The organism is Chromobacterium sp. INPA-IVC, from assembly GCF_059047085.1.
This window is the reverse complement of sequence record NZ_JBTNLS010000009.1, coordinates 112,050-224,308: the sequence shown is the minus strand read 5'-3', so window position 1 is coordinate 224,308 and position 112,259 is coordinate 112,050. Positions and strand designations below refer to the sequence as shown.

The window sequence follows — 112,259 nt, the reverse complement described above, 5'->3', positions numbered from 1 at the left end:
CTGGTGGGCGCGGATGGCCAGGACCTGCCGCTGCGCCTCGCCGGCGAAGCCGAGGCTGTCGGCGCGTCGCGCGTGCTGGACGTCAAGGCCGCCGAGCAGAGCTTCACCTTTGTCGACATCCCGGCCGAGCCGGTGCCGTCGCTGTTGCGCGGCTTCTCCGCGCCGGTGAAGCTGGAGTATGACTGGCGCGATGACCAGCTGGTGTTCCTGATGGCCAACGACAGCGACAGCTTCTGCCGCTGGGAAGCCGGCCAGATCTTCGCCGAGCGCCTGTTCAAGCAGCTGATCGCCGACGCGGCCGCCGGCCGCGAGCTCAAGCTGTCGGAAACCTTCATCGGCGCCTTCCGCGCGGTATTGAAGGACCATAGCCTGGACCCGGCGTTCAAGGCGCTGATGTTGAATCTGCCGACTGAGGGCGAAATCCTGGAAATGGTGGACGTGGCCGATCCGGCGGCGATCCACCAGGTGCGCGAATTCGTGCTGGACCAGCTGGCGCAGGCGCTGCGCGGCGAATGGCGCGAGGCGTACGAACTCAATCTCACCCGCGAGTACAAGCCGCAGGACTCCGACAAGCGCAGCCTGAAGAACCGCGCGCTGTGGATGCTGAACCGCCTGGACGACGCCTGGCCGGCCGAGATCGCCGCCAAGCAGTTCCGCGACGCGGACAATATGACCGACCAGATGGGCGCGTTGTTGGCGCTGCGCGACCGCGACGGCCAGGAACGCGACGATTGCTTCACCGACTTCGCCTCGCGCTGGCAGAACGAGGCGCTGGTGATGGACAAGTTCTTCACCTTGATCGGCGGCAGCCAGCTGGACGGCACGCTGCAGCGGGTGGAGGCGGCGCTGCATCACCCGGCGTTCAGCATCCGCAATCCGAACAAGGTGCGCTCGCTGCTGGGCGCGTTCGGCGCCAACCTGTACCACTTCCACGCCGGCGACGGCAGCGGCTACCGCTTCCTGGCCGACCGCATCCTGGAGCTGGACGCCATCAATCCCCAGGGCGCCAGCGGCCTGACCCGCGCTTTCCGCCGGATGCAGAAGCTGGAGCCGGGCCGGCAGGCGTTGATGCGCGCCGAGCTGGAGCGCATGGCCAAGGCCGAGCTGTCCAAGGACGTGTACGAGATCGTATCCAAGATCCTGGCCTGATTCGTGTCATCGCCAGTGAAAACGCGCCGGGAGACCGGCGCGTTTTTTATTGCCGCGGGGCCGAGGCCGCGCTTATTCGATCCGCAGCCGCTGGCCGGCCCCGCCGTTGCGGCGCTTGGGCAACGTCAGGTTCAGCACGCCGTTTTCATATCGGGCGCTGGCGGCTTCGCGGTCGATGTCCTGCGGCAGCTGGAAGCTGCGCGATACCAGGCCGTAGTAGCGTTCGCTGCGCAGCGCGCGCTCGTCCTTGCCCTGTTGGTCGAACTGCTTTACCTCGGCCTTGATCGTCACCAAGGCGCCGTCGATGTCGACGTGGATGTCCTCCTTGCCGACGCCCGGCAATTCGGCCTCCACTTGGTAAGCCTCGCCGGTTTCCTTGACGTCCATCTTGATCTGCGCCGGCAGCGCGTCGCCGTGCAGCGGCTTGACGAAGAAACCCGGGGTGAAATCGCGGAAAAACTCGTCAAACAGGCTATGGCGGGCAGGCAGCATGCTCATTTGCTTCTCCTTTCAGTTCATGGGCTTACGGCGGATGTGCCGTCTTGCCATCGAAGATGAGGCGCATGTGAGCGGTTTCAAGAGGCGGGGCGCGTTCGGACTTGACGCGCGTCAACTCAGCCGCGCAGCCACAGGCCGGCGAAGTCGGTCCAGCCGTTGCCGCCCAGCTGCAAGCCGGCCAGCTGCGGGCTGGCGACGTGGCCCAGCGTCTCGTGCGACAGCGGCAGCATCCAGCCTTCGGCCACCAGCCAGTCGCCGGCGCGGCGGTAGCCGTCCTGGCGCGCGGCGAATTCCGGCTCCGCCTGCAGGCTGCGCATGTCGCGCGCCAGCCGGGCGGCGGCGTCGGGCGCCAGGCCCAGCTGCAGCGTGCTGCAGCCGCTCAGCCATTCGAACATGCCGTAGTCGCAGTCGTCGTGCAGCAGCTCGCTGCACAGAATCAGGTCGGCGCGGTCGCGCCAGGCGGAACTGTCGAAGAATTCGCGCCGCGACAGGCCGTGGATGTCGAGCGCGATGCCCAACTGCGCGAGCCGTTGCGCCAACGCGGCGGCCAGCGGCGGGAAGCAGGGCAGATCGTAATGGAACAGCGTCAGCCGCGCGCCATCCAGCCGCGGCGGCGGAACAGGGGCCGGGCGCGGGTGGCGCCAGCCAGGCTGCAGTCCCAGCGCCGGCGCGCGCTCGTCGCAGGCGGCCACCGGATGCGGCTCGGCCAGGAAGCGCATCAGCGGCAGCCGCTGCCTGGCAGGAACGCGGGCGCTGCGCGGCGATAGCAGCAGGTAGGTGCAAGCCGATTGCAGCATGGTGGCGCCGCGCTGGCTACCGTATTCCAGCCGCAGGTGAAACTCCTGCTCGGCCGGAGACGGGATGATCCACAGCTCGATCGCGTCCAGCAGCGCGCGCTCGCGGTAGTGCTGATCGAACGCGGCCAGTTTCAGCCGCTGCGGGCTGTGCAGCTCGACGCGGAACGGTCCGCTGCCTACCGGCATGCGCTCGAAATCCGCGCCGCGCCGCATCGGCACGATGGACGAATTGGCGGTCGCCAGCCGCTGCGGCCACAGCTGGTCGGCTTCGGACAGCCGGCAGCTGAACGACAGCGCGTCATGGACGTCAACCTGACGCAGATGGCCGTACAGCGCGTGGTAGGGATTGTCCGGCCGCTTGAGCCTGAGCAGGCTGGCGGCCGCGGTTTCGGCATCCAGCGCGCCGCCGTCGTGAAAGCGCAGGCCCGGACGCAGCCAGAAACGCCAATTTCTGCCCTCCGGATCGGCTTCCCAGTGGTGGGCCAGCGCCGGCCGCAGCTCCTGGCCCAGGCGATCGTGGCGGCATAGCCGGTCGAAGATCTGCCGCACCAGGTGCGATTCCAGCCGGGAGTTGACGTGTTGCGGGTCCAGGGTCAGCGGCGCGTGCGGAATGGGAATGCGCAGGCTGCGTCCGCTGTCGCCGGCGCCCAGATGTTGCGGCAGGGTAGCCAGTAGCCGCTGCTGCCTGGACGGCTCCAGCCGGGAGAACGCCTGCTCCAGCTGGCCGCGCGCCAGCATGCCTTGCAACTGCTGCCATTCCAGCTCGTCCGGCCGCTGCAGCAGCCTGAGCGTGGAGCGGTGGCCGCGTCCGCGGCCGGCCCGCCATTCCAGCCAGCCCAGCTCGCGCATCCTGGCCAGCTGCAGCCGCGCGTTGCGTTCCCCGCATCGCCACAATTCAGCCAGTTGCGGCAGGCCGGGCTGGGCCGGAGCGTCGCCATAGGCCAGATAGAGTCGCTGGTATTGCTGTTGCAGCCGCATCGCCGCTCCTGATGGTGGATAGGATAAAAGCGGAAGTATTTATTATGGACTGCATCCATTTTTACATTCCGCTTTATCGGCAATACTGCAGCGGTTCCCTTTGCTTTACAAGGTGTTGTCGTGGATCTGCGTTCTTCCGTGGTGCGGCGCGTGCTGTTGTCTTCCTTCTTGTTGTCCCTGTCGCGGGCGGTGATCTCGCCGCTCCTGGTGTTGGCGCTGGGCAAGCAATTGCAGTTGTCGGTGCAGGCCACCGGCACGCTGCTGGCGGTGGTGCTGCTGGGTTCCGCCTTGTTCGGACTATACGGCGGCTACTGGCTGGACCGGCTGCCCAGAGGACCGGCCCTGCGCGGCGCGGCGGTGCTGATGGGCGTGGGCAGCGTGTTGCTGCCTTACGGCCACAGTTACGCGACGGTGGTGACGGCGCTGGCGGCGGGCGAGCTGGCGATGGTGGTGTACAGCATCGCGGTGAAGGCGATACTCAGCGACGTGGTAGCCGAGCAGTGGCGCAGCAAGGCGTTTTCGATGCGCTACACGCTGGCCAACGTGGCCTGGGCGCTGGGGCCGATGCTGTGCGCCGGCATGTTGTTCTGGCACGAGACGGCGCCTTATTGGCTGGGCGGCCTGCTTGCGCTGGCGGGCCTCGCGGCGCAGCCCCGGCTGCCGGAGCGGCGGCATGATCCCGCGGCGCTGCCCGACGGTTTCGCCGCCACGCTGCGCACGTTGGCCGGCGACCGGGTGCTGGTGTGGTTCACCCTCAGCAGCCTGCTGGCCTACGTGGTGTACGGCCGTTTTTCCGGCTATCTGCCGCTGTTCCTGCTGACGCGGATGGACGAGGCCGAGGCGATGCGCTGGATGTCGGCGCTGATCAGCTGCAACGCCATCGTGGTGGTGCTGCTGCAATATCCGCTGGGCCGGCTGCTGAAGCCGAATCGTCTGATGCGGGCGATCGTCGGCGGCTTTCTGCTGATCGGCGCCGGCATGCTGTGGCTGGGCAGCGTGGACAGCCTGCCGCTGATGTGCGCGGCGATCGCGCTGTTCACGCTGGGCGAGATCGTGCTGGTGCCGGCCGAATACCTGTACATCGACGCCATCGCGCCGGACGCCTTGAAGGGCAGCTATTACGGCGCGCAGAACCTGGCTTCGCTGGGCGGCGCGCTGGGGCCGGCGATGGTGGGCGTGCTGCTGTCGCATGGGCCGTCCTGGGTAGTGTTCGCCATACTGGCGTTGCTGTGCGTGGCAGGCGTGGGGCTGGCGCTCTACAGCGAGCGGCTGCGTTTGCGGCAGGACTGCGCGCGAACGGCTTTTCCTTTGCCGGGTTCTTTGTCATGATCAAGCGTTTGCTTGAATCGCCGCGCAGACGGCGATGGCATTGGCCAGCGAGGAGAATATGGAGAAACTGCAGCAGGACTTATGGGTGCCGGTCGGAGACGGCGAGCGCTTGCATCTGAAGCGTATCTGTGGCCGCGAGGGCGGCGCGCCGGTGCTGATGGCGCATGGCGTGATGGCCAACGGCCGCACCTTTTATACCGAATCAGGCAAGGGCCTGGCCCACTTCCTGGCCGACGCCGGCTACGACGTGTACGCCGCCGACCTGCGCGGCCGGGGCCGCAGCACGCCCAAGATCGGTCCGCATTCCCGCCACGGTCAGACCGAGACCATTTGCGAAGACCTGCCGGCGCTGCATGATTTTGTCCGCAGGAAAAGCGGCGGCCAGCAGGTGCACTGGATCGCCCATTCCTGGGGCGGCGTGCACATGACCAGCTGCCTGGTCCGTTTCCCGGAAATCGCCGCCGAGGTGGCGAGCGTGGTGTATTTCGGCTCCAAGCGCAGCGTGCGGGTGCGCAATCTGAACAAGCTGATCGAGGTGGACTTCATGTGGTGCACCGCCGCGCGCTGGCTGATCAAGGCCTGCGGCTATCTGCCGGCGCGGCGCATCCGGTTGGGCGCCGACGACGAGAGCGACAAGAGCCATCTGCAGAGCAAACTGTGGGCCCAGCCCAGGCCCTGGGTGGACAGCGACGACGGTTTTGATTACGCCGAAGCCGCGCGGGCGGGCCATCTGCCGCCGGTGCTGTATTTCGCCGCCGCCAACGATCCCTGCCGCGGCCATCCGGAAGACGTGCGCCGCTTCCGCGACGAATCCGGCCCGCATTTGTCGCGCCTGCATTTGCTGGGGCGGCGGGCCGGCCATCTGCACGACTACAACCACGTGTCGTTGCTGACCCACCCGGACGCGCCGCGCGACCACTTCCCATTGGCGCTGGACTGGCTGGCGGGGCGCTACGACGCGGTGGCGGAGAATTATTGAGCCGGCTTGGCTGGATGGCTGGCTGGGTTTTGGATTTCAGAGCCATTCTGCATTTTTCGCGTGAGAGAGGCCGCATGGATGCCATGCGGCCTCTCGCGTATCTTCATCCGCGCCACCGCGGCGCTCGGGGGCGGCTTTGCCCGGCTGGCGAGTCATGGCTGGGAGCTAATTTATAGTTCGGCCTCTCATTTAAAAACGTGATAAGCAACAAATCATTTGGCGCCGCATATTGTCGATATTGATCGTTGTCAAATCCGGCTTCTGTGGAATATGTTTGATCTTGCAGTTTTAAAGAGCAGGTGTGCAGAAAATGGCAGTATGAAGTATTAGCATTAAAGAGCAGTTTTAGTTGAATATGCGACATGATGGATAACTATACCCTGTGGCGGCGGCCTTTTACTCAATTCGAATTGATTCCTTGCGCCTTGTTTTATTGTCGAGCCATATTGACAGCCCTGGGCGATGAACCGATAAAATCCGGAATCTTGATTGCATTGCTTCCACTCCCCGCGATTTCGGCCTTGATTGGTTTTTTTGCTTTTGCCAAGGCTTTATCTTGCCGTGGAATGGATTAAATAATGGTAATGCCAATGGAGCGGCGGTTGTCGATGGCGAAGCGATATGTATTCGGCCATGCTGCGGATTAATTCGAACGAAACAGGTATACCATCATGAGTAGCTTCAACGCGGTACTGGCAAGGAATTCGGAAAAGGCGCCAAATGGAATGGGGCGGTATTCCCAAACGGTAGCCTTCTCGCACTACAACAATCTGTCGGCTCAGTTGCCGGTGGATCCCGAGACAGGGCGCTTGGTGGCCGGCGGGGTGAAAGAACAGGCCGAAAGATGCTTCAAGAATATCCAGGAAATTATAAAAAGCATCGGCCATGAGATGAGCGATGTGGTGAGGATCACCATTTTCCTGCAAGATATCTCCGACATGCATGCGGTCAACGCGGTGTATTCCACCTTCTTCCCGGATTATGTCCCTACCTTGACGACTGTCGCGGTCGCGGCTTTGCCGATGGGAGCCTTGTTGCAGGTGGAGGCTCTGCTTTCCAATGGCGAGGGTACGATTCCCAATGCGCCGCAGGCTGGCGATCTGGTCAAGATCGCAAGCGATACCCGCAATGCGCCGACCAGCCATTTGTCTACCCAATCGGTAGCCTTTTCCCATTACAACAATATCTCGGCTCAATTGCCGATTGATCCTGAATCCGGAAAGCTGGTCGCCGGCGGCGTAAGAGAGCAAGCGGTTCAGTGCTTGAAGAATATCCGGGCGATTCTGGAAAATATCGCCGTGCCGCTTGACGATATTGTCAAAGTCAATATTTTCCTTAAAAACCTGTCGGATATCGAAGCGGTAAACGAAGCTTATCGCGCGTTCTTCCCGGATTCGGCCATCGCCCGGGCCGTGGCTTATGTTCCGGCGCGCACGGTAGTGGAAGCCACGCCGCCTATGGATGCTCTGTTGCAAATTGAAGTGGTGGTGTCGCATGGAGATGGTACGCCGCCGCAAGCGGTTGAAGATAGGCATGGAATTGTTATCAATGCGCATAACACTGAAAACGCTCCCCGCTGCCCGCTTTCTACGCAAACGGTGGCGTTCTCCCATTACAACCATCTTTCCGCTCAATTGCCTTTGCATCCGGAGACGGATGAAATGGTGGCTGGCGGTGTGAAAGAGCAGGCCGCGCAGTGCTTGAACAACATCAAGGCCATCGTGGAAAGCATAGGCCACGCGATGGGCGACGTGGTCAAGGTCAATGTTTTCCTTAAAAATATCGCGGATATCGATGCGGTGGACGAGGTTTACGCCACCTTCTTCCCCGGCGGCGTTCCCGCGCGGCGGGTGGTGGGCGTTGGCGCCTTGCCTCGCGACGCGATGATACAAATCGATGCCGTGGTGGCCAATGCCGAGGGCACGCCTCCGAAAGCATAAGCAGTCGTTTTTTTGAAAAGGGAGCGGAATCATTTTCCGCTCCCTTTTTGATGGCGCTGCCCGCAGCTGGCCGGATAAGCTTGCAAGGATTGATATTCGACATTCGCCAGCGGGTGCGGCATGTGGTAGAAAGCGTCAGCCCGTTTTCTGGACAACTCCGACATGACCGCGCTGCAATTCGAACTCGACGCCGTACTCGACACCCTGGCCGACCAGGGGTGGATCGTCATCCCCCGCGCTTTGCCGGCGGAATTGGTCGCCAATCTGCGCGAGGCCTGCCTGCAAGTGTGGGACGACGGCCGCTTCCACGAGGCCGCCACCGGCCGCGCCGATGGCCAGGCGCGCCGCGCCGAGATCCGCTCCGACTCGGTGCTGTGGCTGGATCAGGTGGATGAACTGCCGGCGGTGCGCGCCTACAACGCCGCGATGGACGAAATCATGCAGGCGGTGAATCGCGGCCTGTACCTGGGCCTGACCGAGCTGGAGTCGCATTTCGCCGTCTACCCGGAGGGCGCGTTCTACAAGAAGCATCTGGACCGTTTCCGCGACGACGACGCCCGCGTGCTGACCACGGTGTTATACCTCAACGAGAACTGGCCGGCCGACGGCGGCGGCCAGATCCGGCTGTACCTGGATGAAGCCTGCGAAGCGTTCATCGACGTGGAGCCGGAAGCCGGAACCTTGGTGTTGTTCCTGGCCGACCGTTTCTGGCATGAGGTCTTGCCGGCGAAGCTGCAGCGTTTGTCGGTCACCGGCTGGTATCGCCGTCAGGGCGGCAGTTTGCCGTGGTGAGGATTACGGCAAGCCCTAGTGTTGAATTGCGCCTCCTAATTGCATGTTTGATAGCGCTAGGTCGTAGCAACAGGTTATCGACTTGGATTTTCCTGCTTTAGGCAGATTCGTTTTAGCGCGACCATATTCCCTTCAGCACACGCTGGCAAGAAAGCGTCTGGCCAGGTTTTAAGCCGCCGATTTGTTCGACGCCGCGCGACGTTAGCGCGCGGCTAGTTTCGGCGGCTCCTGGCCAGGCGCTTTATTGTCGGGGTTTCGTGGGCTGCAGGGGCGGCCTGGGATCGCCTCTGCGTGCGAATCTTTGACTCGCAGCGACAGGGCTGGCCGCACAGCCCCTGGCCCGTTTGCCGGGCGGAACCGGCACTTACAATACTGTCCGCGTAGCGGACACATACGAGCTGTGCTAGCGCTCAGTCTTTGACTAGGCAGGCCTGCCTCGCCAACAGTGCCGCCCAGCGCGGATCTGCCGCGCTGCCGTCTTTCAGTCCCACCCCGGTAGTCTGGCGCAGCGCGGCGTCTATCAGCCAGGCCAGCTTGAACGCCGCCAGCGGATAGGGCAGGCCGTCCGGCCGCACATTGGAGATGCAGTTGCGCTCGGCGTCGCTGCGGCCGGCGCGCGGCGCGGCGGTCAGGTACAGGCCCAGGCTGTCCGGCGAGCTCAAGCCGGGCCGTTCGCCTATCAGCATCGCCGTCATTCTTGCGCCCATGATTTCCCCAGCCTCGTCGCCCAGCGCCACCCGCGCTTCGCGCGCGATCAGCAGCGGGCCGACGCTCAGGCCTATCTCCCGCACCCTCGGCAGCAGCTCGCGCAGCAATGGTGCCGCGTGCAGGGCGGGCGCGCGCGAGGATAGGCCGTCGGCGATGAGGATCAGCAGATCGCACCCTTTGCCGGTTTCGGCCAGCAGCCGCGCGCGGCTGGCTTCGTCCAGCCTGCGGCCCAGGTCCGGCCGCTGCAGGTATTCGGCGCGGCTGCCGGCCGCGCTGCGGATGTCGATGACGCGATGGCCATCCGTCGCCAGTTCCTCGGCCAATGCCGCGGCGTCCAGCGGCGTGTGCACCGCGTCGCGCGCCTGGGCGTGGGCCAAGGCGAAGCGCAGCGTTTCGCGGCAGGGCAGGCTGCTGCCGGCGCGGCCCAGCGCGATGCGGGCGGCGGTGAGGCGGGACAGTTCGCTCCAGCCGTCTTCGGTGATGGGGTTTTGCTTTTCTTTCACGCCACGCCCTCCATCAGCGCCAGCAGCCGCTGTCGCTTGTCCTGCGGCAGCAGCCTGCCGCCGCGAGTGATTTCCATCGTCTCCAGCCAGTCTTCGAACTCCGGCGCGCGCTTCAGCCCCAGTGTATTGCGCAGGTAGAGCGCGTCGTGGAAGGAGGTGCTCTGGTAGCCCAGCATGATGTCGTCGGCGCCGGGCACGCCGATGATGAAGTGCACGCCGGCCGCGCCCAGCAGCGTCAACAGCGCGTCCATATCGTCCTGATCGGCCTCGGCGTGGTTGGTGTAGCAGATGTCGCAGCCCATCGGCAGGCCCAGGAGCTTGCCGCAGAAATGGTCTTCCAGCCCGGCGCGGATGATCTGCTTGCCGTTGTACAGATACTCCGGGCCGATGAAGCCGACCACGGTGTTGACCAGCAGCGGCGAGTAGCGGCGCGCCACCGCGTAGGCGCGCGCCTCGCAGGTTTGTTGGTCCACGCCCCAGTGGGCGTTGGCCGACAGCGCGCTGCCCTGGCCGGTTTCGAAGTACATCACGTTGCCGCCCACCGTGCCGCGCTTCAGCTCCCGCGCCGCCTGATGGGCTTCGTCCAGCACGGCGAGGCTGACGCCGAAGCCGGCGTTGGCTTTCTCGGTGCCGGCTATCGACTGGAACACCAGATCCACCGGCGCGCCCTGGCGGATCAGGTCCAGCGTGCTGGTGACGTGGGTGAGCACGCAGCTTTGAGTGGGGATGGCATAACGCTGGCGCACTTCGTCCAGCAGGGTCAGCAGGTTGCGGATGTCGCCGGGGCTGTCGCCGGCCGGGTTGATGCCGATCACCGCGTCGCCGGCGCCGTAGAGCAGGCCGTCCAGCGTGGCGGCGGCGATGGCGCGCGCGTCGTCGGCCGGATGGTTGGGCTGCAGCCGCACGCCCATCCGTCCCGGCAGGCCCTGGGTGTTGCGGAAGGCGGTGACGACGCGGCATTTGCGCGCCGCCTGCACCAGGTCCTGGTTGCGCATCAGCTTGGACACGGCCGCAGCCATTTCCGGGGTGAGGCCGGGAGCCAGCGCCGCCAGCGTCTCCGCGGTGGCGGCGTCGGACAGCAGCCAATCGCGCAGGCCGCCCACGGTCAGGTGGGAGACGGCGGCGAAGGCGGCGGCATCGTGGCTGTCGAGGATCAGCCGGGTGACTTCGTCTTCCTCGTAGGGAATCAGCGCCTGGTTGAGAAAGACAGTCAGCGGCAGATCGGCCAGGCACATTTGCGCCGCCACCCGCTCCTCGGCGCTGGCGGCGGCGACGCCGGCCAGCTGGTCGCCTGAGCGCAGCGGACTGGCGCGCGCCAGCAGCGTTTTCAGGTCGGCGAAGCGGTAGGTCCGCGGTCCTATGGCGATGGCGTGGCTCATGTCGTGGCCTTGACGGGGTCGGGTTGGGCTTCGGATGGCGCGCTGTGCAGCATCGCGTCTTGGGCAGCTTCGGCGCGCTGACGGGTGGTGGCGAGAAAGTACAGATAGCCGGCAGTGAACATCGCGGCGAAGATGCCGGCCAGCAGCCGGTTGTAATAGACCATGGCGACCAGGCAGATCAGCGAACAGCCCAGCGCCAGCGCTGGCAGCCATGGATAGCAGGGCGCGGAGAATGGCCGGGGCAGCGCCGGTTCGCGGCCGCGCAGCCGGAACAGCGCCAGCATCGACACGATGTACATGACGATGGCGCCTAACACCGACAGCGTGACGATGTTGGCGGTCAGCGGCTGGCCGGCGATCTGCACCAGATCGTCGCTGAAAATGGCGGCGATGCCGACCGCGCCGCCGGCCAGTATGGCGCGGTGCGGCGTCTTGAAGCGCGGATGGACGGCGGCCAGCGCGCGCGGCAGGTAGCCGGCCCGCGCCAGCGCGAAGATCTGCCGCGAATAGCCCATGATGATGCCGTGGAACGATGCCACCAGGCCGAACAGGCCCAGCCACACCAGCATGTGCAGCCAGCCGCTGTGCTCGCCGACGATCAGCTTCATCGCCTGCGGCAGCGGGTCGTTGATGTTGGCCAGCCGGCTCCAGTCGCCCGCGCCGCCGGCCATCACCATCACGCCGAAGGCCAGCGCCACCAGGGTGAGGATGCCGGCGATGTAGGCGCGCGGGATGGTGCGGGCCGGGTCCTTGGCTTCTTCGGCCGCCATCGCCGCGCCCTCTATCGCCAGGAAGAACCAGATCGCGAACGGCAGCGCGGCGAACATGCCGCCGACGGCGCCCCAATGGAAGGCGTCCTGCCCGGCCCAGCCGTGGCGCATGAAGTTGTCCCAGCTGAAGCCCGGCGCCACCACACCCATGAACACCAGCAGTTCGAAGATGGCCAGTAGCGTGACCGCCAGCTCGAACATCGCGGCGATGCCGACCCCGGCGATGTTCAGCGCCATGAACGCGAGATAGGCGCCGCAGGCGGTCCACTTGGGCGCCAGCGACGGGAATTGCACATTGAGATAAGCGCCGATGGCCAGCGCGATGGCGGGCGGCGCGAACACGAATTCGCACAGCGTGGCGAAGCCGGCGACGAAGCCGCCCAGTGGGCCGAAGGCGCGGCGGGCGTAGGCGAAGGGCCCGCCGGCGTGCGGAATGGCGGTGGTCAGCTCGGTGAAGCTGAAGATGAAGGCCGTGTACATCAGCGCGACGAACAGCGTGGCGCACAGAAAGCCCAGCGTGCCGGCCTGCGCCCAACCGTAGCTCCAGCCGAAGTATTCGCCGGATATCACCAGCCCCACGGCGATGCCCCATAGTTGCCAGCCGCCGAGCTTGCGCGCGAGGCCGGATGTCGATGCGTTCATGGCAGACTCCTGTCCGATTGGATGGCCTTCCCGTCGGGAAGGGCGGGCATTCCCGCATCGCCCGTTTATGCAAAAAGAATGCCAGCGTCCGCTGCCGATTTCAATGCGCGCCGCAGCATGGCTGTTTGCTGCGCGCGCCATGCTAGAATCGATGACGATACGCAATCAGGGGCAGGGGAAAGCAGATGTCAGGCAGCAGCATGGGACGATTGTTTACGGTGACTTCCTTCGGCGAGAGCCACGGGCCGGGCATAGGCTGCGTGGTGGACGGTTGTCCGCCGGGACTGGCCTTGACCGAGGCGGACATCCAGGCGGAGCTGGACCGCCGCAAGCCTGGCACCAGCCGCCATGTCACCCAGCGCCGCGAGCCGGACACCGTGGAAATCCTGTCCGGCGTCTACGAGGGCAAGACCACCGGCACGCCGATCGCGCTGCTGATCCGCAACACCGACCAGCGCAGCAAGGATTACGGCAATATCGCCGAGACTTTCCGCCCCGGCCATGCCGATTACTGCTACTGGCATAAATACGGCACCCGCGATCCGCGCGGCGGCGGCCGCTCCTCGGCGCGCGAGACTGCGGTGCGCGTCGCGGCCGGCGCCATCGCCAAGAAGTGGCTGAGCGAAAAATACGGCATCGTCATTCGCGGCCACATGACTCAGATCGGCGAAGTGCAGATGCCGTTCAAGGGCTGGGAGCATGTGGGCGGCAATCCCTTCTTCAGCGCCGATCCGGACATCGTGCCGCGGCTGGAAGAATATATGGACAGCATCCGCAAGAGCCTGGACTCGATCGGCGCGCGGCTGCGCGTGGTGGCCGACAATGTACCGGTGGGCTGGGGCGAGCCGGTGTTCGACCGCCTGGATGCTGACATCGCCTACGCGATGATGAGCATCAACGCGGTCAAGGGCGTGGAGATCGGCGCCGGCTTCGGCTGCGTGGCCCAGAGGGGCAGCGAGCACGGCGACGAGCTGACGCCGCAAGGCTTCGCCAGCAACCACGCCGGCGGCGTGCTGGGCGGCATCTCCACCGGCCAGCAGATCGACGTTTCCATCGCCATCAAACCGACGTCGTCCATCGCCCAGCCGCGCCGCTCGATCAACAAGCAGGGCGAGGCGGTGACCATGGAAACCCATGGCCGCCACGATCCCTGCGTCGGCATCCGCGCCACGCCGATCGCCGAGGCGATGCTGGCCCTGGTGCTGATCGACCACGCCTTGCGCCACCGCGCGCAATGCGGCGATGTGCGGGTGGAAACGCCGAGAATTGCGGGTCATATCGGCTAGAATGCACATATACCGGCCGGGCAGGCTCGAGGCCAGTTCAACCCTGGGATGACACCATGCTGAAAAATCTGATAGATGGATTGGCCGGACGTCTGAAGAAGAACGCGAATGAGGAAGAGGCCCCGCATCAGGAGGCGGGGCCGGAGCCGCTCGATACCATCATCCCGCCGCCGCCGGCGGAGGACGAGCCGGTCGACCTGCCCGCCACGCTGGGCTTTGTGTCCCACCAGCCGGTGATGGACCGCCAGCAGCGCGTCGTCGCCTACGATTTTTTCGTCCGCCAGGGCAAGCGCAACATCGAGGCCGGCAAGCAGCAGGAATTCGACCGGCTGCTGCTGGCCACGCTGCACAATATGGACATATTCCGGCTGCTGGCTTACCGCCGCGCCTTCGTCCACATCGCGATGACCTCGCTCGACGATCCGCAGTTGCGCGGCATGCCGGCGGGCAGCGTGATCTTCGTGCTGGAGCCGCTGCCGGGGATGGAGGTGGCGGAGCACATGCTGCGCCAGCTGGACGAGCTGCAGAAGCTCGGCCTGCGCTTCGCGCTGGAACCCGCCGCCTACGACCAGAACATGCTTAGCCCGGGATTGCAGGCCGATCTGTTCAGCCGCGTCGACTTCATGGTGCTGGACTTCGCGGGTCCGTCCACCCGGGTGCTGGCGCCCATCCTGGACCAGCTGCCCAAGCGCTATCCCGGCGCCCGATGGCTGGCGCGCAATGTCGGCACCGCCGAGGACATGGACGTTTGCCTGCGCGGGCCGGGCAACAATCGCTTCGCGCTGTTCCACGGCCCCTTCGTCACCACCGCCCACGCGCTGGAGGGCGGCAAGGTGGACACCAACCAGACCCGCGTGCTGCAGATCATGCGCCTATTGCGCACCAGCGCCGATCCCAAGGAAGTGGAAGCCCAGTTCAAACTGGACTCGGTGCTGCTGTTCAAGCTGCTGCGCTTCATCAATTCGCCGATACACGGCTTGTCGCGCAAGGTGCAGACGATAGAGGAAACCCTGTTGCTGCTGGGGCGCGAAACGCTGTTCAAGTGGTTGTCCATGTTGCTGTTCACTTCGCGCAAGGAGGACGGCACCGCCATCGCGCTGATGGAGAAATCGCTGATCCGCGCCCGCTTCATGGAGAAGCTGGGGGGATACCGCGGCAACAAGCTGGAGGCCGAGCATCTGTTCCTGACCGGGATGTTCTCGCTGCTGGACGTGCTGCTCAACCAGCCTTTTCCCGATGTGCTGGACCCGCTGGAGCTACCGCTGACGGTGAGGGAGGCGGTGGTGGAGGGCAAGGGCATCTTCTCGCCGCATCTGTCGCTGGCGATGGCCTGCGAGTTGGGCGACAACCCGCAGATCGAAGCGCTGGCCAGGGTGCTGGACTTCGACCTGGACCTGGCCAACCAGTATTACCTGGATGCGGTGGTGTGGGCGCAGGTGGTGTTGCGCGACAGCGAAGTGCACAACAACGTCGAGGCGGTTTAGCGCCGCCGGCCGCTGGGCCAGGCGGCTTGGGCGTCCGGCTCCTCGCGTGATCAGAACAGCATCAGCACGTCGTGCTCCGCCTGCTGGGAAAGATCCCCCCAGATCTCCTTGATTTCCAATAGCTTGGGCAGCGCCGCGTCGAAGACCTCGACCAGCCGGGGCTCGAAATGGACGCCGCTGCCCTGGCGCAGCGTGGCCAGCGCCTTTTCCATCGGCCAGGCGTCCTTGTATGGGCGGCGCATCGTCAGCGCGTCGAACACGTCGGCCAGCGAAATGATGCGCGCCGATTCGGGAATGGCTTCCCCGGCCAGTCCGTCCGGATAGCCGCTGCCGTCCCATTTCTCATGGTGATACAGCGCGATTTCCGCCGCCAGTCTGAAGACCGGCGCTTCGCTGCGGATCAGGATGTCGTGGCCGATCCGAGTGTGGGTCTTCATGATTTCCCACTCCTCCGGCGTCAGCGGGCCGGGCTTGCGCAGGATGGCGTCCGGTATGCCCAGCTTGCCGGTGTCGTGCATGGGCGCGGCCAGTTCCAGCAGGTGGCAGGAGGGCGCGTCCCAGCCGCTGGTGGAGGCCAGCATCGCCGAATAGCCCGCCATCCGCCAGATGTGGACGCCGGTGTCGGTATCGTTGAAGTGGCCGGCCTGGCCCAGCATATAAATCGCGTCGCGGTGGCTTTTCTCCAGTTGGGTGGCTTGCACCAGGGACAGGTGGGTGCGTACCCGGGCCTGCACGATGGACGGCGAGACGGGCTTGACCAGGTAGTCCACCGCGCCGGCGTCGAAGCCGGCCGCCTCGTTGCCGATTTCCGCCAACGAGGTGACGAAGATCACCGGGGTGGCCGAGGATTGCGGATCTTTTTTGAGGCGGCGGCAAACCTCATAGCCGTCCATGTCCGGCATCTGGATGTCCAGCAGCACCAGCGAGGGCCGGTGCTTGGCCGCCGCGGCCAGCGCTTCGGTGCCGTTGCGGGCGAAAACCAGCGGATATTGCGGCGCCAGCACCTGGCGCATCGCGGCCAGGTTTTGCGGTTCGTCGTCGACAACGAGCAAGGGAGGAGAGGGCTGCATGTTTCACTGTTCCTGGGAAAGGCCCAATGTTTTGGCCAGGGCATGGGTGGCGGCTTCTCCACCGCGGAAATCGAAGTTCTCCGCCGCGTCGCGCAGCGGCGCCACCTGCTGGTCCGGCAGCAGGGCGGCCAACTGGACGAGAATGGGCTCCACCGCGGCGGGATCGTCCCGGTTGAAGGCCTGCAGCGCCTGGAGGAGCAAGGGCTTCAGCCGGGTGGCGTCGATGGGCGGCGCGCTTTCGGCCTCGTCGGTTTGCGCTGCCGGCGCGTAGCGGGAAATGGAGTCCAGCGCCCGAGCCAGCGCGGTGCGCAAAGCGTCCAATGCCGGTCCGGGGTCGTCGCCAGCCAGCAGACGGTTTTCCACGTCGGCGGAGCGCGAGGACACCTCGTCCAGCGCCAGATTGCCCGCGGCGCCTTTCAGTTTGTGGGCCAGCGCCTGGGCGACCACCTTGCCGGCCAGGCGCATGGTGGCGGCGCTGTCGCCGTAGTCGCGGGCGAACTTGCGCAGGTATTGCCGGTACACGTCGGCGTCGCGCCAGATCTGCAATCCGCGCGAGATCGCCAGCCCGGGCAGGTCCGATTGCAGCGTCGCCTGGCTGGCCGAGGGCGCGCCCGCCGGCGTGGTGGTTTGGCGGCCGACCAGCCGGCGCAACTGGCCGATGGCGATTTCGACATCGAAGGGTTTGGCGATGTAGTCGCTCATGCCCGCTTCGCGCGCAGCGTCCTGTTGCGCCTGGAAGGCGCCGGCGGTCAGCGCCACCACCGGCAGGTGGGCCAGCGCCGGGGTGGCGCGGATTTGCCGCGTGGCTTCGTAGCCGTCCATCACCGGCATTTGCACGTCCATCAATACGATGTCCACCTCGCCGCTGTGCAGCAGCAGCCAGTCCAGCGCTTCGCGCCCATCGTTTGCCAAAGACACTATGGCGCCTTCGTCCTCGAAAATGCGCTGCGCCACTTCGCGGTTGATGTCGCTGTCGTCCACCACCAGCAGCCGCAGGTCCTGCAGCCGGCCGCCTTGTTGCGCCGGCGGCGGGGTCTGCGGCGCGGCCTGCTGCGGCCGCAGCGCGCGGGCGACGGCGTTGTAGAGCCCGGACGGCGTCACCGGCTTGTTCAGCACTTCGGTCACCGTGTCGGCGGCGGGTTCGGCCATCAGGATTTCGCGCGAGTAGGCGGTGGCCATCAGGATGATGGGCATGCGTTTGCCGCGGCAGGCCAGGCGGATGGCCTGGGCTGCCTCCAGGCCGTCCATGCCCGGCATTTTCCAGTCCAGGATCACCACGTCGACTGCCTGGTTTCCACCCAGCGCGGCGATCACCCGGTCCACCGCCAGCCGGCCTGAGTCGACGGCGAGCGTTTTCCAGCCGAGTTCATTGGAGGTGACGCCGAGCGTCTCGCGCGCGATGGGATTGTCGTCGGCGATCAGCACATTGAGATTGGCCATTTCCGGAGAGGACAGCCTGACGCCCTGCTCGCGTGGAAGGCGCAGCGTGAACCAGAAAGTGCTGCCGCGGCCAGGCTCGCTGTCCAGGCCGATCTCGCCGCCCATCAGCGCCACCAGCCGCTGGCTGATGGCCAGCCCCAGACCGGTGCCGCCGAAGCGGCGGGTGGTGGAGGCGTCGGCCTGGGTGAAGGGCCGGAACAGTTCGCGCTGCTTGGATTGGGCAATGCCGATGCCGGTGTCTTCCACCGCGAAGCGCAGCCGTACTTGCTTCGGCCGGACCTCCAGTGGCTGGATGGTGACTTTGACGTGGCCCTGCTCGGTGAACTTGATCGCGTTGCTGGTCAGGTTGATCAGCACTTGCTCCAGTCTGAGCGCGTCGCCGCGCAGATAGTCGATGTCAGACGGCGGCGGCGCGATGATCAGTTCGACATCGCGGTTGCCGACATTGGTGCTCATGATGGTGGACAGGTTGTCCAGCACATCGGCGAGACGGAACGGCGCCCGTTCGATTTCCAGATTGCCGGCCTCGATCTTGGAGAAGTCCAGAATGTCGTTGATGATGGCCTGTAGCGAGCGGCCGGCGACGCGGATCTTGTGCACCAGATCCAGCGCCTCGGCCGGCAGGCCGTGTTTCTCCAGCAGATAGGCGAGGCCGAGCACGGCATTCATCGGCGTGCGGATCTCGTGGCTCATATTGGACAGGAAGTTGGCTTTGGCCCGGCTGCCGGCTTCGGCGGTTTCCTTGGCCTCGCGCAGCGTGGTTTCGACATTGTGCTGGATGGTGATGTCGCGATTGATGCCGGTGACGCGATACGGCCGATTGTCTTCGTCGAACTCGACCAGCGCGCCGGCCTGGATGTGCCGGATTTTTCCGTCCGGCAGCACGATGCGGAATATCGGCGCATAAGTGCCGCGGCCAGCTACCGCCTCCATCAGTTCGCGTTCCACGGCATCCACGTCATCGGGATGCAGGCGGTCGCGCCAATGCTTGTAGGTCAGGCCTTCCTGATGCAATTCCGGCGGGAATTGATACATGTCGAACATCCGCGTGTTCAGCGCCAGCGCATTGTCGGCCAGCCACCAGGTCCAGATGCCGAGTTCGGCGACTTCCGCCGCCTTGGCCAATTGGTCGCGGGCGCTCATCAATTCGCGCTGGTACTGCTGCTGGGCGGAGATGTCCGCTGCCATGCCGAGAAAACCCTGCAGCCCGCCATCGTCGTCGCGCAGCTCGGTCATCGCGATTGACGCAGGGATGCGGCGGCCGTCGCTGGCGATGACCGTCCAGTCCAGCTGGCCGGACTGGACGGATTGGATGCCGCGTGAGCGGGATAGCAGTGTTTCGAAGGCGCCTGCGGGCTGGGCGTGGCTCTGTTCTGCCTGTTGCCGGCCATGCCCCTCCAATTCCGCCGCGTCCAGCCAGTCGGTGATGTGGCGGCGGCCGACGACTTCGCCGGAGCTTTCGGCCAGCAGCGCTTCAGCGGCCGGATTGAACAGCGTGACCAGGCCGGACTGGTCGGTGGCGATGATGGCGTAACTGGAGTCATTGAGGATGGCCCGCTGCAGCGCGACGTAACGGCGGATTTCCTGCGTGCGCTGCTGCACCTCGGTTTCCAGCGAGGCGTTCATCTCGCGGATCTGTTTGTGCAGGCGATTGCGCTGGCGTTGGTACACCCAGGCCAGCGCCGCTACCAGCAGGCCGCCCAGGCACATCGCCAGCAGCGTGTCGCGGCGGGCTGTGTCTACCGCGCCGCGGATGATGGATTCGGGCAGCGCTTCGGTGATGACCAGATAGCGTCCGTCGCGCTTCTGCGGCGCCAGCGCCAGCCGGCGGGTCACCGCGTAGACTTCCCCGCCGGACGATCGCAGGTGCTGCAGGCCATTGTGGCCGTCGGGCTCCGGGAGCGGCTGGAATTCATCCTGCCAACGCCAGCGCTTGCCTCTATCCTTGCCAAAGGTTTTGTTCGGGTCTGGATGGTCTAGAAAATCGCCGTTCTGGTCGGTGATGTAGACCCGCACGCTTCTCTCGCCGCTGCCCACCCGCAGATAGGACATCAGGTGGCGGGCGTCGACATTGATGGACAGCACGGCGAACAGCTTGCCGCCGGCGTTGTAGATCGGGGTCGCCAGCCTCAGAACCGGCAGCGGGGGCTCTTTTTCGTTCCGGCTGCGGTCCCGGCTGAGACGGATGTCGGACAGATAGACTTCGCCCGAGGACAGACGGATGGCCTGCTTGAAGTAGTCGGTGTCGTTCTTGTGCTGCATTTCCGACGCCGGCAGGCTGACCGGGCCGTCGCGGTGATTGAGCACGTGCACCAGTTCGCGGGCGTTGTCCGCCAGACCGATCAGCCTCAGCTGCAGCGTTTCCGGGGTGGTCGCGGCATAGGCCCGGAAAATAGCCGCCAACCGCCGCCGCCACAACTCCCCGGAGCTTTGCTCCTCGGCGTCGAAGTCATGGTTCAAGCTGGCGCGGGCCAGGCCCGTTACCGGCGGCGTATCCGCCAGGAACCGCACGCTTTGGCTGTAGCGCTCCAGGCTCTGGCTCAGGATTTCCAGCCTCAGCTGGACGAGCGAGGCCAGCCGGTTGTGCATCGAGGTCAGCGCGCGCTCGTGTTCGTGCTCGCCGGCGATCCAGGTGACGGCCGCAGCCAGCAAGCTCCACAGCAGCAGGCCGAGCAGCGCGATCCGCCTATCGAAGCCGAACAGTCTTTTTGACTGTGATTCTGTCATCACGGACTCCATTTCGGGCTCCGCCCTCGAGGCGCGGGCCGTCTCATCCATTCAAGTTAGTTCATCGCATTGCCTTTTGGCATAAGGGAAGGCTCGAATTGAATGGTGTTTGGCCTTCTATCAAGACAAATGGATGATTTCTAGTAGAAATACGGATGCGTTTTCAGCGCGCCGATCAAGGCATCAGGACAAAGGATTTGTCTTTGAGGTGCATATTTCTTTTGTCATTTCATCATGGCTTGCGGGCTGGCCGTTTCCTTCGCCGTGGCGTTTCGAGGCAGGGGCGGGCCGCGTCTTGACCGGATCTGGGAGTGCCATGTGTGTCATGAAAAGTAAAATGGGAAGCTAAAGCGGCGTAATCATGTTTTTAATGACAATGGGTATTCTGCGGAGCTGGAGCGGAGGGCTGGTGAGGGAGGATGAGGTCTGCCGCCCAGTCTTTGATGGCGGAGGCGGATTTCTTTTGTTTTTCAATGGATCCGGTGGATTTGCATCAGCTTGGGTTGCCAGTTCTGCTGCGAAGAAATGGCTCTTTATGGCAGGGGATTTGTCAGTACGTTTGGATCAAATATAGGAATGATTCTAATGTTTTTTCTGCAATATCAAGATTCTTATGATGTTTTTGAATATTAGATTGTTTGCATGTTGATTTGCGCGATGTTATAGTGTTTGCGAAGTTATCTGGCGCGCAACGCGCCGCTCAATCTTCGGGCTTGTCCCGTTCCCGCGTTTCACGCACCTCGTATCCGGCTAGGCCGGATGTCTTGAAAATCTACTGGCAGCTCTCTGGTTGTCGCGATCATTACAGCGGATCGCCGACGGTTTTGTCGTCGCTATCCGCCAAGGAGGACGCAGATGCACAAAAGAGCGTTTGGCAAGCGCAGCATGATCTGGCTGATCCTGGCCGCCCTGGCGGCGGCGGGACTGTATTACGGCCTTGGCCCGGCCGTGTGGGCGGAATACCGCGAAGACCTGGTCTATCTGGGCGGGCGGCATCTCTATCTGGTCGGCGCGTCGATGGCGTTGGCGCTGGCGGTGGGCTTGCCCAGCGGCATCCTGCTGAGCCGGCCGCGGCTGCGGCGCAGCGCCGAATCCTGGATGCAGATCTTCAATATCGGCAACACCCTGCCGCCGATGGCGGTGCTGGCGCTGGCCATGGTGGTGGTGGGGATCGGCGACGCGCCGGCCATCGCCGCCCTGTTTCTGGCTTCCCTGCTGCCCATCGTGCGCAACGCTTACGCCGGCCTGGCCGGCTTGCCGCCCGCGATGCTGGAGGCGGCCGACGCGATCGGCATGACGCCGCGACAGCGGTTGTGGCGGGTGGAGCTGCCCAATGCCTTGCCGGTGATCCTGTCCGGCGTGCGGATCGCGCTGGCGCTGAACGTGGGCACCGCCCCGCTGGCCTTTCTGATCGGCGCCAGCAGCTACGGCGAGCTGATCTTCCCCGGCATTTATCTCAACAACCACACCGCCTTGCTGCTGGGAGCCGGCGGCACCGCGCTGATGGCGTTGGCGCTGGATCAGTCGGTGGCGCTTGTCGGCCGCCTGGCCGCCGCGCGCGGCATCGCCTGAGTGGCGGGCGAGATGGGAAAGAATGAAGGATTTCCAATGAAAATGATTGCGCATCTTCGCAACTGGCTGGCCGCCGCCTGCCTGGCGGGAGCGGCGCTGGCGCTGTTTTCCGCGCCGGCCGCGGCCGCAGGCCTGACGCTGGGCAGCAAGAACTTCACCGAGCAGCACCTGTTGTCCGAATTGACCGCGCAGTACCTGACCGGCAAGGGCTACGAGGTGGCGCAAAAAACCGACCTCGCCTCGGTGATCCTGCGCAAGGCGCAGGAAAGCGGGCAGATCGACCTGGCTTGGGACTACACCGGCACTGGGCTCATCGTCCATCACGGCATTCAGAAAAAAATGGGCAACGAGGAGGCCTACGCCACCGTCAAGCGGCTGGACGAGCCCATGGGCCTGGTCTGGCTGAACCCCGCCGCGCTCAACAACACCTACGCGCTGGCGATGAAGCGCGAGCGCGCCGAGGCCGAGGGCGTGCGCACGCTGTCGGATCTGGCGCGCGCGGTGAATCGCAACAACGGCGGCGACAAGCGCTGGCAGCTGGGCTTCGACATGGAGTTCGCCGGCCGTCCGGACGGCCTCAAGCCGTTGCAACAGCTGTACGGCATGGTCTTGAGCCGGCCGCAGATCCGCCAGATGGATTCCGGCCTGGTCTACAACGCGGTCCGCGACGGCTTCGTCGACGCCGGCTTGGTTTACACCACGGATGGCAGGATTCCGGGCTTCGATCTGCTGGTGTTGGAAGACGACCTGGGCTTTTTCCCCGCTTATTCGGCAACGCCGGTCGTTCGCAAGGAGGTTTTGGACCGCAATCCCGGCTTGGCCGACGAACTGAATCGGCTGTCCGCCTTGCTGGACAACGACGCGATGTCGGCGATGAACGCCGAGGTGGACATTCGGCATCGTCCGGTCCGGGAGGTGGCGGCCGAGTTCCTGCGCAGCCATGGCCTGGCGAAGGAGGGCGCGTGATGGAAACCCTGCTGGAAACCGGCCGCTACATGCTGGCCAATCTGTCTTATATCGGCGGGCTGGCCGGGCAGCATCTGACGCTGGTCGGCATCGCGGTCAGCCTCGCGGTGCTGCTGGGCGTGCCGCTGGGCATCGCCATCGTGCGCTTTCCCGCCATCGCCGACGCGGTGCTGAGCCTGGCCACCGTGCTGCTGACCATTCCAGCGATCGCGCTGTTCGGCCTGATGATCCCGCTGTTTTCGCTGATCGGCCACGGCATCGGCGCGGTGCCGGCCGTCACCGCCGCTTTTCTCTATTCGCTGCTGCCCATCGTGCGCAACGCCCACGCGGCGCTGACGCATCTGGAGCCGGGCGTGCGCGAGGCCGGCCGCGGCATTGGCCTCACCTTCTGGCAGCGCCTGCGCTGGGTGGAGCTGCCGCTGGCGGTGCCGGTGATTTTCGGCGGCATCCGCACCGCGGTGGTGCTGAACATCGGCGTGATGGCGATCGCCGCCATCGTCGGCGCCGGCGGACTGGGCACGTTGATCCTGCACGGCATCAGCCAGAGCGACATCCGCAAGCTGATCGCCGGCGCCCTCGCCGTAAGCCTGCTCGCCGTGGCCATGGACTGGCTGCTGCTGCGCGCCCAGCGCGCGCTGACACCGAAAGGAATCCGCTGATGATAGAACTGCAAAATCTCTGCAAGCAATTCACCCAAAAGAACGGCCAAGTGTTCAAGGCCGTGGACAATGTCAGCCTGAAAGTGGCGGAAGGCGAAATCTGCGTGCTGCTCGGCCCGTCCGGCTGCGGCAAGACCACCACGATGAAGATGATCAACCGCCTGATCGAGCCCACGTCGGGCAAGGTGCTGATAGGCGGCGAGGACACCGCCGGCATCGACACCGTGACGCTGCGCCGGCATATCGGCTACGTGATCCAGCAGATCGGCCTGTTTCCCAATATGACCATCGAGGAAAACATCACGGTGGTGCCGCGCATGCTGGGCTGGGACAAGAAGCGCTGCCGCGAGCGCGCCCGCGAGCTGATGCATATGGTGGCGCTGGACCCGGACCGTTTTCTGCAGCGCTACCCGCGAGAGATGTCCGGGGGCCAGCAGCAGCGCATCGGCGTGATCCGCGCGCTGGCGGCCGATGCGCCGGTATTGCTGATGGATGAGCCGTTCGGCGCGGTGGACCCGATCAATCGCGAGCAGATCCAGAACGAATTCCTGCAGATGCAGCGCCAGCTGGGCAAGACGGTGATGCTGGTCAGCCACGACATCGACGAGGCGATCAAGCTCGGCGACCGCATCGCAGTGTTCCGCCAGGGGCGGATGGTGCAGTGCGCCGGTTCGGACGAGGTGCTGGCGCATCCGGCCGACGATTTCGTCGCCAGCTTCGTCGGCCATGATCGCACGCTGAAGCGGCTGCTGTTGGTGAAGGCCGGCGAGGTGGCCGAGCAGCGGGAGACGCTGACTGCCCGGCTGGATACTCCGCTGTCCGCCGCCTACGGCATGATGGATGATGCCGATCTGCTGCATCTGACTGTGGTGGATGATGCCGGCGAGCCGCTGGGCTTCGTCAAGCGCCGAGACGCCAAGTCCGGCGACGGCCGCTGTCGCGACAAGATCAATAGAATCGAAGTGACTGCCGGCGTCGGCGAGAACCTGCGCATCGTGCTGTCGCGCCTGTACGAGCACAACCTCACCTGGATGCCGGTGGTGGACGAGGCCGGCCGCTATTGCGGCGAGGTGTCGCAAGACTACATCGCCGATTATCTGCATTCGGGCCGCACCCGAAGAAAAGGCGTCGCGCTGGCGTGATGTTGTCGTAGATTGGTCAAAAAGGCGCGCATTCGCGCCTTTTTTGCTGCGCTGAGTTTGGGGCGGGGCCGTGCGGGCGGCGATTTTTTTGGGGTATGAGCACCCGGATGGCCGCAATCCGGAGCGGATTGCCGCGCGTTTGCCGAAGGCAACAAAAAAGCCCTTGATTGCTCAAGGGCTTGATTGCGTTCTACTGGCGGAGAGGGAGGGATTCGAACCCTCGGTACGCTCGCACGTACGCCTGATTTCGAGTCAGGTACATTCGACCACTCTGCCACCTCTCCGGTGTCAGTCGAGGAGCGCATTATGTCCGTGCGAGCCTGAACTGTCAATAGTTTCTTGCAGTTTTCCGCCCATGAAAAACGCCACCGCGAAGGGTGGCGTTGGCGTGGGGGCGCAAGCGGCTCAGTGGCGCTTCAGTTCGCCTTCCCACTTGGCGACCACGGCGGTGGCGATGGAGTTGCCCACCACATTGGTGGCAGAACGGCCCATGTCCAGGAAGTGGTCGATGCCCAAGAGCAGCAGCAGGCCGGCTTCCGGGATGTTGAACTGCGCCAGGGTGGCGGCGATCACCACCAGCGACGCGCGCGGCACGCCGGCCATGCCCTTGGAGGTCAGCATCAGGATCAGCAGCATGGAGATTTCCTGGGCCAGCGTCAGGTCGATGCCGTAAGCCTGGGCGATGAAGATCACCGCGAAGGTGCAGTACATCATCGAGCCGTCCAGGTTGAACGAGTAGCCCATCGGCAGCACGAAGCTGGCGATCTTGTTGGACACGCCGAAGCGTTCCAGCTGTTCCAGGGTTTTCGGATAGGCGGCTTCGGAGCTGGCGGTGGTGAACGACAGCAGCAGCGGCTCCTTGATCATGCCCATCAGGTGCAACAGGCGCGGGCCGACGATCAGCACGCCGACGGCGATCAGCAGCAGCCACAGAATGCCGATGGACATGTAGAACTGGGCCATGAACTTGCCGTAGGTGCCGAGGATGGACAGGCCTTCCTTGGCGACGGTGGCGGCGATGGCGCCGAACACCGCCAGCGGGGCGAAGTTCATCACGTAGCTGGTGACCTTCAGCATCACGTGGGCGACGACGTCGATCACGTCGATCAGCGCCTTGGAGCGTTCGCCCAGCGCGGCCATCGCGCTGCCGAAGAACACCGAGAAGATCACGATCTGCAGAATCTCGTTGTTGGCCATCGCCTCGAACACGCTCTTGGGAATGGCGTGGGTGACGAAGTCCTTCAGCGAAATGGCACCGGCCTTGATGCCGGAGTCGGCGTGCATGTCGGGCAACGGCAGGTTCAGCGCCACGCCCGGCTTCAGGATGTTGACCATGATCAGGCCCAGGGTCAGCGACGCCAGCGAGGCGCCGATGAACCAGCCCATGGTCTTGCCGCCGATGCGGCCCACCGATTTGGCGTCGCCCATCTTGGCGATGCCGACGACCAGCGTGGAGATCACCAGCGGGGCGATGATCATCTTGATCAGCCGCAGGAAGATGTCGGTGAGGATGGACATGCCGTCGACGAAGGATTTGATCGCGGCGGCGTCATCGCCGGCGTGTTGGCGGAAGAGGTAGCCTACGAGGATGCCCAGCAGCATCCCGACCAGAATCAAGGCCGTGAGTTTTTTAGACTTCATTCAGTTGTTCCTGCCTGTTCTTGAGACGTTTTCAAACGAGCGTCGCATTTTCATGACATGACATGCGGTTTAATGGAGGGAGTCATGTGTGCGTGCCGTGTGTCCGGCATGTTTCGCCATGTAGCGGTCGGGCTACTTTGTTGTTTTTAGCCCGTTTTCAGGGACTTGTACCTGTTGTTGTCCGACAGGAGCAGCCGGCTGAAGGTTAGCGATTATAGAGTGTTAGTACGAGGTTGTCTTGACGGGATTTCGACAATTGCAGTTCGAATTCGAATATTTCGCAATAATCTTAAAGACTTAAGAATTCCATGATGCGCTAAAGAAGCGGATCGCATAGCGAGGCGCGCCGCATTGATGCCGTGCGTGTAGCGCGGCGACAACGCGGCGGGGCGGGGATCAGTGGTGGATGTCGAGGGTGACGTCGCCGCGTTCTTCGGCGACGGTTTGCAGAATTTCCAGCACGGTGGCGTAAACGTCGGCGCCCAGCCCGCGGCGCGCTTCCTCGGTGTCGCGCCAAAGCAACTCGAACGGGCCGGCCACGTCGTTGGCCAGGCTGTCGTACAGCGCGTCCAGGTTGCGGCCGAAATGGGCGGGCAGCGACAACTGGCGCTCCAGTTCGTCATAGAACTGCTCCAGGCTGCGGATGTGGCGCAGCTCGCATACTTTTACTTGCATGGCGCGACCTCGATGAAGCTGTTGTAGTGGTCCACGGTGACGAAGCGCTGGCCCTGGCGGCTGAACAGCAGGCGCTTGGCGCCGCGCTTGCCGCCGGCGTAGCCCAGGTCGGCCTCTTGCCACTGGCCGGCGGGCAGGCGTTTTTCGTAATTGCCGAAGCGGTCGCCGCCCATGGACTTGCCTTGCAGGCCGGGCGCGGTCCACAGGCTGCGTCCCGGCTTCCAGCCGGCGGCCTGGGCCTGGCGCTTGGTGACGAACTTGTCCGGCAGCCGGCCGTCGCGGCTGAGGCTTTGCAGCATGTCGCCCAGCTCGGCCACGTCCAGCTGGCGGGAAGCCTGCAGATTGACCTTGGCGGCGACGTCTCGACAGGAGGGCGCGGCGAGCGCGGGGAGGCTCAGCGCCGACAGCAGCAGTAACAGCAATCTTGTTTTCATGATGAAACCTGAGGCAAAGGGTTGCCGCGCCATTCTAGCGTCGCGGCGGCGGCGGGAGAAGCGCTCAATCCAGCGCTTGCGACTCCACCGGGTAGGGGGGGCCGATCAGCTGCGGCAGCCGCAGCGCCATTTCTCCGGCGTCGGCCGAGGTGGTGATGAAGCGGTAGTAGCGGTCCCCCTGGCTGTCGCAACCGTGCTGGCGCAGCAGGTCGCCGACGCGGCGGGCGATGGCCTCGGCCGGGTCGTATAGCTGGACGCCGTCGCCGGTGACTTCGCGGATCAGCGGCTCGAGAAACGGGTAGTGGGTGCAGCCCAGCGCGATGTGGTCGATGTTTTCGCCCATCAGCGGCTCCACCACGCTGCGCACCAGCGCGCGGGTGCGTTCGCTGGACAGCTCGCCCGCTTCCACTTGCTCCACCCAGCCGTGGCCGGCGCGGCGCAGCACGTCCACGCCGTCGGCGTGGTCGTCCAGCAGCGTTTTCACGCGCGCGCTGGCCAGCGTGTATTCGGTGGCCAGCACGGCGATGCGGCCGGTGCGGCTCATCGCGGCGGCGGGCTTGATCGCCGGCTCGATGCCGACGATGGGGAGAGACAGCTCGGCGCGCAGCGCGGCGATGGCGGCGGTGGTGGCGGTGTTGCAGGCCACCACCAGAATGGTCGCGCCCTGGCTGACCAGGTAATGCCCCACCTTCAGCGCCCGGGCGATGATCTCGTCGCGGCCGCGCGGGCCGTACGGGCAGTAGGCCTGGTCGGCCAGATAGGTGATCGGCCAGTCGGGGAGGGCGGCGCGCACTGCGCGCCACACCGACAGCCCGCCCAGGCCGGAATCGTACATCGCTATCATGTTGCCGCTCAGTTGTTCTGGATCACGATCTTGGGGAACTTGCCGGAGAAGTCCTGAGCCTTTTCGCCCACCTTCACCGCCACGCGGCGGGCGATGGCGCGGTACAGCTCGGCCGGCTTGCCGGACGGATCTGCCGCCACGCTGGGCTTGCCTTCGTCCGCGGCCAGGCGGATGGCCAGATCCAGCGGCAGAGAGCCCAGCAGGTCGACGCCGAAGTCTTGCGCCATCCTGGCCGCGCCGCCTTCGCCGAAGATGTGCTCGGCGTGGCCGCAGTTGGAGCAGATGTGGATCGCCATGTTTTCCACCAGGCCCAGGATGGGCACGCCCACCTTCTGGAACATGGTGACGCCCTTGCGAGCGTCCAGCAGGGCGATGTCCTGCGGCGTGGTGACGATCAGCGCGCCGGTGACCGGCACTTTCTGCGACAGCGTCAGCTGCACGTCGCCGGTGCCCGGCGGCATGTCGATCACCAGATAGTCCAGATCGTCCCAACGGGTGTCGTTCAACAGCTGCTGCAAGGCCTGGCTGACCATCGGGCCGCGCCATACCATCGCCTGGTCGGCGTCCACCAGATAGCCGATGGACATGGTCTGCACGCCGTGATTGGACAGCGGCGTCAGCTTGCCTTCGACCGATTCCGGACGCTGGCCCTGCAAGCCCATCATCAGCGGTTGCGACGGGCCGTAGATGTCCGCGTCCAGAAGGCCGACGCGCGCGCCTTCGTCCGCCAGCGCCAGCGCCAGGTTGGCTGCGGTGGTGGACTTGCCGACGCCGCCCTTGCCGGAGGCGACGGCGATCACGTTCTTCACGCCGGGCAGCAGCGGCACGCCGCGCTGGGCGGAGTGGCTGGCGATCTGGCTGCTCACCGCCACCTTGACGGCGCGGCCTTCCGCCAATGGCGCCAGCGCCGCCTCGAACTGCTGGCGGACTGCGTCGAACTGGCTCTTGGCCGGGTAGGCCAGCACCACGTCCAGGCTGATCTCGGCGTCGCCGCACTTGAGGTTCTTGACGTTTTTGGCCGCTACGTAGCTTTTGCCGGTATTGGCGTCGATCAGCGGCTTCAGGATTTCGAGGATCTGGTTTTCGAGCTGTGCCATGGTTTCGTTCTGGGTGGCCCGGTCGGCTTGGCCGCCGAACAGGCGGGTGAGTTTGGAGAACATGCGAGGGTCCGGATGGGTATTTCCGACAATTTTAATCGGATTTTGTCTTGGGCGCATCGCGCTCCGCGATGTCCGCATCTTACTCCTGAGCGCTTGCGCAGGTCAGGGAATTTATTGCGTATCAGCGTTTGGTTTATAAGTTTTTTTTGATAAAAGTCTTTGAAAAGCGTAGTATTACCGGTTCTTTACGCAATGCGCGACGCTTGCGTTCCAAGGCTCGGCCCCGTCAGGCCGCGGGCCCTGCTCTTTGATCGAAAGGCTTTCTCCGCTTTATGCAGTCCAAACACGCCAAGCTTACCTGGGCCAATCTGCTGTTCCCGTTGGCCCTGGTCCTGTTCGAATTCGCCGTCTATATCTGCAACGACATGGTGCAGCCCGCCATGCTGGCGGTGACCCGCGAGTTTCTGGTCGACGCCTCTTGGGCGCCGACGTCGATGACCGCCTTCCTGATCGGCGGCGCGCTGCTGCCGTGGCTGACCGGCCCGCTGTCCGACCGCATCGGCCGCCGTCCGGTGCTGTTGTTCGGCGTCGCATACTTCACCATCGCTTGCCTGGCCACTTACCTGGTCAGCACGATCGAGGCTTTCATCGCGCTGCGCCTGCTGCAGGGCGTGGGCCTGTGCTTCATCAACGCGGTAGGCTACGCATCGCTGCAAGAGTCGTTCGAGGAAAGCGCCGCCGTGCGCGTGACCGCGCTGATGGCCAATGTGGCGCTGATCGCGCCGCTGGTCGGCCCGCTCGCCGGCGCGGCGCTGCTGGAGCTGGCGCCGTGGCGCACCGGCTTCCTGTTCATCGCCGGCCTGTCCTTCCTGGCGCTGATCGGCCTGTACCTGCGGATGCCGGAAACTGTAGCGCCCAGCCATGAGAAGCTGCCGCTGTCCAGCATGGGCCGCGACTACCTGAAGGTGTTCGGCCACAGCCGCTTCGTGCTGGCCGCGCTGTGCATCCCGCTGCTGGCGCTGCCGCTGATGGGCTGGATCGCGCTGTCGCCGGTGCTGCTGGTGCGCGACTTGCATATGAGCACCGTCGAATACGGCCTGATGCAGCTCCCGGTGTTCGGCGGCCTGATCGCCGGCAACCTGGCGCTGGCCGTGATCGCAGACCGCTGGCCGCTGGGCCGCTCCGCGCTGGTGGGCATGTGGCCTATCGTCGGCGGCCTGGCCGTGATGGTGGGCGGCGTGCTGACCTCGTCGGCGCCGCAGTACTGGATGGTGGCCGGCATGAGCCTGATGGCGTTCGGCGAGGGCATGGCTTTCGGCGTGTTGTACCGCTTCGCGCTGATGTCCTGCGACCTAGCGGGCCGCGGCACCATCTCCGCCAGCATGAGCATGATCTCAATGGCCGGCTACGCGGTGGGCATCGAGCTGTTCCGCCAGGTTTACCAGAGCAGCGGGCTCGCTGGTTTCGCGGTGCTGTCGCTGTGCTTCTCGCTAGCCTATGTGCTGCTGGGGCGCAAGATGGTGGGCATCGCGATGGCCGAGCGCACCGCGCCGGCGGAACGACAGGGCGAACTGGCTGGCCAGAGCGCCTGATCCGTCCGTTTTGACTGTCACAAGCCCGGCCGCCGCGCGTTCCGGGCTTATGTTTTTTGTGCGCGGCAATATGGGCGGCGCGGTGCGATGGCCGCCCGTCCGTTCTGTCTCTATAATCGATCGCTTGAGATTGCCGATACGGATTACCCAACCATGACAAAACGCAAGATTCTGGTGACCAGCGCGCTGCCTTACGCCAACGCGGGGCTGCACCTGGGCCACATGCTGGAACAGATCCAGACCGACATCTGGGTGCGCTTCCAGAAGATGCGCGGCCACGAATGCTATTACGTCTGCGCCGACGATACCCACGGCGCGCCGATCATGCTGGCCGCCGAGAAGCGCGGCATCACGCCCGAGCAGCTGGTGAATGAAGTGCGCGAGCTGCACGTCGCCGATTCGCAGGGTTTCCTGATCGGCCACGACAACTACTACAGCACCAACAGCCCGGAGAACAAGGCGCTGGCGGAACAGGTCTACCTGGCGCTGAAGGCCGACGACAAGATCGCCTGCCGCACCATCGAGCAGCTGTTCGACCCGGAAAAGCAGATGTTCCTGCCGGACCGCTTCGTCAAGGGCGAGTGCCCGAAGTGTTCCGCCAAGGATCAGTACGGCGACAATTGCGAAGTCTGCGGCGCCACCTACGCGCCGACCGAGCTGAAGAACCCGTACTCGGCAGTGTCCGGCGCCAAGCCGGTGCTGAAGACGTCCGAGCACTACTTCTTCCGCCTGGGCGAATGCGCGGACTTCCTGAAGGCCTGGACCAGCGGCTCCAGCCGCCGCGCCGACGGCGCGGTGCAGCAGCACCTGCAGCCGGAATCGCTGAACAAGATGAACGAGTGGATCGGCGGCGGCCTGCAGGACTGGGACATCAGCCGCGACGCGCCGTACTTCGGCTTCGAGATTCCCGGCGCGCCGGGCAAGTACTTCTATGTGTGGCTGGACGCGCCGATCGGCTACATGGCCAGCTTCAAGAACCTGTGCGAGCGTCTGAGCCTGAACTTCGACGAATGGTTCGCCAAGGATAGCCAGACCGAGATGTACCACTTCATCGGCAAGGACATCCTGTACTTCCACGCGCTGTTCTGGCCTGCGATGCTGAACTATTCCGGCCTGCGCTCGCCGACCGGCGTGTTCGCCCACGGCTTCCTGACCGTGGACGGGCAGAAGATGTCCAAGTCGCGCGGCACCTTCATCCAGGCCAAGAGCTACCTGGATTGCGGCCTGAATCCGGAGTGGATGCGTTACTACATCGCCGCCAAGCTGAACGGCCGCATCGAAGACATCGATCTCAATCTGAACGACTTCGTCGCGCGGGTGAACTCCGACCTGGTCGGCAAGTTCGTCAACATCGCCAGCCGCTCCGCCGGCTTCATCGCCAAGCGCTTCGACGGCATGCTGGCCGCCCAGGTGTCCGACGGTGAGATCCTGGCCAAGCTGCAGGCCGCGGCCGAAGAGCTGGCCGCCGCCTACGAGGCGCGCGAATACGCGAAGGCGCTGCGCGACGTGATGGCGCTGGCCGACATCGTCAACGGCTACGTGGACGCCAACAAGCCGTGGGAGCTGGCCAAGCAGGAAGGCCAGGACGCGCGCCTGCAGGACGTCTGCACCGTGCTGGTCAACGCCTTCCGCCTGCTGGCCATCTACTTGAAGCCGGTGCTGCCGAAGCTGGCAGAGGGCGTGGAAGCGTTCCTGGATGTGGCGCCGCTCTCCTGGAGCGACGCGGAAACCCTGCTGTTGGGCAAAAAGATCAATGCCTACCAGCATCTGATGCAGCGCATCGACCCGGCGCTGATCGACAAATTGATAGAAGCGAACAAACAGAATATGCAAGCTACCCAAGACGCGCCGGCCGCCGCCGCGCACGAGCCGCTGGCCGAAACCATCAAGATCGACGACTTCGCCAAGGTGGACCTGCGCGTAGGCAAGGTGCTGGAATGCAACTTCGTCGAAGGCTCGGACAAGCTGCTGCAGTTCAAGGTGGATCTGGGCTTCGAAACCCGCAATATCTTCTCCGGCATCCGCAAGGCTTATCAGGAGCCGGAAAAGCTGGTGGGCCGCCATGTGATCGTGGTCGCCAACCTGGCCGAGCGCAAGATGCGCTTCGGCGTGTCGCAGGGCATGATCGTCTGCGCGTCCGGGGTGGATGACAGCGAAGGCCTGTTCCTGCTGGACGTGGACGCAGGCGTCAAGCCGGGCATGCGCGTCGGCTGATTTCCGCCGTCCGCCATTGACCTAGGTCATGGCAGATAAGTAGTATCACCAGGTATTTTGATGATGCTTGGTTATCTTGGCCCCGGTTGCCATATTGGTAACTGGGGTCTTGTTTTACCCTTAAGGAAAGTTGCTAGGCGGCGGGGATTGTTTTCTTGTCCGACTGCGGCCACGGTCTTTTGTCATCGCCGTGTGGCGAACACTGACAGAAGTCCAGCTGCGGCGAACCGTTGGCTTGCTATAGCATGGTGGATTGCGCGGATGCTGCGGTTGCGTCGCGCGGATCAGCGCCGTAATGGGCGCTTGAGGATGATGGACTTCGTCACGGGCTTGTCATCCACGCCTGCTAGATTGCAGGCAGGCAGCAGATTGACTGTGCGCCTGGTTGGAACTTTTTCCGACGGACGCTGACAAACAACGAATATCTATTTGTTTTTTATTGAAAAAAAGAATAAGGATTGAATTATGAAAATCTCGCAACTGAAGCCGGGCTACAAAGTTTTCGAACATAAGGAGTGCGGCGACGTAGTTCACTATGAAGTGATCAGCGTGCGCCAGGTCGGCAAGATGTTTGAAGTGACTTTCAAGTCCGCGCTGGGATTGGCCAGCGCGATGTATCCGGCCAACGGATTCATCCAGGCAGCGGCCTGAGTTTTCCCGATTTCCCGATCGCCGGCCCAGTGTGCCGGCGCGCCAAGCCCCGCCTAGAGCGGGGCTTGGTTTTTCGCGCGGCGGTGAGAATGGCTCCGCATTGACAATTGCATGATGGGTCTGCACTGTAACGATTTTATTTTGGAGTCCGCGCCATGCCGCGACGCGCCCTGCTGCTGCTCGAACTGGTCGTCAATTTCCTGCTGCCCTGGCTTTGTTACCGTTGGGCCAAACCGCATTGGGGCGAAATGGGCGGCTTGTTGCTATCGGCTGCGCCGCCGATAGCCTGGAGCTTGTGGGAGCTGCGGAGGACGCGGCGGGTGGATGCACTCAGCATGATGGTGCTGTTGGGCATTGCATTGTCGCTGCTGGCGATGTTGTTGGGCGGGGGCGAGAAAATGCTGCTGCTGCGCGAGTCTTTGCTGACGGGTTTGTTTGGCGCGGCTTTCCTGTTGTCCTTGTTGTTGCCGAGACCGTTGGTGTTCTATCTGGCGCGGGCGACGATAGAGCGTAAGGAAGAGGGCGGGCGGGAGCGTTGCGAGCGGTTGTGGCAGCAAGCGGCCTTCCGCCGAGGAATCCGCGCGATGACGGCGATGTGGGGCGTAGGCTTGGTGGCGGAGATGGCGCTGCGCAGTTGGCTGGCCTGGCATTGGCCGGTGGAACGCTCGATATTGTTGCTGCCGTGGATCAGCTATGGCGTGATGGGCGCGCTGACCGCGGCGACCTTGCTGATGCGCAAGAGAATGGGAGATGGGCTGCCACGAGCAGCTGCTAGCAGCTGAGTAACTGGTATTTTATTGGCATTTTGTATTTATTTGGTATACAATCGGCCGGCCAGAGCAAAAAAAATGGGCCGCACAAGGCGGCCCGAAGTTCCGTGATGAACACTTAGGAGAACAGGCATCGCCTGGGCTGTACGCGCTGGCAGTCGCATGCAGCTTGCAACACCTGTCAAAATGCACAAGGCCGGTTGGCTATCCATCAGGTTGGCAGACCCAAATGGCAAGCTGGCCGCCTTTGCTTTCGCATCGGCGCCGACCACGATGTCAATGTAGCGGCTTTTTGTTGACCGCTTATGTTTTTGCCGCCGACATCTGTTAAAGATTATGAAGTCGGATTGCCGCGGGTTTTAAAGAAAGTTTCATAAAGCAGTTGACGGCGAACACGGTCTTCAGTATAGTTCACTTCTCTGCACGAAACGTAGAACAGAATTCAGACGCGGGGTGGAGCAGTCTGGTAGCTCGTCGGGCTCATAACCCGAAGGTCGTAGGTTCGAATCCTGCCCCCGCAACCAATAGTCAAAAAACCGAGGCGAATGCCTCGGTTTTTTGCATTTCTGCGTTCAGTCATGCCGCAAAGGCTTTCAAGGCTTCGCCAGCGAAGCGGTAGTAAATCTTGTCAGCCACGATGTCGGCGCCGATGCTGCGATAGAACGCCATTGCGTCCTCATTGCCTCGCTCGGCCGTCCAATCCAGCCGTTTGCAGCCGTGCGCCATGGCATGGCGGGCCAGCGCCTTCATCAAGGCTTTGCCTATGCCGCCGCCGCGCGCTTCAGGGACGGCGAACAAATCCTTCATGAACAATTGGCCGCCATATTCCGGCGCGGGGTATAGCAGCGAAAAGGTCGCGAGGCCGATCGCGATGTTCTCGCGTTCCGCCAGCATGACTTGCACGCCGCAATGCGCTTGGAACAAGTTGCCGGCCACGTAGCGGGCGGAGGCCTCGCGGCTTGCCCGTTCGGGGCCGAAATAGTGCAAGTCGATCCGGTAGAACAATTCGGCCAGCGCCGAGGAGTCGGTCGGGGTCGCAAGGCGGGTGGCGATCATGCCTCGTCCTGTCAGATAAAGGCATGATATTAATGACGATGGTCTGGCCTGGCCAGCTTATTCGCGGTCGCGGCGGAATACCCAGCTCAGTTCGTTCGAAGCCGCCGCGTCGAAGGCGTAGCCCTCGCTGTCGAAGCCGCGCAGCTGCTCCGGATCGACGACGCCGCGCTCGGCGGCCCAGCGCGCCATCAGGCCGCGCGCGCGTTTGGCGTAGAAGCTGATGATCTTGTACTGGCCATTCTTTTTGTCCTGGAACACCGGCGTGACGATGGCCGCGTTGAGCGTCCGGGGCTTCACCGACTTGAAATACTCGTCCGACGCCAGGTTCACCAGCGTGCGCTGGCCCAACGCGTCCAGTTGCGCGTTGAGCCTGGCGGTAACAGTTTCTCCCCAGAACTCGTACAGATTCTTGCCGCGCCCGTTGGCCAGGCGGGTGCCCATTTCCAGCCGGTAGGCCTGCATCAGGTCGAGCGGGCGCAGCACGCCGTACAAGCCGGACAGAATGCGCAGGCGATCCTGCAGATAGCCGACGGCGGGTTGGGCCAGCGTGGCGGCGTCGAGGCCTTCGTAGACATCGCCCATGAAGGCGTAGATCGCCTGCTTGGCGTTGCCGGGAGTGAACGGGCGCTGCCAGTCGGCGTAGCGGCCGACGTTGAGATTGGCCAAGGCGTCGCTGATGCTCATCAATTTGGCGACGTCCAGCGGGCTTTTCTGGCGCAGGACGCCGATCAGCTCCGCGCTATGGTCCAGCAGGTCGGGCTGGCTGTATTGGTCGACGGCGGGCGGGTTTTGGTAATCCAGCGTCTTGGCCGGCGAGATGACCATCAACATGCGGCGATTCCTTTTCTTGAGTTGGCGCTATTGTACCTAAGCGCGGCGGCTCGCGTCCGCCGCGAAGGAATGGGTAGAATGAAACGAGAGTCACGACGAGGAATGTTCGAATGCGGGTGCTGGTGCAAAGGGTAAGTCAGGCGGCGGTGACGGTGGAGGGGCGAACGGCGGGTGAGATAGGCGCCGGCGCCTTGCTGCTGGTCGGGGTGGAGGAGGCGGATGGGCCGGACGACATCGTCTGGCTGGTGCGCAAGATCAGCCAGCTGCGCATCTTCAACGATGAGGCAGGGGTGATGAACCGCAGCCTGCTCGATTGCGGCGGCGACGCGCTGGCGGTCAGCCAGTTCACGCTCCACGCCAGCGTGAAGAAGGGCAATCGGCCTTCGTACTCGCGCGCGGCGCGGGGCGAGATCTCGCAACCGCTGTTCGACCGCTTCGTCGCCGAGCTGGCCGCCGCGCTGGGCAAGCCGGTGCCAACCGGCGTATTCGGCGCGGACATGCAGGTTGGCCTGATCAACGATGGCCCGGTCACGATCTGGCTGGACAGCCGGAGTCCGGAGTAGAGGCATGGGCGGGAGATGGCAGCATCCATGGCGGATTCTGGTGGTGCCCTACTACCTGAATCGCTACGCGCGCCAGGCGCATGTGTTGCGGGTGGCGCTGGCTTTTCTGGCCGGCCTGGCGCTGGTGCTGGCCACCGGCATCCCGCACGGCGGCTGGATGCTGGTGACGATCCTGATCGTGCTGGGCGGGGTGCCGCACTGGGGCGGCGTGAGGCGCAAGGCGCTGGAGCGGATGGGGGGCTCGCTGCTGGGCGCGGTGGCTGGGTTGGCCGCCATTCTGTTGCACGGCGTATCGCCGTATCTCTGCTACGCCTGGATGCTGGCGGTGGTGGCGCTCAGTTGCTGGCATGCGCAGGGCAAAGGAGGCTATCTGGCGTTGCTGACCGGCATCACGCTGGTGATCGTTGGCGGGCTGGGCGACGAGCCGATCAACGAGGCGCTGTGGCGCAGCTGCAATGTGCTGATCGGTTCGCTGATCGGCATGGCCGCCGCCGCCACGCTGCCGTTGCGGGCGCTGGACAGCTGGCGTTTCCTGCTGGCCGACAATCTGCGCGAGGCCGCGCTGCTGTACAACCGCATCGCGCGCCGGCTGCCGGTGGAGGGCGATGCGGCGCTGGACCAGTTCAACAGCCGTCTGATCCGTTTGCGCGGTCTGTTGCCTGCGGTGACGCAAGAGTCGGCGCTGTCGCACCGCCAGCTGGATCAGGTCCAGCGTTGCCAGCGCAGCATCTGGACCTTGCTGGACAGGATGGGCGAAGTGTCGGCATCAACCCCGGCTTTGGCGGAAGAGCGTTCCCCTAGGAGGGCGATTGTACGCACCTTGCTGCGCGCGGCGCACGCGCTGCGCTTCAACCAGCCGCAGTTGCTGGCCGACCCCTTGCCGGCGGCCGACAATCCCGCGCGGATGCGCGAGCCCACGCATTGCCACTGGCTGGTGGCCGAGCTGTCGTTGACGGTGGAGGAGCTGCGCGGACAATTGCAGGATATTCTGCCGCAGTTGATCGCCGCGCCGCCGCCGGCGCGCAGCTTGGTGCGGAGGATGCGCGGCGCGCCCAGAAAGTCCTGATGATCTAACGAAAAACGGCCCGGGATTTCCGGGCCGTTTTCATGCGGGCGTCGCCATTTTCTGGCGGACTACAGGCCGACGATCTTGACCTTCTGGCCCGGCTGCAGGTGATTGGGGTGGCGGCTGCCGTTGATGCGCTGGATGTCGTTGTGGGTGACGCCGAAGCGGCGGGCGATGCTGAACAGCGTGTCGCCGCGCTGAACCACGTATTCCTTGCTGCGGCGGACATGGCTTGCGCTTGCGCCGGACCGGCGCTCGGCTACTTTGACCAAGGCCGGATCCGCGCCATCGTCGTCACTGTTGGCGACGAGATTATCGGTTGCGCTGTCGGCTTTCAGCCTCAGCTTCTGGCCAACCTGAACCAGATTGCCGTCCAGTTGGTTCAGCGTTTTCAGATCGTCGATGTCGAGGTTGCTGCGGCGGGCGATGCTGTACAGCGTGTCGCCGCTGGCGACGGTGTAGCTGCCGAGATCGCGGGTGGCCAACGAGCGGGCGGCGGCGCTGTCTTCGGCGGCATTGGCCGAACTGGCCAGCAGCACGGCTTGGCGCGCGGCGAGGCTGGTGTCGACGGCCGGTTGCGGCGCGACTTGCGGCTGGACGGAGGCGACAGGCGTGGCTGCCGGCGCCGCGGCTTGCGGCGTTGCTGCCAGCGCGACCTGCGTCACGGCAGGCTGGGTCGCAGGCGCGGGTTCGGCTTGTGCGATCAACGTCGCGCCGGCACTGATCGGCGCATCGCCGATCGGGGTATCCACCGATTCGAACGACTGGCCGTCGTTCAGCGGCTTGTTCATCGCCACCAGCACCGGTTGGCCGGCTTTCAGCGTGCCGCCGCTGATGCGGTTGGCCGCGATCAGCTGGCCGCTGCTCATGCCGTGGTCACCGGCGACGGCGTTGATGTTCTCGTCGCTCTTGGGAACGTAGACTTCCCAGGTCAGAAGCGGCTTGCTCCATTTGTCCAGATTGGCCTGGAACTTGTCGACCTTGGCGGCGGGCAGCAGCATCTGGCGGCCGGCCTTGTAGGCGAACACCGGAAGGTTGAAGGCCGGGTTCAATTCCTTGAATTCCGCCACCGAGATGCCGGCCAGCTTGGCGGCGATGTCGATGTTCATGTGCTTGCCGGTGGAGACGGCGACGAAGTAGGGCTTGTTGGGGAACTTGTCCAGATGGACGCCGTACTTTTCCGGGCTGAGCAGGATATTGCGCACCGCCAGCAGCTTGGGCACGTAGTTGCGCGTCTCGTTCGGTAGGCGGATGTTCTCGTAGGTGGGATCGATGCCGCTGGCCTGTGCCTTGGCGATCGCGCGGGCCAGATTGCCTTCGCCCCAGTTGTACGCGGCCAGCGCCAGGTTCCAGTCGCCGAACTGGGCGTACAGGTTTTGCAGGTAATCGAGCGCGGCGCGGGTGGCGTCGGTCACGTCGCGGCGGCCGTCATACCACCAGGTCTGCTCCAGCCCGTAATGGCGGCCGGTGGCCGGCATGAACTGCCACAGGCCGGCTGCGCCGACGCGGGAATTGGCGGTGGGCACGAAAGCGCTTTCCACCATAGGCAGCAGCGCGATTTCGGTCGGCATGCCGCGGCGCTCCACCTCGTTCATGATGTGGAACAGGTATTTGCGGCTGCGGTCCAGCGTGCGTTTGAAGTATTCGGGGCGGCTGGCGTAGAAACGCTCCTGGCGGCGGACGGTGTCGGCGTTGACCTCGTCCAGCTGAAAGCCTTCGCGCACGCGCTTCCAGACGTCGTCGCCGTTGCGCAGCAGGCTGGAGTTCAGCAGCATCATGTCGAGGCCGGCGGCCATCGCTTCGTCCACGCCGGAAGACGGCGCGGGGCCGGCCAGAGCCAGCGATGCGAATGGCAATGCGAGCGACACGGCGAGTGCCAATGGAGTGAAGCGTTTCATTCAGACGAGCCCGTATTTCTGATTCCGGCTGATGCTAAACATGCGTCAGGGGGGTGTCAATTGAAAAAGGCAAATCATTTCATGCGCTTTCATTGCTTATAGCCCATTTCGCGAGCAAGTGAAGGGCTCCGCGGATGGACTGCGAAAAGTTACGTATCCGGCATGCCTGTCAGCGAAAATCGTTCTTCCATTCCCGCAGCATGGCGAAGCAGGTTTCCTCGCTGTCGCCCGGATGTCCGCCGCGCTGCCGCAGCGCTTCGCGCAGCGCCGGTTCGCCGCTGCGAAGGAAGGGGTTGCTGGCGGTTTCCAGCGCGATGGTGCTGGGCAGGGTGGGCAGTCCGCGTTCGCGCAGCGCGCTGTCGCGGCTATGGCGCATCGCGAGTATCGGATTATGCTGATCGGCAGCCAGCGCGAAGCGCAGATTGGACAGCGTGTATTCGTGGGCGGGGTAAACCTTGGTTTGCGGCGGCAATCGGGCCAGTTTTTTCAGCGAAGCCAGCATCTGTTCCGGCGTGCCCTCGAATACCCTGCCGCAGCCTGCGGCGAACAGGGTGTCGCCGCAAAACAGCGCGTCGTCCAGCAGGTATGCCAGGTGGTCAAGGGTGTGGCCGGGCACTTCCAGCACCTTGGCCTGTCCCATGTCCAGCTCAACGGCGTCGCCCTCCATCACCGGATGGCTGACGCCCGAAACGCTGGCCGGCCCGTAGACCGGAATGCCTGGCCAGGCGCGCAGCAATTCCGGCAGGCCGCCGCAGTGGTCGGCGTGGTGGTGGGTGATCAGCACGGCTTCCAGCCGCAGCTTTTCCTGCTCCAGGTAGCGCAGCAGCGGCGCGGCTTCGCCCGGGTCCACGGCGACGGCGCGCGCGCCCTCGCGCAAAACCCAGATATAATTGTCAGTGAATGCCCCTACCGGGGCGATGCTAAACGTGGCTGCCATAAGGCTTTCCCCCATGAAAAATTCGTTTGGCGCCTGGCTGACCGGCACCGAGCTCGGACGTTACCTGCTGCAGCGCGAGCAGGAATATTTCGAGCGGGCGGTGGCCGACGCCTTCGGCTACCACGCGGTGCAGGTCGGGTTGCCGGAAATGGACTGCTTGAGCGGCAACCGCATTCCCTGGCAGTGCCGGGTGGCCGATTACGGCGACGTCGATGTGCGCTGCGATCCCGCCTTCCTGCCGTTCGAGACCCGCAGCCTGGACCTTCTGGTGATGCCCCATGTGCTGGATTTTACCACCCAGCCGCACCAGGTACTGCGCGAAGCTGACCGCGTGCTGATGCCGGAGGGCCGGCTGATCCTGACCGGTTTCAACCCGCTGTCGCTATGGGGGGTGCGCAGGCTGATCCAGGGCAGGGAGTCGGTGCCCTGGAACGGCAATTTTTTCACCCAGCCCCGGATCAAGGACTGGCTGGCGCTGCTGGAGCTGGAGCTGGAGGACGGCGCCTTCATGGCGTATGCGCCGCCGTTCTCGCGCCAGGACTGGCTGGGCCGCTGCGGCTTCATGGAGGACGCGGGCGAGCGCTGGTGGCCGCTGGCTGCCGGGGTATACGGCATCGAGGCGGTCAAGCGCCAGCGCGGCATGCGCTTGATCACGCCCAATTGGAAGCAGCAGGCCAAGAAGAAGGGCGCGCTGGGCGTGGTGGCGGGCAACGAGCGCCAGCACACGCACAAGCGGCCGGAAACAACCGAGCGGGACGGCGTATCGTCCTGCCAATGAACGAGACAGCATGACGACAGAAGACAGAGTCGAGATTTACACCGACGGCGCCTGCAAGGGCAATCCCGGCCCCGGCGGCTGGGGCGCGTTGATGCGCTACAAGGGCAAGGAAAAGGAGTTGTTCGGCGGAGAGCGCGGCACCACCAACAATAGAATGGAAATCATGGCCGTGATCCGGGCGCTGGCGGCGTTGAACCGGCCGTGCAAGGTGGTGGTCTACACCGACTCCCAGTACGTGCAGAAGGGCATCTCCGAATGGATACACGGCTGGAAGGCGCGCGGCTGGAAAACCGCGGCCAAGGAGCCGGTGAAGAACGCCGACCTGTGGCAGGAGCTGGACGCCGAGCGCAACCGCCATCTGGATGTGGAATGGCGCTGGGTGAAGGGCCACTCCGGCCACGAGTTCAACGAGAGAGCCGATCAACTCGCCAACAAGGGCGTGGAGTCGGTCTGACCAGTAGACACGCCGCGGCGCCGTCGACACGGCTTCGCGGGCAGGACGCAGCATGAGACAGATTATTCTCGATACCGAAACCACCGGTCTCGATCCGCAGCAGGGCCACCGCATCATTGAGTTCGCCGGCCTGGAAATGGTCGGCCGCAAGCTGACCGGCAAGCACCTGCATCTTTATATCCATCCGCAGCGGGAGATTGATCCCGATGCCCAGCGCGTGCACGGCATCTCGCTGGAGTTTCTGGACGGCAAGCCGGTGTTCTCCAAGGTGGGGCAGGAAATCGCCGATTTCCTGCGCGGCGCCGAGCTGATCATCCACAACGCGCCCTTCGACATCGGCTTTCTCAACGCCGAATTCGCCAAGATCGGCATCGAGCCGATCGACAAGCTTTGCGCCAGCGTGATCGACACGCTGCGCGAAGCGCGCGACATGTTCCCCGGCAAGCGCAACAGCCTGGATGCCTTGTGCGACCGCTTCGAGATCGACCGCTCCAACCGGACCCTGCACGGCGCGCTGGTGGACTGCGAGCTGCTGTCCGAAGTCTATCTATGGATGACGCGCGGCCAGGAAAGCCTGGCGATGGACATCGAGGTGGAGTTGCCGGGCGACGTCGGCGCCATCCAGTTCGAGCGCAAGCCGCTGAAGGTGCTGGCCGCCAGCGAGGCTGAACAAGCCGAGCACCAGGCCTATCTGGACGCGCTGGACAAGACGGTGAAGGGCGCCTGCATCTGGCGCGGCCTGGAGTCGCCGGCGCAGGCGGGGGATTGAGGCGATGGCCAGAATGATCGCGCTGGTGCCGGCGGCGGGCTCAGGCAGCCGCTTCGGCGCGCCCAGCCCCAAGCAATATCTGCAATTGAACGGCAAGCCGCTGATGTGGCACACGCTGGCCACGCTGGCGGCGGTGCCGGGCGTGGACGAAGTGGCGGTGGTGGTGTCGCCGCAGGATGAATGGTTCGACGGTTTCGACTGGGATTTGCCCAAGCTGTCGGTGCGCCGCGTCGGCGGCGCCAGCCGCGCCGAAAGCGTGGCCAACGGACTGGCCGCGCTCGCCTGCGCAGAGGACGACTGGGTGCTGGTGCACGACGCGGCGCGCTGCTGCCTGTCGGTGGCCGCCGTGGAGCGCCTGATCGCCGCCTTGTCCGGCCATGCGGTGGGCGGCCTGCTGGCGCTGCCGGTGCCGGACACCGTCAAGCGCGCCGACGCCGACGGCCATGTCGCCGCCACCGTGCCGCGCAACGGCCTGTGGCTGGCGCAGACGCCGCAGATGTTCCGCGCCGGCGTGCTGGAGAACGCGTTGCGCGGCGTGGCGGCCGAGGACGTCACCGACGAGGCGTCCGCTGTCGAGCGGCTGGGGCTGAAACCGTTGCTGGTCGAGGGCGACGCCCAGAATTTCAAGGTCACCTATCCGCGCGATCTGGTGCTGGCCCGCGCCATCCTGGCCGCGCGCGAAGACTACTGAACAGCAAGGAAGAACATGTTTCGCATCGGACAAGGCTACGACGTGCACCAATTGGTGGAGGGCCGCCCGCTGATCCTGGGCGGAGTGGACGTCCCGCACGACAAGGGCCTGCTCGGCCACTCGGACGCCGACGCGCTGCTGCACGCGATCACCGACGCGCTGCTGGGCGCCGCCGCGCTGGGCGACATCGGCCGCCACTTCCCGGACACCGCGGTCGAATTCAAGGGCGCCGACAGCCGCGCGCTGCTGCGCGAAGCGGCGGCGCGGGTGAGGGCGGCCGGCTGGCGGCCGGTCAATGTCGACAGCACGCTGATCGCGCAAAGGCCGAAGCTGGCGCCGCACATCGACGCGATGCGCGCCAATATCGCGGCGGACCTGGGGCTGGATGTCGGCGCGGTCAATGTCAAGGGCAAGACCAACGAGAAGCTGGGCTATCTGGGCCGCTGCGAGGCGATAGAGGCGCAGGCTGTCTGCCTGCTGATGCCGGCCTAAGCGCCGCGGCCGAAACCGCTGATCCAGCGCCGCGCCTCTTCGCCGCGCGGCTTGAATTGCCCGCGTCGGCGAGCCTGGGGCAGGGAGAGGATCAACCCGCTCCGCAAGATTTTGAACAAGCGGCCAGGCGTCATGCCGGCGCAGTCCGCTTGTGGGATAATCGCGCATCATCGCTCATGCCGGGCATGGGCGGCACAACACCAACCAGGAGGCCCCATCATGCTGACCCAGGATCAACTGAAACTCGCCGTCGCCAAGAAGGCGCTGGAATTCGTGCCGGAAGACGCCATCATCGGCGTGGGCACCGGCAGCACCGTCAATCTGTTCATCGAGGAACTGGCCGGCATCAAGGGGCGCATCAAGGGCGCGGTGTCCAGCTCCGAGGCCTCCACCGCGCGGCTGAAGGCTCACCATATTCCGGTGTTCGACCTGAACGAAGTGGAGAAGCTGCCGGTGTATATCGACGGCGCCGACGAGATCAACCACCACCTGCACATGATCAAGGGCGGCGGCGCGGCGCTGACGCGCGAGAAGATCGTCGCCGGCGTGGCCGATGAGTTCATCTGCATCGCCGACGAGCAGAAGTACGTGGCCATGCTGGGCGCCTTCCCGCTGCCGATCGAGGTGATTCCGATGGCGCGCAGCTACGTCGCGCGCGAACTGGTGCGTCTGGGCGGCCACCCGGAACTGCGCCAGGGCGTGACCACCGACAACGGCAACGTGATCCTGGACGTGCACGGCCTGCAGATCATGAAGCCGGTGGAGCTGGAGGAGACCATCAACCACATCGCCGGCGTCGTCACTTGCGGCCTGTTCGCCCGCCGCCGCGCCGACGTGCTGGTGCTGGGCAAGCAAAGCGGCGTGGAAGTGCTGCGCTGAGGCGAATCCTGTCCGTTCCGGCCGGCTGGACGCGGCCGGACGAAGATGGCATGTCACGCGGCTGTCATCTGCTTGTCTTACAATTTACCATTTTCGCGAAATTCCCGAGGCAAACATGGCAGAACACATTTCCAAGCAGTTCGATCTGGAGCTGGAAACCATCCGTACCCGTGTGCTGCAGATGGGCGGCCTGGTGGAGCAGCAGATCCTGTCCGCCGTCGATGCCCTGATGGCCGGCGACGTGCCGCGGCTGGACAAGGTGATGGCCGAGGACGCGCTGGTCAATGCGATGGAAGTCGGCATCGACGACGACTGTCTGCACATCATCGCCCGCCGCCAGCCGGCTGCCAGCGATCTGCGCATCGTCTTCACCGTGATCAAGATCATCACCGATCTGGAGCGCATCGGCGACGAGGCGGCCAAGATCGCGCGGATGGGCAAGACCATCCACCAGTCCGAACGCTTCCAGATGCCGCGCTTCCGCGAAATCGAAAAGATGGCCGACGTGGCGCTGGCGATGCTGCGCCGCGCGCTGGACGCCTTCGCCCGGCTGGACACCAGCGCCGCGCTGGAGCTGGCCGAGGAAGACCAGCGGCTGGACGAGAATTTCGCGTCAGAGCTGCGTCAGCTGATCACCTTCATGATGGAAGATCCGCGCACCATCAGCATGTCGATCGACACGCTGTTCATCTCCAAGGCCATCGAGCGCATCGGCGACCACGCCAAGAACATCTCCGAATACGTGGTCTACCTGGTCAAGGGCAAGGACATCCGCCACACCACGCTGGAAGACATCAAGCGCGAAACCATGGGGCGCTGAACGGCGCGGTCCGGACATGACGCTGGGTGCAAAATGGCGGTAACATCTCGCGGTTACCGCCATTTTGCTTGCCGGGCGCGCCGGGCGTTGTTCGCTCCGCTGCGGCCCCGCGGGCGCAACCGAACAAGAAAAGGGGTGTCCTTGACACACGCCACGCCCCCGCACACCGTGCTGGCCACCATCGATCTGGGCTCCAACAGCTTCCGGCTGCAAGTGTCCCGCGTGGTGGACGACCAGCTGTACGCCCTGGACGTGATGAAAGAAACCGTGCGCCTGGGCGCCGGCCTCACCGCCGACAAACATCTGAACGACGATACACAGGAACGCGCGCTGGCTTGCCTGGCCCGTTTCGGCGAGCGGCTGCGCGGCTTCGTGCCGGCCCAGGTCCGCGTGGTTGGCACCAACACGCTGCGCGTGGCCAGGAACGCGCCGGCCTTCATCGCCGAGGCCGAGGAGCGGCTGGGCTTCCCGATCGAGGTGATCGCCGGCCGAGAAGAGGCGCGGCTGATCTACCTGGGCGCCGCCCACTCGCTGCCGGACACCAAGGAGCGCCGGATGGTGGTGGACATCGGCGGCGGCTCCACCGAATTCATCATCGGCAGCCATTACAAGGCGCTGGTCACCGAAAGCCTGCCGCTGGGCTGCGTCAGCTACACGATGCGCTTTTTCCCGGACGGCAAGCTGACCCGCGGCAATTTCCGCGACGCCACGCTGGCCGCCCGCAACGAGATCCAGCGCATCCGCCATGAATACCGCCCCAGCGAGTGGCAGCTCGCCGTCGGAACCTCCGGCACCGCGCGCTCGCTGCGCGACGTGCTGGAGATCAACGACTGGAGCCGCGCCGACATCACCCTGGCCGGGATGGAGCAGCTGCGAGAAGTCTTGATCAAGCAGGGCAGCATAGACGCGGTCAAGGTCAACGGCCTGAAGGCCGACCGCGCGCCGGTGCTGGCCGGCGGCCTCGCCATCATGATCGCGGTGTTCGAGGAGCTGGAAGTCGAGAAGATGATCGTCACCGAGGGCGCGCTGCGCGACGGCGTGCTCTACGATCTGCTGGGCCGCCAGAGAGAGAAGGACATGCGCGACAGCACGGTGGCGCTGTTCAAGCGCCGCTACCACGCCGACACGCAGCAGGCCGAGCGCGTCAACCAGCTGGCCGAGCGCTTGTACCGGATGCTGGCCGGCGAGGACGTGGACCAGGACATGCTCAAGCGCCTGTCGTGGGCGGCCAAACTGCACGAGATCGGCCTGACCATCGCCCACACCGCCTACCACAAGCATTCGGCCTACATCCTGCAGAACGCCGACATGCCGGGCTTCTCCAAGCGCGAGCAGGCCACGCTGGCCGCCATCGTGCTGGGCCACCGCGGCGACATGGGCAAGATGGCGCAATACATCAGCCAGCCGGCCTTGTGGCAGGCTGTGGTGGCGCTGCGCGTCGCGGTGCTGTTCTACCGCAGCCGCATCAACGCCGCGCTGCCGGCCGAGCTGGACTTGAGCCAGCACGCGCGCGGCTTCACGCTGTCGCTGAGCGGCGACTGGCTGGAGGCCAACCCGCTGTCGGCCAGCAGCTTCCAGCAGGAAGTGGGCCAGTGGAAGAATGTCGGCTTCCAGCTTGACATCGTGCAGAAATAGGCCGCCGATGCGCCATCCGGAACTGAAGGAGAGGCTGCCGACGCTGGGCGAGCAAGCGGGAACGCTGCTGCCGGTGGGCGAGGCCAAGCACGCGGGCACCAAACTGTCGCTGTTCGACTTCTGCGCCGACGAGGCGATCGAGCTGGCCGACTTGCCGCTGGCCAATCTGGCGAGCTACCGCCGCCGCGGCGAGGTGCTGTGGCTCAATGTCTATGGCCTGAGCGACGCCGCCGCCATCCAGGCGATAGGCGAGCGTTTCGGCCTGCACCCGCTGGTGCAGGAGGACATCCTCAACGCCCGCCAGCGGCCCAAGCTGGAAGATTACGAAGACTATCTGTTCCTGGCCTGCCGGGTGTTCGATTACCAGCAGGGCGGGCGGCTGCAATCCGACCAGATGTACCTGGTGCTGGGCGACGGCTTCGTGCTGTCGTTCCAGGAAAAGCCCACCGGCGTGTTCGAGCAGGTGCGCGAGCGGCTGCGCAAGGGCCGAGGCGCGTTGCGCAGGCGCGGCGCCGACTACCTGGCCTATTCGCTGCTGGACGCCATCATCGACGACTACTTCGGCGTGCTCGGCCAGTTCAACGACAGGGTGGAGCGCACCGACGGCCAGCTGCTGGCGGGGCGCGACAACGGCGTGCTGCGCCAGATCCAGCGGCTGAAGCGCGATTGTCTGAAGCTCAGGCGCGCGTTGCTGCCGCTGCGCGAGGTGCTGCTGTCGCTGAACCGCGGCGACGAGGAGCGCTTCGGCGAGGATACCCGCGTCTATCTGCGTGACGCCTACGACCACGTGGTCCACGTGCTGGAGTCGCTGGAGATGAACCGCGAGATGGTCGGGGACATGATGGACCTCTATCTGTCCACTCAATCGCACCGGCTCAATCTGCAGATGCGGGTGCTGACGGTGATCACGATGATCTTCATGCCGCTGACGCTGATCGCCGGCATCTACGGCATGAACTTCGAGTACATGCCGGAGTTGAAGTGGCACTACGGCTACTTCATCGTCCTGTTGGCGATGGGCGGGATTTCCGCCGGCATGAGCTGGTGGTTCTGGAAGCGGCGGTGGATCTGATCCGCTGGCGGAAAAAGCGAAACGGGGAGAGCGATTCTCCCCGTTTTTATTGTGGCGTCACACTTCGTCGGATCGCAGCCGCTTGACGCCGGCCTGGCGCATTTCCATCCAGGCCTCTGCCAGCGAGCCGTCCATGTCTATCGCCCGGCAGGCATCCTCCACCACGAAGGTCTCGAAACCCGCGGCACAGGCGTCGATGGCGCTCCAGGCGACGCAGAAGTCGGTGGCGAGGCCTGCCAGCCATACCTTTTTGACGCCCAGGGCGTTCAAGTAAGCGGCCAGGCCGGTGGTGGTGGCGCGGTCGGCTTCGACGAAGGCGGAATAGCTGTCCACCTGGGCGTGGACGCCCTTGCGCACGATCAGCCGGGCATGCTCGGTCTCCAGCTCGGGGTGGAAGCCGGCGCCATGGCTGCCGGCGACGCAGTGGTCCGGCCACAGCGTTTGCGGGCCGTAGGGCAGGTCCAGGCTCTGGAAAGGCTGCATGCCGGGATGGCGGGAGGCGAACGACACGTGCCCGGCCGGATGCCAGTCCTGGGTCAGCACTACGTTTTCGAACAGCAGCGACAGGTGGTTGATCAAGGGCACCACTTCGTCTCCGCCCGGCACGGCCAGTTCGCCGCCGGGACAGAAACTGTTCTGCACATCCACCACCAGCAATGCGCAGTCAGCACCATAACGTTTCAGGGGCATGGGACTACCTTGTTGTTGTCGTCTTCCATCTTGTTAACACGGGCAGGCCCGCCGGTAAAGGGGGGGGCAGGGCTTTCCGCGCTTGCGTTTAATACCCCATGGGGGTATAACGGAGGCAGGAGGATGCGATGATACAATCCCTGTTGACGCTGCCGGTCGCCGGCATGAGCTGCGCCGCCTGCGCGGCCCGCATCGAGAAGCAGCTGAACCGCATGGACGGCGTGGAAGCGGCGGTCAGCTTCGCCAACGAAAGCGCCCAGCTGCGCTACGACCCGGATCAAACCAAGCCGCAGCAACTGGTGGACGCCATCGTCCGCTGCGGTTTCGACGTGCCGCGCCAGACGCTGGAGCTGGGCATCGGCGGCATGAGTTGCGCCGCTTGCGCGGCCCGGCTGGAAAAGGCGCTGGGCCGATTGCCGGGCGTGGAAGCCAGCGTCAACTTCGCTGCCGAGTCGGCGCGGATCGATTACCTGCCGGGACTGACGGAGCGCGACCGGGTGCTGGACGCGGTGCGCAAGGCCGGTTTCGAGCCGTCGCCGCGCGAGGGCGGCGGCGGAGAGGCCGAGGCGGCCGCCCGCTACCGCCGCGAGCTGGCGTGGTTCGCCGCATCCGCGCTGCTGACGCTGCCTTTCCTGATTGAAATGGCGGCGATGTTCGCCGGCGGCCACCATGGCTGGCTGCCCAGGATGTGGCAGCTGGCGCTGGCGACGCCGGTGCAGTTCGTCGTCGGCTGGCGCTTTTACCGCGGCGCCTGGCAGGCGCTGCGTGGCGGCGTCGCGAACATGGACGTGCTGGTGGCGTTGGGCACCAGCATGGCCTGGCTGCTGTCGGCCGCGGTGACCTTGCTGGGGCTGGAGGACCAGCATGTGTATTTCGAGGCCAGCGCGGCGGTGATCACGCTGGTGTTGCTGGGCAAGCTGCTGGAGGCGAGGGCCAAGGGCAAGACCTCGGCGGCGATCGCCGCGCTGGTGAAGCTGGCGCCCCGGACCGCCCGCGTCGAGCGCGACGGCGAACTGGTCGAGGTGGCGGTGGATAAGCTGCGGCGCGGCGACGTGGTGGTGGTGCGCCACGGCGACAGTCTGCCGGTGGATGGGGAGGTGGTGGACGGCCAGGCCTGGCTGGACGAGAGCATGCTGACCGGCGAGAGCCGGCCGGTAGCCAAGCAGGCCGGCAACAAGGTTTACGCCGCCACCCGCAACCAGGACGGCATGCTCAAGGTGCGCGCCACCGGCGTCGGCGGCGATACCCAGCTGGCCGAGATCGTGCGCATGGTGGCGGCGGCCCAGGGCAGCAAGGCGCCGATCCAGCGCTTGGCCGACAGCATTTCCGCCATTTTCGTGCCGGCGGTCAGCGCGGTGGCGCTGCTGACCTTTGCATTGACCGGCTGGCTGGGTGGCGACTGGGCGCAGGCCCTGATCCACGCGGTGGCGGTGTTGGTGATCGCCTGCCCGTGCGCGTTGGGCCTGGCCACGCCGACCGCGGTGATGGTGGGCGTGGGCAACGGCGCGCGCCGCGGCATATTGTTCCGCAACGCCGCCGCGCTGGAGCAGGCCGGCAAGGTGGACGTGCTGCTGGTGGACAAGACCGGCACGCTGACCGAGGGCCGGCCGACGCTGCGCCACGCGCTGGCGTTCGACGGCGACGAAAACCGGCTGATCCAGCTGGCCGCCAGCGCCGAAGCCGGCTCCGAGCATCCACTGGCCCACGCCTTGTTGCAGCGGGCGAAAGAGTTGGAGCTGCCCTTGCTGGCCTGCGAGCGTTTCCGCGCCGATGTCGGCAACGGCGTCGAGGCCGCGCTGCCGGGCGTGGGCACGGTCAAGGCGGGCGTGCCGTCCTGGATCGGCCTGGACCTGCCGGCCGAAGCGGCCGCCTGGCCGCTGGAAGGATGCACGGTGGTGGCGGTCAGCCTGGACGACCGGCCGCTGGGCCTGCTGGCCTTGGCCGATCCGCTGCGGGACAGTTCCAAGGCGGCGGTGGAAGCGTTGCGTGGGCTGGGCGTCAAGGTGGTGATGCTGACCGGCGATCATGAGAGCACCGCGCGCAGCATCGCCGCCGAAGCCGGCATCACAGAGTGGCGCGCCGGCATGAAGCCGCAGGACAAGGCCGATGTGGTCAAATACTGGCAACAACAGGGCAGCAAGGTGGCGATGCTGGGCGACGGCGTCAACGACGCGCCGGCGCTGGCCGCGGCCGACGTCAGCCTGGCGATGGGCGCCGGCTCCGACGTGGCCATCGCCGCCGCCGACATCACGCTGATGCACGGCGATCTGGCGCACGCTGTGGACGCCATCCGCCTGTCGCGCGCCAGCCTGGCCAAGATCCGCCAGAACCTGGCCTTCGCTTTCGTTTACAACGTGCTGGGCATTCCGCTGGCGGCGGTCGGCATGCTGAATCCGGTGATCGCCGGCGCGGCGATGGCGGCCAGTTCGGTGTCGGTGGTGTCCAACTCTTTGCTGCTGCGCCGCTGGCGCTGAAGCTTGCAATCAACCCTTACCACGATGGAGATGAACATGGCAGAACTGATTTTGAACATAGACGGCATGACCTGCGGCGGCTGCGTGAAGAGCGTGACCGGCCTGTTGAGCGGCATGACCGGCGTCAGCGACGCCCAGGTGAGCCTGGAGGACAAGCAGGCGCGCGTGGCTTACGACGCCGCGACGGTGTCGCCGGAAGAACTGGCGGCGGCGGTGGCGGACGCCGGCTTCGATGTGACATTCTGATTGGCAGCTCCGAGACCGCTTCGCCGCCTCGCCGGGCCGAAGCGGTCTTTGTCGTTGTTGTCCGCTTTTGACTGAATCCCGGCTTTACTTCTCTCCCAGCATGCCGTACTCCACCGGCGTCTTCACGTAGAACACCTTAATGCCTTCGCCGCGCAGCCGGTCGAGCAACAATTCCGCCTCCTGCGCGCTGAGCGCCATCGTCACTTCCTCAGGCTGGTCCGCCAGTTCGAAGAAGCGGGCGGCGTGGATGCGGCGGTCGCCGCCGAAGCCCTCGCTGGCGGCGAATAGCGTGGCGCCGCCTATGCCCAGCCTGTGGGCTTCCTGCAAGATCCATTCCGCCAGCGGCACGCCGTGATGGCGGTGTCCCTGCTGGGTGAAGAACGACAGTTGATAGCCTTGCATCGCGGGGTCTCCAGGAGACGGATCACGGTTGGGTCATGCAGTCGGCGGGCATAGGGTCCGCCGACACCTGCATTGTAGACCCGGCCGCCGTCGCGGGCGGCCGGAGCGCTCTCAGCGGATGATGCCCACCGGGTAGAGGTAGCGGTTGCTGTCGGCGAACGGCGTGCGCTCGTAGAACCAGTTGAGCCGGGCGTTGCGGTCCTTGGCGAACTTGGGATCGGCCTTCAGTTTGGCGGCGAAGGCGTTGCGCAGCTCCGGGCTTTCCGCCAGCATGCGGCGCGCCATCGGCTCCATCACATAGGCTTCCGGCGCTTCAGCCGAGGTCAGGTTGGCGTTGAAGAAGCCCCAGCTGAGGAAGGAGTCCGGGCTGGATGGCTCCAGCAGCACCATGGCCAGCGCGCCCAGCGGCTGATCGGGATCGATGACGACCGATCCGGCCGGATAAGTGACCTTGCGCGGCATCGCCACCGGCTTGCCGCTGATCAGCAGCCGGCCTTCGTAGCCGGGAATCTTGTCGGCCGATTCGCGGTCCGGTTCGAACGGCGTGCCCAGCTTGACCTCGTCCAGCCGATAGGCGGTGACGTCGAGCGTGGTCGGTTTGTCCAGCGTGCTCATCGCGATGCCGTGCGTCTTCAGCCGCTCTATCACTTCCCGCCATTGCGCCGGCACCACGTAGGCCTTGGGCCGCGGGACGACCAGATCGGGCTCGGACTGAGGGGTGATCGGGATCTTGTAGCTTTGCGGTTGGTTGCTCCAGCGCACGATCTTGTCGCCGGTGATCGGCGACTGCGTCTTGTCGAATTTCACGCCCTTGAAGTCCACCATCTGCGGCTGGCCGTCGGCCGCTTTCCAGGTCAGCGTCACGTTCTTGGGCCGGGCCGCGCGGTCCTGGGCGATGGCTGCGCGCAGGCTGTCCCGATTGGCGGCCACGCTTTCCAGGATGGCTTTGTACAGCGAGTAATTGCCCAGCACCTGCTGTTTGTACGGCTTGAGCGCGTGCAGCTCCACCAGGATGGCGGGAATGCCGCGGATGTCGGCGTACTGGTTGGAGAAGCGCGCCAAGTCGCTGTAGTAGGGGTAGTAGCCCTTGCCGATGTCCTCGTTGTCGTTCATCGAGATGCAGACGTTGGGCTCGTGGCCGTAGGCGCGCAGCTCGCGGTAGACATAGGGCGTCATCACCTGGTCCATCCAGCGGCTGGACGCCGGCGACCAGCCCTGGCCGTTGTTGCAGTAAGTGACGTCGTACCGGTAGTTGACGCCGTCGGTGCTGTGGGTATCGATGAAGAAGTCCGGCTGGTACTGGCCGAGCGCGCGCGCCACGTTGCGGATTTCCGGGCTGTCCAGCTTGGCGAAGTCGCGGTTGAGATTGAGATTGCGGCTGTTGACCCGCCAGCCGGTCTCGTCGGGGCCGTTCTGGTTGATGCGGCCGTATTTGCCGTAGCGCACGTCGCCGTCGATGTTGACGGTGGGAACGAACAGGATGTTCACCTTGTCCAGCAAGGCGCGCTCCGAGCCGCCGACGGTCAGCTCGCGCAGCAGCATCAGGCCGGCGTCCTTGCCGTTGGCTTCGCCCGGGTGGATGCCGGCTTCGATGTAGACCGTGGGTTTTCCGGAGGCCTGGAGCCCGGCGGCAGACTTGTCGGCGCTGCTGGAGACCACCGCCATCATGAACGGTCGGCCTTCGCCGGTTTTTTCCTCCAGCGCGGTCAACTGGATCAGGTCCGGTTTCGCCGCCGCCAGCCTTTGCAGATAGGCCAGCGTCTCCGGGTAGGGCGGCGTGTGGGCGAAGCCGGAGGCTTCAAGCGGCGTGGCCCACGGATCGTCCTTGGCGGCGGCGAACTGTTGGCTGTTGCCGTTCCAGGGGATGTCCGGCGGCAGCACGCGCTGGCCGGCGGACTGGAGAAACTGGCCGGGATCGACGTAGTCGGGCGCGGCGGGCGAGGCGGCGGCGGGCAGGCTGGCCAGCGCGGCGGCGAGAAAAGTCAGCGAAGGGAGGAGGCGGCTCATCGTATGCTCCGGGAGTGAGGATCGCGCCAGCTTACGCCTTGTGCCGCTGCTTTCTGATTGCCTGATTCATCCTGCTTGATGGCTGTCAAACACGGGGTTTTTCCTGCTTTTTCTCTGTTGTTTTTATTGTGAAAATTTCAATCAGGCTAAATTCAATTCGCATATTGATGCCGAAGTGGCCTGGCGGTAACATGATTTTTCCGCGCGCATGCCGCGCTTGGCGCCGGGCCGCAGCGATGGCCGGATTCCACGTTCCCACCAAAGAAAGAAACCGCGTTGAAAACGAAAACCCTGACTGTGCTGTTGGCGTCGCTGCTGTCCGGCTCCGCGATGGCGGCGGACATCCCGCTGCGCGACTTTTTCCGCAATCCGGAGCAGAGCAACTTCACGGTGTCGCCGGACGGCAAGAGCGTGGCCTTCCTGTCGCCGTGGGAGTCGCGCCGCAACATCGTGGTGCGCCGTCCCGGCCAGCCGGACAAGCGCGTCACCGCCATCAAGGACCGCGACCTGTCCGGCTATTTCTGGAAGGGCAACGACAGACTGGTGTACGTCAAGGACAATGCCGGCGACGAGAATTTCCACCTGTACAGCGTGGACCTGAAAAGCGGCAAGACCCGCGATCTGACGCCGTTTCCCGGCGTGCGCGCCGAGATCGTCGACGGCCTGGTCGACAACGACAAGCAGCTGCTGATCAGCCTGAACAAGCGCAATCCGGAAATCTTCGACGTCTATCGCATCGACCTGCAGACCGGCAAGCTGACGCTGGAGGCGGAAAACCCGGGCAAGGTGGCCAGCTGGATCACCGACCACAAGGGCAATATCCGCATCGCGATCGAGACCGACGGCGTCAACAACACCGTGCTGTACCGCGACCAGCCTGGCGGCAAGTTCCGCAAGCTGATGACCACCAATTTCCGCGAGAACTTCTCGCCGCTGTTCTTCACCTTCGACAACCAGCGCTTCTATGCCGCCAGCAGCCTGGGCCGGGACAAGGCCGCCATCGTCGAGTACGACCCCAAGACCGGCAAGGAGGCGAAGGAGATCTACGCGCGCCAGGATGTCGATGTCTCCGGACTCGACTTCTCGCACAAGCGCAAGGTGATCACCTGCGCCGGCTTCGAGACCGACAAGCCGGGCCGCGAGTGCTTCGATCCGCAATCACGCGAACTGTACACCAAGCTGCAGTCCCACTTCCCGGGCTATCAGGTGGACATCACCTCCGGCAACCGCAACGAGGATCGCTTCGTGGTGGCGGCCTGGAACGACAAGACCCAGGGCAAGCGCTACCTGTACGACAAGAAGAGCGACAAGCTGACGCTGCTGGCCGAGATCACGCCCTGGCTGCCGGAAGACAAGATGGCCAGCATGAAGCCCATTCAGTACCGCAGCCGCGATGGCCTGACCATCAACGGCTACCTGACGCTGCCGAAAGGCAAGGAAGACGCCAAGGACCTGCCGGTGATCGTCAATCCGCACGGCGGACCGTGGTATCGCGACAGCTGGCACTTCAACCCGGAAGTGCAGTTCTTCGCCAGCCGCGGCTGGGCAGTGCTGCAGATGAACTTCCGCGGCTCCACCGGCTACGGCCGCCAGTTCTGGGAAGCCTCGTTCAAGGAGTGGGGCGGCAAGATGCAGGACGACGTCACCGACGGCGTCGACTGGCTGGTCAAGCAAGGCGTGGCCGATCCGAAGAAGGTGTGCATCTACGGCGGCAGCTACGGCGGCTACGCCACCTTGTCCGGCATCACCAAGACCCCTGAGCTCTACCGCTGCGCGGTGGATTATGTCGGCGTGTCCAACCTGTTCACCTTCATGCAGACCATTCCGCCGTACTGGAAGCCGTTCCTGGATTCGATGTACGAGATGGTGGGCAATCCGGAAAAGGACAAGGATCTGCTGCGCGAGCGCTCGCCGGTGTTCCACGTCGACCGCATCCAGTCGCCGCTGCTGGTGCTGCAGGGGGCCAAGGACCCGCGCGTCAACATCAACGAATCCAACCAGATCGTCGACGCGTTGAAGAAACGCGGGGTGGACGTCGAGTACATCGTCAAGGACAACGAGGGCCACGGTTTCCACAACGAGGAAAACCGCTTCGCCGCCTATGGCGCGATGGAGCAGTTCTTCAAGAAACACCTGGACTGATAGGCTACCGCGCCAGTGATCTCAGCCCGCCTTCCGGCGGGCTTTTCCATTTAGGCCCGCCAACAAAACTTCTGATCCTGAGCTGCGCCTCCTTGTCGTATGACCGGCGCTGCCTGCGTTCAGGTTCTCCGCGAGGTTTGGCTTACCCCATCAGCCATCCGGCCGCCGCGCACAGGCCCACCACCAGCCAGGGCGGCAGCCTCCATGCTGCCAGCGCCAGCAAAGCCAGCAGAACGGCGGCGAAGTCGGCCGGCGCGCGCACCGCGCTGCTCCAGGCCGGGTGGTACAGCGCGGCGAGCAGCAGGCCCACCACCGCGGCGTTGACGCCGGCCAGCGCCGATTGGGCGCCGGGCGCGCCGCGCAGCCGGCGCCAGAACGGCAGCGCGCCGGCCAGCAGCAGGAAGCCGGGCAGAAAGATGGCGACCAGCGCCAGCGCGCCGCTTTGCCAGCTGCCGTCGCCGGCGGCGCCGAGAAATGCGGCGAAGGCGAACAGCGGGCCGGGCAGGGCCTGCGCGGCGCCGTAGCCGGCCAGGAAGGCGTCCCTGGGCACCCAGCCGCTGGCGACGGACGCGGTTTCCAGCAGCGGCAGCACCACGTGGCCGCCGCCGAACACCAGCGCGCCGCTGCGGTAGAAGGCGTCGAACAAGGCTAGCCGGTAGCCGGGCCAGGCTGCGGCCAGCAGCGGCAGGCCTGCCAACAACGTGAAGAACAGCGCCAGCCAGATCGCGCCGCGGCGGCGGCTGGGCATCGGAGCGTCGTCGGCAATGGCAACGCCCGGGGCGGGAGCGGCCAGCCACAGGCGGCCGGCGGCGCCGGCCAGAGCGATGACGGCCAGCGGCAGCCAGGGCGCGGCGATCAGCAAGGCCAGGCAGCAGGCGATGGCCATCAGCGTCAGCCGCGGCCGGTCCGGGCATAATTGGCGCGCCATGCTCCACGCCGCCTGCGCCACAACCGCCACCGCGGCCAGCTTCAGTCCATGCAAGACGCCGGGCGGAATGGCCTGCGCGTGATGCGACAGGCCCAGCGCCAGCGACAGCATCAGCAGCGCCGACGGCAGCGTGAAGCCCAGCCAGGCGGCCAGCGCGCCGGCCAGCCCGCCGCGCGACAGGCCCAGCGCCATGCCGACCTGGCTGCTGGCCGGTCCCGGCAGGAACTGGCACAGCGCCACCAGGTCGGCGTAGTCGCGTTCCGGCAGCCAGCGGCGGCACTCGACGAATTCGGCGCGGAAATAGCCGAGGTGGGCGACCGGGCCGCCGAACGAAGTCAGGCCCAGCTTCAGGAAAACCAGCAGGATGCGCCAGAAGCCGCGGTCATTCGCCGCATGGGGTGGATGCATGGCATGAGAGGGGTGGGGAAACAGCGCCACCTTAGCGGAAAACGCTGCCGCCTTGAAGCGCTAGGGCTGCGCCAGCGGCTGCCGCCAGCGTCGAGCGCTCCAATGGCCCAGCAACTGCAGCAGGCCGCACAGCAACAGGTAGCCGACGGCGATGGCGCTGAATATCTCCAGCGGATACACCTGCTCGCGGTTGTTGACCTGGGTGGCGACGAAGGTGAACTCGGCGACGCCGACGATGTAGGCCAGCGAGCTGTCCTTCAGCAGCGACACCCACTGGTTTACGAAGGAGGGCAGCATGATGCGCAGCGCCTGCGGCAGGATCAGCCAGCGCAGCGTCTGCCAGCGGGAGAAGCCCAGCGCCAGCCCGGCGTGCCATTGGCCGCGGCCCACCGCCGTCAGACCGGCCAGCACCGCCTGGCCCAGATAGGCCGAGTGGATCAGCGCCAGCGCCAGGATCACCGTCGCGAGGCCGGGGATGTCGACGCCGAACAGCAGCGGCAGCAGGAAATAGCACCAGAAGATCAGCATCAGCACCGGGATCGCGCGCAGCACCGCGGTGGCGGCGGCCAGCGCGCGGCGCAGCGCCGGCCCGCCCATCAGCTGCGCGATGCCCAGCGCCAGCCCCAGCCCGCTGGCCAGCAATGCCGCGGCCAGGCTCAGCGCCGCGGTCAGCAGCAGGCCGCCCGGCTCGCCGCCGGACAGATTGCCCCACAGCAGGTAGTCGAAATTGTCCTGTATCACCGGCGGAATCATCGCAATGTTCTCCATTCAGGCTCCGGCCTCTGGGCCAGCAATTGGGTGATCAATACCAGGATCAGATACAGCGCGGTGGCGGCGGCGAATGACTGGAAGGCCAGCAGGGTTTCGGTCTCCACCTGGCGCGAGGCGTAGGAGAGCTCGGCCAGGCCGATGGCCATCGTCAGCGAAGTGTTCTTGACGATGGCGGTGTACTGGCCGACCAAGGGCCGTTTCACCAACTGCCAGGCTTGCGGCAGCACCACCAGGCCCAGCGTCTGCCAGCCGCTCATGCCCAGCGCGCGCGCCGCCAGCCGCTGGCCCTTGGGCACCGCGTTGAGACCGGCCTGCAATTCGCCGCTGATGAAGGCGGCGCTGTACAGCGTCAGCGCGGTGAAGGCGGCCAGGAATTCGAACGACGGCCACGGCAGGGCCAGACCGAAGGGCAGCTCAAGCGCGCGCGGGGTGTTCAGCCAGATCTTCGCCTCGTCCGGCAGCAGGCCGGACACGCCGAAATACCACAGCAGCAGCTGCACCATCAGCGGCGTGTTGCGGTGCAGCTCCAGGAACAGCCGCGTCGCCAGCCGCAGCGGGCGCGGGGCGCCGTCCAGCAGCGCGGTCAGCGCGACGCCGAGCAGGCTGGCGGCGGCGATGACCAACAGCGACAGCCAGCCGGTCAGCAGCGCGCCCTTGCCCAGCCAGACGAGATAGTGCGGCTCCAGCCAGTTGTGGCCGAGCCAGGCGGGTGGGGTCATGCGTGTGTCTTTCTACCGAACTTCGAAATGGCAAAACCGCCGGCGGGAACCGGCGGTTGAGAGGCGGGACAAGCCTGGGATCAGGCCGCGTCGCCGATCTTGAAGTCGCGCGGCAGCGGGGCCTTGGTCTTCGGGCCGAACCAATGGTCGTAGATCTTGGCCGCGTCGCCGCTCTTTTCCAGTTCGCGCAGCGTCTCGTTGACCACCTTGGTCAGCCGGGCTTCGCCCTTGGGCAGGCCGATGGCCTGGAACTCCCGGGTCAGCGTGAACGGCGCCAGTTCGTACTTGGCCTTGTCCGGCGCATTGGCCAACAGCGCGGCCAGCTTGGAGCCGTCCTGGGTGATGGCCTGGACGTTGCCGTTGCGCAGCGCGGTGAAGGCCAGCGGCGTGTCGTCATAGGCGACGACGGTGGTCTTCGGGTACTTGTCGCGCAGGTACACTTCCTGGGTGGTGCCCTTGTCCACGCCTACGCGTAGGCCGGCCAGCTGCTCCGGCTTTTGCAGCGCGCCCTTGCGGACGATGAACTGCTGGCCGGAGGCGAAGTAGGGCAGGCTGAAGTCCACTTGCTTCTTGCGCTCGTCGGTGACGGTGAAGTTGGCGGCGACGATGTCGGCCTTGCCGGACACCAGCAGCGGCACGCGGTTGGCCGGGTTGGTCGGGATCAGTTGCAGCTTCACGCCCAGCTTCTTGGCGATGTGCTGGGCCACGTCGACGTCCAGACCGGAAATCTGGCGGGTCTTGGCGTCCAGGAAGCCGAACGGCGGATTGCTGTCGAAGGCGGCGACGCGCAGCACGCCGGCTTTCTTGATGTCGTCCAGGCGGTCGGCCAGGGCGGCGGTGGAAGTCAGGGCAACGGCGAGTGCGAGGGCAATGGTCTTTTTCATGGCGAGCCTTGTAGGGTTGTTTGCCGATGTGAAGCTGATTGCCGCCATCTTACCCGAATGAATTAATATCCAGAAATTATAAAAAATTAGTTATATATTCCGGAATTTGTTTTAAAGCTGGCGTGTCGCGTTTTCCGGGCGCAAAAAAAGCCGGGGTGTCCCGGCTTTCATGTCGAAACCGCTCAGCCTTGCTTGCGCCGGCCGAAGAAGACTAGCAGCGCCACGCCGATCACGATCATCGGCAGGCTCAGCCACTGGCCCATGCTGATCACGTCGGACTTGCCGAAGATGCCGGCGTCCGGGTTGCGGAAGTATTCGCTGATGAAGCGGGCCAGCCCGTAGCCGATCAGGAACAGCGCCGACACCTTGCCGGTGGCACGCGGCTTGGCGCTGTAGATCCACAGCGTGCCGAACAGTACGATGCCCTCGAGCGCGAACTCGTACAGCTGCGACGGGTGTCGCAGCAGGCCGCCGTACTGCATCAGCATGTTCATCAGGTCGGCCGATTGCTGCGCCTCGGCGATGTCCTCCATCCGCGCCTGCGGGAACAGCATCGCCCACGGCAGGTCCGGGCTGGCCACGCGGCCCCACAGCTCGCCGTTGATGAAGTTGCCGACGCGGCCGGCGGCCAGGCCCAGCGGCACCAGCGGCGCGATGAAGTCGGTCAGCTGCCAGAAGCCGCGGCCCACCTTGCGGCCGTAGAGCGCCACCGCGATCAGCACGCCGAGGAAGCCGCCGTGGAAGGACATGCCGCCTTTCCACACCATGAAGATTTCCAGCGGATGGCTGAAATAGTAGCCGGGCTGATAGAACAGCACCTCGCCCAGGCGGCCGCCGACCACTACGCCGACCGCGCCGTACATCAGCATGTCGTCCAGCTGCGGCACGGTGAGCACGTCGTTGCCGTTTTTCAGGCGGTATTTGCCCATGGTGAGGAACAGGGCGAAGCCCAGCAGGTACATCAGGCCGTACCAATGAACGGCCAGCGGGCCCAGGTGGATAGCCACCGGATCGAACTGAGGATGAATCAGCATTTGTCAGTGATGTGCGTTTGCGGTAAAAGAAATGTGACGAGATTATACGGAAAGCGTTCCCCGCCGTCGCGCCGCTCACCCGCGGCGATGCGGCATCCTGGTTGGTCCACCCGGCACCCGCGGACCAACCGCCGCCAGCTTACCCTGCTGGCGTGACGGAACGACGACCGGTTTTGTTTACCGATTAAGGATGCATCATGCCTCAATACCGCTCCCGCACTTCCACCGCCGGCCGCAATATGGCGGGTGCCCGCGCGCTGTGGCGCGCCACCGGAATGACCGACGCCGACTTCGGCAAGCCCATCATCGCCATCGCCAACTCCTTCACCCAGTTCGTGCCCGGCCACGTGCATCTGCAGAACATGGGCCAGCTGGTGGCGCGCGAGATAGAAAAAGCTGGCGGCGTCGCCAAGGAATTCAACACCATCGCCATCGACGACGGCATCGCCATGGGCCACGGCGGCATGCTGTACAGCCTGCCCAGCCGCGATCTGATCGCCGATAGCGTGGAATACATGGTCAACGCCCACTGCGCCGACGCGCTGGTGTGCATCTCCAACTGCGACAAGATCACCCCCGGCATGCTGATGGCCGCGATGCGCCTCAATATCCCGGTTGTGTTCGTCTCCGGCGGGCCGATGGAGGCCGGCAAGGTGCAGTGGGGCAACGAGGTGCGCAAGCTGGACCTGGTCGACGCGATGGTCGAGGCCGCCAACAGCGCGGTGTCCGACGAGGACGTCGATCGCGTCGAGCGTTCCGCCTGTCCCACTTGCGGCTCCTGCTCCGGCATGTTCACCGCCAACTCGATGAACTGTCTGACCGAGGCGCTGGGCTTGTCGCTGCCCGGCAACGGCAGCCTGGTGGCCACCCACGCCGACCGCAAGGAACTGTTCCTCAAGGCCGGCCGCCTGATCGTCGAGCTGGCCAAGCGCCATTACGAGGGCGAGGACTATTCCATCCTGCCGCGCGGCATCGCCACCAAAGAGGCCTTCGAGAACGCGATGAGCCTGGACGTGGCGATGGGCGGCTCCACCAATACCGTGCTGCACCTGTTGGCCGCCGCCAGCGAGGCGGGCGTCGATTTCAAGATGGCCGACATCGACCGCATCAGCCGCGGCGTGCCGTGCCTGTCCAAGGTGGCGCCGGCGACGCAGAAGTATCATATGGAGGACGTGCACCGCGCCGGCGGTGTGGTGGCGATCCTGGCGGAGCTGGACCGCGCCGGCCTGATCCACCGCGACGTGCCTACCGTGCATAGCCGGACGCTGGGGGAAGGGCTGGAGGCCTGGGATGTGATGCGCCAGGCAGAGGACAGCGAAGCGCGCCGTTTCTACCGCGCGGCGCCGGGCGGGGTGGCCACCACCATCGCCTTCAGCCAGAGCATGCGCTATCCGACGCTGGACGACGACCGCGCCGATGGCTGCATCCGCGACCAGGCCCACGCCTATTCGCAGGACGGCGGCCTGGCGGTGCTGTACGGCAACATCGCCGAGCGCGGCTGCATCGTGAAGACTGCCGGCGTCGATGAGTCCATTCTCAAGTTCACCGGCCGCGCCCGCATCTTCGAGAGCCAGGACGCGGCGGTGGAAGGCATCCTTGCCGACCAGATCGTCGCCGGCGATATCGTCATCATCCGCTACGAGGGGCCGAAGGGCGGCCCGGGCATGCAGGAAATGCTGTATCCCACTTCGTATCTGAAGTCCAAGGGCCTGGGCAAGGCCTGCGCGCTGCTGACCGACGGCCGCTTCTCCGGCGGCACCTCAGGCCTTTCCATCGGCCACGCTTCGCCGGAGGCGGCGGAGGGCGGCGCGATCGGCCTGGCGCAAGAGGGCGATACGGTGGAGATCGACATCCCCAATCGCCGGATTCATCTGGCGGTGCCGGACGAGGAACTGGCGCGCCGCCGCGCGGCGATGGAGGCCAAAGGCCGCGACGCCTGGAAGCCGCTGGGGCGCAACCGGGTCGTCAGCCCGGCCCTGCGCGCCTACGCGGCGATGACCACCAGCGCCGATACCGGCGCGGTGCGCGATGTGTCTCAAGTCGAACGTAAATAATCCGCGGTAGGGTGCCGTCACCCCGCAGGGGCGACGCACCGAGCATGATCGGATAGAAAAAGGGGAGGCCAAGCGCCTCCCCTTTTTTGTTCCAGGCGGGCCTGAAAATTTCGCCGCTGTCCCTGTCGGGACGGTGGAATTTTCGGGCCTGGCTGATTTACACGGTGGACAAGGTCACCACCGCCGCCGCGACGATGCCGATGCCGGCCCAGCCGATGGGCTTCAGTTTCTGCTTGTACAGCAGGCGGCCGCCGATGGCGGTGCCGAGAATGCCGATGGAGCCCCACAAGGCGTAGGCGATCGCCAGATCCATGCCTTTCACCGCTTGGCCCAGCAGCGCGAAGGCCAGCCACACCAGCAGGATGGCGCCGATGCCCCAGGCGCGGCGGCGGAAGCCGTCGGATTTTTCCAGCATCAGGTTGGCGCCCACTTCTATCAGCGCGGAAGCCAGCACGAACAACAGGTAAACGGTTTTCATGCCGCGGCCTCCTCATCATGGGTTTCGCCCATCGTCACGCAGACCAGGCCCAGCAGCGCGAGGCCCAGGCCAAGCACTTCCTGCGGCACCAGCTTTTCGCCGAACAGCCAGACGCTGACTGCGGTCAGGCCGACCAGGCCCAAACCTTCCCATACCGCGTAGGCGACGCCGACCGAGATCGCGCGCAGCGCGAGAGACAGCAAGTAGTAGGACAGCGCCAGTGCCAGCGACATCCAGACATAGCCCAGATAGCCGCCGCTGCGGGCGGCGACCGCCATGAACGAGGTGCCGACGATTTCACAGACGATGGCCGCCATCAGGATCAGCCAGGCAACAAGCAAAGGAGAGAAGAATTTTTTACACATAGTGTTCAATAAAATAAACAAGACAGGGGTAGGACTTTGACCTTATAGCCGGAGTTCCCCGAATATCTCGCTACTGGATCGTCATGTGAACGAAAATCGGCGAATTTTCTTAAAAATGGCATGCAAAAAAGCCGCCTGGAGGCGGCTTGGTCGATGCGAGGGGCGTCAGTCGTCCCGCAGCAGGGTTTCGCCGTCTTGTTGCGTGAGCTGAAAGGTCTTCAGCGGGCGATGGCGGCGGATTCGCTCCGCCAATTCCGGCGAGTGGCTGGTCACCCATAGTTGGCTGTGGCGGCTGGCTTCGGCGATCAGCCGCGCCAGCGCCGGCAACAGCGCTGGGTGCAGGCTGTTTTCCGGTTCGTTCAAGGCCATGAAGGCGGGCGGCCGGGGACTGAGCAGCGCCACCGCCAGGCACAGGAAGCGAAGCGTGCCGTCGGACAGCTCGGCGGCCTCCAGCGGCCGCAGCAGGCCATCGCGCTGCATCAGCATCTGGAAGCGCCCTTGCTGGGTGTCCACCAGGAAGCGGCAGTCGGGGAAGGCGTCGGCCAGCATGCTGTCCAGCAGCTCGCGATCGCCGATTTCGACGATGGTCTGGAACGCGGCGGCCAGATTGGCGCCGTCGTGCGCCAGCACCGGCGAGCGTATGCCGACCTGGGGCGCGCGCAGCGGCGAGCCGGGCCAGACGGCGAACTCGTGGTAGAAGCGCCAGTTGCGCAGCGTTTCGCGGACCTGGGACAGTTCCGGATAGCGGTGCGGCTCGGCCAACTGGCCGAAGATGGACTCCTCGGCGCGCAGGCTGGCCGGGTAGCTGTTCCGCTCGCCTTCCACGCCGCAGAGAAAAGCGGCCTGGTTGCGGCGCTCCAGCAGCAGCGTGGAAGGCCGCCGGCCGTGCCCGGCCAGCCACAGGCTTTCCTCCTTCACCAGCGGGTCCAGCGAGAACAGGCTGAGGCTGGGTTCCGGGTAGCCCAGTTGCAGTTCGTAGTCGTAGTCGTCCAGGCGGGCGGACAGGATCATCCGTTTCGGCGCGCGCGCCTTGTCGCCGCGGCGGGCGCCGCCGGCCCACATCGCCTTCTGCGCGCCCCCTTCCTGAGCCAGCGCGGCGGACAGCCGGCCTTCGGCCGCCGCATGCAGCAACTGGATGGCCTTGTACAAATTCGATTTGCCGCAACCATTGGGGCCGACGACAACGTTGAGCGAGTCCAATTCAAGCGTCAGCTTGCGTATCGAGCGAAACCCGGCGAGGTGGAGGCTGTGTATCGGCATGTGGAAAGGTTTGGGCGAGGAGAAGGCCTGAGACCGCGCGGCAAGGATGGCGGTTCCCGGGCCGGCGGATGGCGGTGCCGATCTGGGTGGGGTGAAAGTTATTGGGTATTGATTATTGTCATAATGCCGCAGCGCGATCCTGTTAGCATACGCCTGCGTTGTCAGACAGTTGGGAACTCGTCAAGCCGCGCGCGGTCCGTTCAAGTATTCCCCTTCAAGCTTTTTCTCTAGGTTGTTCGGTTCACTTCGTGAAAAACCGAACAATACTGTCCGCCGAAGATTCGTTTTGTTTCGAAAATGAAATATCTGTTAAATGCATATGAAATTGATATATTTTCAATTATACACCAATAGCATTTTGATAGACTGCTGAACAGCGATGAAAAAGAGGTGTTGCCGCTTGTGCCGCAAGCAGCCGGGGCGGGAGGCTTCTGGCGGTTCCATTGTGACGGAATGTCCGTACGGCAATGATTTTTAATATTTTTGGGAGTGTTTGTGTGGCGGGCGGGCAAAAAAAATGCGCGGTGCCTTACGGCCCGCGCCAAGTCTACAAAGGAGAAATAGAGGAGAAACTATCAAGAAGCAATTGCTGCATCTCAACGAGAACGGATTATCCGGATTGCGGTACCGAGTGTCAACATGTGCGTTTTCGAAAATGTCGAGAAATGTAAGTTTTTGTCGCGCCTTGATACATTGCCTGCTGGAATGCCTGATTTTCCATTGCTTCAGCCCGTTGGCATGGCTCGCTCCCTCCGCGCAAGAACGTGGCGGCTGTGCCACAATAGGCGTTTTCGATAGTTGCAGGATGTCAGCACCATGGACGCCGTCCGCCATATTCTTCCCGATCCGCGCCAGTACCACCCGCAGGTTTCCCTGACCAATCGCCTGATCCATCACGCCCAGTCGGTGCTGGACGCGCCGAATGCGGACGACCGCGAAATGTGGCGCCAAGGGCTGGCGGGCGCGATGGACGAGATGCTGCAGCGGCGCGAGCTGCTGTCCATCTCCGTCGCGCTGGCGATGGTGCCGTCGCAGGCCTGCTACCAGGTGGTATGGGACGCCTTGCGCCAGACCGTGGAGGGCGGGAGCGCCAATGTCGCGCTGTTCGCGCTGCCGCTGGTGCTGGTGGCGGGCAGCCGCGAGCAGGCGACGCTGCCGGCTGAAATCGCCGATATCGACGGCCTGAACGATCTCTTGCGCCGGCACGGCGTGTTCGCCGACGGCGACGCCGCGCTGGGCGGCGCGCTGCTGCACCCGGACAGCCTGACCGGCCTCGACGCGGCCAAACTGTACGAGATGTCGCGCCAGGGCGCAGACGCGCGCAACGCCTTGCCGAGTCAGCCGGCGCCGATCACGGTGAAGGAAGAGGGTGTGTTCCTGCGCTATCTGCTGGGCGCGGCGATTCTGCGCGACGGGGCGGAGCCGCCGGTGAAGCTGGGCGGCTCGGTCGGCGCCTGGGGCATGCCGGTGATGAAATTCCTCGGCGAGCAGCTGCAAACCGAAGGCGTGACGCTGTTCCCGATCGCCCGTCCGCCGCTGCCGGCGATGCAGGCGCTGGTGGCCGGCAATTTCGCCCGCTTCGAAGTGGCGCTGCAGGTGTTCGCCAGCAGCCAGATCCGCCGCCTGCGCGAGCTGGACAAGGACCCGGTGGCGATTCTGTCCGCCCACGACAACGGCGAGCTGCACTTCACCTTGTCGGCCAAGGGTGACGATCGCAATTGGGAAGGCTTCGTCTGGCCGCTGGCGTCGCTGGACAATGTCAAGCTGATAGAAGAGAACTTCCGCGAGCTGATGCGCGAATGCCATGTGCGCGACGTGCATGTGCTGCCGGAGCTGCAGCCGGAAAGCCGGGACGGCGTGCCGCTGTTCTTCACCGCTGACGATCTGTAAGCCAGCGGTCTTCGAAAATCGGCCCCGCTTCGAGCGGGGCTTTGTTTTGCCTGTCAGCCGGCGTCGTTCTCCATCCGCACCCAGGGCGCGCCGGCCAGTTTCTCCGCCAGATAGTCGATCAGCGCTTGCACGCGCGCCGGCCGTCCGCGCCCTGGCGGCGTCAGGATGTACAGCGCGATGGGGTCGACCTCCCAGCCCGGCATCGCCGCTTCCAGCCGGCCCGCCTGCAGGTCTTCCCAGGCCAGAAATTCCGGCTGCAAGGCCAGCCCCTGCCCCGCCCGCAGCGCCGGCGCCAGCGCTTCCGCGTTGTTGACGCTCAGCGCCGTCGGCATGTCCAGCGCGAACTCTCCTTCTTGCGGATGGCGGAAGCGCCAATGGCGGTTTGGCGCGTTGCTGTAGCGCAAGGCGCGGTGCCCGGTCAGTTGGCTCGGATGGACCGGCCGGCCGTGGCGTTCGAAATACGAGGGCGCGCCCACCAGCAGGATGCGCACCGCGCACAAGCGTCTGGCCAGCAGGCTGGAGTCGGCAGGCGAGGCGATGCGCAGGGCCAGGTCCATCCGGTTCGCCACCAGATCCACCTGTTCGTCGCTGAAATGAAAATCCAGCTCGACCTCGGGGTGGCGCGCCATGAACTCCGGCAGCAGGGGCGCCAGATGGGAGATGCCGAAGGACATCGGCGCGGCGACGCGCACCGTGCCGCGCAGGCTGCCGGATTGCTCGACGACGTCGGCCTCCACCGCCTCTCCCTCGGCCAGGATGCGCGCCGCTCGCTCCAGCGCCGCGTCGCCGGCCGCCGTCAGCGACAGCCGGCGGGAGGTGCGGTGCAGCAGCGTGGCCTTGATCCGCGCTTCCAGCCGCGTCACCGCCTTGGACACGGTGGCCTGGGACAGCGCGAGTTCGTCGGCCGCGCGGGCGAAGGAGCCGCATTCGGCCACTTTGGCGAAGATGGCCCAGGCTTCCAGATCGGGGAGTCGTTTCATGTTCTCTGTCGGATTGGGTTGGGATTGATGCCGAAGTCTATCAGTCAACTGCCAGGACGGCGCATTGATTGTGATGAAAATGGAAATGATTATATTCAATCTATTCTATTTTAATCCTGATATCGGCTGTTTATAGTGGCTACATCATTCTTCCGTCATCGCAGGAGCAAGCCATGATCGAACGCCGACCCTTCGCCAGCCTGGGCGCAGCCCATCACGGCTGGCTCGACGCCAAACACCATTTCTCCTTCGCCGACTACCGCGACCCAGCGCGCATGCACTGGGGCGCGCTGCGGGTGTGGAACGACGACACCATCGCCGCCGGCGGCGGTTTTGCTCCGCATCCGCACGCCGATATGGAAATCATCACCTATGTCCGCGAAGGCGCGATCAGCCATCAGGACAATCTGGGCAACCGCGGCCGCACCGAGGCCGGCGACGTCCAGGTGATGAGCGCCGGCAGCGGCATCGTCCATTCCGAATACAACCTGGAGCCGATCGCCACCCGCATCTTCCAGATCTGGATCTATCCGGACAGCCGCGGCGGCGAGCCGTCCTGGGGCAGCAAGCCTTTTCCCAAGGCCGACCGCTCCGGCGCCTTCGTCGCTCTGGCCAGCGGCATGGCCGGCGATGACGGCGCGCTGCCGATACGGGCCGACGCCCGGGTGCTGGGCGCCACGCTGAAGGCAGGCGAAAGCGCTGATTACCGGCTGGGCGCGGGCCGCCGCGGCTATCTGGCGCTGTCCGCCGGCTCGGCCCGGGTGAACGGCGTGGCGCTGACGGCCGGCGATGGCGCGGCCATCCGCGACGAAGACCTGATCCGCGTCGAGGCCGGCGAGGACGCCGAGTTGATCCTGGTGGACACCCGGGAGTGACGCGCTTGGCGAGCGGCGGGGCGGCGGCCCCTGCCGACGCCCGTCCCGCTAACCGGCCGCCGGCATATTTACAATGGAGAAACCGTGATGAAACCGACCGCTACCACCGTGCCCAGCCCCTTGCTGCTGACTCCGCGCGACCACACGCTGATCATGATCGACTACCAGTCGCAGATGGCCTTCGCCACCCATTCCATCGATATTCCGACGCTGCGCAACAACGCCGGCCTGGTCGCCAGCGCAGCCGCCGGATTCGGCGTGTCCGCCATCCTGACCACCGTGGCGGAGAAAAGCTTTTCCGGCCCGATGTTCGATGAGGTGACCGCGCCGTTCCTGGACTTGCGCATGCTGGACCGCACATCGATGAACACCTGGGAGGACGCCGCGGTGATCGCCCGCGTCAACCAGATCGGCAAGAGCCGCATCGTGCTGGCCGGCCTGTGGACCAGCGTCTGCATCGTCGGTCCGGCGCTATCCGCGCTGGACCAGGGTTTCGAGGTCTACGTGATCGCCGACGCCTGCGGCGACATCTCGGCCGAGGCGCACGAGCGCGCGATGCAGCGCATGGTGCAGGCCGGCGCGCGGCCCATCACCTCGCTGCAGTACTTGCTGGAGCTGCAGCGCGACTGGGCGCGCGCCGACACCTATGAGCTGACCACCGGCATCGCCGCCAAGCTGGGCGGCGGCTACGGCCTGGGCATCCGCTACGCCAAAACCATGTTCGGCGGCCACGAAGGCTGATCGCCGCGCCGCCGCCAGCCGCGCTTCAGCCGGCGGCGGCCAATATCCCGGGAGAAACCATCATGGCTACCGCCGATGTGATTTTGCGTAATGGCCGCATCGCCACACTGAACAGGCGCCTGCCGCAGGCGAGCGCCGTCGCGGTCAAGGACGGCCGTTTCCTCGCGGTGGGGGAGGAGGCCGAGATCATGGCGCTGGCCGGGCCGGCCACCCGCGTCGTCGATCTCAAGGGCCGCCGCGCGCTGCCTGGCCTGATCGACAACCACACCCACCTGGTGCGCGGTGGGCTCAATTTCAATATGGAACTGCGCTGGGACGGCGTGCGCTCGCTGGCCGATGCGATGGACATGCTGCGGCGGCAGGTGGCCGTCACGCCCGCGCCGCAATGGGTGCGGGTGGTGGGCGGCTTCACCGAGCACCAGTTCGTCGAGAAGCGGCTGCCCACGCTGGACGAGATCAACGCCGCCGCGCCGGACACGCCGGTTTTTCTGCTGCATTTGTACGATCGCGCCTTGCTCAATGGCGCTGCGCTGCGCGCCGTCGGCTACGGCCGCGATACGCTGGCGCCGCCGGGCGGGGAGATCGTCCGCGACGGCAGCGGCAACCCCACAGGCCTGCTGCTGGCCAAGCCCAACGCCGCCATCCTGTACGCGACGCTGGCCAAGGGCCCCAAGTTGCCGTTCGACTACCAGCTCAACTCCACCCGCCACTTCATGCGCGAGCTGAATCGGCTGGGTGTGACCGGCGTCATCGACGCCGGCGGCGGCTTCCAGAACTACCCGGACGATTACGCGGTGATCCAGCAACTGGCCGACGCCGGGCAGATGACGGTGCGGCTGGCCTATAACTTGTTCACCCAGAAGCCCAAGGCGGAAAAAGAGGATTTCCTCGCCTGGACCGGCAGCGTCCGCTACAAGCAGGGCGACGATTATTTCCGCCATAACGGTGCCGGCGAGATGCTGGTGTTTTCCGCCGCTGATTTCGAGGATTTCCGCCAGCCGCGGCCCGACATGGCACCGGAAATGGAGGGCGAACTGGAAGAAGTGGTGCGCATCCTGGCGCAAAACCGCTGGCCGTGGCGCTTGCACGCCACTTACGACGAAACCATCTCCCGCGCGCTGGACGTGTTCGAGAAGGTGGATCGCGACATCCCCCTGCAAGGGCTGAATTGGTTCTTCGACCACGCCGAGACCGTTTCCGAGCGCTCGATGGACCGCATCGCCGCGCTGGGCGGCGGCATCGCGGTGCAGCACCGGATGGCCTACCAGGGCGAGTATTTCGTCGAGCGTTACGGCGCGGCGGCGGCCGAGGCGACGCCGCCCATTGCCCGCATGCTGGACAAGGGCTTGAAGGTGTCGGCCGGCACCGACGCCACCCGCGTCGCTTCCTACAATCCCTGGGTGTCGCTGACCTGGATGATCACCGGCAAGACCGTTGGCGGCCTGCAGCTCTACCCGCAGCGCAACTGCCTGGACCGCGAAACTGCGCTGCGGATGTGGACCGAGAACGTGGCCTGGTTCACCAACGAGGAAGGCGGGCGCGGCCGCATCGAAGTGGGCCAGCTGGCGGATCTGGTCGTGCCGGACCGGGATTTCTTTTCCTGCCCGGAGGACGACATCTCTTTCCTGGTGTCCGAGCTGACCATGGTGGGCGGCCGCATCGTCTACGCCGCGGGTGGTTTCGCCGAGCTGGACGATCATCCCCTGCCGCCGGCGATGCCGGACTGGTCGCCGGCGCGGACCTTCAAGGGCTACGCCGCCTGGGGCGATCCGCAAGGCGCCGGCCGCCATTCGCTGCATCGCCAGGCCTCCGCCGCTTGCCGCTGCGCTAGCGCCTGCGGCCTGCACGGCCACCAGCATGCGCGGGCCTGGGGCGCGGAGCTGCCGGTATCGGACGCCAAGGGCTTTTTCGGCGCCTTGGGCTGCTCCTGCTGGGCGGTATGAGGGGCGCGGCGGAGCCTGGGCGAGCTTGCTTCACGTTAAGGTTTCGATCCGGGCATTTCGTGTAGAATGCCCGGATCGTTAACCCTTTGATGGATGAGTCAAAGATGTTCGCTGCTGACCAGACGATCGCCAAATTCGACCCAGAACTCGCCGCCGCCATCGCGGCTGAATGCCAACGCCAGGAAGATCACATCGAGCTGATCGCCTCGGAAAACTACACCAGCCCGGCCGTCATGGAAGCCCAAGGCTCCCAACTGACCAACAAGTACGCCGAAGGCTATCCGGGCAAGCGCTTCTACGGCGGTTGCGAGCATGTGGACGTCGTTGAGCAACTGGCCATCGACCGCGTCAAGCAGCTGTTCGGCGCCGAATACGCCAACGTGCAGCCGCATTCCGGCTCCCAGGCCAACCAGGCGGTGTACTTCTCCATCCTGAAGCCGGGCGACACCGTGATGGGCATGAATCTGGGCCACGGCGGCCACCTGACCCACGGCTCCCCGGCCAACCTGTCCGGCAAGATGTTCAACATCGTCGCCTACGGCCTGAACGACAAGGAAGAAATCGACTACGACGACATGGAGCGCGTGGCGATGGAAACCAAGCCGAAGCTGATCATCGGCGGCGCATCCGCTTACGCCTTGCGCTTCGACTTCGAGCGCATGGGCCAAATCGCCAAGAAGGTCGGCGCCTACTTCATGGTGGACATGGCTCACTACGCCGGCCTGGTGGCCGCGGGTCTGTACCCGAACCCGGTGCCGCACGCCGACTTCGTCACCTCGACCACCCACAAGACCCTGCGCGGCCCGCGCGGCGGCATCATTCTGGCCAAGGCCGAGTTCGAGAAGAGCATCAACAGCAATGTGTTCCCGACGCTGCAAGGCGGCCCGCTGGAGCACGTGATCGCCGCCAAGGCCGTCGCCTTCAAGGAAGCGCTGCAGCCGGAATTCAAGGAATACCAGCAGCAGGTGCTGAAGAACGCCGCGATCATGGCCAAGACCCTGGCCGAGCGCGGTCTGCGCATCGTCTCCGGCCGCACCGAGAGCCACGTGTTCCTGGTCGATCTGCGCGCCAAGGGCCTGACCGGCAAGCAGGCCGACGCGCTGCTGGGCCGCGCCCACATCACCGTCAACAAGAACGCGATCCCGAATGACCCGGAAACCCCGTTCGTCACCTCGGGCATCCGCATCGGCTCCCCGGCCATCACCACCCGCGGCTTCAAGGAAGCCGAGGCCATCGAAGTGGCCAATCTGGTCGCCGACGTGCTGGACAACCCGAACGACGACGCGCTGATCGCCCGCATCGCCGAGAAGGCCACCGCGCTGTGCCACCGCTTCCCGGTGTACGCCAAGTAATCAGCCGGCTCGCCCGGATGCAGAAAAGCCGCCCGCAGGGGCGGCTTTTTCTTTGCCTGGGCCGGCTCGAGCCATGGCCGGCGGTGCGGCCGGACGGCATTGCTGATAACATCCAACTATTGCAACTCACAGGATTATTGTCATGAAATGCGCGTTTTGTGGCAACCCGGACACCCAGGTGATCGACTCCCGCGTCAGCGAGGACGGCAGCAGCATCCGCCGCCGCCGCCGCTGCCCGGCCTGCGACAAGCGCTTCACGACCTTCGAAACCGCCGACGTGCGCATGCCGCAGGTGGTGAAAACGGCTGGACACCGTTCCGAGTTCGACATCGAGAAAGTCCGCACCAGCTTCCTGCGCGCGCTGCACAAGCGGCCGGTGTCCACCACGCTGGTGGACGAGGCGATAGACCGCATCTGCCACAAGCTGCTGCAGCTGGGCGAGCGCGAGGTCAGCAGCCGGCAGATCGGCGAGATGGTGATGAACGAGCTGGCGCGGCTGGACAAGGTGGCTTACGTGCGTTTCGCGTCGGTTTACCGCAGTTTCCAGGACATTTCCGAATTCACCGACGCGATCAAGGAAATCCAGAAGTCCTCGCATTGACAGTTTGTCGGCCGCTTGATTAGCTTTGGCAATTCAACTGTCATTCCTCGAGACGCCATGACTGCCATCGCCCAGAAACGCGTTGCCCTGCTGCCGCCCGACGTCATCCACGCCGAGCGGCTGTTCGCATTGATAGACGAAAGCCGCGAGACGCTGCGGGCCTGGTTGCCCTGGGTGGACGCCACCCGCTGCGCGGAGGACAGCCGGCAGTTCCTGGTCGGCGTCGCGGAAGGCGCGCGCAGCGGATCGGCCTGCGCGTCCTGGCTGATCGCGCTGGACGGAGAGCTGGCCGGCTGCATCGACATCCACGGCATCAGCAAGCTGCACCGATCGGGCTTCCTGGGCTATTGGCTGGCGGAACGTTTCGTCGGCAGGGGCGTGATGGGCGAGGCCGCGGCGCAAGTTTTGGATGCGGGTTTTGGCGCGCTGGAATTGAACCGGATCGTCATCCTGGCGGGGATGGAGAATGCCCGCAGCCGCGCGCTGGCCGAGCGCCTGGGCTTCGTCCAAGAGGGCGCGCAGCGCGAGGGGCTCCATCTGCATGGCCGTTATCATGACGCCTGCCAGTACAGCATGCTGGCCGGCGAGTGGCGGGCGCGGCGATGAGCGTGGTGGAGATCCGCCAGCCGGAGCCGGCGCTCGACGCGGCGGCCATCTACGCGCTGATCGACCGCTACCGCGCCACTCTGTCGCAATGGATGGCGGGCATCGTCAGGCCGCAATCAGCGGCGGAGACGGAGGCTTTTCTCCGCCTGCAGGCAGAGGGCAACGACGAGGGGCGCTGCGCGCACCGGGTGATATTGGCGGATGGCGAAATCGCCGGCATCTGTTCGCTGCACGGCATCAGCGCCGCCCACCGCTATGCCCGCCTCGGCTACTGGCTGGCCGACAGCCACGTCGGCCGGGGCGTGATGTCGCAGGCGTTGGCGCTGTTGCTGCGCCACGCCTTCGAAGACTTGGGCCTGCACCGGCTGGAACTGGGCTGTGCGCCGGAGAACCTGCGCAGCTGCCGCGTCGCCGAACGCCTGGGTTTCAAACTGGAGGGAGAGCTGCGCGACGCGCAGTTTCTGGGCGGCCGTTTCTGGAATATGCGTTGTTACGGCCTGCTGGCCGATGAGTGGAAGAATCGAACATGACGGACTACCGCGCCGACGACTACCTGTACATGCAGCGCGCGCTGCGTTTGGCCGAGGGCGCGACGCGCCGGGCTGCGCCGAACCCCGGCGTCGGCTGCGTGCTGGTCAACAACGGCCGGGTGGTGGGCGAGGGCGCGACGCTGGAGGTGGGAGGCGACCATGCCGAGATCCAGGCGATCAAGGACTGCCTGGCGCGCGGCGAAAGCCCGCGCGGCGCCACCGCCTATGTGACGCTGGAACCGTGCAGCCACCATGGCCGCACGCCGCCGTGCGCGGAGCGTCTGATCGCGGAAGGCGTCGCGCGGGTGGTGGCGGCGATGGTGGACCCCTATCATGAAGTGGCGGGCCGCGGCATCGCCATGCTGCGCGCGGCCGGGGTCGAGGCGTCGGCGGGGTTGATGGAGGCCGAGGCGCGCTGGACGCACCGCGGCTTCCTGTCGCGCGTCGAGCGCGGCCGGCCCTGGGTGACGTTGAAGGCGGCCGCCACGCTGGACGGCAAAACCGCGCTGCTCAACGGCCGCAGCAAGTGGATCACCGGGCCGGAGGCGAGGATGGACGTGCAGCGGCTGCGCGCCGCGCATGGCGCGATCCTCACCGGCAGCGGCACCGTGCTGGCCGACGATCCGCAGCTGACCGTGCGCGAATTGGCGGTGGAGAAACAGCCTTTGCGGGTGGTGCTGGACAGCGGCCTGCTCACCGATCCGGCGGGCCGCGTCTATCAGGGCGGCGGCGCCTTGCTGGCCAGCTGCGAGACGGACGAGGGCCGCTTGGCCGCGTTCCGCGAGCGCGGGGTGGACGTCCTGGCGCTGGCGCGCCGCGACGGCAAGGCCGATCTGGCCGATCTGCTGGCGCAACTGGCCGGACGCGGCGTCAACGAACTGATGGTCGAGGCCGGCGCCGGCCTCAACGGCGCCATGTTGCGGGCCGGGTTGGTGGACGAGATCGTGCTGTACCTGGCGCCGTCGCTGGCCGGCGACGCCGCGCGCGGCCTGTTCGCCTGGCCGGCGCTGGAGGATCTGGCCGACAAGATCGAGCTGGATATCGCCGACATCGGCAAGGTGGGACGGGATCTGCGGCTGGCGCTGCGTCCGCGCCGCGTCTAGCGCCGTCTGTCCTCCTGCCGGCTCCGGCTGCGTTATCGCTATCGGAGGCGCGGCGTTTCCGCCGCCATGGGAGAGTGCGATGGTTGCGAGGGCTGGGGCATGAATCCCCGCGAGGCGACGCTGGATGCCTATCTGAAGCTGATTGCCAGGCTGGGCGCCGACGACGGGGTGGTGGCGGCGCGGCGGGAAATGCTGGGGCGTTTGCTGGCCCGGCTCGCCGGCGCGAAGCGGACTTCCGGCGATTATCACGCCCATGTCGGCGGCTTCGTCGCGGATTGCGGGCAATCCGAGCGGGTGCTGGCCATCACCTGCGCCCGGGAGTTTTATTACTTCTGGCTCGACGACATGAAGAAAATGGTGGAGATGACGGCCCGCGCCGGCTTTTCCATCCATAACCCGGATTTTCCCTGGCATGGCGATCTCAGCGCGCTGCTGGGCGCGATGCGCGAATCCGGTTTTTCGCGCTTCCCGCCTTCGCTGGGGCTGTTTCTGGGCAAATCGTTCGAAGACGGGGCCGACGAGGCCGATATCCGCGAGCGCGAGCATCTGCTCAAGGCCTTGCTTTTCCTGCTTGATCCCCATCCCCCCACTTCCAGCCACTATCGGATGGCGGTGGACGCGCTGTTGCAGCATCTGGCGGACGCCGCTGCCAGGCAGCAGCTGCTGGCGCTGGTGCGCGAGTATTTCGGCTATTGGCAGTCCTTCCCTTTCTCCCATCACCGCAAGAGCGCGTCACCCTGAGTCATCATTGAGTAAAACTCATTGGTTTCTCCTGTTCGCCGCATGCCGGAAGATCGATTTTTCCTAATGAAAATCATGGCATTGACCGAATGACGAACTGGTGTGAACATTCATTTTCCACACAAGGGAGAACGCAATGGGATATCAGACGGCCTATCAGAGCCTGACCCGGACTTTTCAGCGGTTGCATCATTTCGCCCATCTGGGCGCCATCGCCAGCTGGGACCACGCGGCGATGATGCCGGCCAAGGGCAACGAGGCGCGCGCCGCCGCCCAGGCCGAGCTGCAGGTGCTGATGCATCAGTTGATCACCGCTCCGGAGCTGGCGCAGCAGCTGCGCAGCGCCGAGCAGGAAGATCTGGACGAAGCGCAACGCGCCAGCCTGCGCGAGATGCGCCGGGAGTGGCAGCAGGCCAATCTGCTGCCCGCCGAGCTGGTGGAGGCCAAGACGCTGGCGGCTTCCCGTTGCGAGCATGCCTGGCGCAGCCAGCGCAAGAGCAATGACTGGCAAGGTTTCTTGCCGAATTTCCGCGAGGTGCTGAGGCTGGCGCGCGAAGAGGCCGCGCTGCTGGCCGAGGCCAACGGCGTCAGCCGCTACGACGCGCTGCTGGACAAGTACGAGCCCGGCATGCGAAGCGCCGAGATCGCGCGCATCTTCGACGACGTGAAGACCTGGCTGCCCGGCCTGATCGAACGCGCGCGCGCCAAGCAGGCTGGCGAGACGGTGATCCGGCCGCAGGGGCCGTTCCCGGTCGAGCGGCAGCGCGAGCTGGGCCTGGAGGCGATGCAACTGCTGGGCTTCGATTTCGACGGCGGCAGGCTGGACGTCAGCACCCATCCGTTCTGCGGCGGCGTGCCGGAGGACGTGCGCATCACCACCCGCTACCGCGACGACGATTTCGCCCAAAGCCTGATGGGCATCGTCCATGAGACCGGACATGCCCGCTACGAGCAGGGCCTGCCGCGCGATCTGCTGTCGCTGCCGGTCGGCCGCGCCCGTTCGATGGGCATACACGAGAGCCAGAGCCTGTCGTTCGAAATGCAGCTGGGTTGCAGCCGCGGCTTCCTGCAATTGCTGGCGCCGATGCTGCGCCGCCATTTCGGCGATCAGCCGGCCTTCGACGCCGACAACCTGGCCAAGCTGTTCACCCGGGTCGAGCCCGGCTATATCCGGGTCGACGCCGACGAGCTGTGCTATCCGGCGCACGTGATTCTGCGCTTCGAGATCGAGCGGGCGCTGATCGACGGCGAGATCGAGGCCGAAGACGTGCCGGCGCTGTGGGACGAGAAGATGATGGCCTATCTGGGCGTGGACACGCGCGGAAACTACCGCGACGGCTGTCTGCAGGACATCCACTGGACCGACACTTTCGGCTATTTCCCCAGCTATACCCTGGGCGCGATGTACGCGGCGCAGTATTTCGCGACGATGCGGCGAGCAGAACCGGGGCTGGACGACAAGATCGGCCGGGGGGAGCTGGAGCCGGTGTTCGGCTGGCTGCGTGAGAACATCTGGAGCCAGGGCAGCCGCTGGAGCACCGACGAACTGGTTCGGCGCGCCACCGGCGAAACGTTGAATCCCGCTCATTACCGCGCCCATCTGGAAGCGCGCTATCTGGGCTAGCCGCGAGGGCCGGAGCCGTTCCGGCCCTTTCAAACCCGCTGGCAAGAACCCTGATCCTGCGTTGCGCCTCCTTGCCGTACCACTGGCGCAGGGGGCGTCGGCGCGCCTTGGCCCAGCTTCTCTGCGAGGTTTTGCTCGCGGCTCTTAGTCTTGCCGCAGCAGGAAGCGTTCGACTTCGGCAGCCATCTGCTCCGGCCTCTCCCATTGCAGCATATGGCCGGCGCCGGCGATCGTAGCCTCGCTGAGGCGGGCGAAACAGGCACGGCGCTGGTCCAGCGTGGCCATCACGTCGCTGACGACGGGGTGGCCGAACGGTTGCTCGCCCAGCAGCCACAACACCGGCGCGGTGATGCGGCGCCAACAGGCCATCGCCTCCTCCAGCCGATACAGCACGGGGTTGACCATTTTATGGCGCGGGTCGGCGCGGTAGACCACGCCGCCGTCTACCGGCCGGGTCAGCTCCGCGGCCAGCCAGCGCGCCCGCTCGGGCGTCAAACCCGGATTGCGGACGATCAGCTTGCTCGCCGCCTGTTCCGGGCTCTCCATCGGTTCGAACCCAATCGCTTGGCTGGTCTCCCGCAGCCAGCGGCCGTAACGGCCGGGCGCCTCGGTGGGTCGGGTGGGATTGAGGCCGAAGCCTTCGGCCAGCACCAGCTTCGCCACTCTTTGCGGGCAGACGCCGGCGTAGATGCCGGCGATCATCGATCCCATGCTGTGTCCCAGCAGGTTGACCGGCTGGTCCGGCGACAGTTGGCGCAGCAGATCGTCGAGGTCAGCCAGGTAGTCGGGGAAATAATAGCTGCCGTCATTCCATTGGCTATCGCCGAAGCCGCGCCAGTCGGGCGCGACGACCCGCCATTCTCCCTGCAGCGCGTCCACCATGAATTGAAACGTGGCGGAGCTGTCCATCCAGCCGTGCAGCAGCACCAGCAGCGGCGCGTTGTCGTCGCCCCAGCGGCGCAGGTGGTAGCGGCGTTGGTTGAGCGTCAGGTATTGGCTGGAGGCGGGCGTCATGTCGGGCGGGTTCCGTTTGGTGCGCAGCCGTTCAGTCTAACTGCGCGATGACGGTGCGGATAGTGGCGGCTGGGGCATTATTGGCAATGGAAATGAAAATGTCATTATGGTTTGCCTTTTCTTTGGAATTTGGCGTATTTATTAAATTAAAAGTTTAAAATGTTGTTAATTTGATGCAAGAATGCGACACGCCAGTACAGCCATGACAAACTGTTATCTTGGTGAAAATCCTTTTTAATCAATGGATTGATTTTAATTTTGACATATATGCTCAAGTAAGAGGATGTTGAAAGTTATGTCTTTTTTGATTTAACCTAACGTCTACATCGCAGCAAAACCGCGCAAGCGGAGGCTCTCGGCAAGGGATGCCGATGCGATGAAGCTGAGCATTGTCCAGCCATGGAAGGCGACAGACAGCCGTTTTCAACGGGGTCAGCCGCCGATCTTCAGGTTTTGCCCGCCTGTTTTTTTCAATCTGATGACGAACGACTGTCAGATGGCTTTGATTAGATTTGATGGGTTTTGTGAAATCTGATTATTGAATTGTTGAAAATTGGCGGCAATGAAGCCGGCCGCGGGACGGGTTCGGCGCCGGAACATCTCAAGTGCAGGCAGGGATCGCAAGATTGCCGAAGATGCCTTGACGTGTCGGACAGCTCTTCAACTTCTGCCCCTTGCGGGCAGGCAATCGGGCAAATGCACTGCCTGCAATTTCAACGGAGACTATTAAATGAAACAGATCGTAACTGCAGCTCTGATCGGCTTGGGCGTGTACTCTTCCGGCGCCATGGCCGCTGACGGCAAAATCACCGTCACTGGAAACATCGTTGCCCAGACCTGCACCATCGCCGGCACTTCCGGCTCCAACGTCACCGTGAACCTGCCGACCGTGGGCGCTTCCTCGCTGGCCAGCACCGGCCAGACCGCCGGCGCCACCCCGTTCGCGATCAACCTGAGCAACTGCCCGTCCAGCCTGAAGAGCGCGCAGACCCGCTTCGAAGTGGGCCCGACCGTGAACCCGACCTCCGGCAACCTGCTGAACAGCACCGGCGCCGGCTCGGCTTCCAACGTTGAAGTTCAGCTGCTGAACAACACCTTCAACGCCATCAACCTGAGCACCAACGCCAACTCGCAGCAAGTCGCCATCAGCGGCGGCGCAGCCACCATGGGCTACTACGCCCAGTACATCGCCACCGGCGCGGCTGGCGCGGGTTCGGTGAACACCAGCGTTCAGTACTCGATGACCTACCAGTAATAGGCGTCATCCGGCAGGCGGCTTGCGAGCCGCCCGCCGGCATCTTTTGCATGGAGGCGGGTTAGGAAATGAAACAAGCAGTATGGCGAGGAGCGCTCGCCCTGGCGGTCGCCGGCTCGGTATGGACCAGCGCGGCCTCGGCCGGCGTGGTGATTTCCGGAACCCGCGTCGTGTACAAGGCGGAAGACCGCGAAGTGACCGTCAAGGTCAACAACCCGGGCAAGGAACCGTCCCTGGTGCAGGTGTGGGCCGACAGCGGCAACGAGAAATCCGTTCCCGACACCGCCGACGCGCCTTTCCTGATCATGCCGCCGATTTTCCGCGTGGATCCGGCCAAAGGCCAAACCTTGCGGCTGACTTTCACCGGCGCCGATCTGCCCAAAGAGCGCGAATCGGTGTTCTGGCTGAACGTGCTGGATGTGCCGCCGCTGCCGAAGGCCGGCAACGAGCAGCGCAATTTCATGCAAGTGGCTTTCCGTTCCCGCATCAAGCTGTTCTATCGTCCCACCGGCCTGCCGGGCACGCCGGACGATGCAGCCGACAAGCTTTCCTGGTCTTTGCTGCCGCAGGCCAGCGGCAAGGGCTACATGCTGCGCGCGTCCAACCGCGCCGCGTACAACGTCTCGCTGAACCGGGCGATGCTGCTGGTGGGCAAGCATGAGTACGAAACCGATGGCGGCATGGTGCCGCCGGGCGGCAGCCACGATTTCGCGCTGAAGGACTTGAAGCTCAAGCCGGACGCCGGCGCGAAGCTCACTTACGAAAGCATCAACGATTACGGCGCCCCAGTCATGCACAGCGCGCCCTTAGCTCCCTGATAATTCCAGCGTAGGCCTGCCGGGGCTGCGCGCTCCCGCAGGAGACGATCTAGCCATGAAGCACTTGATGACACGACATTCCGATAACAGCTGGGCCCTTAGCCCGCTCAGCCTGTTGATTTTCGGCTTGTTCGGCGGCCAGGCTGCCTTGGCGGACACGTCCGCGGCGGAAAACGCCGCGCTGGGCGATGTGCAGTTCAATCCCGTCTTCATCAATCAGAATTCCAACGGGAAAAAAGTCGACCTTTCCCGCTTCAACCAGATGGGCGGGGCTTTTCCCGGCAACTACCGCGCCGACGTCTACGCCAATAGTGTCTGGATCGGCCGCCGCGACGTGCAGATGAAGGAGCTGGCCGAAGGCAAGGTGCTGGCCTGCTTCAACCGCGCGATGATGGACGAGCTGGGCGTGGATTTCACGAAGGTGGGAAATGCGGCCGGCGTGCCGGGACGTGACGAGCCCGCCCGCTGCGTCGACATCGCCACGGTGGTGCCCGGCGCATTCTCCAGCTTCAACAGCGCGGATCTGCGCCTGGATGTCAGCATTCCGCAGAAATACATGCGGGCCCAGGCGCGCGGCTACGTCGCGCCGGAATACTGGGACGCCGGCGCGCCGTTCGCCGGCTTCCTCAATTACAACGCCAATGGCTATCGCTACGACAACGGCGCCGCCGGCAAGTCGACCCAGTATTATTTCGGCGCCAACGCCGGCCTGAACATCGGCTTGTGGCGCTTCCGCTATAACGGCTCGCTGACGCAGCAGGACAGCGGCAACGGCCAGAGCCAGCGCAACTACCAGGGCGCGTCCGCCTATACCCAGCGCGATGTTACCGACTGGCACTCGGTGCTGACCCTGGGCGATTACTTCACGCCTTCCGACATGTTCAGCAGCGTGCCTTTCCGCGGCGTGCAGCTGAGTTCCGACGACCGCATGCTGCCGGAGTCGATGCAGGGCTACGCGCCGGTGGTGCGCGGCGTCGCCGAGACCAACGCCAAGGTATCGATTCGCCAGAACGGCAATCTGATTTACGAAAACGTGGTGCCGCCGGGCGAGTTCAGCATCGACGATCTCTACAACACCGGCTTCTCCGGCGACCTGGAAGTGACGGTCACCGAGGCGGACGGCCGCGTGCGCAAATTCATCGTGCCTTACGCCGCTGTGCCCCAGCTGCTGCGCGAAGGACAATCCCGTTACGCGATCACCGCGGCGCAATGGCGCGACAACTCGCTCAACAAGCGTCCCGATTTCGTCCAGGCGACTTACCAGCGCGGCATCAGCAACAGCCTGACCCTGTACGGCGGCCTGATCGCCGCCGACCATTACCAGTCGGCGCTGTTCGGCTCCGGCGTCAATACGCCGCTGGGCGCGTTGGCGCTGGATGTGACCCAATCCTGGGCCAGCAATCTGCCGTACAACGCCAGCGCCGCCAATATGCAGGGCCAGAGCTACCGGGTGACCTACAGCAAGCTGATGGAGTCGACGCGCACCAACTTCACGGTCGCCGCCTATCGCTTCTCCACCGATGGCTATCTGGAGCTGCGCGATTACGCCAACCTGATCAACCAGGTCGGCGTGGTTTACCGCGCCAAGAACAAGTTCCAGCTCAATGCCGACCAGCCGCTGGGCGATGGCCGCGGGCAACTGTTCTTCACCGGCTCCACCCAGGATTACTGGAACCAGAAGGGCCGGGATCTGACTTACCAGCTGGGTTACAGCAACAGCTTCAAGTCGGTGAGCCTGAACCTGTCCGCCGGCCGCACCCAGGATTCGACTGGCCGCATCGTCAACCAGTACATGCTGAGCCTGTCGATGCCGCTGGGCCGCGAGCCGTATTCCCCGCTGCTGAGCACCAGCGTCAGCGGCAGCAGCGACCGCAGCGGCAACGCGCAGATCAATCTGAGCGGCACCACCGGCGAATTGCGCAACCTCAGCTACAACGTCTACGCCAGCGGCAACCGCAGCAGCGCCGGCGCCAATAGCGGCGGCGGCGGCGGCAGCGTGCAGTACGCCACGTCGGTGGCGACGCTGACCGCGGGCGCGAGCTCGAGCGGCGGCAACTCCCAGGCGAATGCCGGCATCAGCGGCGCGCTGGTGTTCCATCCGGGCGGCGTGACGGCGGCCCAGTCGCTGGGCGAATCCTTCGCCGTGGTCGAGGCGCCGGGAGCCGAAGGCGCGGCGGTGAGCAACACCAACGGCGTGCGCGTCAACAAGAATGGCTACGCGGTGGTGTCCTCGCTGATGCCGTACCGCCGCAATGAAGTCACGCTGGATCCGAAAGGCATGGATCAAGACGTGGAATTGCAGGAAACCAGCGTGCAGGACGCGCCGCGAGCCGGCGCCATCGTGATGCTGAAATTCAACACCCAACAGGGTAAGCCGGTGATCGTGACGCTGAAGCGGCCGGACGGCAGCCATCTGCCGGTGGGCGCGACGGTCAGCGGCGGCGACGATTTCCTCACCATGGTGGGGCAGGGCGGACGAGCCTTCCTGCGCGGCGTGGAAGGCAAGCCGCTGACGGCGAGCTGGGGCAGCGACGCCGGCCAGCAATGCCGTTTCAGCTATCAACTGCCGCAGAAGACGGGCGACGCGGCCTATATGCGGACCGATGCCGTTTGCGAGTCGCTGTGATGTTTGGCGCGAGCCACTAGAGATACCGGGAAAGCGATAGGAAAATGAAGAAACTGATCTGCCGCGGAGTATATGGATGGCTGCTGGCGCTGATGCTGGCCATGCCGCTGACCAGCCATGCGCTGGGATGCTGGAACGGCAGCAACAGTTCCGGCAATGTCACCTCCACGTTCAATCTGCCGGGCAATTTGTTCGTCTCCGCCAACGCGCCGGTAGGCACCATCATCTGGCAGTCGTCGTTGCAGAATCTCAGCTTGTACTGCTCGCAGAGCATAGGCGAGAACGTGTATTTCTGGGTGAATCCGAGGAGAGTGGCTTTGGCCCCCGGCTTGCAGATCGGCATCATCTTCAATGGCCAGACCTACACCCAGAGCAGCGGCGCTATCGACACCGGCATCTATGTGCCGAGGGGCGGTTCGGTCAATCGAGTCTTGCAGTATTCCATCGTATTGCTGAAGACCACTGGCGCGCCGTCCAGCGGGACTTCTTCGATCAACCAGTATTCGGTATTCCAGCTGGACGGCATCGGCGGCATCAATGCCGCGCCCGGCATCAACTTCAATCAGCTGATCAACGGCAGCGTCACCTTCACGCCCGGCGGCACTTGCGATCTGAGCGCGAACGGGCAGTACACGGTGAATCTGCCTACGGTCGCCAGCGGCCAGTTCGCGTCGGTGGGCAGCGCGCAGTCCCGCTACGCCTTCACCATCACCGCCGCCAATTGCTCCACCGGCGTGAGGACGGCGACTTTCCGCTTCTCGGGCACGGCTGATTCGAACAATCCGGTGCTGTTCGCCAATACCGGCGGCTCGGCGCAGGGCGTCGGGATCAATTTCGGCAGTTCGGCCGACGGCGCCAATATCGGCGCCAACAGCACCAACAATACCCGGGTGGTGAACGTGCAGTCGCAAATGGCGCAGCTGGGCGTGTTCGTGGAATACATGCGGACGGCGAACATCGTGGCGGGCAGCCTGCAGACGGCGATCACGATCGACATGTTGTACCAGTAGCTGATTCGTCTGCGGCGACAATGAAAAAAGCCTTCGGCCGTTTGGCCGAAGGCTTTTTTGCGCGTTGTCGGATCAGTTGTAGACGATGGTGACCAGCTGTCCGTTGCTTTGAGTGGTCGAGCCGGTCATGTTGACGGCGGCGATGCTCAGCGACTGGGTGTTGTCCATGCCGGAGCAGGATTGGCCGGACGCCATTTTGCGGGCGGCCTGGTATTGACGGGGATTCTGCGCGTAGCTCAGCAGCGTGCTGCTGTTCTGGGCGCAGGGTTCCTTGACGATGGAACCGCTGAAGTTGACGGTGCCGCCGTTGGAGGCCATGGCAAAGCCAGATTGCAGAGCGGCCAGCGCTGCCAGAGTCAGTATGGCTTTTTTCATTTGAGTCTCCCTATTGGCGGCCCGCGAGCTGTTGTTCGTGGGTTTATAAACAAATTATTTAAATTAATTCGTTTATATTTAATTTGTTCTGTTAAGCAAAGTATAGGCATAGGAATTGTAAACATCAAGCCTATGTTTAATTGAATTATTAATAATAAAAATTTAAAAATAGCGAGCTGGCCGCAGCGCGCGGTCTTGATTGGGCGCCGAGGAGGGCGGCTTTTCGGCAGGGATAATTTCAAGTTATTGCATTTTTGCGGGATTGCTTGATTTTTGGCTGATGCCGGGGAACGGCGGAGGGGCTGGCGCGCGAGCCGTGGCTTTTCTGGGAGAGGGGCTGGCGATGGCGAGGAAGCAAAAGCCCCCTCGGAGGAGGGGGCGGCCGCGGGGGCAAGGTGCGGTGGCGATCGGATGTGTTTAAGGTTCAGTGGCCGTGGATGTCGTTGCGGAAGGTTTCCTTCAGGAACAGCAGGCTTACAACAAGGCTGACGGCGTAGACCACGATCGGGTACCACAGGCCGTACAGGATGTCGCCGGTGTAGACCACCAGCGAAAAGGCGACGGTCGGCATCAGTCCGCCGATCCAGCCGTTGCCCAGGTGATAGGGCAGCGACATCGAGGTGTAGCGGATGCGGGTGGGGAACAGTTCCACCATCATCGCGGCCAGCGGGCCGTAGGTCAGCGCGGAGATCACCGACAGCAGCACCAGCACCAGGATCACCATCGCGTGGTTGATCTTGGCCGGGTCGGCCTTGTCCGGATAACCGGCGGTTTTCAGCGCGTCCTGCAGCGCTTTCTTGTCGAAGCCCTGTTGAACGGTTGCGCCGATGTGGATTTCGGTGACGCCGGCCGGCGCGGCTTTTTGCTGGTAGGGCACGCCGCTCTTGGCCAGCAGCGCCTTGGCCTGGTCGCACGGGGTGTTCAGCTTGGCTTTGCCGATGGGGTCGAACTGGAAGTGGCAGCTGGCCGGGTCGGCAATCACCGTCACCGGGGCGCGCGACTGGGCGGAGGCGACGTCCGGGTTGGCGTAGTCGGTCAGCCAGCTGAAGGCGGGGAAGGTCAGCGCCAGGCCCAGCGCCAGGCCGGCGATCAGCACCGGCTTGCGGCCGATGCGGTCGGACAGATGGCCGAAATACAGGAACAGCGGCGTGGTCAGGATCAGCGACGCGATCAGCATCAGGTTGGCGGTCTGCGGGTCGACTTTCAGGATCTGCGTCAGGAAGAACAGCGAGTAGAACTGCGCGCAGTAGAAGGTCACCGCCTGGCCGCCGTTGAAGCCGAACAGCGAGATCAGCACCACTTTCAGGTTGGCCCAGTTGCCGAAGGCCTCGCTGATCGGCGCCTTGGAGTGCTTGCCTTCGGCCTTCATTTTCAGGAAGGCCGGCGACTCCTGCATCGACAGCCGGATCCAGGTGGAGATCGCCAGAAGGAAGATGGATAGCAGGAAGGGCAGGCGCCAGCCCCACTCGTTGAAGGCTTCGCCGGTGAGCTTGCGGCAGGCCAGGATCACCAGCAGCGACAGCAGCAGGCCGGCGCCGGCGGTGACCTGGATCCAGCTGGTGTAGCCGCCGCGCTTGTGATCCGGCGCGTGTTCGGCCACGTAGATGGCCGCGCCGCCGTATTCGCCGCCGATGGCCAGGCCCTGCAGCATGCGCAGCGACACCAGGATCAGCGGCGCGGCGATGCCCAGCGTGGCGTAGCCGGGCAGCATGCCGACCAGGAAGGTGGACAGGCCCATGATGACGATGGTGGCGAGGAAGGTGTACTTGCGGCCCACCATGTCGCCCAGCCGGCCGAACACCAGCGCGCCGAACGGCCGCACCACGAAGCCGGCGGCGAAGGTCATCAGCGCGAAGATGAAGGCTGTGGTTTCGTTGACGCCGGAGAAGAACTGCTTGCCGATGATGGCGGCCAGCGCGCCGTACAGGAAGAAGTCGTACCATTCGAACACCGTGCCTAGCGACGAGGCGAGAATCACCTTGCGCTCGGCGCGGCTGATGCCGGCGGTGGAAGCCGCCGATGCGATGCTGTTGCTCATGTCCAGGTCTCCTTTGCGGGTGGGGACGGCGTCCGTATCGGCGCCGCTTGCTTGTTGTCCTGCTCTATCATCTGCGCCGCCTTGGCGGCGATCATCAGGGTGGGGCTGTTTGTGTTGCCAGAGGTGATGGCGGGCATGATGGACGCGTCCGCCACGCGCAAGCCGGCGACGCCGCGCACCCGCAGCCGGTCGTCCACCACCGCCAGTTCGTCATGGCCCATCTTGCAGGTGCCCACCGGGTGGAAGATGGTGGTGCCGATCCGGCCGGCGGCGTCGATCAGCTGCTCCTCGCTCCGATACTGCAGGCCGGGCCGGTATTCCTCGGGTAGATAGCGCGAGAGCGCCGGCGACGCGGCGATGCGGCGCGTCAGGCGGATCGCCGCGGCGGCGACGCGCTGGTCTTGCGGATGGCTGAGATAGTTGGGCTGAATCAGCGGCGGCGCGTCCGGGCGAGCGCCTCCGATGGCGACATGGCCGCGGCTCTCGGGCCGCAGCTGGCACACCGAGGCGGTGAAGGCGGGGAACGGGTGCAGGGGCTCGCCGAAGCGTTCCAGCGACAGCGGCTGCACATGGTATTCCAGGTCGGGCGTGGCGGCGCCGGGGCCGCTGCGGGCGAAGGCGCCGAGCTGGCTGGGCGCCATCGACAGCGGCCCGCCGCGCTTCCACAGGTATTCCCAGGCCATCGCCAGCTTGCCGCTCCAGCTGGCCGCGCGGCGGTTCAGCGTGGAGGCGCCTTGCACCTTGAACACCAGCCGCAGTTGCAGGTGGTCCTGCAGATTAGCGCCGACGCCGGGCAGAATACGCAGCGGCTCAATGCCATGGCTCGCCAACAAGGGCGCCGGGCCGATGCCGCTGCGTTGCAGCAAGAGCGGTGAGCCGATGGCGCCGGCGGCGAGGATGATCTCGCCGCGGCAGCGGGCCTGCAGCGGCATTCCCTGTTGCATAAATGCGATAGCGGCGGCGCGGCCGTTTTCCAGGATCAGCCGGTCGGCCTCCGCGCCGGTCAGCACCGTGAGATTGGCGCGATCGCGGATCGGCCGCAGGAAAGCGCGCGCGCTGCTCCAGCGCCAGCCGCCTTTCTGATTGACCTCGAAGTAGCCGCAGCCGGCGTTGTCGCCGGTATTGAAATCGTCGGTCGGGGCGATGCCCTGCTCGGCGGCCGCGGCGCGGAAGGCGTCCAGTATCTCCCAGGACAGCCGCTGCTTCTCCACCCGCCATTCGCCGCCATGGCCGTGCAGCGGACGCGCGGCGTCGAAATGGTCTTCCATGGCGATGAAGTGGGGCAGCGCGTCGCGCCAGCCCCAGCCGCGGTTGCCCAGCGCCTCCCAGTGGTCGTAGTCGGCGGCCTGGCCGCGCATGTAGATCATGCCGTTAATCGACGAGGAGCCGCCCAGCACCTTGCCGCGCGGGTAGCCCAGCGAGCGGCCGCCCAACCCGCTTTCCGCCGCGGTCTGGTAGCACCAGTCGGTGCGCGGGTTGCCGATGCAGTAGAGATAGCCCACAGGGATGTGGATCCACGGGTAGTCGTCGTTGCCGCCGGCCTCCAGCAGCAGCACGCGTTTGTCCGGATCGGCGGACAGGCGGTTGGCCAGCAGGCAGCCGGCGCTGCCTGCGCCGACGATGATGTAGTCGAATTCGCCGCTGAGCATGGCGGGATGCTCCGGTCATGTCGTTGTCGTAGCTGGCATCTAAACCGAAGCGGAGGCCGCTGGGAATAGCCAGCGGGAAACAACGTATGTTAATTTTTTAACAGGCGGCGGCGAATTGGCCGCTGTTTTCGTGTGCAAACGCACAACACCCATCGCGGGGAGGACCATGTTCGACTGGAACGATGTCCGCTTTTTTCTGGCCTTGCAACGCAGCGGCAAGCTGTTGAGCGCGGCGCGGCAGATGGGCACCACCCATGCCACGGTGGCGCGCCACATCGCCGCGTTGGAGCGGGTGCTGGGCCAGCCGCTGTTCATCCAGCAGGCCGACGGCTACATGCTGACCGCCGCCGGCCGCCAGTTGCTGCCTCTGGCCGAATCGCTGGAGAACACCGCCTCGCAGATGCTGGACAGCGGCAGCAGGGGCCATGCCGAGGTGAGCGGCGTGGTGAGGCTGGGCGCGCCGGAGGGCTTGGGCGCGCTGTTTCTGGCCCGCCACATGCCGGCGCTGATGGCGCAGTACCCGGGATTGGAGATCGATCTGGTGGCGGTGCCGCGCTTCGTCAGCATCACCAGCCGCGAGGTGGACATCGCCATCGCGCTGGAGCGGCCGCAGGCCAATATGGTGGTGACGCGCAAGCTGACCGATTACTGCCTCGGCCTGTACGCCACGCCGGCCTATCTGGCGGGCCATGCGCCGATACGAGAGCGGGAGGACTTGAACGGCCATGCCATCCTCGCCTATGTCGACGACCTATTGTTCACCCGCGAGCTGATGTACCACCATGGACTGTGCCGCCATCCCAGCATGCCCTTGCGCAGCACCAGCGTGGTGGCGCAGAAGGAGGCGGCGCTGGCCGATGGCGGCATCGCGGTGTTGCCTTATTACACGATTTACGATGATCCGCGGCTGGCGCAGATCCTACCCGAGCTGCGCATCGTCCGCTCCTACTGGATCAGCGCGCGCAGCAACATCCGCCGCACGCTGCGCTACCGGGTGGTCTGGGACTATGTGGTGGACTTGTGCCAGCGCATGCAATGGCTGCTGTTGCATGAACCGCAAGATCGATCAATCGAAACCGCCTAGGCTATCCGCATGAGACACGCATACCGGCAATTCGGCCCAGGCACCTTGTACACGGTGCGCCTGCTGCGCGCGCTGGATTATCTATGGCGCCATCTGGACGAGCCGCTGCTGCTGGACCGGCTGGCGGAGGAGGCCTGCTTCTCGCGTTTTCACTTCCATCGGCTGTACCGCAACCTGATGGGCGAAACCGTGATGGAGAGCCGGCAGCGCATGCTGCTGCATCGGGCTGCCGGCGAGCTGGGGAGGGTGGACAGGCCGCTGGCCAGGATTGCTGCGCGGGCCGGTTTCGCCAGCAGCGCCGCCTTCATCCGCGCCTTTGCCGGCCGCTACGGCGAGACGCCGGGCCGCTACCGCCAGCGTCGTCTCATGTTTCTCAATCAAAGGGAGAGGACCATGCGCCAGGTAGAGATTGTGGAGAAGGATGCCGTCAGGGTGCTGATGCGCCATCATCGCGGACCGTATATGGAGATCGGCCAGGCCTTCGACGCGCTGCGCGCCGTCCAGGGGCCGCAGCAGGGCGGGGACACGCCGGGGAGAAGCTTCGGCATGTATCTGGACGACCAGGCGCAGACGCCGGCGGCCGACTGCCGCTCCATCGCCTGCGCCACCATGCCGGAAAGACTGTGGGACCGGCAGGTGGACGGTTTCGAGTGGGGCAAGATTCCAGCCGGGCGCTACGCAGCGCTGCTGCATACCGGACCCTATGCGGAGCTGGGGGAGAGCTGGGACTGGCTGTACCGCCATTGGCTGCCGGCCAGCGGCGAGGTGCCCGGGGCAACGGCCTGCGTGGAGGAGTATCTGAATGCGCCCTACGACACGCCGCCGTCCGAGCTGAAAACGCTGCTGCTGCTGTCGCTGGCCTGACCGGGCCTGCGCGCAAAAAAAAGCCCGCGTTGTGAAACGCGGGCTTTTGTCCGACCAGGCGAACCGGCTTAGCGGTCCACGTGGTAGTTCGGCGCTTCCTTGGTGATCTGCACGTCGTGGACGTGGGATTCGCGGATGCCGGCCGAGGTGATTTCGACGAACTGCGCCTTCTGGTGCAGGTCGGCGATGGTCGGGCAGCCGAGGTAGCCCATCGACGAGCGCAGGCCGCCCACCAGCTGGTGGATCACCTGGGAGATCGGGCCCTTGTACGGCACGCGGCCTTCAATGCCTTCCGGCACGAACTTGTCGGCGGCGTTGGAGCTGTCCTGGAAGTAGCGGTCGGCAGAGCCTTGGCTCATCGCGCCGAGCGAACCCATGCCGCGGTAGGACTTGTACGAACGGCCCTGGAACAGTTCCACTTCGCCCGGGGCTTCCTCGGTGCCGGCGAACATGCCGCCCAGCATCACCGCGTTGCCGCCTGCGGCCAGCGCCTTGGCGATGTCGCCGGAGAAGCGGATGCCGCCGTCGGCGATCATCGGCACGCCGGTGTCTTTCAGCGCTTCGGACACGTTGTGGATGGCGGTCAGTTGCGGCACGCCGACGCCGGCGACGATGCGGGTGGTGCAGATGGAGCCGGGACCGATGCCGACCTTGACGCCGTCGGCGCCGGCCTTGACCAGATCCAGCGCCGCCTGGGCGGTGGCGATGTTGCCGCCGATCACGTCCACATGCGGGAAGTTCTGCTTGACCCAGCGCACGCGGTCCAGCACGCCCTGGCTGTGGCCGTGGGCGGTGTCGACCACGATCACGTCCACGCCGGCCGCCACCAGCGCCTTGACGCGCTCTTCGGTGTCGGCGCCGGTGCCGACTGCCGCGCCGACGCGCAGACGGCCCTGGCTATCCTTGTTGGCGTTCGGGTGTTCGCTGGTCTTGATGATGTCCTTGACCGTGATCAGGCCCTTCAGCTCCCAGGCGTCGTTGATCACCAGCACGCGCTCCAGGCGGTGCTTGTGCATCAGTTCGCGGGCTTCGTCGATGCTGGCGCCTTCCTTGACGGTGATCAGGCGCTCGCGCGGGGTCATGATGGAGCCGACGGTCTGGTCTAGGCGGGTTTCGAAACGCAGGTCGCGGTTGGTGACGATGCCGACCACTTTGCCGTCTTCGATCACCGGCAGGCCGGAAATCTTGTAGTGGCGGGTCAGCAGCACCAGATCGCGCACCAGCATGTCGGGCGCGATGGTGATCGGGTCTTTCACCACGCCGCTTTCGTGGCGCTTGACCTTGGAAACCTCGGCGGCCTGCTTCTCGGCGCCCATGTTCTTGTGCACGATGCCGATGCCGCCTTCCTGAGCCATGGCGATGGCGAGGCGGGCTTCGGTCACCGTATCCATGGCGGCGGAAACCAGCGGCAGGTTCAGGGTGATGTTGCGAGTAAGTTTGGTGCTCAGCGCTACGTCGCGCGGCAGAACTTCAGAATGGGCCGGGACGAGGAGGACGTCGTCGAAGGTGTAGGCTTTCTCGATGATGCGCATCGCATTTCCTTAGGCGGCAAAGCCGCATTATACCGGATCGTCAACTGTTCTGCAAAAACAGCGTAATGCGGCGTTTTGCGCGGCCAGGAGGCAGGCTTTACAATCCGGATATAAAGCGATGACAGCGGCGGGATGGTGACGATGAAGTCTTTTCTAGTATGGACGATTTTGGCGGCGTCGCTGATGCCGGCTCTGGCCGCGGCCGAGGTCTACACCTGGACCGACGCCAACGGCAACAAGGTGTATTCCGATCAGCCGCCGCCCAGCGTCAACGCGCGGCGGATGAACGTGCGCGCGCAGCCGGCGCCGCAATCCTCCGCTCCCCAGGCAGAGAAGAAGGCGGAAAAGAAAACCGACAACAAGGCGGTGGCGTCCGACAACGCCGCCATCACCGCGGCCAACGCCAAGATCAAGGAGCAGAACTGCAAGTCGGCGCAGACCAATCTGTCCACGCTGCAGCTGAACGGCCGCATCCGCATGCCGGGCTCCACCGCGCTGGCCACCGACGCGCAGCGCAACGAGTTGATCCGCCAGGCCCAGAAAGATGTCCAGACCTGGTGCGCCAAATAGTGTCCAAGCCCGCATTCGATTACCAGAACGTATTGCAGAACCTGCCCGCGCTGCCCGGCGTCTACCGGATGCTGGGCGAGGGCGGCAAGGTGCTGTACGTCGGCAAGGCGATAGACCTGAAGCGCCGCGTCAGCTCCTATTTCCAGAAGAGCGACCTCAGCCCTCGCATCCAGTTGATGGTCAGGCAGATCGCCAGCATCGAGACCACGGTCACCCGCACCGAGGCCGAGGCGCTGATTCTGGAAAACAACCTGATCAAGGCGCTGGCGCCGCGCTACAACATCCTGTTCCGCGACGACAAGTCCTATCCTTATCTGATGTTCAGCGGCCACGCGTTTCCGCAGATGGCCTATTATCGCGGCGAGCCGAAGAAGCCCAATCAGTATTTCGGCCCTTATCCCAACGGCTACGCGGTGCGCGAAAGCATACAGATCCTGCAGAAGGTGTTCCGGCTGCGCACTTGCGAGGACGCGGTGTTTTCCAACCGCTCCCGTCCCTGTCTGCTGTACCAGATCAAGCGCTGCTCCGCGCCCTGCGTCGATCATATTTCCAAGGATGAGTACGCGGCCGACGTGGCCAGCGCGGTCGCCTTTCTCAACGGCCGGCAGAGCGAGCTGATCGGCGCGCTGACTGAGCGGATGACCGCCGCCGCCGAGGCTATGGAATTCGAACAGGCGGCAGAGTTGCGCGACCAGATCCAGGCGTTGGCGCGGGTGCAGGAGAAACAGTTCGTCGCCAGCAACCAGAGCCAGCAGGATTGCGACGTGGTGGCGGCGCGGGTGGGCGATGGCATGCCCTGCGTCAATCTGGTGATGATACGCGGCGGCCGCCACCTGGGGGACAAGAGCCACTTTCCGGTCGGCGGCGAGGCCGACACCGCCGAGGAAATCCTGCAGGCCTTCGTCGCCCAGCATTACCAGCACGCGGCGGTGCCGGCCGCGCTGGTGGTCAATGGCGAGCTGGACGAAGCCTTGCAGTCCTTTCTGCAGACCCGCGCGGGCCGCAAGGTCTACATCGTCGGCAATCCGATAGGCGAGCGCCGGGTATGGCTGGAGATGGCGGAGAAGAACGCCGATCTGGCCATCCAGCAGAAGCTGGGCAGCAAGGCCACCCAGACGCAGCGCCTGGCGCAGTTGAACGAGGTGCTGGAGCTGGAGGACGCGGGCCGTTTCGAATGCTTCGACATCAGCCACACCATGGGCGAGGCGACGGTGGCTTCATGCGTGGTGTACGACAAGGGCGCGATGCAGCCCACCGAGTACCGCCGCTTCAACATCACCACCGCCGCGCCCGGCGATGATTACGCCGCGATGCGCGAAGTTTTGTCACGCCGCTACGGCAAACTGGCGGAAGGCGAGGGCCGGCTGCCGGACGCGGTGTTCATCGACGGCGGCAAGGGCCAGGTGGGCGTGGCGCTTGAGGTGATGGGCGAATTGGGGCTGAATTTGCCCATAGTCGGCATTGCCAAGGGCGAGGAGCGCAAACCCGGCCTGGAAACGCTGATCCTGCCTTACCTGGAAAAGACGCTACAATTGCGCCAGGATCATCCGGCGCTGCATCTTATCCAGACCGTGCGGGACGAGGCGCACCGCTTCGCCATCACCGGCCACCGCGCGCGCCGGGCCAAGGCGCGCACCGCGTCGACGCTGGAGGAGATTCCCGGCATCGGCGCCAAGCGGCGCCAGCAGCTGCTGACCCGCTTCGGCGGATTGCGAGGCGTGGCGGCGGCCAGCATGGAGGATCTGGCGCAAGTGGACGGCATCAGCCAGACGCTGGCGGAAAAGATTTACAATGCGCTGCATTGACGATTGAAAACGGCGGGCGTCCCTGATCCAGGCTCGGGGCGCCGGCCGGCGTTGTTGACGAGCCTGAAGCGACAAGACCAAGACCAATGCCCTTCAATTTGCCGATATTACTGACTTGGCTCAGGGTCGCCCTGATCCCGATCTGCGTGGCGGTGTTCTTCCTGCCGGACTCCATTCTGTTGCTGCACAGCCGCAATATCGTGGGGGCCGGCATTTTCGCATTGGCGGCCGCCACCGACTGGCTGGACGGCTATCTGGCGCGCAAGCTGGGGCAGACCTCGGCCTTCGGCGCCTTCCTCGATCCGGTGGCGGACAAGCTGATCGTCGCCGCGGCGCTGATTCTGCTGGTGCAGATGGGCCGCGCCGAGGGTTGGATGGCGATGATCATCATCGGCCGCGAGATCACCATTTCGGCGCTGAGGGAGTGGATGGCCGGCATGGGCAGCCGCAGCAGCGTGGCCGTCGCTTATATCGGCAAGCTGAAAACCGCGGCCCAGATGCTGGCGATCACGCTGCTGCTGTACGACGGCGAGCTGTTGCCGGGACTGGATGCCCGCTGGTTGGGAAATTTTTCCATGTACGTTGCTGTCATATTGACTTTGTGGTCAATGGTTTATTATCTGCAGATGGCGGCCAAAGAGTTCGCGGGTAAAAAAATAGACGTTTGAGTGTTGACAGCCTCAAGCAAATCTCTATAATTCGCAGTCTCTCGCCGCCACTGACGAAGCGGCAGCGGGAACAAGCAAAGCGTTGTAGCAAGTTACGCAGCGCGGGAATAGCTCAGTTGGTAGAGCGCAACCTTGCCAAGGTTGAGGTCGCGAGTTCGAGCCTCGTTTCCCGCTCCAGTAGCCTGAAACAATTTGTGATGCGGGAATAGCTCAGTTGGTAGAGCGCAACCTTGCCAAGGTTGAGGTCGCGAGTTCGAGCCTCGTTTCCCGCTCCAGTAGCTTGAAACAATTTGTGATGCGGGAATAGCTCAGTTGGTAGAGCGCAACCTTGCCAAGGTTGAGGTCGCGAGTTCGAGCCTCGTTTCCCGCTCCAAAAAATAGTTTGAAACAGTCTGCAATGCGGGAATAGCTCAGTTGGTAGAGCGCAACCTTGCCAAGGTTGAGGTCGCGAGTTCGAGCCTCGTTTCCCGCTCCAGCATCAGACTTGAAACAATTTGCATTGCGGGAATAGCTCAGTTGGTAGAGCGCAACCTTGCCAAGGTTGAGGTCGCGAGTTCGAGCCTCGTTTCCCGCTCCAAAATTCAGATCGATCAGATATCATCTGGTCGATACGCCGGTTAACGGCGGGGTAGCAAAGTGGTTATGCAGCGGATTGCAAATCCGTCTACGCCGGTTCGATTCCGACCCCCGCCTCCAGATATAACCCCGTAAATCCAAGGATTTACGGGGTTTTTCTTTTTCATCCCATACACTTGAAATCGTTCGGCGCGATGGCTTTTCCTTTCTCCATCATGAATCAGCAGGGTGATGAGCCGCGCGCGGCTTGATCGGGATTTTCGCGCGGAGCGGGCGGTCTGACCGCACTGGACATATCGCATCACGCGCCGGATGGCGGAAGGGAAAGAATGGCGAATCGCAGACAGTTTTTGTGCCGGACCGGGATGATCGCCGCAGGCGGCGTGCTGCTGGCGGCTCCGGCAGTAAAGGCGCAGGCAGAAACGACGGCGCTCTGGATCGATGAATCGCATGCGTCGGCCAACCAGGACTCCCGCGTCCGCACCCTGGTGTTCCACTATACGGCGGTGGACTTCGCAGCTTCGCTCAAGCTGCTGACGGATGCGAAGTACCGGGCCAGCGCCCATTATCTGGTGCCGGATGCCGCAACCCTGGCCGCGAAGCCCGCGGTTCTGAGGCTGGTGCCGGAGAAGAGGCGGGCCTGGCACGCCGGCGACAGCTACTGGCGCGGCGAGCGCTATGTGAACGGCAGCTCGATAGGCGTGGAGATCGTCAACCGCGGCTACCCGTCGCCGCAGCAGGACGACTGGCCGCCGGCATTGCGGGACTGGATGGCGTTTGACGACGCCCAGATCGCGTTGGTGGGCAGGCTGGCCGCCGACATCGTCGCCCGCCACCGGATCCCGCCGCGCAACGTCGTCGGGCATGCCGACATTTCGCCGGGCCGCAAGGTGGATCCGGGGCCGAAGTTTCCCTGGGAGAGGCTGTATCGGGAGTTTGGCGTCGGCGCCTGGCCCGACGATGGCGATGTCCGCCGTTTCCTGTCCCGCAGGCTGCCGACGGACGCGTCGGATTGGCAGAGGCGGTTGGCGGCCTATGGCTATGACGCGCCGGAAAGCGGGGTATGGGATGCCGAAACGCGGGCGGTCGTCACCGCATTCCAGATGCACTTCAGGCCCGCTCGTTGCGATGGGGAGCCGGACGCGGAGTCGTCGGCTATCCTGGACGCGTTGCTGAGCAAGTATGCCGGACGCGTTCCCGAGGATGAGGAGGGCGGCCACCCTTGAGGGGGGAGCGGCCAATGCCGGCATTTTTGTTTACAGTCCATTAACGGTTACGGATGTTACGTTTGTTGCGGTTTACGCTGGCCGCCGCGGTTTGTAACTTGGCGGGGCTTTCCCAATCGGGACTTGGCGCCGCGCGGAGAGGCCGCGTCGGCCGCCATGTCCCAGCACTGGAGTTCCGCGATGATGCGATCCCTGAAGTTTCGAACCTTGGCAGGCGTGCTCGGCTGCCTTTCCCTTGTTCCGGCCGCGGCTTTGGCCGCCAATGACGGCGGCAGCGTCGACCTCGGCAAGGCGGTGGAAGCGACCATTCGGCCGTTGATGAAGGCGAACGATATTCCCGGCATGGCGGTGGCGGTGCTGGTCAATGGCCAGGCTCGCTACTTCAACTACGGCGTCGCCTCCAAGGAGGGCGGCCAGGCCGTGACCCAGGACACCTTGTTCGAGCTGGGCTCGATCAGCAAGACCTTCACCGGCATTCTGGGCGGCTACGCGCTGGCGCAGGGCAAGCTGTCGCTGGGCGACAAGGCCAGCCGCTATGAGCCCGAGCTCAAGGGCAGCGCTTTCGACCGCATTTCCTTGCTGCAACTCGCCACCTACAGCGCCGGGGGCTTGCCGCTGCAGTTTCCGGATGCGGTCACCGATCGATCGTCGATGCTGGACTATTACCGGGCCTGGAAGCCGGACTACGCGCCGGGCGCGAGGCGTCTGTATTCCAATCCCAGCATTGGCCTGTTCGGACATCTTGCCGCCCGTAGCCTGGGCCAGCCTTTCGATGAGGCGATGGAACGGGGGCTGCTGCCCAAGCTGGGGTTGAGCCATACCTTCATCCATGTGCCGGCGGCGGAGCAATCGCGCTACGCCTGGGGCTACTCCAAGGCGGGCAAGCCGGTGCGGGTAGGGCCGGGAGCGCTCGATGCGGAAGCCTACGGCATCAAGTCCAGCGCGGCAGACATGCTGAAATACCTGGCGATCAACATGTCCGGCCAGGCGGAGCCCGCGCTGAGGCGAGCGATGGATGCCAGCCATGCCGCTTATTACCGCGTCGGCGATCTGCATCAGGGCCTGGGCTGGGAAGGCTACCGCTATCCCATCAGCCTTGAGCGCTTGTTGGCCGGCAATTCCAATGAGATCGCGTTCCAGCCGCAACAGCTTGAGTGGTTGAATCCGCCCCGCCAGATGGGCGCGGACGTCTTGCTCAACAAGACTGGCTCCACCAGCGGGTTCGGCGCTTACGTGTTGTTCGTGCCGGCGCACAAGATGGGCATCGTGATGCTGGCCAACCGCAACTATCCCAATGCGGAACGCGTCCGGGCGGCCTACCGGATCTTGTCGGCGCTGGATCCGTCGCTGGCGCGCGTCCATAAGCCGTGACCCAGCAGCCATGTCGGTCGACGCTTGATGGGACTGGCATGGCTATCGGCGATGGTCGCATTCGATTCCCGGATGCCTGGGCGCGAGGCTCGGTTTGCCCGCGGGATCAGTTGCCTATGACCACCAGCATCAGGCGGATCTGTTCCGGCGCGTCGGCGGCCGGCAGTATCCGGTAACAGTCTCCGGCGGCGCCCGCGCCGTCCTCCAGATGGCATTCCAGCACATTGCAGACGTAGCTCAACACGGCCTGCCGCATGTTTTGCAGCTCCGCGGCCAGCGACAGTTCGACGTAGGGCATGAATTGCGCGTCGGCCTGCGCCCGGGCGGGAAGGCCGGCCTTGCTCAGCAGGCCGGCCATCCGGTCCGCCTGCTGGATGAGGTGCTGCCGCGCGTAGAGCGCGTCCAGCTGGGCGCGGTATTGATCCGCGGCGTGTCTGACCAGTTCGGCATACAGGCTCATCGTTCACCTCGCGTGGAGGAGCGCGGATCGCGCCGGAATGCCGGGTGCCGCGCCGGGATGGGGCTTCATGCTCTAGGTGTAGCCGCTGGCGAGGCGGCGTCGGTCAGCCTCTTGGACAGTTTTTCCTCTTTCACAGGTTCGAGGCGGCGCGTATCACCGCTTCTTCGCGCCGATCGCGGACCTGGTCGATCCGCCGCCGCGCCGCGGCCAGCACTTCCGGGCTGGCCAGTTCCGGCCGGCCGGAGGCGAATGGCGGCGCCGGCGCGTATTCCAGCGTCAGCTGCACCGTCTGAGCGAACTCGGGGCCGGCGATTTCCGCCATCAGCGTCAGCGCCATGTCTATGCCGGCGGTGACGCCGCCGCCGCTGAACAGTTTTCCATCCACCACCACCCGATCCGGGCAGGGATGGGCGCCGAAGGCCGCCAGGCTGTCCAGCCAGGCCCAGTGGCAGGCGGCGCGGCGGCCTTTGAGCAAGCCGGCCGCGCCAAGCAGCAACGATCCGGTGCAGACCGAGCTGAGGTAGTCGGCGCCGGCGGCGAGGCGGCGCAGCTGTCCCATCAGCTCGGCATCCTCCATCGCTTCCATGGTGCCCAGTCCGCCCGGGACGCACAGCAGGTTGCAGCGTTCGATATCGGCCAGCCGGGCGATGCCGGAGAAGACGACGCCGCCGTCGGCGCGGATGTCGCCGCCCCGGCTGGACGCCAGCACGCATCGGGCTTCGGGAAGCTTGCTCAGGAATTCCAGCGGACCGGTGAAGTCCAGTTGGGTGACGCCCGGATACAGTGCGAAAACGATGGTATAGGGGTGGTTCATGATGCCTCCCGGCGGTGATTGACCCTGCAATCATCGGCCAGCTATGCTTTGGCGCAAATGACTAAATTCCAACTTTTCATGCCATGACGCGAGACATCGCCATTCTGCTGTTCGACGGTTTTCAGCTATTGGACGCGGCGGGGCCGATCTCTGTTTTCGAATGTGCGCTGCGCTATCAGCCGGACGCGTACCGGCTGTCGCCGCTGACCGTGGCCGGCGGCGCGGCGCGCAGCTCCTCAGGCATCGCGCTGGACAGCCGGCCGCTGTCCGCGATGCCGTCGCCGGACACAGTGCTGGTGGCCGGCGGCGAGGGCGCGCCTTCCGCGCTGGGCTGCGGGGAGACGCTGGCCTACCTCCGGCGTTGCGCATCGGCTTCCCGGCGCGTGGTCAGCGTTTGCACCGGCGCTTTCCTGCTGGCGGAGGCCGGCTTGCTGGATGGCCGGCGCGCGACCACCCATTGGGCGCACAGCGGCGAGTTCTCCCGCCGCTATCCGGCGGTGGCGCTGGATACCGACCGCATCTACATCCGCCAGGGCAATATCTGGACCGCGGCCGGGGTCAGCGCCGGCATCGACGTTGCGCTGGCCTTGGTGGCGGAAGACATGGGCGAGGAGATCGCCCGGCGCTGCGCGCAGCGGCTGGTGGTGTATTACCGCCGTCCGGGCGGGCAATCGCAGTTTTCGTCGCTGCTGGAGATGCAGCGGCCGGATGGACGCTTCGCGGCCTTGCTGGACCAGGTGCGGCGGAGCTTGGACGCGGCTTGGGACGTGGAGTCGCTGGCCGGGTTTTGCTGCCTGAGCCCGCGGCATTTTTCTCGCTTGTTCCAGGCCGAGGTGGGCATGCCGCCGGCCAAGGCGGTGGAGCAGTTGCGGGTGGAGGCCGCGCGCGCCGCCTTGGAGAGCGGCGAGCGTTCCATTCAGAAGGTGGCCCGGCTGTGCGGCTTCGGCGACGCGGAGCGGATGCGCCGCAGTTTTTTGCGGGTGCTGGGGCGGCAGCCGTCCAGCTTGCTGCGCTTGTCGGCAGACGAATGACTCAATGGCGAGATCGCAGCAGGCGCCGGGTTTCGCCCGCCAGTTCGCGCTGAGCCGACGCCAGCAGCTTCAGGTCCAGATCCTGGATGGCCAGCTGCTGCGCCTGTTGCTGGTTGATGGTCAGCAACTGTTGCTCGCGCAGCTGCAATTGCGCGATTTGGGTCTGCAGCGCCGCGCTGCGGCCGAACTGCAGATCCAGCAGTTGCAGCGGAAACAGCAAGGCGAGCGCGGCGACGGCGAGCCGGAGCGGGGCGTACGGCGTCATGCCAGCCTCCTCGCCCTGTCATGGGCGGCGGCCAGGCGGGCGTCGTACAGGCTGTCCAGCCAGGCTGGGCCTTGCCGGATGCGCGCCGTCGCGCGCCAGCGGCGCTCGCGCAGGGTCTGTAGCAAGGCGGGGCGCGCGCCCAGCAGCCGCACCAAGCCGTCCAGCTGGCGGGCCTCGTCCCGCTCCATTTCCATCCGGAACGAGCGGGCGTCGGCATAGCCCAGCTCCTGCCAGAGGAAGCCGGGCAGGCGGTACAGCCCCCAGAGGCAGGATTCGACGGCGACTGTCTCTCCCGCCACCGCGGCTAGCCGCCGGAAGCGCTCCCATTCCGCGGACGGGCTTTGATAGCCGCCGCGCGCAGGCTTGCACAGCTCGGGATGGCGGCTGGCGAGGCGGTTGGCGTCCAGGCCGGCCTTCAAGGCCTGGCGGTAGGCGATATGGCGCTCCAGCAGGATGCGCGCGCTGCCGTCGGGCAGGAAGCCGCCGTCTTCCGCCTCCGCCTCGCAGAAAGCCTTCAGGCAAGGGGGCGGCAGCCGCAGGCTGTCGGCGGCATCGAGCAGATCCGCCTCGCGCAGCCGGCGCGGATCGCGCTGGCCGCGCAGCGCCGCCAGCGTCGCGCCGCCGGCCACGCCGTTCACCACCAGGCCGGCGCGCCGTTGCAGCCTGGCCACTGCTTGTTCCGTGGCCGCTCCATACCATCCATCCACCTCCAGCCTGGAGCCCTGGCTATTGAGACGGATCTGCAATTCCCGCACCTCCTGGCCGTGCGCGCCCTTGCTTAACGCTTGCATATGGTTTCTCCGCGAATGGATGCGGGCCGGCGTGGCCGGCGCGCTGCTGTGATCGGCGGCCAGTTTAGAAAGCGGCCGGCTTGGGCCGGCAGGGGAACCATGTCAGTGGCGGGACGGGCTGGACGGGGAGCGGATGGCGCGAGAGCGGGGCGAGGCTTTGCCTGGAACCGGCATTGGCCGCGCCAGTGGCGCCGGAATTTGCCCGGGCGCTCATTTTGTATCGCTCCGGCTGAAATGAATAAGAAGGCGAGTAAATATATTGATAATGATTCAATATGGAAGTGTGGTGAAATTCGTCAGTATTTGATAGGCATCGTCAGGCGGTTTTATCGGAGGGTTATTGATAAAGCCCATATACCTAAGATATTGACCGGAAAAACAGCTATTTAGTCGTCATTTGCATACCATCCATTGTTAATCGAGATGATTTTATGCGCGGCGCATCGCCGCCGATTGGTATTTGCCCGCCGCGGCGTTGACAGCTCTGGCCATTGCCGTTAAAGTGCAGCGTCTCATTGGCAGGCAATGCTTTAAAATCAAATCGTTGCCGCTGATGAAATGCGCTGCTAAATCATATCAAGACGAAATGGCCTGAATAATCGGCCGATTCGCAAGCTGTGGGTGATCATCCTGCGCTGCCTGGTATGCGATATTTAAAATGCATTGTCAGCCCGCGTTGCGCTGGGCTACAATTGCCCGCTTTGCTGCTGCCCCGGTGGTGAAATTGGTAGACACAAGGGACTTAAAATCCCTCGGCTTCGGCTGTGCCGGTTCGACCCCGGCCCGGGGCACCATCAGCAATCCAGCCGTGGAAGCCGTTTCGTCCCTATGCGGGCAGATGGCGGCGTTCATCTTGCTGGATTAAAATTCACATCCTGGCGACGCCGTCGTCTAACTGGACAAGTGGCCGGTTGCACCACGCCTCTTGATTGGGCAGCATGCGCTGTCTTTGCATCAACGGATCTAGATTGAAGTTCATGAAGCCAAATACTGAAACGGCACTCGGTGCTGCTCTCAAGTCTGCAGTCCAAAGCTTGTCCAAGAAGAAGCAGACTGAGATGATCGCGGACCACATCTACGGCAAGTTTGACGTGTTTCGCCAGTTCCGGCCGTTGGCGCTCGGCATTCACGAGAGCCTGATCGCGGCGTTGTCGCAGTTCGATCCGGCCCTGATTTCCCGCGTGGTGGCCAACCATTGCCGCAAGCCGCGCTACCTGAAGTCGCTGGCCCGCGGCGGCAAGCGTTTCGACCTGAACGGCAAGCCGCAAGGCGAGGTGAGCGCCGAGGAGAAGCGCGCCGCCGAGCTGCAGATGCAGCCGAAGAACGCCCCGGCGGCCGACGCCGAGACGGCGCCGGTGGAGGCAGCCGCTCCGGCAGCGGTCGAAGCCGCTCCCGCCGTGGCCGAAGCCGCGCCGCAGCCGGATGGCCAGACCGAGTCCTGATCGGTTCCCATTGAGGAAGAAAGCCCTGTCGACCGACAGGGCTTTTTGCATTCCGGCTACTTGAAATGCGGTTAATAGCCGCCATCTGCCCGCTATCGCCAACCTCAATAACATTGACGACCATGAGTGCACAGAAAGAAACCCTGGGTTTTCAGACCGAAGTGAAACAGCTGCTGAAGCTGATGATCCACTCCTTGTATTCCAACAAGGAAATCTTCCTGCGTGAGTTGATCTCCAATGCGTCCGACGCCGCCGACAAGCTGCGCTTCGAGGGCCTGGCCAAGCCGGAGCTGTTCGAGAACGATCCCGAGCTGAAGATCCGCATCGCCTTCGACAAGGACGCCCGCACCGTCACCATCGCCGACAACGGCATCGGCATGAGCCGCGACGAAGTAGTGTCCCACATCGGCACCATCGCCAAGTCCGGCACCAAGTCCTTCTTCGAGCAGCTGTCGGGCGACGAGAAAAAGGACGCCCACCTGATCGGCCAGTTCGGCGTCGGTTTCTATTCCGCCTTCATCGTCGCCGACAAGGTGACGCTGACCACCCGCCGCGCCGGCGAGACCGAAGCGGTGCGCTGGGAGTCGCAAGGCGAGGGCGAGTACACGCTGGAGAGCGTGGAAAAGGCCGAGCGCGGCACCGAGATCGTCCTGCATCTGAAAGAGGGCGAGGACGAGCTGCTGAACGACTGGAAGCTGAAAGGCATCGTCCGCAAGTACTCCGACCATATCTCCATCCCGATCGAGATGAAGAAGGGCAGCGGCTACGGCGAAGATGGCGAAGTGGTGGTCAGCGAAGAGATGGAGGCGGTCAATTCCGCATCCGCGCTGTGGACCCGCTCCAAGAGCGACATCACCGAAGAGCAGTACCAGGAATTCTACAAGCACGTCGCCCACGACTTCACCGACCCGCTGGCCTGGAGCCACGCCCGCGTCGAAGGCCGCCAGGAGTACACCGAGCTCTTGTACATCCCATCGCGCGCGCCGTTCGACCTGTACGACCGCGAGCGCAAGCAGGGCGTGAAGCTGTACGTCCGCCGCGTCTTCATCATGGAAGACACCGAAAAACTGATGCCGCACTACCTGCGCTTCGTGCGCGGCGTCATCGACAGCAACGATCTGCCGCTGAACGTGTCGCGCGAAATCCTGCAAGAGAGCAAGGACATCGACGCCATCCGCGCCGGCTGCGTGAAGAAGGTGCTGGGCCTGTTGGAAGACCTGTCCTCCAACCAGCCGGAGAAATACGCGGCGTTCTGGAAGGAGTTCGGCCAGGTGCTGAAAGAGGGCGTGGGCGAAGACCACGCCAACAAGGAACGCATCGCCAAGCTGCTGCGCTTCGTCTCCACCGCGTCCGAAGGCGCGGAGCCGACCGTATCGCTGGCCGACTACATCGGCCGGATGAAGGAAGGCCAGGACAAGATTTACTTCATCACCGCCGACACGTTGGCCGCCGCCAAGAACAGTCCGCATCTGGAAGTGTTCAAGAAGAAGGGCGTGGAAGTGCTGCTGCTGGTCGACCGCGTCGACGAGTGGGTCACCGGTTCGCTGTTCGAATTCGACGGCAAGGCGCTGCAATCGGTCGCCAAGGGCGCGCTGGATCTGGGCGCGCTGGAGGACGAGGCCGACAAGGAAGCGCAGAAGCAGGTTGAGGAAGCGTCCAAGCCGGTGGTGGAAAAAGTGCAGAAGGCGCTGGGCGAGCAGGTGAAGGAAGTGCGCGCCACCGCCCGCCTGACCGAGAGCCCGGCTTGCCTGGTGGCCGGCGAGCACGATATGAGCGCCCATCTGGAGCGGATGCTGAAGGCCGCCGGCCAGAAGGTGGAAGGCAGCAAGCCGACGCTGGAAATCAACCCCGACCATGTGCTGGTGAAAAAGCTGGCCGGCGAAGCCGACGAGGCCCGCGCCGCCGATCTGGCCCAGGTGCTGTACGACCAGGCGCTGCTGGCCGAAGGCGGCAAGCTGGAAGACCCGGCTTCCTTCGTCAAGCGCATCAACAAGCTGATGCTGGAGCTGTCGGCCTGATCATCCGATGTTTCTGTTCAGCGCAAACCGCCCTTCCATAGGGCGGTTTTTTATTGCCATTGTCCTAAGATGGAATTCCTCGCAATAGCATCAGGAGAAGGCGATGAGAGAAACGAGAGCGCTGCCCGGCGTGTATCCCTGCCTTTGCTACGACGACGCGGCGGCGGCGATGGAATGGCTGGAGCGGGTGTTCGGCTTCCAGCGCCGTTTCGCGGTGATCGAGGATGGCCGTGTGCATCACTCGGAGCTGAGCCTGGGCAACGCGGTGATCATGGTGTCAAGCCCCAAGCCCGAGCAGCAGTGGGTGGGCGCGCGCGGCTTGCCGGGGCTTGCCCAGGCCCTGTGCGTCTATGTGGCCGATCCGCAGGCGCATTACGAGCAGGCAAAGGCGCAGGGCGCAAACATCGTGCAGCCGCTGAAGCGCGAGGATTACGGCGCCAGCGGCTATCTGGCGCACGATCTGGAAGGCCAGCAATGGTATTTCAGCGACTACTTGCCCGGCGAATACTGGGAGTCCTGAGCCGTTAGTGCGCAGTCGCCCGGCGCATGGCATGATGCCATTTTCATTTGGAAGGCCATCCCATGCCCTCGCCGCTGCGATTCGCCACTCCCACGCCGCTGTTGCTGCTGATCGACATGCAGCAGGCGGTCGACCATCCTTCTTGGGGGCCGCGCAACAATCCGCGGGCGGAGCAGGCGTGCGCCGGCCTGCTGCAAGCCTGGCGCGAGCGCGGCTTGCCGCTGATCCATATCCGCCACGACTCCATCGAGCCGAACTCCACCTACCGGCCGGGCCAGCCCGGCCATGCCTTCAAGCCGGAGGTTGCGCCGCGGCCCGGCGAAACGGTGATCGCCAAGCAGACCAACAGCGCCTTCATCGGCACCGGGCTGGAGGCTTTGCTGCGGGAAAACGGCTGGCTGGAGCTGGTGGTGGCCGGGGTCTGCACCAGCAATTCGGTGGAGGCGACCGCGCGGATGGCCGGCAATCTGGGTTTTTCCGTGTGGCTGGCGGAGGATGCTTGCTTCGCTTTCGACAAGACCGATTGGCGCGGCCGCCTGCGCAGCGCCGACGAGGTGCATGCGATGAGTCTGGCCAATCTGGACGGCGAGTATTGCCGCGTCTGCGGCAGCGCCGATATCCTGGCCGCGATTGGCAATATTGCCGGCGCCGCGTGATCGCGGGCCGGCGGCGCGAAGGCTAAGATGCCGGTCCCGGAAGCTTTGTCATTGTCATCATGTTGAGACTCACCGTATCCCACACCTTGCCGGCGGGCGAGCCGCAAGCCTTGGACCGGCCGGCGTTGCTGCAAGCCTTGCGATGGCAGTCCGGCTTGTCGGTCGAAGCGCACGCCGACAGGCTGCGCCGCCCGCTATGGCGGCTGGATGAGCAGCCGCTGAGCCTCGCCGACAGGCTGTACGCGTTAAAGGAGCTGTTCGAGGCCTGCCTGCCGCTGATGTGGCGCGGCGCGGGAACGGAGAGCGACCGCGCCTTGCGCGGTTTGTGGCGCGAGCTGCACGAGGCGTGCAAGCTGCTGGCCCAGGCCTGCGCCGCGCGCCGAGCCGGCCGCTTCAGCGACGGCGGCTTGCTGCGCCAGGCGCTGGGGTTGGCGCTGGGCAGCGCCTGGCAGTTGCAGCGCGGTCACGCATTGGGATACGCGCCGCTGTTTCCCGGTTTTTGGCAAGATAGCCACCAGTTGTTCGCCGAAGTGCGCCGCCGGGGCTGGGAGAGCCGGGTCGCCATCGACGGCCAGCCGCCGCTGGGCGCCGGCTACCGTCAGATGCTGCTGCTGGGCATCACCTCGAGCAACCGGCTGGATCCGGGGCGGCAATCGCTGCTTTTGGACTGGATCGCCGGCCATGGCCAGGCGCTGCGCCTGGAGGGGCCGCCGAGGAGCGGCGCAGAGGTGGAGGGCTGGCTGGTGTCGGCGGAAGCGGACAGTCCGGGCCGCTTCGCCGCCATCGCAGCGGCCGAGACGGCCGGCGGCTACTGGCGGGTGGACGCCGCCGATGTGGCTCGCCGTCTGAGGGCGGCCGCCCAGGCGCGCGCCGACGAATTCTCCGCCGCGCAGTGGCAGTTGCTGGGACGCTTGGAGCAGGAGTGGAGCCGGCCGCCGCAGCGCCGCCATTTGCGGCGCAACCAGCGCAACGGCCAGCGGGTGACCGTGGTGGGCGGCTTCGACGCTTGCTGGCGGCTGGCCGGGGAAGGACGCCTGCCGGACGGCGTCGAGGCCGGCGAGCTGCTATTGGGCAATCTCAGCCCGTCGGGCATGCGGCTGTATGGCGATTGCCCGCCGGGACTGCTGCAGGCCGGCGCGCTGGTGATGCTGAAGCGGCGCGGGTTCGAATGGCAGCTGGGCCTAGTGAGATGGATCAGCCTGCCCGGCGGCGACGCGCCGGCGGAGTGCGGGGTGGAGTTCGTCGGCAAGCGGCCCCAGGCGGTGGCGGCTTGCGCGGTGACCAGCCACCCGGACGCGCCGCTGGAGCCGGGCCTGCTGCTGCAGGCCGAGCGCCAGTTCCGCCACCGCGGCGTATTGGTGCTGCCGGGGCGGCAGTATCAGGCGCTGCGGCCGTTCCTGCTGCGGGCCGACGGCAGAGAATGGCTGGTCCGGGCGCAACGTTTGCTGCAGCAGACCGGCAGCTGCCAATTGATGGAGATCCGGCTGGAGGATGCGGTGGACGCGTCGCTGGCCGGAGAGCCGGCCTGAGGGTCAGGACCAGGCCGCCAAGTGCTTGGGCGGGTAGCAGACTTGCCGGCCGCTTTCTCCCGCGTGGCAGTGGATGCTGAGCACCCGGCCGCTAGACAGGTCGCCCGCCACGGTGAAGGTGACCGGATGGGTTTTCCAGCCGCTGCGGGCGGTGCCGGACAGGCGGAAGCGGTATTGTCCCGCTCCGCTGTCGTCCTCTTGGGCGACTAGCCGGGTGGTTTCCGGGTAGCCCAGCTCTTTTTCTATGATGCGGCGGCTGACTTCTTCGATCTCGCGCTTGCGCCAGAAGTGGTCGGAACTGGCCGAAAGGCGGCGCGGTTCGGACGCGTGGGAAGCGCCGTCGCCGTCCAGGCCGCAAGCGGAAAGCGGCAGGCAGAGCAGGCCGAGCAAAACAGGCAATGGATGTAGCGACACGCTGGCGTGACTCTCATTGTCGAAACCGGTTTGTGCGCCGCAACGGGCAAAAGTTCAACCGGCGCGCGTCCGCTTGCTGGTATCCTTGTCGCCATGAGCGACGTACCCTTGAATGCCCCTGATTCCTCCGCGCCGGATTTCCAGCTGACCTCGCCCGAGCTGCCTCCCAGCGTGCCGATCGCGCATGTTTTCGGCCAGCCGGTGCTGGAGGTGCCGCAGGATCTGTTCATCCCGCCCGACGCGCTGCAGGTGATCCTGGAGAGCTTCGAAGGTCCGCTCGACCTGCTGCTCTACCTGATCCGCAAGCAGAACCTGGATGTGCTCAACATCCCGATGGCCGAAATCACCGCCCAGTACATGTCCTATATCGACGCGATGAAGCATGGCCGCCTGGAGCTGGCGGCCGAGTATCTGCTGATGGCGGCGCTGCTGATCGAGATCAAGTCGCGGTTGTTGCTGCCGCGGCCGCAACTGGATGAAGACGGCGAGCCGGACGACCCGCGCGCGGAATTGGTGCGCCGGCTGCTGGAGTACGAGCAGATGAAACTGGCGGCGCTGGAGCTGGACAAGATTCCGCAAGCCGAGCGCGACTTCGCCTGGCTGGCGGTGCTGATCGAGCAATCGGCCGAGCAGCGGCTGCCGGACGTGGGCGCAGCCGACCTGCGCCAGGCCTGGATGGCGATTCTGTCCCGCGTCAAGCACCGCCGCCATCACAAGGTGGAAAAGGACGAGCTGTCGGTGCGCGAGCAAATGAGCTGGATTCTGCGCTACCTGGATGGCAAGGAGTATGTGCCGTTCGAGGAGTTGTTCGACGTCGACAAGGGCGTCGCCCACCTGGTGGTGAACTTCATCGCCGTGCTGGAACTGGTGAAGGAGGGCATGGTCAAGGTCAGCCAGGACGCGCCGTACCAGCCCATCTACGTGCGGATCGCGCTGGTATGAGCATGATCCGCCTGGCCCTGGCGCAGCAGCCCGCGCCGGAGGATCCATCCCGTCGCCTGCCGCTATTGCGGCAGTGGTGCGAGGCCGCGGCGGCGGACGGTGCGCATCTGCTGCTGTTGCCGGAGATGTGGTCCACCGGCTACGCGCCGGAAAGGATGAACGCCGCGCATGCCTGGGACGACGATGAGCCGGTTCTGGCCGAGGTCGCCCGCCTGTCCGGCGAGTTTGGACTGGCCATGGGTTTCACCTACCTAGCCCGCCGCGATGGCGCGCTGCGCAACCGGCTGCGTCTGTACGGCGCCGATGGCTCGGTGGCGCTGCAATATGACAAGGTCCACGTCTGCGATTTCACCGACGGCACCGAGACCGCGCTGCAAGGCGGCGACGGCTTTGTTTGCGCCGATGTCGCGCTTGGCGGCGAGACGGTGCGCGTCGGCGCGATGATCTGTTTCGACCGCGAGTTTCCCGAAGCCGGCCGCGCGCTGATGCGGCAGGGCGTCGAACTGGCGCTGGTCCCCAATGCCTGCCCGATGCGCGACGATGCCGAGCTGGGCGATGTCCGCCTGCAGCAGCTGCGCGGCCGGGCGCTGGAAAACCGTTTCGCCGTCGCGCTGTGCAATTACCCGGCGCCGCAATACGACGGCGCCAGCTGCCTGATCGACGCCCGCGGCCGTTTGCTGGCCGTCGCCAATGAGAAAGTCCAACTGTTGCCGGCAGACCTGGATCTGGCCGCATTGCGGCGCTGGCAGGCCGAGCAGGACGAGGTGTGGGGCGAAACCGCCTTGAGGCCATCCAGCTACCGCTGAGCTTGAAATGTCTTTGTCATTGCCGTGCTATGATCGGCTTTGACCAATCGGACAAGGAGCGGACGCGATGGCGCAACATCAGGCGGAAGTTATCTGGCGGCGCGGCGAGCAGGATTTTCTCGACCGCCGTTACAGCCGCAAGCATCTGTTGAAATTTGACGGCGGGGCGGAAGTGGCAGGCTCCTCGGCGCCGCAGGTCGTGCCGCCGCCGTACTCCGATCCAGCCGCGGTGGATCCGGAGGAAGCGTTCATCGCCTCCTTGTCCAGCTGCCATATGCTGTGGTTTCTCGATATCGCCGCGCGCGCCGGTTTCCGCGTCAATGAATACCACGATGTCGCCGTCGGCGAGATGGGGCGGAACGAAGCCGGCAAGGCTTGGGTGTCCCGGGTGACGCTGCAGCCCAGAACGTCCTTTTCCGGCGACAAGCTGCCGACGCAGGAGGATCTGGAGCGCCTGCACCATGCCGCCCATGCCGAGTGCTTCATCGCCCATTCCGTCAAAACCGAAGTGCTGTGCCAGCCTCGCCTGGACTGATCCGGAGCCTCTCCATGAAGAAACTGCTGATTGTGCTGTCATTGCTGCTCTCGAGCGCCGCCGCGCTGGCGGGCGATCTGCCGTATGACGAGAAGGCCGACGCCAAGGTCGAATTGAGCCGGACGTTGGATGCGGCCAAGCAGAACTACCAGCCGGTGCTGCTGATTCTGGGGGCGAATTGGTGCCCGGATTGCCGCGCGCTGGATGAGGCGTTGAAGAAAGGCAAGAGCGCCGAGTTGCTGGCGCGCGAGTTCAAGGTGGTGAAGGTGGATGTCGGCAATTTCGACCATAACCTCGACATCGACGCCGAGTATGGCCACCCGATAGGCAAGGGCATTCCGGCCGCGGTGGTGCTGTCGCCGGACAACAAGGTGGTTTATGCGACCCGCGCCGGTGAACTCGCCGACGCGCGGCGGATGAGCGAGACCGGCATCTACGAATTTTTCGAGCGGGTGAGTCGACTAGATCGGGTAAGTCAGTAGATCTTGCTGTTCGAAAGGGGCGGCTTAGTCGGAGTCAACCATATTGAATCGAGGTGGCGGTATGCCAGTTTTACCGGAAAACGCCGTGCTGGGCGATTACCAGCGTTATGTGTTTGAACTGGAAGAGGAGCGTGGTTTCAGTCAGCAGAATGCCCGAGATAAATGCCTGTTGCTGGGCGAGGAGATCGGCGAGTTGTTCAAGGCCGTGCGCAAGGCGGAAGGCATGGGGATCGATGCCAATGCGAAGGTGGGGGAGCTGGAGGGCGAGCTGGCTGACGTTTTCATTTACTTATGCGCGATAGCCAACCGTTTTGACGTCGACTTAGGCATGGCATTTCGACGGAAAGAAGCAATCAATCGCACTCGCCGCTGGGTATAGCTTTTGCAGGCTGAGGCAGGGCAAGGCCATAGGCCTGCCCTGCCTTTAGTCTCTCAGTCTCAAGCGCTCCAGTTCACCAGGCCGCTCCACCAGGTGCCCAGCACGATCAGGCCGAAGGCGATTCGGTACCAGGCGAACACCGCGAAGCTGTGCGTCGAGATGAAGCGCAGCAGC

103 protein-coding genes and 9 tRNA genes (2 of these 112 cut by a window edge) are annotated in these 112,259 nt (G+C 64.9%); 72 read left to right on the top strand and 40 right to left on the bottom strand.

Going from position 1 to position 112,259, the window contains the following annotated elements; all coding sequences use genetic code 11:
- On the top strand, nt 1-1,149 hold the 3' portion of the coding sequence (pepN, locus tag ACX17K_RS18385) for an aminopeptidase N (protein WP_493775903.1). It extends 1,470 nt beyond the left edge of the window; 1,149 of the gene's 2,619 nt are visible here — the last part of the coding sequence; its start codon lies off the left edge, out of view; it ends in the stop codon at nt 1,147-1,149.
- A 72-nt stretch (nt 1,150-1,221) separates the two neighbouring features.
- Here the strand turns inward: pepN and ACX17K_RS18380 are convergent, their stop codons facing one another.
- Entirely contained in the window at nt 1,222-1,647 is a 426-nt protein-coding gene (locus tag ACX17K_RS18380; protein WP_493775902.1) for an Hsp20/alpha crystallin family protein, read from the bottom strand.
- A 116-nt stretch (nt 1,648-1,763) separates the two neighbouring features.
- Nucleotides 1,764-3,422, bottom strand: a complete 1,659-nt coding sequence (locus ACX17K_RS18375; protein ID WP_493775901.1) for an ABC transporter substrate-binding protein — start codon at nt 3,420-3,422, stop codon at nt 1,764-1,766.
- 120 nt (nt 3,423-3,542) lie between these two features.
- On the opposite strand from ACX17K_RS18375, the gene ACX17K_RS18370 reads away from it, so the two are divergent.
- The 5 genes from ACX17K_RS18370 to ACX17K_RS18350 all read left to right on the top strand — a co-directional run bounded on the left by ACX17K_RS18370 (nt 3,543) and on the right by ACX17K_RS18350 (nt 8,462).
- On the top strand, nt 3,543-4,751 hold the full coding sequence (locus ACX17K_RS18370) for an MFS transporter (protein WP_493775900.1): 1,209 nt from the start codon (nt 3,543-3,545) through the stop codon (nt 4,749-4,751).
- A 34-nt stretch (nt 4,752-4,785) separates the two neighbouring features.
- Nucleotides 4,786-5,730 carry an alpha/beta fold hydrolase gene (locus tag ACX17K_RS18365; RefSeq protein WP_493775899.1) on the top strand — a complete coding sequence of 315 codons (945 nt, stop codon included), beginning with the start codon at nt 4,786-4,788 and terminating at the stop codon, nt 5,728-5,730.
- Between the two features lie 362 nt (nt 5,731-6,092).
- Nucleotides 6,093-6,305: a hypothetical protein gene (locus ACX17K_RS18360; RefSeq protein ID WP_493775898.1), complete on the top strand. Its 213-nt coding sequence runs from the start codon at nt 6,093-6,095 to the stop codon at nt 6,303-6,305.
- Between the two features lie 96 nt (nt 6,306-6,401).
- Complete coding sequence (locus ACX17K_RS18355) at nt 6,402-7,670, top strand: RidA family protein (protein ID WP_493775897.1); 1,269 nt, start codon at nt 6,402-6,404, stop codon at nt 7,668-7,670.
- 162 nt (nt 7,671-7,832) lie between these two features.
- Nucleotides 7,833-8,462, top strand: a complete 630-nt coding sequence (locus ACX17K_RS18350; protein ID WP_493775896.1) for a 2OG-Fe(II) oxygenase — start codon at nt 7,833-7,835, stop codon at nt 8,460-8,462.
- A gap of 410 nt (nt 8,463-8,872) precedes the next feature.
- Here ACX17K_RS18350 and eutC read toward each other — a convergent pair whose 3' ends face one another.
- Genes eutC through eat form a run of 3 tightly spaced genes read right to left on the bottom strand, consistent with a single transcriptional unit; the run spans nt 8,873 to nt 12,464 of the window.
- Entirely contained in the window at nt 8,873-9,673 is an 801-nt protein-coding gene (gene eutC / locus ACX17K_RS18345; RefSeq protein ID WP_493775895.1) for an ethanolamine ammonia-lyase subunit EutC, read from the bottom strand.
- Nucleotides 9,670-11,052 carry an ethanolamine ammonia-lyase subunit EutB gene (locus tag ACX17K_RS18340; RefSeq protein ID WP_493775894.1) on the bottom strand — a complete coding sequence of 461 codons (1,383 nt, stop codon included), beginning with the start codon at nt 11,050-11,052 and terminating at the stop codon, nt 9,670-9,672. Before ACX17K_RS18340 ends, eutC begins: the two co-directional genes overlap by 4 nt.
- Nucleotides 11,049-12,464 (bottom strand): ethanolamine permease, encoded by a 1,416-nt coding sequence (eat, locus tag ACX17K_RS18335; protein WP_493775893.1) that lies wholly within the window; start codon nt 12,462-12,464, stop codon nt 11,049-11,051. The genes ACX17K_RS18340 and eat overlap by 4 nt, the downstream gene beginning before the upstream one ends.
- A gap of 185 nt (nt 12,465-12,649) precedes the next feature.
- Here eat and aroC point away from each other — a divergent pair, with 185 nt between their 5' ends.
- Nucleotides 12,650-13,750: a chorismate synthase gene (aroC, locus tag ACX17K_RS18330; RefSeq protein ID WP_493775892.1), complete on the top strand. Its 1,101-nt coding sequence runs from the start codon at nt 12,650-12,652 to the stop codon at nt 13,748-13,750.
- 56 nt (nt 13,751-13,806) lie between these two features.
- Nucleotides 13,807-15,234 carry an EAL and HDOD domain-containing protein gene (locus ACX17K_RS18325; RefSeq protein ID WP_493775891.1) on the top strand — a complete coding sequence of 476 codons (1,428 nt, stop codon included), beginning with the start codon at nt 13,807-13,809 and terminating at the stop codon, nt 15,232-15,234.
- A gap of 50 nt (nt 15,235-15,284) precedes the next feature.
- Here the strand turns inward: ACX17K_RS18325 and ACX17K_RS18320 are convergent, their stop codons facing one another.
- Nucleotides 15,285-16,304, bottom strand: a complete 1,020-nt coding sequence (locus ACX17K_RS18320) for a response regulator (protein WP_493775890.1) — start codon at nt 16,302-16,304, stop codon at nt 15,285-15,287.
- A gap of 3 nt (nt 16,305-16,307) precedes the next feature.
- The gene (locus tag ACX17K_RS18315; protein WP_493775889.1) at nt 16,308-20,471 is read right to left on the bottom strand and encodes a response regulator; all 4,164 of its coding nucleotides are present in this window, start codon (nt 20,469-20,471) and stop codon (nt 16,308-16,310) included.
- A gap of 855 nt (nt 20,472-21,326) precedes the next feature.
- On the opposite strand from ACX17K_RS18315, the gene ACX17K_RS18310 reads away from it, so the two are divergent.
- Genes ACX17K_RS18310 through ACX17K_RS18295 form a run of 4 tightly spaced genes read left to right on the top strand, consistent with a single transcriptional unit; the run spans nt 21,327 to nt 24,810 of the window.
- Nucleotides 21,327-22,043, top strand: a complete 717-nt coding sequence (locus tag ACX17K_RS18310) for an ABC transporter permease (RefSeq protein WP_493775888.1) — start codon at nt 21,327-21,329, stop codon at nt 22,041-22,043.
- A 36-nt stretch (nt 22,044-22,079) separates the two neighbouring features.
- Nucleotides 22,080-23,009: a glycine betaine ABC transporter substrate-binding protein gene (locus tag ACX17K_RS18305; protein ID WP_493775887.1), complete on the top strand. Its 930-nt coding sequence runs from the start codon at nt 22,080-22,082 to the stop codon at nt 23,007-23,009.
- Nucleotides 23,009-23,668, top strand: a complete 660-nt coding sequence (locus ACX17K_RS18300; protein WP_493775886.1) for an ABC transporter permease — start codon at nt 23,009-23,011, stop codon at nt 23,666-23,668. Before ACX17K_RS18305 ends, ACX17K_RS18300 begins: the two co-directional genes overlap by 1 nt.
- Nucleotides 23,668-24,810, top strand: a complete 1,143-nt coding sequence (locus ACX17K_RS18295) for an osmoprotectant ABC transporter ATP-binding protein OsmV (RefSeq protein ID WP_493775885.1) — start codon at nt 23,668-23,670, stop codon at nt 24,808-24,810. The genes ACX17K_RS18300 and ACX17K_RS18295 overlap by 1 nt, the downstream gene beginning before the upstream one ends.
- 194 nt (nt 24,811-25,004) lie before the next feature.
- Here ACX17K_RS18295 and ACX17K_RS18290 read toward each other — a convergent pair.
- From ACX17K_RS18290 to apbC, 6 genes are all read right to left on the bottom strand, one after another.
- A tRNA-Ser gene (locus ACX17K_RS18290) sits at nt 25,005-25,094 on the bottom strand.
- A gap of 121 nt (nt 25,095-25,215) precedes the next feature.
- Complete coding sequence (locus ACX17K_RS18285; RefSeq protein ID WP_493775884.1) at nt 25,216-26,451, bottom strand: dicarboxylate/amino acid:cation symporter; 1,236 nt, start codon at nt 26,449-26,451, stop codon at nt 25,216-25,218.
- A 396-nt stretch (nt 26,452-26,847) separates the two neighbouring features.
- On the bottom strand, nt 26,848-27,126 hold the full coding sequence (locus tag ACX17K_RS18280) for a barstar family protein (protein ID WP_493775883.1): 279 nt from the start codon (nt 27,124-27,126) through the stop codon (nt 26,848-26,850).
- Nucleotides 27,117-27,560, bottom strand: coding sequence for a ribonuclease domain-containing protein (locus ACX17K_RS18275; protein WP_493775882.1), 444 nt, complete (start codon nt 27,558-27,560; stop codon nt 27,117-27,119). Before ACX17K_RS18275 ends, ACX17K_RS18280 begins: the two co-directional genes overlap by 10 nt.
- 64 nt (nt 27,561-27,624) lie before the next feature.
- Nucleotides 27,625-28,404: a glutamate racemase gene (murI, locus tag ACX17K_RS18270; protein WP_493775881.1), complete on the bottom strand. Its 780-nt coding sequence runs from the start codon at nt 28,402-28,404 to the stop codon at nt 27,625-27,627.
- An 8-nt stretch (nt 28,405-28,412) separates the two neighbouring features.
- Nucleotides 28,413-29,564 carry an iron-sulfur cluster carrier protein ApbC gene (apbC, locus tag ACX17K_RS18265; RefSeq protein WP_343481372.1) on the bottom strand — a complete coding sequence of 384 codons (1,152 nt, stop codon included), beginning with the start codon at nt 29,562-29,564 and terminating at the stop codon, nt 28,413-28,415.
- A gap of 272 nt (nt 29,565-29,836) precedes the next feature.
- Between apbC and ACX17K_RS18260 the strand changes: the two genes are divergently transcribed.
- The 5 genes from ACX17K_RS18260 (at nt 29,837) to ACX17K_RS18240 (ending at nt 35,255) form a co-directional block, all read left to right on the top strand.
- On the top strand, nt 29,837-31,096 hold the full coding sequence (locus tag ACX17K_RS18260; RefSeq protein ID WP_493775880.1) for an MFS transporter: 1,260 nt from the start codon (nt 29,837-29,839) through the stop codon (nt 31,094-31,096).
- Nucleotides 31,097-31,249: 153 nt separating this feature from the next.
- Nucleotides 31,250-33,310, top strand: coding sequence for a methionine--tRNA ligase (gene metG / locus ACX17K_RS18255; protein ID WP_493775879.1), 2,061 nt, complete (start codon nt 31,250-31,252; stop codon nt 33,308-33,310).
- 465 nt (nt 33,311-33,775) lie between these two features.
- Complete coding sequence (locus tag ACX17K_RS18250; RefSeq protein WP_021476952.1) at nt 33,776-33,961, top strand: hypothetical protein; 186 nt, start codon at nt 33,776-33,778, stop codon at nt 33,959-33,961.
- A 155-nt stretch (nt 33,962-34,116) separates the two neighbouring features.
- Complete coding sequence (locus ACX17K_RS18245) at nt 34,117-34,743, top strand: VC0807 family protein (protein ID WP_493775878.1); 627 nt, start codon at nt 34,117-34,119, stop codon at nt 34,741-34,743.
- Between the two features lie 435 nt (nt 34,744-35,178).
- Nucleotides 35,179-35,255 (top strand) — tRNA-Met (locus ACX17K_RS18240).
- A 52-nt stretch (nt 35,256-35,307) separates the two neighbouring features.
- Here the strand turns inward: ACX17K_RS18240 and ACX17K_RS18235 are convergent.
- On the bottom strand, nt 35,308-35,787 hold the full coding sequence (locus tag ACX17K_RS18235; protein WP_493775877.1) for a GNAT family N-acetyltransferase: 480 nt from the start codon (nt 35,785-35,787) through the stop codon (nt 35,308-35,310).
- 57 nt (nt 35,788-35,844) lie between these two features.
- The gene (yaaA, locus tag ACX17K_RS18230; protein ID WP_493775876.1) at nt 35,845-36,618 is read right to left on the bottom strand and encodes a peroxide stress protein YaaA; all 774 of its coding nucleotides are present in this window, start codon (nt 36,616-36,618) and stop codon (nt 35,845-35,847) included.
- A gap of 110 nt (nt 36,619-36,728) precedes the next feature.
- Between yaaA and dtd the strand changes: the two genes are divergently transcribed.
- Together dtd and ACX17K_RS18220 are read left to right on the top strand one after the other, a co-directional pair.
- On the top strand, nt 36,729-37,181 hold the full coding sequence (dtd, locus tag ACX17K_RS18225) for a D-aminoacyl-tRNA deacylase (protein WP_493775875.1): 453 nt from the start codon (nt 36,729-36,731) through the stop codon (nt 37,179-37,181).
- 4 nt (nt 37,182-37,185) lie between these two features.
- Nucleotides 37,186-38,247 carry an FUSC family protein gene (locus tag ACX17K_RS18220; RefSeq protein WP_493775874.1) on the top strand — a complete coding sequence of 354 codons (1,062 nt, stop codon included), beginning with the start codon at nt 37,186-37,188 and terminating at the stop codon, nt 38,245-38,247.
- A gap of 68 nt (nt 38,248-38,315) precedes the next feature.
- Here ACX17K_RS18220 and ACX17K_RS18215 read toward each other — a convergent pair whose 3' ends face one another.
- Nucleotides 38,316-40,145 carry a lytic transglycosylase gene (locus ACX17K_RS18215; RefSeq protein ID WP_493775873.1) on the bottom strand — a complete coding sequence of 610 codons (1,830 nt, stop codon included), beginning with the start codon at nt 40,143-40,145 and terminating at the stop codon, nt 38,316-38,318.
- A 169-nt stretch (nt 40,146-40,314) separates the two neighbouring features.
- Complete coding sequence (gene gloB, locus ACX17K_RS18210) at nt 40,315-41,082, bottom strand: hydroxyacylglutathione hydrolase (RefSeq protein WP_493775872.1); 768 nt, start codon at nt 41,080-41,082, stop codon at nt 40,315-40,317.
- A 13-nt stretch (nt 41,083-41,095) separates the two neighbouring features.
- Between gloB and ACX17K_RS18205 the strand changes: the two genes are divergently transcribed.
- From ACX17K_RS18205 to corA, 9 genes are all read left to right on the top strand, one after another.
- Complete coding sequence (locus ACX17K_RS18205; RefSeq protein WP_493775871.1) at nt 41,096-41,860, top strand: class I SAM-dependent methyltransferase; 765 nt, start codon at nt 41,096-41,098, stop codon at nt 41,858-41,860.
- Nucleotides 41,861-41,870: 10 nt separating this feature from the next.
- Nucleotides 41,871-42,314 (top strand): ribonuclease HI, encoded by a 444-nt coding sequence (gene rnhA, locus ACX17K_RS18200; protein ID WP_046157298.1) that lies wholly within the window; start codon nt 41,871-41,873, stop codon nt 42,312-42,314.
- Between the two features lie 52 nt (nt 42,315-42,366).
- Complete coding sequence (dnaQ, locus tag ACX17K_RS18195; protein WP_347751364.1) at nt 42,367-43,083, top strand: DNA polymerase III subunit epsilon; 717 nt, start codon at nt 42,367-42,369, stop codon at nt 43,081-43,083.
- A 4-nt stretch (nt 43,084-43,087) separates the two neighbouring features.
- On the top strand, nt 43,088-43,774 hold the full coding sequence (gene ispD, locus ACX17K_RS18190) for a 2-C-methyl-D-erythritol 4-phosphate cytidylyltransferase (RefSeq protein ID WP_493775870.1): 687 nt from the start codon (nt 43,088-43,090) through the stop codon (nt 43,772-43,774).
- A gap of 15 nt (nt 43,775-43,789) precedes the next feature.
- Nucleotides 43,790-44,266: a 2-C-methyl-D-erythritol 2,4-cyclodiphosphate synthase gene (gene ispF, locus ACX17K_RS18185; RefSeq protein WP_231162065.1), complete on the top strand. Its 477-nt coding sequence runs from the start codon at nt 43,790-43,792 to the stop codon at nt 44,264-44,266.
- A 219-nt stretch (nt 44,267-44,485) separates the two neighbouring features.
- Nucleotides 44,486-45,145 (top strand): ribose-5-phosphate isomerase RpiA, encoded by a 660-nt coding sequence (rpiA, locus tag ACX17K_RS18180; RefSeq protein ID WP_347369834.1) that lies wholly within the window; start codon nt 44,486-44,488, stop codon nt 45,143-45,145.
- A gap of 115 nt (nt 45,146-45,260) precedes the next feature.
- Entirely contained in the window at nt 45,261-45,965 is a 705-nt protein-coding gene (gene phoU, locus ACX17K_RS18175) for a phosphate signaling complex protein PhoU (protein ID WP_021476968.1), read from the top strand.
- A gap of 141 nt (nt 45,966-46,106) precedes the next feature.
- Complete coding sequence (ppx, locus tag ACX17K_RS18170; protein WP_260799359.1) at nt 46,107-47,600, top strand: exopolyphosphatase; 1,494 nt, start codon at nt 46,107-46,109, stop codon at nt 47,598-47,600.
- A gap of 7 nt (nt 47,601-47,607) precedes the next feature.
- Nucleotides 47,608-48,672: a magnesium/cobalt transporter CorA gene (gene corA / locus ACX17K_RS18165; protein ID WP_231162064.1), complete on the top strand. Its 1,065-nt coding sequence runs from the start codon at nt 47,608-47,610 to the stop codon at nt 48,670-48,672.
- Nucleotides 48,673-48,729: 57 nt separating this feature from the next.
- On the opposite strand, the gene pncA is transcribed toward corA, so the two are convergent.
- Nucleotides 48,730-49,362, bottom strand: coding sequence for a bifunctional nicotinamidase/pyrazinamidase (gene pncA / locus ACX17K_RS18160; protein ID WP_493775869.1), 633 nt, complete (start codon nt 49,360-49,362; stop codon nt 48,730-48,732).
- A gap of 128 nt (nt 49,363-49,490) precedes the next feature.
- Here pncA and ACX17K_RS18155 point away from each other — a divergent pair, with 128 nt between their 5' ends.
- Nucleotides 49,491-51,836, top strand: coding sequence for a heavy metal translocating P-type ATPase (locus ACX17K_RS18155; RefSeq protein WP_493775868.1), 2,346 nt, complete (start codon nt 49,491-49,493; stop codon nt 51,834-51,836).
- A 36-nt stretch (nt 51,837-51,872) separates the two neighbouring features.
- On the top strand, nt 51,873-52,082 hold the full coding sequence (locus tag ACX17K_RS18150; RefSeq protein WP_493775867.1) for a heavy-metal-associated domain-containing protein: 210 nt from the start codon (nt 51,873-51,875) through the stop codon (nt 52,080-52,082).
- Between the two features lie 84 nt (nt 52,083-52,166).
- On the opposite strand, the gene ACX17K_RS18145 is transcribed toward ACX17K_RS18150, so the two are convergent.
- Nucleotides 52,167-52,484, bottom strand: a complete 318-nt coding sequence (locus ACX17K_RS18145) for a DUF190 domain-containing protein (protein WP_231151553.1) — start codon at nt 52,482-52,484, stop codon at nt 52,167-52,169.
- 111 nt (nt 52,485-52,595) lie between these two features.
- Entirely contained in the window at nt 52,596-54,491 is a 1,896-nt protein-coding gene (locus ACX17K_RS18140; protein WP_493775866.1) for a M14 family metallopeptidase, read from the bottom strand.
- A 276-nt stretch (nt 54,492-54,767) separates the two neighbouring features.
- Between ACX17K_RS18140 and ACX17K_RS18135 the strand changes: the two genes are divergently transcribed.
- On the top strand, nt 54,768-56,633 hold the full coding sequence (locus tag ACX17K_RS18135; protein ID WP_493775865.1) for a S9 family peptidase: 1,866 nt from the start codon (nt 54,768-54,770) through the stop codon (nt 56,631-56,633).
- Between the two features lie 142 nt (nt 56,634-56,775).
- On the opposite strand, the gene chrA is transcribed toward ACX17K_RS18135, so the two are convergent.
- From chrA to lgt, 5 genes are all read right to left on the bottom strand, one after another.
- Nucleotides 56,776-57,969: a chromate efflux transporter gene (gene chrA / locus ACX17K_RS18130; RefSeq protein ID WP_493775864.1), complete on the bottom strand. Its 1,194-nt coding sequence runs from the start codon at nt 57,967-57,969 to the stop codon at nt 56,776-56,778.
- A 60-nt stretch (nt 57,970-58,029) separates the two neighbouring features.
- On the bottom strand, nt 58,030-58,737 hold the full coding sequence (locus ACX17K_RS18125) for an amino acid ABC transporter permease (RefSeq protein WP_493775863.1): 708 nt from the start codon (nt 58,735-58,737) through the stop codon (nt 58,030-58,032).
- Entirely contained in the window at nt 58,719-59,459 is a 741-nt protein-coding gene (locus tag ACX17K_RS18120; RefSeq protein ID WP_493775862.1) for an amino acid ABC transporter permease, read from the bottom strand. Before ACX17K_RS18120 ends, ACX17K_RS18125 begins: the two co-directional genes overlap by 19 nt.
- 80 nt (nt 59,460-59,539) lie before the next feature.
- A complete protein-coding gene (locus ACX17K_RS18115; RefSeq protein WP_046157285.1) occupies nt 59,540-60,343 on the bottom strand; it encodes an ABC transporter substrate-binding protein in 804 nt (267 codons plus the stop codon).
- Nucleotides 60,344-60,525: 182 nt separating this feature from the next.
- Nucleotides 60,526-61,377: a prolipoprotein diacylglyceryl transferase gene (gene lgt, locus ACX17K_RS18110; RefSeq protein WP_493775861.1), complete on the bottom strand. Its 852-nt coding sequence runs from the start codon at nt 61,375-61,377 to the stop codon at nt 60,526-60,528.
- 197 nt (nt 61,378-61,574) lie between these two features.
- Between lgt and ilvD the strand changes: the two genes are divergently transcribed.
- Complete coding sequence (gene ilvD / locus ACX17K_RS18105) at nt 61,575-63,431, top strand: dihydroxy-acid dehydratase (RefSeq protein WP_493775860.1); 1,857 nt, start codon at nt 61,575-61,577, stop codon at nt 63,429-63,431.
- A gap of 157 nt (nt 63,432-63,588) precedes the next feature.
- Here the strand turns inward: ilvD and ACX17K_RS18100 are convergent, their stop codons facing one another.
- From ACX17K_RS18100 to ACX17K_RS18090, 3 genes are all read right to left on the bottom strand, one after another.
- The gene (locus ACX17K_RS18100; protein ID WP_021476982.1) at nt 63,589-63,909 is read right to left on the bottom strand and encodes an SMR family transporter; all 321 of its coding nucleotides are present in this window, start codon (nt 63,907-63,909) and stop codon (nt 63,589-63,591) included.
- Nucleotides 63,906-64,274: a DMT family transporter gene (locus tag ACX17K_RS18095; RefSeq protein WP_343481389.1), complete on the bottom strand. Its 369-nt coding sequence runs from the start codon at nt 64,272-64,274 to the stop codon at nt 63,906-63,908. Before ACX17K_RS18095 ends, ACX17K_RS18100 begins: the two co-directional genes overlap by 4 nt.
- Before the next feature lie 165 nt (nt 64,275-64,439).
- On the bottom strand, nt 64,440-65,534 hold the full coding sequence (locus tag ACX17K_RS18090) for an AAA family ATPase (protein WP_493775859.1): 1,095 nt from the start codon (nt 65,532-65,534) through the stop codon (nt 64,440-64,442).
- Nucleotides 65,535-66,350: 816 nt separating this feature from the next.
- Between ACX17K_RS18090 and ACX17K_RS18085 the strand changes: the two genes are divergently transcribed.
- Nucleotides 66,351-67,424, top strand: coding sequence for a hypothetical protein (locus ACX17K_RS18085; RefSeq protein ID WP_493775858.1), 1,074 nt, complete (start codon nt 66,351-66,353; stop codon nt 67,422-67,424).
- Between the two features lie 53 nt (nt 67,425-67,477).
- Here the strand turns inward: ACX17K_RS18085 and ACX17K_RS18080 are convergent, their stop codons facing one another.
- A complete protein-coding gene (locus ACX17K_RS18080) occupies nt 67,478-68,404 on the bottom strand; it encodes a LysR family transcriptional regulator (RefSeq protein ID WP_493775857.1) in 927 nt (308 codons plus the stop codon).
- Between the two features lie 173 nt (nt 68,405-68,577).
- Here ACX17K_RS18080 and ACX17K_RS18075 point away from each other — a divergent pair, with 173 nt between their 5' ends.
- The 10 genes from ACX17K_RS18075 (at nt 68,578) to ACX17K_RS18030 (ending at nt 78,520) form a co-directional block, all read left to right on the top strand.
- Complete coding sequence (locus ACX17K_RS18075) at nt 68,578-69,279, top strand: pirin family protein (RefSeq protein ID WP_493775856.1); 702 nt, start codon at nt 68,578-68,580, stop codon at nt 69,277-69,279.
- A gap of 87 nt (nt 69,280-69,366) precedes the next feature.
- On the top strand, nt 69,367-70,020 hold the full coding sequence (locus tag ACX17K_RS18070) for a hydrolase (RefSeq protein WP_347751356.1): 654 nt from the start codon (nt 69,367-69,369) through the stop codon (nt 70,018-70,020).
- Nucleotides 70,021-70,082: 62 nt separating this feature from the next.
- The gene (locus ACX17K_RS18065; protein WP_493775855.1) at nt 70,083-71,963 is read left to right on the top strand and encodes an amidohydrolase; all 1,881 of its coding nucleotides are present in this window, start codon (nt 70,083-70,085) and stop codon (nt 71,961-71,963) included.
- Between the two features lie 104 nt (nt 71,964-72,067).
- Nucleotides 72,068-73,315, top strand: a complete 1,248-nt coding sequence (gene glyA, locus ACX17K_RS18060; RefSeq protein ID WP_493775854.1) for a serine hydroxymethyltransferase — start codon at nt 72,068-72,070, stop codon at nt 73,313-73,315.
- Between the two features lie 142 nt (nt 73,316-73,457).
- Nucleotides 73,458-73,916 (top strand): transcriptional regulator NrdR, encoded by a 459-nt coding sequence (gene nrdR, locus ACX17K_RS18055; RefSeq protein ID WP_011134841.1) that lies wholly within the window; start codon nt 73,458-73,460, stop codon nt 73,914-73,916.
- Nucleotides 73,917-73,973: 57 nt separating this feature from the next.
- Nucleotides 73,974-74,522: a GNAT family N-acetyltransferase gene (locus ACX17K_RS18050; RefSeq protein ID WP_493775853.1), complete on the top strand. Its 549-nt coding sequence runs from the start codon at nt 73,974-73,976 to the stop codon at nt 74,520-74,522.
- Nucleotides 74,519-75,052: a GNAT family N-acetyltransferase gene (locus tag ACX17K_RS18045; RefSeq protein ID WP_493775852.1), complete on the top strand. Its 534-nt coding sequence runs from the start codon at nt 74,519-74,521 to the stop codon at nt 75,050-75,052. Before ACX17K_RS18050 ends, ACX17K_RS18045 begins: the two co-directional genes overlap by 4 nt.
- The gene (gene ribD, locus ACX17K_RS18040; protein WP_493775851.1) at nt 75,049-76,155 is read left to right on the top strand and encodes a bifunctional diaminohydroxyphosphoribosylaminopyrimidine deaminase/5-amino-6-(5-phosphoribosylamino)uracil reductase RibD; all 1,107 of its coding nucleotides are present in this window, start codon (nt 75,049-75,051) and stop codon (nt 76,153-76,155) included. The genes ACX17K_RS18045 and ribD overlap by 4 nt, the downstream gene beginning before the upstream one ends.
- A gap of 99 nt (nt 76,156-76,254) precedes the next feature.
- Nucleotides 76,255-76,896 carry a hypothetical protein gene (locus tag ACX17K_RS18035; RefSeq protein ID WP_493775850.1) on the top strand — a complete coding sequence of 214 codons (642 nt, stop codon included), beginning with the start codon at nt 76,255-76,257 and terminating at the stop codon, nt 76,894-76,896.
- A gap of 136 nt (nt 76,897-77,032) precedes the next feature.
- On the top strand, nt 77,033-78,520 hold the full coding sequence (locus ACX17K_RS18030) for a carboxypeptidase M32 (protein ID WP_493775849.1): 1,488 nt from the start codon (nt 77,033-77,035) through the stop codon (nt 78,518-78,520).
- A 144-nt stretch (nt 78,521-78,664) separates the two neighbouring features.
- On the opposite strand, the gene ACX17K_RS18025 is transcribed toward ACX17K_RS18030, so the two are convergent.
- Nucleotides 78,665-79,534 (bottom strand): alpha/beta fold hydrolase, encoded by an 870-nt coding sequence (locus ACX17K_RS18025; protein WP_493775848.1) that lies wholly within the window; start codon nt 79,532-79,534, stop codon nt 78,665-78,667.
- Between the two features lie 730 nt (nt 79,535-80,264).
- Between ACX17K_RS18025 and ACX17K_RS18020 the strand changes: the two genes are divergently transcribed.
- The 4 genes from ACX17K_RS18020 to ACX17K_RS18005 all read left to right on the top strand — a co-directional run bounded on the left by ACX17K_RS18020 (nt 80,265) and on the right by ACX17K_RS18005 (nt 85,243).
- A complete protein-coding gene (locus ACX17K_RS18020; RefSeq protein WP_046157131.1) occupies nt 80,265-80,789 on the top strand; it encodes a fimbrial protein in 525 nt (174 codons plus the stop codon).
- A 68-nt stretch (nt 80,790-80,857) separates the two neighbouring features.
- On the top strand, nt 80,858-81,607 hold the full coding sequence (locus ACX17K_RS18015) for a fimbrial biogenesis chaperone (RefSeq protein ID WP_493775847.1): 750 nt from the start codon (nt 80,858-80,860) through the stop codon (nt 81,605-81,607).
- A 67-nt stretch (nt 81,608-81,674) separates the two neighbouring features.
- Nucleotides 81,675-84,233 carry a fimbria/pilus outer membrane usher protein gene (locus tag ACX17K_RS18010; protein WP_493775846.1) on the top strand — a complete coding sequence of 853 codons (2,559 nt, stop codon included), beginning with the start codon at nt 81,675-81,677 and terminating at the stop codon, nt 84,231-84,233.
- Between the two features lie 44 nt (nt 84,234-84,277).
- Nucleotides 84,278-85,243, top strand: coding sequence for a fimbrial protein (locus ACX17K_RS18005; protein WP_493775845.1), 966 nt, complete (start codon nt 84,278-84,280; stop codon nt 85,241-85,243).
- 72 nt (nt 85,244-85,315) lie between these two features.
- Here ACX17K_RS18005 and ACX17K_RS18000 read toward each other — a convergent pair whose 3' ends face one another.
- The 3 genes from ACX17K_RS18000 to ACX17K_RS17990 all read right to left on the bottom strand — a co-directional run bounded on the left by ACX17K_RS18000 (nt 85,316) and on the right by ACX17K_RS17990 (nt 89,305).
- A complete protein-coding gene (locus ACX17K_RS18000) occupies nt 85,316-85,618 on the bottom strand; it encodes a hypothetical protein (RefSeq protein ID WP_104946381.1) in 303 nt (100 codons plus the stop codon).
- 424 nt (nt 85,619-86,042) lie between these two features.
- Nucleotides 86,043-87,656: an MFS transporter gene (locus tag ACX17K_RS17995; RefSeq protein WP_343481404.1), complete on the bottom strand. Its 1,614-nt coding sequence runs from the start codon at nt 87,654-87,656 to the stop codon at nt 86,043-86,045.
- A complete protein-coding gene (locus ACX17K_RS17990; protein WP_493775844.1) occupies nt 87,653-89,305 on the bottom strand; it encodes a GMC family oxidoreductase in 1,653 nt (550 codons plus the stop codon). Before ACX17K_RS17990 ends, ACX17K_RS17995 begins: the two co-directional genes overlap by 4 nt.
- 166 nt (nt 89,306-89,471) lie before the next feature.
- On the opposite strand from ACX17K_RS17990, the gene ACX17K_RS17985 reads away from it, so the two are divergent.
- Together ACX17K_RS17985 and ACX17K_RS17980 are read left to right on the top strand one after the other, a co-directional pair.
- Nucleotides 89,472-90,389, top strand: coding sequence for a LysR family transcriptional regulator (locus tag ACX17K_RS17985; protein ID WP_046157124.1), 918 nt, complete (start codon nt 89,472-89,474; stop codon nt 90,387-90,389).
- Between the two features lie 9 nt (nt 90,390-90,398).
- On the top strand, nt 90,399-91,253 hold the full coding sequence (locus ACX17K_RS17980; protein WP_493775843.1) for an AraC family transcriptional regulator: 855 nt from the start codon (nt 90,399-90,401) through the stop codon (nt 91,251-91,253).
- A gap of 68 nt (nt 91,254-91,321) precedes the next feature.
- On the opposite strand, the gene guaB is transcribed toward ACX17K_RS17980, so the two are convergent.
- Nucleotides 91,322-92,785: an IMP dehydrogenase gene (gene guaB, locus ACX17K_RS17975; RefSeq protein WP_231151523.1), complete on the bottom strand. Its 1,464-nt coding sequence runs from the start codon at nt 92,783-92,785 to the stop codon at nt 91,322-91,324.
- Nucleotides 92,786-92,926: 141 nt separating this feature from the next.
- Between guaB and ACX17K_RS17970 the strand changes: the two genes are divergently transcribed.
- The 11 genes from ACX17K_RS17970 (at nt 92,927) to ampC (ending at nt 99,001) form a co-directional block, all read left to right on the top strand.
- Complete coding sequence (locus tag ACX17K_RS17970; RefSeq protein WP_343481408.1) at nt 92,927-93,355, top strand: DUF4124 domain-containing protein; 429 nt, start codon at nt 92,927-92,929, stop codon at nt 93,353-93,355.
- Nucleotides 93,355-95,160, top strand: coding sequence for an excinuclease ABC subunit UvrC (gene uvrC, locus ACX17K_RS17965; protein WP_493775842.1), 1,806 nt, complete (start codon nt 93,355-93,357; stop codon nt 95,158-95,160). Before ACX17K_RS17970 ends, uvrC begins: the two co-directional genes overlap by 1 nt.
- Before the next feature lie 86 nt (nt 95,161-95,246).
- Nucleotides 95,247-95,828, top strand: coding sequence for a CDP-diacylglycerol--glycerol-3-phosphate 3-phosphatidyltransferase (gene pgsA / locus ACX17K_RS17960; protein ID WP_493775841.1), 582 nt, complete (start codon nt 95,247-95,249; stop codon nt 95,826-95,828).
- 101 nt (nt 95,829-95,929) lie between these two features.
- Nucleotides 95,930-96,005, top strand: a tRNA-Gly gene (locus ACX17K_RS17955).
- Nucleotides 96,006-96,027: 22 nt separating this feature from the next.
- Nucleotides 96,028-96,103, top strand: a tRNA-Gly gene (locus ACX17K_RS17950).
- Between the two features lie 22 nt (nt 96,104-96,125).
- Nucleotides 96,126-96,201, top strand: a tRNA-Gly gene (locus ACX17K_RS17945).
- 26 nt (nt 96,202-96,227) lie between these two features.
- Nucleotides 96,228-96,303, top strand: a tRNA-Gly gene (locus ACX17K_RS17940).
- A 26-nt stretch (nt 96,304-96,329) separates the two neighbouring features.
- A tRNA-Gly gene (locus tag ACX17K_RS17935) sits at nt 96,330-96,405 on the top strand.
- Nucleotides 96,406-96,450: 45 nt separating this feature from the next.
- Nucleotides 96,451-96,524 (top strand) — tRNA-Cys (locus ACX17K_RS17930).
- Between the two features lie 209 nt (nt 96,525-96,733).
- Entirely contained in the window at nt 96,734-97,630 is an 897-nt protein-coding gene (locus ACX17K_RS17925; protein ID WP_493775840.1) for an N-acetylmuramoyl-L-alanine amidase, read from the top strand.
- A 183-nt stretch (nt 97,631-97,813) separates the two neighbouring features.
- Complete coding sequence (gene ampC / locus ACX17K_RS17920) at nt 97,814-99,001, top strand: class C beta-lactamase (protein WP_493775957.1); 1,188 nt, start codon at nt 97,814-97,816, stop codon at nt 98,999-99,001.
- A 106-nt stretch (nt 99,002-99,107) separates the two neighbouring features.
- Here the strand turns inward: ampC and ACX17K_RS17915 are convergent, their stop codons facing one another.
- Together ACX17K_RS17915 and ACX17K_RS17910 are read right to left on the bottom strand one after the other, a co-directional pair.
- On the bottom strand, nt 99,108-99,461 hold the full coding sequence (locus ACX17K_RS17915; RefSeq protein ID WP_493775839.1) for a hypothetical protein: 354 nt from the start codon (nt 99,459-99,461) through the stop codon (nt 99,108-99,110).
- 130 nt (nt 99,462-99,591) lie between these two features.
- Complete coding sequence (locus tag ACX17K_RS17910; RefSeq protein WP_493775838.1) at nt 99,592-100,275, bottom strand: DJ-1/PfpI family protein; 684 nt, start codon at nt 100,273-100,275, stop codon at nt 99,592-99,594.
- 83 nt (nt 100,276-100,358) lie between these two features.
- Here ACX17K_RS17910 and ACX17K_RS17905 point away from each other — a divergent pair, with 83 nt between their 5' ends.
- Nucleotides 100,359-101,306 (top strand): GlxA family transcriptional regulator, encoded by a 948-nt coding sequence (locus ACX17K_RS17905; RefSeq protein ID WP_493775837.1) that lies wholly within the window; start codon nt 100,359-100,361, stop codon nt 101,304-101,306.
- A 1-nt stretch (nt 101,307) separates the two neighbouring features.
- On the opposite strand, the gene ACX17K_RS17900 is transcribed toward ACX17K_RS17905, so the two are convergent.
- Nucleotides 101,308-101,571 carry a hypothetical protein gene (locus ACX17K_RS17900; RefSeq protein ID WP_231151514.1) on the bottom strand — a complete coding sequence of 88 codons (264 nt, stop codon included), beginning with the start codon at nt 101,569-101,571 and terminating at the stop codon, nt 101,308-101,310.
- Complete coding sequence (locus ACX17K_RS17895) at nt 101,568-102,362, bottom strand: N-acetylmuramidase domain-containing protein (RefSeq protein WP_493775836.1); 795 nt, start codon at nt 102,360-102,362, stop codon at nt 101,568-101,570. The genes ACX17K_RS17900 and ACX17K_RS17895 overlap by 4 nt, the downstream gene beginning before the upstream one ends.
- Before the next feature lie 709 nt (nt 102,363-103,071).
- Here ACX17K_RS17895 and ACX17K_RS17890 point away from each other — a divergent pair.
- The 6 genes from ACX17K_RS17890 (at nt 103,072) to ACX17K_RS17865 (ending at nt 108,527) form a co-directional block, all read left to right on the top strand.
- A tRNA-Leu gene (locus ACX17K_RS17890) sits at nt 103,072-103,156 on the top strand.
- A gap of 183 nt (nt 103,157-103,339) precedes the next feature.
- Complete coding sequence (locus ACX17K_RS17885; RefSeq protein WP_493775835.1) at nt 103,340-103,804, top strand: ProQ/FINO family protein; 465 nt, start codon at nt 103,340-103,342, stop codon at nt 103,802-103,804.
- A gap of 122 nt (nt 103,805-103,926) precedes the next feature.
- Nucleotides 103,927-105,822, top strand: coding sequence for a molecular chaperone HtpG (htpG, locus tag ACX17K_RS17880; protein ID WP_493775834.1), 1,896 nt, complete (start codon nt 103,927-103,929; stop codon nt 105,820-105,822).
- 103 nt (nt 105,823-105,925) lie between these two features.
- Nucleotides 105,926-106,342 (top strand): VOC family protein, encoded by a 417-nt coding sequence (locus ACX17K_RS17875; RefSeq protein WP_493775833.1) that lies wholly within the window; start codon nt 105,926-105,928, stop codon nt 106,340-106,342.
- Between the two features lie 62 nt (nt 106,343-106,404).
- Nucleotides 106,405-106,998: a cysteine hydrolase family protein gene (locus ACX17K_RS17870; protein ID WP_493775832.1), complete on the top strand. Its 594-nt coding sequence runs from the start codon at nt 106,405-106,407 to the stop codon at nt 106,996-106,998.
- Between the two features lie 59 nt (nt 106,999-107,057).
- Nucleotides 107,058-108,527, top strand: a complete 1,470-nt coding sequence (locus ACX17K_RS17865; protein WP_493775831.1) for a cyclic-di-GMP receptor FimW-related protein — start codon at nt 107,058-107,060, stop codon at nt 108,525-108,527.
- A gap of 3 nt (nt 108,528-108,530) precedes the next feature.
- Here the strand turns inward: ACX17K_RS17865 and ACX17K_RS17860 are convergent, their stop codons facing one another.
- On the bottom strand, nt 108,531-108,941 hold the full coding sequence (locus ACX17K_RS17860; RefSeq protein ID WP_493775830.1) for a hypothetical protein: 411 nt from the start codon (nt 108,939-108,941) through the stop codon (nt 108,531-108,533).
- Between the two features lie 93 nt (nt 108,942-109,034).
- On the opposite strand from ACX17K_RS17860, the gene ACX17K_RS17855 reads away from it, so the two are divergent.
- The 5 genes from ACX17K_RS17855 (at nt 109,035) to ACX17K_RS17835 (ending at nt 112,085) form a co-directional block, all read left to right on the top strand.
- A complete protein-coding gene (locus tag ACX17K_RS17855; protein ID WP_493775829.1) occupies nt 109,035-109,883 on the top strand; it encodes a segregation and condensation protein A in 849 nt (282 codons plus the stop codon).
- Nucleotides 109,880-110,689 (top strand): carbon-nitrogen hydrolase family protein, encoded by an 810-nt coding sequence (locus tag ACX17K_RS17850; protein ID WP_493775828.1) that lies wholly within the window; start codon nt 109,880-109,882, stop codon nt 110,687-110,689. Before ACX17K_RS17855 ends, ACX17K_RS17850 begins: the two co-directional genes overlap by 4 nt.
- A gap of 67 nt (nt 110,690-110,756) precedes the next feature.
- Nucleotides 110,757-111,224, top strand: coding sequence for an OsmC family protein (locus ACX17K_RS17845; protein WP_493775827.1), 468 nt, complete (start codon nt 110,757-110,759; stop codon nt 111,222-111,224).
- 14 nt (nt 111,225-111,238) lie between these two features.
- Complete coding sequence (locus ACX17K_RS17840; protein ID WP_493775826.1) at nt 111,239-111,706, top strand: thioredoxin family protein; 468 nt, start codon at nt 111,239-111,241, stop codon at nt 111,704-111,706.
- 85 nt (nt 111,707-111,791) lie between these two features.
- Entirely contained in the window at nt 111,792-112,085 is a 294-nt protein-coding gene (locus ACX17K_RS17835; RefSeq protein WP_493775825.1) for a MazG nucleotide pyrophosphohydrolase domain-containing protein, read from the top strand.
- A gap of 59 nt (nt 112,086-112,144) precedes the next feature.
- Here the strand turns inward: ACX17K_RS17835 and ACX17K_RS17830 are convergent, their stop codons facing one another.
- A protein-coding gene (locus ACX17K_RS17830; protein WP_493775824.1) for an undecaprenyl-diphosphate phosphatase crosses the window boundary here: on the bottom strand, nt 112,145-112,259 show its final stretch. The gene runs 710 nt beyond the window's last position; 115 of the gene's 825 nt are visible here — the last part of the coding sequence; its start codon lies off the right edge, out of view; it ends in the stop codon at nt 112,145-112,147.

Bases quoted from the DNA above. Each gene is read 5' to 3' on its own strand.
- ACX17K_RS18380 (WP_493775902.1), bottom strand. From the start codon at position 1,647: ATGAGCATGCTGCCTGCCCGCCATAGCCTGTTTGACGAGTTTTTCCGC.
- ACX17K_RS18375 (WP_493775901.1), bottom strand. From the start codon at position 3,422: ATGCGGCTGCAACAGCAATACCAGCGACTCTATCTGGCCTATGGCGAC.
- ACX17K_RS18365 (WP_493775899.1), top strand. From the start codon at position 4,786: ATGGCATTGGCCAGCGAGGAGAATATGGAGAAACTGCAGCAGGACTTA.
- ACX17K_RS18360 (WP_493775898.1), top strand. From the start codon at position 6,093: ATGATGGATAACTATACCCTGTGGCGGCGGCCTTTTACTCAATTCGAA.
- ACX17K_RS18355 (WP_493775897.1), top strand. From the start codon at position 6,402: ATGAGTAGCTTCAACGCGGTACTGGCAAGGAATTCGGAAAAGGCGCCA.
- ACX17K_RS18350 (WP_493775896.1), top strand. From the start codon at position 7,833: ATGACCGCGCTGCAATTCGAACTCGACGCCGTACTCGACACCCTGGCC.
- ACX17K_RS18340 (WP_493775894.1), bottom strand. From the start codon at position 11,052: ATGAGCCACGCCATCGCCATAGGACCGCGGACCTACCGCTTCGCCGAC.
- eat (WP_493775893.1), bottom strand. From the start codon at position 12,464: ATGAACGCATCGACATCCGGCCTCGCGCGCAAGCTCGGCGGCTGGCAA.
- aroC (WP_493775892.1), top strand. From the start codon at position 12,650: ATGTCAGGCAGCAGCATGGGACGATTGTTTACGGTGACTTCCTTCGGC.
- ACX17K_RS18325 (WP_493775891.1), top strand. From the start codon at position 13,807: ATGCTGAAAAATCTGATAGATGGATTGGCCGGACGTCTGAAGAAGAAC.
- ACX17K_RS18320 (WP_493775890.1), bottom strand. From the start codon at position 16,304: ATGCAGCCCTCTCCTCCCTTGCTCGTTGTCGACGACGAACCGCAAAAC.
- ACX17K_RS18315 (WP_493775889.1), bottom strand. From the start codon at position 20,471: ATGACAGAATCACAGTCAAAAAGACTGTTCGGCTTCGATAGGCGGATC.
- ACX17K_RS18310 (WP_493775888.1), top strand. From the start codon at position 21,327: ATGCACAAAAGAGCGTTTGGCAAGCGCAGCATGATCTGGCTGATCCTG.
- ACX17K_RS18305 (WP_493775887.1), top strand. From the start codon at position 22,080: ATGAAAATGATTGCGCATCTTCGCAACTGGCTGGCCGCCGCCTGCCTG.
- ACX17K_RS18300 (WP_493775886.1), top strand. From the start codon at position 23,009: ATGGAAACCCTGCTGGAAACCGGCCGCTACATGCTGGCCAATCTGTCT.
- ACX17K_RS18295 (WP_493775885.1), top strand. From the start codon at position 23,668: ATGATAGAACTGCAAAATCTCTGCAAGCAATTCACCCAAAAGAACGGC.
- ACX17K_RS18285 (WP_493775884.1), bottom strand. From the start codon at position 26,451: ATGAAGTCTAAAAAACTCACGGCCTTGATTCTGGTCGGGATGCTGCTG.
- ACX17K_RS18280 (WP_493775883.1), bottom strand. From the start codon at position 27,126: ATGCAAGTAAAAGTATGCGAGCTGCGCCACATCCGCAGCCTGGAGCAG.
- ACX17K_RS18275 (WP_493775882.1), bottom strand. From the start codon at position 27,560: ATGAAAACAAGATTGCTGTTACTGCTGCTGTCGGCGCTGAGCCTCCCC.
- murI (WP_493775881.1), bottom strand. From the start codon at position 28,404: ATGATAGCGATGTACGATTCCGGCCTGGGCGGGCTGTCGGTGTGGCGC.
- apbC (WP_343481372.1), bottom strand. From the start codon at position 29,564: ATGTTCTCCAAACTCACCCGCCTGTTCGGCGGCCAAGCCGACCGGGCC.
- ACX17K_RS18260 (WP_493775880.1), top strand. From the start codon at position 29,837: ATGCAGTCCAAACACGCCAAGCTTACCTGGGCCAATCTGCTGTTCCCG.
- metG (WP_493775879.1), top strand. From the start codon at position 31,250: ATGACAAAACGCAAGATTCTGGTGACCAGCGCGCTGCCTTACGCCAAC.
- ACX17K_RS18250 (WP_021476952.1), top strand. From the start codon at position 33,776: ATGAAAATCTCGCAACTGAAGCCGGGCTACAAAGTTTTCGAACATAAG.
- ACX17K_RS18245 (WP_493775878.1), top strand. From the start codon at position 34,117: ATGCCGCGACGCGCCCTGCTGCTGCTCGAACTGGTCGTCAATTTCCTG.
- ACX17K_RS18235 (WP_493775877.1), bottom strand. From the start codon at position 35,787: ATGATCGCCACCCGCCTTGCGACCCCGACCGACTCCTCGGCGCTGGCC.
- yaaA (WP_493775876.1), bottom strand. From the start codon at position 36,618: ATGTTGATGGTCATCTCGCCGGCCAAGACGCTGGATTACCAAAACCCG.
- dtd (WP_493775875.1), top strand. From the start codon at position 36,729: ATGCGGGTGCTGGTGCAAAGGGTAAGTCAGGCGGCGGTGACGGTGGAG.
- ACX17K_RS18220 (WP_493775874.1), top strand. From the start codon at position 37,186: ATGGGCGGGAGATGGCAGCATCCATGGCGGATTCTGGTGGTGCCCTAC.
- ACX17K_RS18215 (WP_493775873.1), bottom strand. From the start codon at position 40,145: ATGAAACGCTTCACTCCATTGGCACTCGCCGTGTCGCTCGCATTGCCA.
- gloB (WP_493775872.1), bottom strand. From the start codon at position 41,082: ATGGCAGCCACGTTTAGCATCGCCCCGGTAGGGGCATTCACTGACAAT.
- ACX17K_RS18205 (WP_493775871.1), top strand. From the start codon at position 41,096: ATGAAAAATTCGTTTGGCGCCTGGCTGACCGGCACCGAGCTCGGACGT.
- rnhA (WP_046157298.1), top strand. From the start codon at position 41,871: ATGACGACAGAAGACAGAGTCGAGATTTACACCGACGGCGCCTGCAAG.
- dnaQ (WP_347751364.1), top strand. From the start codon at position 42,367: ATGAGACAGATTATTCTCGATACCGAAACCACCGGTCTCGATCCGCAG.
- ispD (WP_493775870.1), top strand. From the start codon at position 43,088: ATGGCCAGAATGATCGCGCTGGTGCCGGCGGCGGGCTCAGGCAGCCGC.
- ispF (WP_231162065.1), top strand. From the start codon at position 43,790: ATGTTTCGCATCGGACAAGGCTACGACGTGCACCAATTGGTGGAGGGC.
- rpiA (WP_347369834.1), top strand. From the start codon at position 44,486: ATGCTGACCCAGGATCAACTGAAACTCGCCGTCGCCAAGAAGGCGCTG.
- phoU (WP_021476968.1), top strand. From the start codon at position 45,261: ATGGCAGAACACATTTCCAAGCAGTTCGATCTGGAGCTGGAAACCATC.
- corA (WP_231162064.1), top strand. From the start codon at position 47,608: ATGCGCCATCCGGAACTGAAGGAGAGGCTGCCGACGCTGGGCGAGCAA.
- pncA (WP_493775869.1), bottom strand. From the start codon at position 49,362: ATGCCCCTGAAACGTTATGGTGCTGACTGCGCATTGCTGGTGGTGGAT.
- ACX17K_RS18155 (WP_493775868.1), top strand. From the start codon at position 49,491: ATGATACAATCCCTGTTGACGCTGCCGGTCGCCGGCATGAGCTGCGCC.
- ACX17K_RS18150 (WP_493775867.1), top strand. From the start codon at position 51,873: ATGGCAGAACTGATTTTGAACATAGACGGCATGACCTGCGGCGGCTGC.
- ACX17K_RS18145 (WP_231151553.1), bottom strand. From the start codon at position 52,484: ATGCAAGGCTATCAACTGTCGTTCTTCACCCAGCAGGGACACCGCCAT.
- ACX17K_RS18140 (WP_493775866.1), bottom strand. From the start codon at position 54,491: ATGAGCCGCCTCCTCCCTTCGCTGACTTTTCTCGCCGCCGCGCTGGCC.
- chrA (WP_493775864.1), bottom strand. From the start codon at position 57,969: ATGCATCCACCCCATGCGGCGAATGACCGCGGCTTCTGGCGCATCCTG.
- ACX17K_RS18125 (WP_493775863.1), bottom strand. From the start codon at position 58,737: ATGGAGAACATTGCGATGATTCCGCCGGTGATACAGGACAATTTCGAC.
- ACX17K_RS18120 (WP_493775862.1), bottom strand. From the start codon at position 59,459: ATGACCCCACCCGCCTGGCTCGGCCACAACTGGCTGGAGCCGCACTAT.
- ACX17K_RS18115 (WP_046157285.1), bottom strand. From the start codon at position 60,343: ATGAAAAAGACCATTGCCCTCGCACTCGCCGTTGCCCTGACTTCCACC.
- lgt (WP_493775861.1), bottom strand. From the start codon at position 61,377: ATGCTGATTCATCCTCAGTTCGATCCGGTGGCTATCCACCTGGGCCCG.
- ilvD (WP_493775860.1), top strand. From the start codon at position 61,575: ATGCCTCAATACCGCTCCCGCACTTCCACCGCCGGCCGCAATATGGCG.
- ACX17K_RS18100 (WP_021476982.1), bottom strand. From the start codon at position 63,909: ATGAAAACCGTTTACCTGTTGTTCGTGCTGGCTTCCGCGCTGATAGAA.
- ACX17K_RS18095 (WP_343481389.1), bottom strand. From the start codon at position 64,274: ATGTGTAAAAAATTCTTCTCTCCTTTGCTTGTTGCCTGGCTGATCCTG.
- ACX17K_RS18090 (WP_493775859.1), bottom strand. From the start codon at position 65,534: ATGCCGATACACAGCCTCCACCTCGCCGGGTTTCGCTCGATACGCAAG.
- ACX17K_RS18085 (WP_493775858.1), top strand. From the start codon at position 66,351: ATGGACGCCGTCCGCCATATTCTTCCCGATCCGCGCCAGTACCACCCG.
- ACX17K_RS18080 (WP_493775857.1), bottom strand. From the start codon at position 68,404: ATGAAACGACTCCCCGATCTGGAAGCCTGGGCCATCTTCGCCAAAGTG.
- ACX17K_RS18075 (WP_493775856.1), top strand. From the start codon at position 68,578: ATGATCGAACGCCGACCCTTCGCCAGCCTGGGCGCAGCCCATCACGGC.
- ACX17K_RS18070 (WP_347751356.1), top strand. From the start codon at position 69,367: ATGAAACCGACCGCTACCACCGTGCCCAGCCCCTTGCTGCTGACTCCG.
- ACX17K_RS18065 (WP_493775855.1), top strand. From the start codon at position 70,083: ATGGCTACCGCCGATGTGATTTTGCGTAATGGCCGCATCGCCACACTG.
- glyA (WP_493775854.1), top strand. From the start codon at position 72,068: ATGTTCGCTGCTGACCAGACGATCGCCAAATTCGACCCAGAACTCGCC.
- nrdR (WP_011134841.1), top strand. From the start codon at position 73,458: ATGAAATGCGCGTTTTGTGGCAACCCGGACACCCAGGTGATCGACTCC.
- ACX17K_RS18050 (WP_493775853.1), top strand. From the start codon at position 73,974: ATGACTGCCATCGCCCAGAAACGCGTTGCCCTGCTGCCGCCCGACGTC.
- ACX17K_RS18045 (WP_493775852.1), top strand. From the start codon at position 74,519: ATGAGCGTGGTGGAGATCCGCCAGCCGGAGCCGGCGCTCGACGCGGCG.
- ribD (WP_493775851.1), top strand. From the start codon at position 75,049: ATGACGGACTACCGCGCCGACGACTACCTGTACATGCAGCGCGCGCTG.
- ACX17K_RS18035 (WP_493775850.1), top strand. From the start codon at position 76,255: ATGAATCCCCGCGAGGCGACGCTGGATGCCTATCTGAAGCTGATTGCC.
- ACX17K_RS18030 (WP_493775849.1), top strand. From the start codon at position 77,033: ATGGGATATCAGACGGCCTATCAGAGCCTGACCCGGACTTTTCAGCGG.
- ACX17K_RS18025 (WP_493775848.1), bottom strand. From the start codon at position 79,534: ATGACGCCCGCCTCCAGCCAATACCTGACGCTCAACCAACGCCGCTAC.
- ACX17K_RS18020 (WP_046157131.1), top strand. From the start codon at position 80,265: ATGAAACAGATCGTAACTGCAGCTCTGATCGGCTTGGGCGTGTACTCT.
- ACX17K_RS18015 (WP_493775847.1), top strand. From the start codon at position 80,858: ATGAAACAAGCAGTATGGCGAGGAGCGCTCGCCCTGGCGGTCGCCGGC.
- ACX17K_RS18010 (WP_493775846.1), top strand. From the start codon at position 81,675: ATGACACGACATTCCGATAACAGCTGGGCCCTTAGCCCGCTCAGCCTG.
- ACX17K_RS18005 (WP_493775845.1), top strand. From the start codon at position 84,278: ATGAAGAAACTGATCTGCCGCGGAGTATATGGATGGCTGCTGGCGCTG.
- ACX17K_RS18000 (WP_104946381.1), bottom strand. From the start codon at position 85,618: ATGAAAAAAGCCATACTGACTCTGGCAGCGCTGGCCGCTCTGCAATCT.
- ACX17K_RS17995 (WP_343481404.1), bottom strand. From the start codon at position 87,656: ATGAGCAACAGCATCGCATCGGCGGCTTCCACCGCCGGCATCAGCCGC.
- ACX17K_RS17990 (WP_493775844.1), bottom strand. From the start codon at position 89,305: ATGCTCAGCGGCGAATTCGACTACATCATCGTCGGCGCAGGCAGCGCC.
- ACX17K_RS17985 (WP_046157124.1), top strand. From the start codon at position 89,472: ATGTTCGACTGGAACGATGTCCGCTTTTTTCTGGCCTTGCAACGCAGC.
- ACX17K_RS17980 (WP_493775843.1), top strand. From the start codon at position 90,399: ATGAGACACGCATACCGGCAATTCGGCCCAGGCACCTTGTACACGGTG.
- guaB (WP_231151523.1), bottom strand. From the start codon at position 92,785: ATGCGCATCATCGAGAAAGCCTACACCTTCGACGACGTCCTCCTCGTC.
- ACX17K_RS17970 (WP_343481408.1), top strand. From the start codon at position 92,927: ATGAAGTCTTTTCTAGTATGGACGATTTTGGCGGCGTCGCTGATGCCG.
- pgsA (WP_493775841.1), top strand. From the start codon at position 95,247: ATGCCCTTCAATTTGCCGATATTACTGACTTGGCTCAGGGTCGCCCTG.
- ACX17K_RS17925 (WP_493775840.1), top strand. From the start codon at position 96,734: ATGGCGAATCGCAGACAGTTTTTGTGCCGGACCGGGATGATCGCCGCA.
- ampC (WP_493775957.1), top strand. From the start codon at position 97,814: ATGCGATCCCTGAAGTTTCGAACCTTGGCAGGCGTGCTCGGCTGCCTT.
- ACX17K_RS17915 (WP_493775839.1), bottom strand. From the start codon at position 99,461: ATGAGCCTGTATGCCGAACTGGTCAGACACGCCGCGGATCAATACCGC.
- ACX17K_RS17910 (WP_493775838.1), bottom strand. From the start codon at position 100,275: ATGAACCACCCCTATACCATCGTTTTCGCACTGTATCCGGGCGTCACC.
- ACX17K_RS17905 (WP_493775837.1), top strand. From the start codon at position 100,359: ATGACGCGAGACATCGCCATTCTGCTGTTCGACGGTTTTCAGCTATTG.
- ACX17K_RS17900 (WP_231151514.1), bottom strand. From the start codon at position 101,571: ATGACGCCGTACGCCCCGCTCCGGCTCGCCGTCGCCGCGCTCGCCTTG.
- ACX17K_RS17895 (WP_493775836.1), bottom strand. From the start codon at position 102,362: ATGCAAGCGTTAAGCAAGGGCGCGCACGGCCAGGAGGTGCGGGAATTG.
- ACX17K_RS17885 (WP_493775835.1), top strand. From the start codon at position 103,340: ATGAAGCCAAATACTGAAACGGCACTCGGTGCTGCTCTCAAGTCTGCA.
- htpG (WP_493775834.1), top strand. From the start codon at position 103,927: ATGAGTGCACAGAAAGAAACCCTGGGTTTTCAGACCGAAGTGAAACAG.
- ACX17K_RS17875 (WP_493775833.1), top strand. From the start codon at position 105,926: ATGAGAGAAACGAGAGCGCTGCCCGGCGTGTATCCCTGCCTTTGCTAC.
- ACX17K_RS17870 (WP_493775832.1), top strand. From the start codon at position 106,405: ATGCCCTCGCCGCTGCGATTCGCCACTCCCACGCCGCTGTTGCTGCTG.
- ACX17K_RS17865 (WP_493775831.1), top strand. From the start codon at position 107,058: ATGTTGAGACTCACCGTATCCCACACCTTGCCGGCGGGCGAGCCGCAA.
- ACX17K_RS17855 (WP_493775829.1), top strand. From the start codon at position 109,035: ATGAGCGACGTACCCTTGAATGCCCCTGATTCCTCCGCGCCGGATTTC.
- ACX17K_RS17850 (WP_493775828.1), top strand. From the start codon at position 109,880: ATGAGCATGATCCGCCTGGCCCTGGCGCAGCAGCCCGCGCCGGAGGAT.
- ACX17K_RS17845 (WP_493775827.1), top strand. From the start codon at position 110,757: ATGGCGCAACATCAGGCGGAAGTTATCTGGCGGCGCGGCGAGCAGGAT.
- ACX17K_RS17840 (WP_493775826.1), top strand. From the start codon at position 111,239: ATGAAGAAACTGCTGATTGTGCTGTCATTGCTGCTCTCGAGCGCCGCC.